Origin of the sequence: Isoptericola jiangsuensis (assembly GCF_048320105.1) — a bacterium.
Lineage (GTDB): Bacteria > Actinomycetota > Actinomycetes > Actinomycetales > Cellulomonadaceae > Isoptericola > Isoptericola jiangsuensis_A.
This window is the reverse complement of record NZ_CP182942.1, coordinates 1,756,895-1,871,760: the sequence shown is the minus strand read 5'-3', so window position 1 is coordinate 1,871,760 and position 114,866 is coordinate 1,756,895. Positions and strand designations below refer to the sequence as shown.

Annotated in this window: 96 protein-coding genes and 2 pseudogenes (2 of these 98 running past the window's edge); 63 read left to right on the top strand and 35 right to left on the bottom strand. The window is 73.8% G+C overall.

The annotated features are described in order from the left end of the window. Nucleotides 1-869, top strand: partial view of a LacI family DNA-binding transcriptional regulator gene (locus ACNHYB_RS08790; RefSeq protein ID WP_418274973.1) — the 3' portion only. Its footprint begins 148 nt before the window's first position; 869 of the gene's 1,017 nt are visible here — the last part of the coding sequence; its start codon lies off the left edge, out of view; it ends in the stop codon at nt 867-869. Nucleotides 870-1,025: 156 nt separating this feature from the next. Then, nucleotides 1,026-1,325, top strand: coding sequence for a hypothetical protein (locus ACNHYB_RS08785; protein ID WP_418274972.1), 300 nt, complete (start codon nt 1,026-1,028; stop codon nt 1,323-1,325). A gap of 51 nt (nt 1,326-1,376) precedes the next feature. Here the strand turns inward: ACNHYB_RS08785 and ACNHYB_RS08780 are convergent, their stop codons facing one another. From ACNHYB_RS08780 to ACNHYB_RS08760, 5 genes are all read right to left on the bottom strand, one after another. Then, nucleotides 1,377-2,612 carry a glycosyltransferase gene (locus ACNHYB_RS08780; protein WP_418274971.1) on the bottom strand — a complete coding sequence of 412 codons (1,236 nt, stop codon included), beginning with the start codon at nt 2,610-2,612 and terminating at the stop codon, nt 1,377-1,379. A gap of 172 nt (nt 2,613-2,784) precedes the next feature. After that, entirely contained in the window at nt 2,785-3,429 is a 645-nt protein-coding gene (locus ACNHYB_RS08775; RefSeq protein WP_418274970.1) for a uridine kinase family protein, read from the bottom strand. 63 nt (nt 3,430-3,492) lie between these two features. After that, nucleotides 3,493-4,248, bottom strand: a complete 756-nt coding sequence (locus tag ACNHYB_RS08770; RefSeq protein ID WP_418274969.1) for a LutC/YkgG family protein — start codon at nt 4,246-4,248, stop codon at nt 3,493-3,495. After that, entirely contained in the window at nt 4,245-5,834 is a 1,590-nt protein-coding gene (locus ACNHYB_RS08765) for a LutB/LldF family L-lactate oxidation iron-sulfur protein (RefSeq protein ID WP_418274968.1), read from the bottom strand. Before ACNHYB_RS08765 ends, ACNHYB_RS08770 begins: the two co-directional genes overlap by 4 nt. Beyond that, nucleotides 5,831-6,646, bottom strand: coding sequence for a (Fe-S)-binding protein (locus ACNHYB_RS08760; RefSeq protein WP_418274966.1), 816 nt, complete (start codon nt 6,644-6,646; stop codon nt 5,831-5,833). The genes ACNHYB_RS08765 and ACNHYB_RS08760 overlap by 4 nt, the downstream gene beginning before the upstream one ends. A 95-nt stretch (nt 6,647-6,741) precedes the next feature. Between ACNHYB_RS08760 and ACNHYB_RS08755 the strand changes: the two genes are divergently transcribed. From ACNHYB_RS08755 to ACNHYB_RS08730, 6 genes are all read left to right on the top strand, one after another. After that, nucleotides 6,742-7,551: a FadR/GntR family transcriptional regulator gene (locus ACNHYB_RS08755; protein ID WP_418274965.1), complete on the top strand. Its 810-nt coding sequence runs from the start codon at nt 6,742-6,744 to the stop codon at nt 7,549-7,551. Between the two features lie 374 nt (nt 7,552-7,925). Then, nucleotides 7,926-13,352 (top strand): fibronectin type III domain-containing protein, encoded by a 5,427-nt coding sequence (locus ACNHYB_RS08750; protein WP_418274964.1) that lies wholly within the window; start codon nt 7,926-7,928, stop codon nt 13,350-13,352. 262 nt (nt 13,353-13,614) lie between these two features. Further along, complete coding sequence (locus ACNHYB_RS08745) at nt 13,615-17,586, top strand: metallophosphoesterase (RefSeq protein ID WP_418274963.1); 3,972 nt, start codon at nt 13,615-13,617, stop codon at nt 17,584-17,586. A 44-nt stretch (nt 17,587-17,630) separates the two neighbouring features. After that, entirely contained in the window at nt 17,631-18,656 is a 1,026-nt protein-coding gene (locus tag ACNHYB_RS08740; protein WP_418274962.1) for a beta-ketoacyl-ACP synthase III, read from the top strand. Nucleotides 18,657-18,752: 96 nt separating this feature from the next. Next, nucleotides 18,753-20,102: a Gfo/Idh/MocA family protein gene (locus ACNHYB_RS08735; RefSeq protein ID WP_418274961.1), complete on the top strand. Its 1,350-nt coding sequence runs from the start codon at nt 18,753-18,755 to the stop codon at nt 20,100-20,102. Nucleotides 20,103-20,199: 97 nt separating this feature from the next. After that, nucleotides 20,200-21,579, top strand: coding sequence for a Gfo/Idh/MocA family protein (locus ACNHYB_RS08730; protein WP_418274960.1), 1,380 nt, complete (start codon nt 20,200-20,202; stop codon nt 21,577-21,579). Nucleotides 21,580-21,624: 45 nt separating this feature from the next. Here ACNHYB_RS08730 and ACNHYB_RS08725 read toward each other — a convergent pair whose 3' ends face one another. Genes ACNHYB_RS08725 through ACNHYB_RS08715 form a run of 3 tightly spaced genes read right to left on the bottom strand, consistent with a single transcriptional unit; the run spans nt 21,625 to nt 24,985 of the window. Further along, complete coding sequence (locus tag ACNHYB_RS08725; protein WP_418274959.1) at nt 21,625-22,773, bottom strand: Gfo/Idh/MocA family protein; 1,149 nt, start codon at nt 22,771-22,773, stop codon at nt 21,625-21,627. A 29-nt stretch (nt 22,774-22,802) separates the two neighbouring features. Then, nucleotides 22,803-24,761, bottom strand: a complete 1,959-nt coding sequence (locus ACNHYB_RS08720; RefSeq protein WP_418274958.1) for a DUF6807 family protein — start codon at nt 24,759-24,761, stop codon at nt 22,803-22,805. Between the two features lie 29 nt (nt 24,762-24,790). Beyond that, complete coding sequence (locus ACNHYB_RS08715) at nt 24,791-24,985, bottom strand: hypothetical protein (RefSeq protein WP_418274957.1); 195 nt, start codon at nt 24,983-24,985, stop codon at nt 24,791-24,793. A gap of 27 nt (nt 24,986-25,012) precedes the next feature. Here ACNHYB_RS08715 and ACNHYB_RS08710 point away from each other — a divergent pair, with 27 nt between their 5' ends. The 8 genes from ACNHYB_RS08710 to ACNHYB_RS08675 all read left to right on the top strand — a co-directional run bounded on the left by ACNHYB_RS08710 (nt 25,013) and on the right by ACNHYB_RS08675 (nt 37,477). After that, nucleotides 25,013-25,936 (top strand): carbohydrate ABC transporter permease, encoded by a 924-nt coding sequence (locus ACNHYB_RS08710; protein WP_418274956.1) that lies wholly within the window; start codon nt 25,013-25,015, stop codon nt 25,934-25,936. Next, nucleotides 25,929-26,885 (top strand): carbohydrate ABC transporter permease, encoded by a 957-nt coding sequence (locus ACNHYB_RS08705; RefSeq protein ID WP_418274955.1) that lies wholly within the window; start codon nt 25,929-25,931, stop codon nt 26,883-26,885. The genes ACNHYB_RS08710 and ACNHYB_RS08705 overlap by 8 nt, the downstream gene beginning before the upstream one ends. Before the next feature lie 83 nt (nt 26,886-26,968). After that, on the top strand, nt 26,969-28,312 hold the full coding sequence (locus ACNHYB_RS08700; RefSeq protein WP_418274954.1) for an ABC transporter substrate-binding protein: 1,344 nt from the start codon (nt 26,969-26,971) through the stop codon (nt 28,310-28,312). A 171-nt stretch (nt 28,313-28,483) separates the two neighbouring features. Continuing rightward, complete coding sequence (locus tag ACNHYB_RS08695; protein ID WP_418274953.1) at nt 28,484-30,079, top strand: UxaA family hydrolase; 1,596 nt, start codon at nt 28,484-28,486, stop codon at nt 30,077-30,079. Nucleotides 30,080-30,187: 108 nt separating this feature from the next. Then, nucleotides 30,188-31,873 (top strand): MFS transporter, encoded by a 1,686-nt coding sequence (locus ACNHYB_RS08690; RefSeq protein WP_418274952.1) that lies wholly within the window; start codon nt 30,188-30,190, stop codon nt 31,871-31,873. 49 nt (nt 31,874-31,922) lie between these two features. Then, nucleotides 31,923-33,545, top strand: a complete 1,623-nt coding sequence (locus ACNHYB_RS08685; protein ID WP_418274951.1) for an amidohydrolase — start codon at nt 31,923-31,925, stop codon at nt 33,543-33,545. After that, nucleotides 33,542-35,083 (top strand): MFS transporter, encoded by a 1,542-nt coding sequence (locus tag ACNHYB_RS08680; RefSeq protein ID WP_418274950.1) that lies wholly within the window; start codon nt 33,542-33,544, stop codon nt 35,081-35,083. The genes ACNHYB_RS08685 and ACNHYB_RS08680 overlap by 4 nt, the downstream gene beginning before the upstream one ends. Before the next feature lie 126 nt (nt 35,084-35,209). Continuing rightward, nucleotides 35,210-37,477, top strand: a complete 2,268-nt coding sequence (locus ACNHYB_RS08675) for an LLM class flavin-dependent oxidoreductase (protein WP_418274949.1) — start codon at nt 35,210-35,212, stop codon at nt 37,475-37,477. Between the two features lie 59 nt (nt 37,478-37,536). Here the strand turns inward: ACNHYB_RS08675 and ACNHYB_RS08670 are convergent, their stop codons facing one another. After that, nucleotides 37,537-37,821 (bottom strand): hypothetical protein, encoded by a 285-nt coding sequence (locus ACNHYB_RS08670; protein ID WP_418274948.1) that lies wholly within the window; start codon nt 37,819-37,821, stop codon nt 37,537-37,539. 84 nt (nt 37,822-37,905) lie between these two features. On the opposite strand from ACNHYB_RS08670, the gene ACNHYB_RS08665 reads away from it, so the two are divergent. Genes ACNHYB_RS08665 through ACNHYB_RS08655 form a run of 3 tightly spaced genes read left to right on the top strand, consistent with a single transcriptional unit; the run spans nt 37,906 to nt 40,513 of the window. Next, the gene (locus ACNHYB_RS08665; protein WP_418274947.1) at nt 37,906-38,967 is read left to right on the top strand and encodes an aldo/keto reductase; all 1,062 of its coding nucleotides are present in this window, start codon (nt 37,906-37,908) and stop codon (nt 38,965-38,967) included. After that, complete coding sequence (locus ACNHYB_RS08660; protein ID WP_418274946.1) at nt 38,967-39,878, top strand: PfkB family carbohydrate kinase; 912 nt, start codon at nt 38,967-38,969, stop codon at nt 39,876-39,878. Before ACNHYB_RS08665 ends, ACNHYB_RS08660 begins: the two co-directional genes overlap by 1 nt. After that, on the top strand, nt 39,875-40,513 hold the full coding sequence (locus tag ACNHYB_RS08655) for a nucleoside/nucleotide kinase family protein (protein ID WP_418274945.1): 639 nt from the start codon (nt 39,875-39,877) through the stop codon (nt 40,511-40,513). The genes ACNHYB_RS08660 and ACNHYB_RS08655 overlap by 4 nt, the downstream gene beginning before the upstream one ends. Before the next feature lie 22 nt (nt 40,514-40,535). On the opposite strand, the gene ACNHYB_RS08650 is transcribed toward ACNHYB_RS08655, so the two are convergent. Continuing rightward, the gene (locus ACNHYB_RS08650; protein WP_418274944.1) at nt 40,536-41,009 is read right to left on the bottom strand and encodes an Lrp/AsnC family transcriptional regulator; all 474 of its coding nucleotides are present in this window, start codon (nt 41,007-41,009) and stop codon (nt 40,536-40,538) included. A 265-nt stretch (nt 41,010-41,274) separates the two neighbouring features. Here ACNHYB_RS08650 and pdhA point away from each other — a divergent pair, with 265 nt between their 5' ends. The 13 genes from pdhA (at nt 41,275) to ACNHYB_RS08585 (ending at nt 55,382) form a co-directional block, all read left to right on the top strand. After that, nucleotides 41,275-42,552, top strand: coding sequence for a pyruvate dehydrogenase (acetyl-transferring) E1 component subunit alpha (gene pdhA / locus ACNHYB_RS08645; RefSeq protein ID WP_418274943.1), 1,278 nt, complete (start codon nt 41,275-41,277; stop codon nt 42,550-42,552). Beyond that, nucleotides 42,549-43,637, top strand: coding sequence for an alpha-ketoacid dehydrogenase subunit beta (locus ACNHYB_RS08640; protein ID WP_418274942.1), 1,089 nt, complete (start codon nt 42,549-42,551; stop codon nt 43,635-43,637). Before pdhA ends, ACNHYB_RS08640 begins: the two co-directional genes overlap by 4 nt. Further along, nucleotides 43,634-44,857, top strand: coding sequence for a dihydrolipoamide acetyltransferase family protein (locus ACNHYB_RS08635; protein WP_418274941.1), 1,224 nt, complete (start codon nt 43,634-43,636; stop codon nt 44,855-44,857). The genes ACNHYB_RS08640 and ACNHYB_RS08635 overlap by 4 nt, the downstream gene beginning before the upstream one ends. Then, nucleotides 44,854-46,461 carry a carboxyl transferase domain-containing protein gene (locus tag ACNHYB_RS08630; protein WP_418274940.1) on the top strand — a complete coding sequence of 536 codons (1,608 nt, stop codon included), beginning with the start codon at nt 44,854-44,856 and terminating at the stop codon, nt 46,459-46,461. Before ACNHYB_RS08635 ends, ACNHYB_RS08630 begins: the two co-directional genes overlap by 4 nt. A gap of 5 nt (nt 46,462-46,466) precedes the next feature. Further along, the gene (locus ACNHYB_RS08625) at nt 46,467-48,617 is read left to right on the top strand and encodes a biotin carboxylase N-terminal domain-containing protein (RefSeq protein ID WP_418274939.1); all 2,151 of its coding nucleotides are present in this window, start codon (nt 46,467-46,469) and stop codon (nt 48,615-48,617) included. Next, on the top strand, nt 48,614-49,828 hold the full coding sequence (locus ACNHYB_RS08620) for an acyl-CoA dehydrogenase family protein (RefSeq protein WP_418274938.1): 1,215 nt from the start codon (nt 48,614-48,616) through the stop codon (nt 49,826-49,828). The genes ACNHYB_RS08625 and ACNHYB_RS08620 overlap by 4 nt, the downstream gene beginning before the upstream one ends. Further along, on the top strand, nt 49,825-50,388 hold the full coding sequence (locus ACNHYB_RS08615; protein ID WP_418274937.1) for a MaoC family dehydratase: 564 nt from the start codon (nt 49,825-49,827) through the stop codon (nt 50,386-50,388). The genes ACNHYB_RS08620 and ACNHYB_RS08615 overlap by 4 nt, the downstream gene beginning before the upstream one ends. Then, nucleotides 50,385-51,227, top strand: coding sequence for an HpcH/HpaI aldolase/citrate lyase family protein (locus ACNHYB_RS08610; RefSeq protein ID WP_418274936.1), 843 nt, complete (start codon nt 50,385-50,387; stop codon nt 51,225-51,227). Before ACNHYB_RS08615 ends, ACNHYB_RS08610 begins: the two co-directional genes overlap by 4 nt. Then, nucleotides 51,224-51,967 (top strand): CoA transferase subunit A, encoded by a 744-nt coding sequence (locus tag ACNHYB_RS08605; protein WP_418274935.1) that lies wholly within the window; start codon nt 51,224-51,226, stop codon nt 51,965-51,967. Before ACNHYB_RS08610 ends, ACNHYB_RS08605 begins: the two co-directional genes overlap by 4 nt. Next, entirely contained in the window at nt 51,964-52,605 is a 642-nt protein-coding gene (locus ACNHYB_RS08600) for a 3-oxoacid CoA-transferase subunit B (protein WP_418274934.1), read from the top strand. Before ACNHYB_RS08605 ends, ACNHYB_RS08600 begins: the two co-directional genes overlap by 4 nt. 65 nt (nt 52,606-52,670) lie before the next feature. After that, nucleotides 52,671-53,285 carry a thymidine kinase gene (locus ACNHYB_RS08595; RefSeq protein ID WP_418274933.1) on the top strand — a complete coding sequence of 205 codons (615 nt, stop codon included), beginning with the start codon at nt 52,671-52,673 and terminating at the stop codon, nt 53,283-53,285. Between the two features lie 37 nt (nt 53,286-53,322). Then, complete coding sequence (locus ACNHYB_RS08590) at nt 53,323-54,039, top strand: ThuA domain-containing protein (RefSeq protein WP_418274932.1); 717 nt, start codon at nt 53,323-53,325, stop codon at nt 54,037-54,039. A 119-nt stretch (nt 54,040-54,158) separates the two neighbouring features. Then, complete coding sequence (locus ACNHYB_RS08585; protein ID WP_418274931.1) at nt 54,159-55,382, top strand: hypothetical protein; 1,224 nt, start codon at nt 54,159-54,161, stop codon at nt 55,380-55,382. 4 nt (nt 55,383-55,386) lie between these two features. On the opposite strand, the gene ACNHYB_RS08580 is transcribed toward ACNHYB_RS08585, so the two are convergent. Next, nucleotides 55,387-55,887, bottom strand: coding sequence for a tRNA (cytidine(34)-2'-O)-methyltransferase (locus ACNHYB_RS08580; protein ID WP_418274930.1), 501 nt, complete (start codon nt 55,885-55,887; stop codon nt 55,387-55,389). 67 nt (nt 55,888-55,954) lie between these two features. Here ACNHYB_RS08580 and ACNHYB_RS08575 point away from each other — a divergent pair, with 67 nt between their 5' ends. From ACNHYB_RS08575 to trpS, 3 genes are all read left to right on the top strand, one after another. Continuing rightward, entirely contained in the window at nt 55,955-57,064 is a 1,110-nt protein-coding gene (locus ACNHYB_RS08575; protein ID WP_418274929.1) for an alcohol dehydrogenase family protein, read from the top strand. After that, on the top strand, nt 57,054-58,127 hold the full coding sequence (locus tag ACNHYB_RS08570) for a proline racemase family protein (RefSeq protein ID WP_418274928.1): 1,074 nt from the start codon (nt 57,054-57,056) through the stop codon (nt 58,125-58,127). Before ACNHYB_RS08575 ends, ACNHYB_RS08570 begins: the two co-directional genes overlap by 11 nt. Before the next feature lie 257 nt (nt 58,128-58,384). Next, complete coding sequence (trpS, locus tag ACNHYB_RS08565) at nt 58,385-59,536, top strand: tryptophan--tRNA ligase (RefSeq protein ID WP_418274927.1); 1,152 nt, start codon at nt 58,385-58,387, stop codon at nt 59,534-59,536. A 22-nt stretch (nt 59,537-59,558) separates the two neighbouring features. Here the strand turns inward: trpS and ACNHYB_RS08560 are convergent, their stop codons facing one another. Next, nucleotides 59,559-61,469: a phosphoenolpyruvate carboxykinase (GTP) gene (locus ACNHYB_RS08560; protein ID WP_418274926.1), complete on the bottom strand. Its 1,911-nt coding sequence runs from the start codon at nt 61,467-61,469 to the stop codon at nt 59,559-59,561. A 126-nt stretch (nt 61,470-61,595) separates the two neighbouring features. Between ACNHYB_RS08560 and ACNHYB_RS08555 the strand changes: the two are divergent. Next, nucleotides 61,596-63,082 (top strand): annotated as a pseudogene (locus ACNHYB_RS08555) (helix-turn-helix domain-containing protein). 33 nt (nt 63,083-63,115) lie between these two features. Here the strand turns inward: ACNHYB_RS08555 and ACNHYB_RS08550 are convergent. From ACNHYB_RS08550 to ACNHYB_RS08540, 3 genes are all read right to left on the bottom strand, one after another. After that, the gene (locus ACNHYB_RS08550; RefSeq protein WP_418274925.1) at nt 63,116-64,465 is read right to left on the bottom strand and encodes a hemolysin family protein; all 1,350 of its coding nucleotides are present in this window, start codon (nt 64,463-64,465) and stop codon (nt 63,116-63,118) included. An 81-nt stretch (nt 64,466-64,546) separates the two neighbouring features. Further along, nucleotides 64,547-65,923, bottom strand: coding sequence for a M1 family metallopeptidase (locus tag ACNHYB_RS08545; RefSeq protein ID WP_418274924.1), 1,377 nt, complete (start codon nt 65,921-65,923; stop codon nt 64,547-64,549). 13 nt (nt 65,924-65,936) lie between these two features. Then, nucleotides 65,937-69,926 carry a Pls/PosA family non-ribosomal peptide synthetase gene (locus ACNHYB_RS08540; RefSeq protein ID WP_418274923.1) on the bottom strand — a complete coding sequence of 1,330 codons (3,990 nt, stop codon included), beginning with the start codon at nt 69,924-69,926 and terminating at the stop codon, nt 65,937-65,939. A gap of 130 nt (nt 69,927-70,056) precedes the next feature. Here ACNHYB_RS08540 and ACNHYB_RS08535 point away from each other — a divergent pair, with 130 nt between their 5' ends. The 7 genes from ACNHYB_RS08535 to ACNHYB_RS08505 all read left to right on the top strand — a co-directional run bounded on the left by ACNHYB_RS08535 (nt 70,057) and on the right by ACNHYB_RS08505 (nt 77,395). Continuing rightward, nucleotides 70,057-70,785 (top strand): GntR family transcriptional regulator, encoded by a 729-nt coding sequence (locus ACNHYB_RS08535; protein WP_418274922.1) that lies wholly within the window; start codon nt 70,057-70,059, stop codon nt 70,783-70,785. 116 nt (nt 70,786-70,901) lie between these two features. After that, a complete protein-coding gene (locus tag ACNHYB_RS08530; protein WP_418274921.1) occupies nt 70,902-71,948 on the top strand; it encodes a BMP family ABC transporter substrate-binding protein in 1,047 nt (348 codons plus the stop codon). 87 nt (nt 71,949-72,035) lie between these two features. Continuing rightward, nucleotides 72,036-73,706 (top strand): ABC transporter ATP-binding protein, encoded by a 1,671-nt coding sequence (locus ACNHYB_RS08525; protein ID WP_418274920.1) that lies wholly within the window; start codon nt 72,036-72,038, stop codon nt 73,704-73,706. Then, on the top strand, nt 73,703-74,923 hold the full coding sequence (locus ACNHYB_RS08520; protein WP_418274919.1) for an ABC transporter permease: 1,221 nt from the start codon (nt 73,703-73,705) through the stop codon (nt 74,921-74,923). Before ACNHYB_RS08525 ends, ACNHYB_RS08520 begins: the two co-directional genes overlap by 4 nt. After that, nucleotides 74,920-75,837: an ABC transporter permease gene (locus ACNHYB_RS08515; RefSeq protein ID WP_418274918.1), complete on the top strand. Its 918-nt coding sequence runs from the start codon at nt 74,920-74,922 to the stop codon at nt 75,835-75,837. Before ACNHYB_RS08520 ends, ACNHYB_RS08515 begins: the two co-directional genes overlap by 4 nt. Before the next feature lie 68 nt (nt 75,838-75,905). Further along, a complete protein-coding gene (locus ACNHYB_RS08510; RefSeq protein WP_418274917.1) occupies nt 75,906-76,895 on the top strand; it encodes an ornithine cyclodeaminase family protein in 990 nt (329 codons plus the stop codon). Nucleotides 76,896-76,903: 8 nt separating this feature from the next. After that, a complete protein-coding gene (locus ACNHYB_RS08505) occupies nt 76,904-77,395 on the top strand; it encodes a nucleoside deaminase (protein ID WP_418274916.1) in 492 nt (163 codons plus the stop codon). A 52-nt stretch (nt 77,396-77,447) separates the two neighbouring features. Here the strand turns inward: ACNHYB_RS08505 and ACNHYB_RS08500 are convergent, their stop codons facing one another. After that, nucleotides 77,448-78,773, bottom strand: a complete 1,326-nt coding sequence (locus tag ACNHYB_RS08500) for an alpha/beta fold hydrolase (RefSeq protein WP_418274915.1) — start codon at nt 78,771-78,773, stop codon at nt 77,448-77,450. An 88-nt stretch (nt 78,774-78,861) separates the two neighbouring features. On the opposite strand from ACNHYB_RS08500, the gene ACNHYB_RS08495 reads away from it, so the two are divergent. Next, nucleotides 78,862-79,317: a Fur family transcriptional regulator gene (locus tag ACNHYB_RS08495; RefSeq protein ID WP_418274914.1), complete on the top strand. Its 456-nt coding sequence runs from the start codon at nt 78,862-78,864 to the stop codon at nt 79,315-79,317. A gap of 106 nt (nt 79,318-79,423) precedes the next feature. After that, entirely contained in the window at nt 79,424-79,789 is a 366-nt protein-coding gene (locus ACNHYB_RS08490; RefSeq protein ID WP_418274913.1) for a hypothetical protein, read from the top strand. Nucleotides 79,790-79,810: 21 nt separating this feature from the next. Here the strand turns inward: ACNHYB_RS08490 and glpK are convergent, their stop codons facing one another. The 3 genes from glpK to ACNHYB_RS08475 form a co-directional block, all read right to left on the bottom strand. Then, complete coding sequence (glpK, locus tag ACNHYB_RS08485; RefSeq protein ID WP_418274912.1) at nt 79,811-81,325, bottom strand: glycerol kinase GlpK; 1,515 nt, start codon at nt 81,323-81,325, stop codon at nt 79,811-79,813. Nucleotides 81,326-81,391: 66 nt separating this feature from the next. Continuing rightward, complete coding sequence (locus tag ACNHYB_RS08480) at nt 81,392-82,153, bottom strand: MIP/aquaporin family protein (RefSeq protein WP_418274911.1); 762 nt, start codon at nt 82,151-82,153, stop codon at nt 81,392-81,394. Between the two features lie 106 nt (nt 82,154-82,259). After that, nucleotides 82,260-84,008, bottom strand: a complete 1,749-nt coding sequence (locus ACNHYB_RS08475; protein ID WP_418274910.1) for a glycerol-3-phosphate dehydrogenase/oxidase — start codon at nt 84,006-84,008, stop codon at nt 82,260-82,262. Nucleotides 84,009-84,096: 88 nt separating this feature from the next. Here ACNHYB_RS08475 and ACNHYB_RS08470 point away from each other — a divergent pair, with 88 nt between their 5' ends. Continuing rightward, nucleotides 84,097-84,618: an amino-acid N-acetyltransferase gene (locus tag ACNHYB_RS08470; RefSeq protein ID WP_418274909.1), complete on the top strand. Its 522-nt coding sequence runs from the start codon at nt 84,097-84,099 to the stop codon at nt 84,616-84,618. An 18-nt stretch (nt 84,619-84,636) separates the two neighbouring features. On the opposite strand, the pseudogene ACNHYB_RS08465 reads toward ACNHYB_RS08470, so the two are convergent. After that, nucleotides 84,637-85,505, bottom strand: a pseudogene (locus ACNHYB_RS08465) (A/G-specific adenine glycosylase). 907 nt (nt 85,506-86,412) lie between these two features. Between ACNHYB_RS08465 and ACNHYB_RS08460 the strand changes: the two are divergent. Further along, nucleotides 86,413-87,168, top strand: a complete 756-nt coding sequence (locus ACNHYB_RS08460) for a hypothetical protein (protein WP_418274908.1) — start codon at nt 86,413-86,415, stop codon at nt 87,166-87,168. 34 nt (nt 87,169-87,202) lie between these two features. Here ACNHYB_RS08460 and disA read toward each other — a convergent pair whose 3' ends face one another. Both disA and radA read right to left on the bottom strand, forming a co-directional pair. Next, nucleotides 87,203-88,288 (bottom strand): DNA integrity scanning diadenylate cyclase DisA, encoded by a 1,086-nt coding sequence (gene disA / locus ACNHYB_RS08455; protein ID WP_418274907.1) that lies wholly within the window; start codon nt 88,286-88,288, stop codon nt 87,203-87,205. Nucleotides 88,289-88,297: 9 nt separating this feature from the next. Then, nucleotides 88,298-89,746, bottom strand: coding sequence for a DNA repair protein RadA (gene radA, locus ACNHYB_RS08450; protein WP_418274906.1), 1,449 nt, complete (start codon nt 89,744-89,746; stop codon nt 88,298-88,300). Nucleotides 89,747-89,943: 197 nt separating this feature from the next. Between radA and ACNHYB_RS08445 the strand changes: the two genes are divergently transcribed. The 3 genes from ACNHYB_RS08445 to ACNHYB_RS08435 are packed head-to-tail and all read left to right on the top strand — an operon-like array spanning nt 89,944 to nt 92,064. After that, complete coding sequence (locus ACNHYB_RS08445) at nt 89,944-90,606, top strand: hypothetical protein (protein ID WP_418274905.1); 663 nt, start codon at nt 89,944-89,946, stop codon at nt 90,604-90,606. A gap of 14 nt (nt 90,607-90,620) precedes the next feature. Further along, on the top strand, nt 90,621-91,448 hold the full coding sequence (gene proC, locus ACNHYB_RS08440; protein ID WP_418274904.1) for a pyrroline-5-carboxylate reductase: 828 nt from the start codon (nt 90,621-90,623) through the stop codon (nt 91,446-91,448). Nucleotide 91,449: 1 nt separating this feature from the next. Then, nucleotides 91,450-92,064: a TetR/AcrR family transcriptional regulator gene (locus ACNHYB_RS08435; RefSeq protein ID WP_418274903.1), complete on the top strand. Its 615-nt coding sequence runs from the start codon at nt 91,450-91,452 to the stop codon at nt 92,062-92,064. On the opposite strand, the gene ACNHYB_RS08430 is transcribed toward ACNHYB_RS08435, so the two are convergent. From ACNHYB_RS08430 to ACNHYB_RS08400, 7 genes are all read right to left on the bottom strand, one after another. Next, entirely contained in the window at nt 92,027-92,902 is an 876-nt protein-coding gene (locus ACNHYB_RS08430) for an ABC transporter ATP-binding protein (RefSeq protein ID WP_418274902.1), read from the bottom strand. The genes ACNHYB_RS08435 and ACNHYB_RS08430 overlap by 38 nt on opposite strands. Then, a complete protein-coding gene (locus ACNHYB_RS08425; RefSeq protein ID WP_418274901.1) occupies nt 92,899-93,708 on the bottom strand; it encodes an ABC transporter ATP-binding protein in 810 nt (269 codons plus the stop codon). Before ACNHYB_RS08425 ends, ACNHYB_RS08430 begins: the two co-directional genes overlap by 4 nt. Next, nucleotides 93,708-94,760 (bottom strand): ABC transporter permease, encoded by a 1,053-nt coding sequence (locus tag ACNHYB_RS08420; protein WP_418278019.1) that lies wholly within the window; start codon nt 94,758-94,760, stop codon nt 93,708-93,710. The genes ACNHYB_RS08425 and ACNHYB_RS08420 overlap by 1 nt, the downstream gene beginning before the upstream one ends. A 90-nt stretch (nt 94,761-94,850) precedes the next feature. Beyond that, nucleotides 94,851-95,285 (bottom strand): VOC family protein, encoded by a 435-nt coding sequence (locus ACNHYB_RS08415; protein ID WP_418274900.1) that lies wholly within the window; start codon nt 95,283-95,285, stop codon nt 94,851-94,853. Nucleotides 95,286-95,334: 49 nt separating this feature from the next. Beyond that, nucleotides 95,335-95,838, bottom strand: a complete 504-nt coding sequence (locus ACNHYB_RS08410; RefSeq protein WP_418274899.1) for an AAA family ATPase — start codon at nt 95,836-95,838, stop codon at nt 95,335-95,337. Beyond that, a complete protein-coding gene (locus ACNHYB_RS08405; RefSeq protein ID WP_418274898.1) occupies nt 95,835-96,506 on the bottom strand; it encodes a potassium channel family protein in 672 nt (223 codons plus the stop codon). The genes ACNHYB_RS08410 and ACNHYB_RS08405 overlap by 4 nt, the downstream gene beginning before the upstream one ends. 31 nt (nt 96,507-96,537) lie before the next feature. Further along, on the bottom strand, nt 96,538-97,920 hold the full coding sequence (locus tag ACNHYB_RS08400) for a TrkH family potassium uptake protein (protein ID WP_418274897.1): 1,383 nt from the start codon (nt 97,918-97,920) through the stop codon (nt 96,538-96,540). An 80-nt stretch (nt 97,921-98,000) separates the two neighbouring features. Here ACNHYB_RS08400 and ACNHYB_RS08395 point away from each other — a divergent pair, with 80 nt between their 5' ends. Continuing rightward, on the top strand, nt 98,001-99,176 hold the full coding sequence (locus ACNHYB_RS08395) for an acetoin utilization protein AcuC (RefSeq protein WP_418274896.1): 1,176 nt from the start codon (nt 98,001-98,003) through the stop codon (nt 99,174-99,176). Nucleotides 99,177-99,417: 241 nt separating this feature from the next. After that, nucleotides 99,418-99,516 (top strand): 30S ribosomal protein bS22, encoded by a 99-nt coding sequence (locus ACNHYB_RS08390; protein ID WP_003792170.1) that lies wholly within the window; start codon nt 99,418-99,420, stop codon nt 99,514-99,516. A 178-nt stretch (nt 99,517-99,694) separates the two neighbouring features. Here ACNHYB_RS08390 and ACNHYB_RS08385 read toward each other — a convergent pair whose 3' ends face one another. Beyond that, complete coding sequence (locus tag ACNHYB_RS08385) at nt 99,695-100,510, bottom strand: HAD family hydrolase (protein ID WP_418274895.1); 816 nt, start codon at nt 100,508-100,510, stop codon at nt 99,695-99,697. Between the two features lie 35 nt (nt 100,511-100,545). Here ACNHYB_RS08385 and ACNHYB_RS08380 point away from each other — a divergent pair, with 35 nt between their 5' ends. Further along, entirely contained in the window at nt 100,546-100,833 is a 288-nt protein-coding gene (locus tag ACNHYB_RS08380) for a glutaredoxin family protein (RefSeq protein WP_418274894.1), read from the top strand. Then, on the top strand, nt 100,830-101,498 hold the full coding sequence (locus ACNHYB_RS08375) for a redox-sensing transcriptional repressor Rex (protein WP_418274893.1): 669 nt from the start codon (nt 100,830-100,832) through the stop codon (nt 101,496-101,498). The genes ACNHYB_RS08380 and ACNHYB_RS08375 overlap by 4 nt, the downstream gene beginning before the upstream one ends. 88 nt (nt 101,499-101,586) lie before the next feature. Here ACNHYB_RS08375 and ACNHYB_RS08370 read toward each other — a convergent pair whose 3' ends face one another. Then, nucleotides 101,587-102,138 (bottom strand): YceI family protein, encoded by a 552-nt coding sequence (locus ACNHYB_RS08370; RefSeq protein ID WP_418274892.1) that lies wholly within the window; start codon nt 102,136-102,138, stop codon nt 101,587-101,589. A 300-nt stretch (nt 102,139-102,438) separates the two neighbouring features. Between ACNHYB_RS08370 and ACNHYB_RS08365 the strand changes: the two genes are divergently transcribed. The 6 genes from ACNHYB_RS08365 (at nt 102,439) to ccsB (ending at nt 108,709) form a co-directional block, all read left to right on the top strand. After that, on the top strand, nt 102,439-103,701 hold the full coding sequence (locus ACNHYB_RS08365) for a pectate lyase (RefSeq protein ID WP_418274891.1): 1,263 nt from the start codon (nt 102,439-102,441) through the stop codon (nt 103,699-103,701). A 106-nt stretch (nt 103,702-103,807) separates the two neighbouring features. Then, on the top strand, nt 103,808-104,452 hold the full coding sequence (locus ACNHYB_RS08360; protein ID WP_418274890.1) for a histidine phosphatase family protein: 645 nt from the start codon (nt 103,808-103,810) through the stop codon (nt 104,450-104,452). Next, on the top strand, nt 104,449-105,120 hold the full coding sequence (locus ACNHYB_RS08355) for a TlpA family protein disulfide reductase (protein WP_418274889.1): 672 nt from the start codon (nt 104,449-104,451) through the stop codon (nt 105,118-105,120). The genes ACNHYB_RS08360 and ACNHYB_RS08355 overlap by 4 nt, the downstream gene beginning before the upstream one ends. A 1-nt stretch (nt 105,121) precedes the next feature. Then, on the top strand, nt 105,122-105,949 hold the full coding sequence (locus tag ACNHYB_RS08350; RefSeq protein ID WP_418274888.1) for a cytochrome c biogenesis CcdA family protein: 828 nt from the start codon (nt 105,122-105,124) through the stop codon (nt 105,947-105,949). Beyond that, nucleotides 105,949-107,706 carry a cytochrome c biogenesis protein ResB gene (resB, locus tag ACNHYB_RS08345; protein ID WP_418274887.1) on the top strand — a complete coding sequence of 586 codons (1,758 nt, stop codon included), beginning with the start codon at nt 105,949-105,951 and terminating at the stop codon, nt 107,704-107,706. The genes ACNHYB_RS08350 and resB overlap by 1 nt, the downstream gene beginning before the upstream one ends. 1 nt (nt 107,707) lies before the next feature. Next, nucleotides 107,708-108,709, top strand: coding sequence for a c-type cytochrome biogenesis protein CcsB (ccsB, locus tag ACNHYB_RS08340; RefSeq protein ID WP_418274886.1), 1,002 nt, complete (start codon nt 107,708-107,710; stop codon nt 108,707-108,709). Between the two features lie 246 nt (nt 108,710-108,955). Here ccsB and ACNHYB_RS08335 read toward each other — a convergent pair whose 3' ends face one another. Continuing rightward, nucleotides 108,956-109,399, bottom strand: a complete 444-nt coding sequence (locus ACNHYB_RS08335) for a PLD nuclease N-terminal domain-containing protein (protein ID WP_418274885.1) — start codon at nt 109,397-109,399, stop codon at nt 108,956-108,958. A gap of 71 nt (nt 109,400-109,470) precedes the next feature. Between ACNHYB_RS08335 and ACNHYB_RS08330 the strand changes: the two genes are divergently transcribed. Then, the gene (locus ACNHYB_RS08330; protein ID WP_418274884.1) at nt 109,471-109,878 is read left to right on the top strand and encodes a DUF4229 domain-containing protein; all 408 of its coding nucleotides are present in this window, start codon (nt 109,471-109,473) and stop codon (nt 109,876-109,878) included. Between the two features lie 52 nt (nt 109,879-109,930). On the opposite strand, the gene ACNHYB_RS08325 is transcribed toward ACNHYB_RS08330, so the two are convergent. Further along, the gene (locus ACNHYB_RS08325; RefSeq protein WP_418274883.1) at nt 109,931-110,800 is read right to left on the bottom strand and encodes a 1,4-dihydroxy-2-naphthoate polyprenyltransferase; all 870 of its coding nucleotides are present in this window, start codon (nt 110,798-110,800) and stop codon (nt 109,931-109,933) included. Nucleotides 110,801-110,810: 10 nt separating this feature from the next. Continuing rightward, nucleotides 110,811-111,866 (bottom strand): AMP-binding protein, encoded by a 1,056-nt coding sequence (locus ACNHYB_RS08320; RefSeq protein WP_418274882.1) that lies wholly within the window; start codon nt 111,864-111,866, stop codon nt 110,811-110,813. 206 nt (nt 111,867-112,072) lie between these two features. Between ACNHYB_RS08320 and ACNHYB_RS08315 the strand changes: the two genes are divergently transcribed. Continuing rightward, on the top strand, nt 112,073-113,137 hold the full coding sequence (locus ACNHYB_RS08315; protein WP_418274881.1) for a DUF3048 domain-containing protein: 1,065 nt from the start codon (nt 112,073-112,075) through the stop codon (nt 113,135-113,137). Nucleotides 113,138-113,174: 37 nt separating this feature from the next. Continuing rightward, nucleotides 113,175-114,245 carry a DUF3048 domain-containing protein gene (locus ACNHYB_RS08310; RefSeq protein WP_418277951.1) on the top strand — a complete coding sequence of 357 codons (1,071 nt, stop codon included), beginning with the start codon at nt 113,175-113,177 and terminating at the stop codon, nt 114,243-114,245. 83 nt (nt 114,246-114,328) lie between these two features. Here the strand turns inward: ACNHYB_RS08310 and ACNHYB_RS08305 are convergent, their stop codons facing one another. Further along, on the bottom strand, nt 114,329-114,866 hold the 3' portion of the coding sequence (locus ACNHYB_RS08305) for a 1,4-dihydroxy-2-naphthoyl-CoA synthase (protein WP_418277950.1). The gene runs 470 nt beyond the window's last position; 538 of the gene's 1,008 nt are visible here — the last part of the coding sequence; its start codon lies beyond the right edge, outside the window; it ends in the stop codon at nt 114,329-114,331.

The following is a 114,866-nucleotide window of genomic DNA, read 5'->3' as shown; positions in this document are numbered from 1 at the left end:
TCAACGCCCAGGCCCAGGCGCTCGCCCGGTCCCGGACCGGCCTGCTCGGCCTGGTCGTGCAGGACATCTCCGACCCCTACTTCTCCTCCATCGCGGCCGGCGCCCAGGCCGCCGCCCGCGAGCACGGGCGCATGGTGCTGCTCGCCTCCACCGACCGGCAGCCCGACGTCGAACGCGACGCCGTCGCAGCCTTCGCCGCCCACCGCGTCGACGCCATCGTCGTCGCCGGCACCCGGTGGTCGGTCGAGGAGGACGCCCCCGTCGCCGCCGAGCTCGAGGCGTTCCGCGCCTCCGGAGGGCGCGCCGTCGTCGTCGGACAGCCGCTCGGCGCCGCCGAGGTCGTGCGGCCGCCCAACGTGGCGGGCGCCGCGGCGCTCGCCCGGGCGCTGACGGGCCAGGGGCACCGCCGGTTCGTGCTGCTCGGCGCCCCCGGACGCGTCGTCACCGCGCGGGAACGGTCCGGCGCCTTCGCCGACGCCGTGCGCGCCACCGGCGGCGAGGTCGTCGAGGTCGTCGAGCAGGAGTTCTCGCGTGACGGCGGGTACGCGGCCGGCGACCGGATCGCCGAGATCACGGCGGCCGCACGCGGGGAGGCTCCCTGCGTCTTCGCGGCCAGCGACGTCATGGCCATCGGTCTCATCGCGCGGCTGCGCGAGCTCGACGTCTCCGTCCCCGGTGACGTCGCCGTCGCGGGTTTCGACGACATCCCCACCCTGCGCGACCACGTCCCCGCGGTGAGCACCGTCCGCATCCCCCTGCAGGACCTGGGGCGCCTCGCCGTCGCGGCGGCGGTGGCGGACGACGACGAGGTCGGCGACGCCGTCGAGGTCGGGTACGAGGTCGTGCTGCGGGACTCCACCGCGCGCTGAGCCGAGGCCCCCGCCGTCGTCGTCCCTCCGCGCCGACGGCGGGCCAGGCGTGCGGAACCGCCCCCACCGCCCGGTTCGTGACGGTTCGGACACCGTGGACGCCCGGGGTTGGCCGTTCAGATCGCCCGAACGTCACCGGTCGGGTTGGCTGGGCGGATGCAGGAGATCTTCGGGCTCTTCGCGGGCTTCCCGCCAGCAGTCGATGTACAGCCAGCCGTCCTACCCAGGTTTCTGCCTCGCCTCCGAGACCGACTACAGCGAGGTGCCGCGGGCGGCGAACGCCGTCGTGCGGGGGAGTGGGACTCCTCCGCCGCGTACGACGACGGTGACCGCGTCACCCACGACGGCGCCGAGTTCGTGGCGTCGTGGCGGACCCGCGACCAGGAACCGGGCGGCGCGAACGAGCCGTACCTCCCGATCGGCCGACCAGGGTCCCGGAACGAGACGGAGGGGTGAGATCCTCGCGCACGGTCGCGCGAGGATCTCACCCCTCCGTCACCCGAACCCTCAGGCGGCGACCCGCACACCGGTGCCGCGGAACGCCTGCTCCAGCACCTGGGCGTAGCCGGACAGCATGCGCACGTGGCTGAACCGCTGCCGGGCCGCCGTCAGCGCCCCGCGCAGCTCACCGCGCCGGGCCGCCGCCTCGATCCACGTCTCGGCGATCTCGGTGGCGTCGAAGCTCGTGACGAACCCGATCCCGTCGACGATCCGGGCGGAGTCGCCGACCGGGGTCGTCACGGGCACGGCGCCGCACATCGCGCCCTCGATGAGGCACAGCGGGGCGGCCTCCCCGAACGCGGAGGTGAGGGCGACGACGTCCGCCATCGCGAACACCGTCTCCATGTCGCGGCGCACCCCCTGCGGGTGGACGCGGCTCAGCAGGTCGGGCCGGTCGCCGAACGTCTCGGCGAGGTCGGCCACCAGCCCCGGGTTGTCCGTCGTCATGCCGGCGCCGCACATCATGACGTGCCCGGCCGGGTCGCGCTGGAGGAACTCGCGCGCCGCGGCGAGGAACAGCCGGGGGTTCTTCATGGCGTCGTACCGGGCGGCGTACGCGACCAGCGTGGCGTCCGCGGGGATGCCGTGCGTGCCGCGCAGCGCCATGCGGCGCACGCGCCGCACCGGGTGGAACCGGGTCAGGTCGATGCCGTTCGGGACGACGCGCAGCAGCTGCTCCGGCACCCCGGCGGCCGCGTAGGCCTCCTTGGTGGACTCCGCGCAGCAGATCGCGGCGACCAGGCGGCCCGAGTCGGCGGCGGTGCGCAGGTCGTCCAGGGCCGCCCCGGAGTGCTCCGGGTCGGACCGGTGCAGGCACGCGACGACCGGGCGCTCGGGGAACGCGGGCTGGATCGCGAGCCGCAGCGGCTGCTCCTTGAGCGACATGACGACGTCGACGCCGGTGGCCTCCCGGGCGGCGATCTCCATCTCCGCGTCGGTGAAGGTGCGCGGGTCGTGGTCGTCGTCGGTGCTGCGCCCCAGCGTGGCGACACGGACACCGGCGGCGCGCAGCGCCCGGAACCGGGGGTCGTCCTGCATGTGCTGCAGCATGGTCTCGCGACGCACGGCGCTGTGGATGCTCAGCGCGGAGTGCTGCTGCTGGCCGTGCACGTGCAGGCCGGACACCACCGTCGAGTGCAGCACACGGGCGCCGCCGGAGAAGAATCCCTCGTACAGGGACAGGACACGAAGAGAACTGTGCTCGAACACGCTGACCACCTCCTGGAACAACAGTGGAGCCACGTGATGTGGCGATGATGACCGTCGTGTTAAGTCTTCATGACACTTTCAGGGAGCTACGAGGGCGATCCCGAGAGGTGGGTCGCGCATCGGCGCAGGGTGCGTCTGGTATCGACAGCGTTGTTCAGGGACGGCACGAGTCAGTTCGGTGCGGGGCACGACGGCTGCGCACAGACTAGGCCAGCGCGCGGATCTCCCGCTCGGCCACGGCCGGCGGTACCGGGCGGCACCCCGCGTCGACCCACCGCGCGACCAGCGCCGGTTCGGCGCGCATCAGCCCCCACCCCCGACGCAGCAGGGTCGGCAGGGGTTTGCGGGACTCGGCCACGTCGCGCAGCAGCCGGAACCAGAACGTGACCAGGCGCGGGCGGGACACGCAGATCGCGTCGGCCAGCAGGTCCTCCGCGCGCAGGCGGGAGACGAGGTCGGCCGCGAACACGCCCTCCGCGACGACGACCCGCGCGCCCTGCGTCTCCAGGGTCGAGGTGCCGGTGCGTCGCGACGTCGGGATGTCGTACACCGGGACCTCGCACCGCCCGGACCTCGCCAGGTCGCGCAGGGCGTCGAGGGCCGCGACGTCGTCCCAGCTGGCGGGGTCGTCCCAGTCGACGATGCCGAAGCGGTGCGGCATGCCGGGGTGGTCGTGGTCCCGGTAGAAGTCGTCCAGCGCGACCGTCGGCAGGCCGAGCCGCCGCGTCAGCGCCGACTTGCCGCACCCCGACGGGCCCGTGAGCAGCACGAACCGGGTGACCGGCCGGTGGGAGTGCGGCGGCACGTCGAACAGCGCGTCGGACCCGGGTTCGCTCGTCACGCCGTCCATTGTGGACGACGCCGGACCTCCTGCCGGTGCCGGGACGCCCTGCCGGTGCCGGGGGCGCCCCGGTCAGCCGGCACCGACCAGCAGCACGTGCAGCGTGCGCGGCCCGTGGACGCCCTCGACCCGGTCGAGCTCGATGTCCGAGGTGGCCGACGGGCCGGAGATCCAGGTGAGCGGGCGGCCGGGGTGCTCGCCGAGCAGGCGCACGGCCTCGGGCACGGTCTGCACCACCTGGTCGACGCGGACGACGCACAGGTGCACGTCGGGCACCAGCGACACGGCACGGCGGCCCTGGTCGGGCTCGCCGTCGAGCACGATCGTCCCGGTCTCGGAGATCGCGATCCGCGCGGCCGTGACGACGGCGCCCGTCGCGTCGAGCTCGGTGGCGGCCAGCGGGTGCCCACGCCCGTCGCGCACCACCTCGACACCGTGGGGCAGCGCCGTCAGCCAGGTGTCGTCGAGCCCGTCCGGGGCGACGACGCGCACGACCGTGCGCTCCGTACCTGTCGTGCCGGGTGCCGTCGTGCCGGGTGCCGTTGCCGCGGGTGCTGTCGGGGCGAGGCCGGCGACGAGGTCGGCGATCGTCGCCGGCAGGCCCTCCGGCGTCGTGGGATGCACGTGCGCCTTGTAGTCGACCAGCCGGTCCACGAGCTGGTCGACGACGGCGGGCGATCCCGGCGCGTCGTCGCCGACGGTCCGGTAGGCGCGCGGCACCTCGACGGCGTCGGGGGCGCTGCCCACCGCCCCGGCCGGTGTCGTCCCCGTGCCGGGGCGCCCCAGGGCGGCCCGCACGCGGTTGAGCACGTCGTCGCGGGCGCTCATCGCGACCCCTCCTCGGATGCGTCGTGCCCGGCGGGTGCGGGCTCGTGGTTCTTCCACCACTGACGGAACGTCTGGCCGGCGGGCGCGGGCAGGTCGCGCGACCTCGTCCAGGCCGACGCCGGGGGCGGCGCCGTCGACAGGGCGTGGTCCGCACCGCCCAGGCGGCTGCCGAGCGTCGCGGCACGTCCGGCCAGGGCGAACCGGTCGCCGTCGGACATCACCCAGGACGCCGCCTTCATGGCGGCGGCCCACGGGTCGACGCCGCGCCTGCCGCGGTCGGCGTCCACCTCCCGGGCGCGCAGGTCCACGAGGATCGAGGGGATGTCGATCTTCACCGGGCACACCTCGTAGCAGGCGCCGCAGAGCGTCGAGGCGTAGGGCAGCGAGGCGTTCGGGTCGCCGTGCCCGGAGACGCCGCCGGAGGCCGCCGTGAGCTGCGGGGTCAGGATGGCGCCGATGGGCCCGGGGTAGACGGAGCCGTACGCGTGCCCGCCGACCCGCTCGTACACGGGGCAGACGTTGAGGCACGCCGAGCAGCGGATGCAGTGCAGCGCGGCGCGTCCCACCTCGTCGGCCAGGACGTCCGTGCGGCCGTTGTCGAGGAGCACGAGGTGGAACTCGCTCGGTCCGTCGCCCTCGGTCACGCCCGTCCACATCGAGGTGTAGGGGTTCATGCGCTCGCCGGTGGAGGACCGGGGGAGGAGCTGGAGGAACACCTCGAGGTCGTCGAACGTCGGCACGAGCTTCTCGATGCCCATGACGGTCACGAGGGTCTCGGGCAGCGTGAGGCACATCCGCCCGTTGCCCTCGGACTCGACGACGGCGAGCGTGCCGGTGTCCGCGACCGCGAAGTTCGCCCCGCTCACCGCGACCTTGGCGGACAGGAACTTGCGTCGCAGGTGCGCCCGGGCCGCCATCGCCAGCTCGCGCGGCACGTCGGACAGGTCCGCCGGGGCGTCCTCCATGCGGGCCAGGAAGATGTCGCGGATCTCGGTGCGGTTGCGGTGGATCGCGGGCACGAGGATGTGCGAGGGCATGTCGTCGGCGAGCTGCACGATCAGCTCGGCCAGGTCCGTCTCGATCGCGGCGATGCCCTCGTCGGCCAGGTGCTCGTTGAGGCCGATCTCCTGGGTGGCCATCGACTTGACCTTGACGACCTCGTCGGCGCCCTTCGCCCGGGCGATCTCGGTGACGATCCGGTTGGCCTCGCCGGCGTCCCGCGCCCAGTGCACGACGCCGCCGCGCGCGGTGACGTTCTCCTCGAGCTGGGCGAGCAGCTCGGGCAGGTGGGCCATGACCTGCTCCTTGACGCCGGAGCCCGCGTCGCGCAGCGCCTCCCAGTCCGGCACCTCGTCGACGACGGCGGCCCGCTTGGTGCGGATCACCTGCGTGGCGTGGCCGAGGTTGCGCCGGAGCTGGTCGTTGGTGAGGGTCTGCCTCGCCGCGGCGGGGAATGCGTCGCCCCAGCGCAGCGGCGAGTCGGGGTGGGGGACGGGGCCGAACGGTTCGTCCGCGGACGACGACGTCGGGCCGGACGTCCCCGCCGGGTCGCGGCGTCGGGTGGGCAGGCCGAGGAACGTGCTCATCGGGCGACCTCCGGGGTGCCGGCGGCGGCCGGGCGGGTGAACGTCGTGGCGGGCAGGGGAGTGGGGTCCGTCCGGGTGGACGCGAGCACCTCCGCCAGGTGCAGCGCCCGCACCCCCGTGGCCTGGCGGGAGAGTCCGCCGCCGATGTGCATCAGGCAGGACATGTCCCCGGCGGTGAGCACCTCGGCCTCGGTGGACAGCACGTTCGCAGTCTTGTCGGCGAGCATCGCCGCCGAGGTGTCGGCGTTCTTCAGGGCGAACGTGCCGCCGAACCCGCAGCACGACTCGGCGGCGGGGAGCTCGACGAGGTCGATGTCCGCGACGGCGCGCAGCAGGCGCGTCGGCCGGTCCCCGACGCCGAGCATCCGCAGCGAGTGGCACGTGGGGTGGTAGGTGACGCGGTGGGGGAACCACGCGCCGACGTCGGTGACCCCGAGGACGTCGACGAGCAGCTCGCTCAGCTCGTAGGTCTTCGCGGAGACGGCCTCGGCGGTGGCGGCGAGGTCGTCGAGCCCCGCGCGGCGACAGACCATGGCCTGCTGGTGGCGCACGGAACCCGTGCAGGAACCGGAGGGGATGACCACGGCGTCCCACTCGCCGTCGGCCACGGGCGCGAACGTCGTGACGTGGTTGCGGATCACGGGCACGGCCTCGTCGAGGTAGCCCGTGTTCACGTGCATCTGGCCGCAGCAGGCCTGCCCGGCGGGGAAGACGACGTCGTGCCCGAGGCGTTCGAGCAGGCGGACGGTGGCGCGAGGAGCGCCGGGGAACATCGTGTCGGCGATGCAGGTCGCGGCGAGGGCGATGCGCATTCCGGCTCCTTCGACGGACGGGCTGGCGGGGGTGTGGTCTGGCCACTGTAGACCATCGGGACCCTGTGGTCAGGCCTCGTCGGTAGGATCGACGGGTGCGTACCCACGAGAAGGTCCTGGCCAGCATCGAGTCCGACCTGGCCGCCGGTCGCTGGGCGCTCGGGGAGAGGCTGCCGGGGGAGCGGGCCCTCGCCGAGGAGCTCGGCGTCTCGCGACCCAGCGTCCGCGAGGCCGTCCGGATCCTGGAGGCGATGGGCATCATCAAGGCCGGCGTCGGTTCCGGGCCCGACGCCGGGGCGAAGGTGATCGACCGCCCCGCCGCCGGGCTGGGTGCCGCCGTGCGCTGGCACGTCGCCTCCGGCACGCTCCCCGTGGGCGACCTCGTCGACACCCGCGCCGCGCTGGAGTGCTGGGCGGTGCGCGACGCGGCCGTGCGCGCCGGTCGGCGCGACGACGGTGTGGTGGGCGATGGCGTGCAGGGGACGGGCGTGGCGGGTGGCGGCGCGGGGAGCGCCGGTGCGGTGAGCGACGCGGCCGGCGGCGTCGATGCCGGGGCGGCCGATCGGCTGGCCGCGGCGGAGGACCTCCTGCGGCGCATGTCCGGCGACGACGTGCCGCTGCAGACGTTCATCGGGCTCGACCAGGAGTTCCACCTGGAGATCGTCCGGCTGGCGGGCAACCAGCTCGTCGAGGCGATCCTGGTGGGCCTGCGCGGGGCCGTCGCGTCGTACGTGACGCGTGGTGCCGAGGCGCTGCCGTCCTGGCCGACCACCGCCACCCGGCTGTGCGCCGAGCACCGCCAGATCCTGGACGCCGTCGCCGCCGGGGACGCCGAGCGCGCGCAGCGTGCGACGTCGGACCACATCTGGGGCTTCTACCGGGAGACCGGGCTCGCCGACCGGTGAGGGCGCCGGCGTCTCGTTCGGCAGTTCGCGTCTCGTTCGGCAGTTCGAACTGCCGAACGAGACACGAACTGCCGAACGAAGCCGGACGGCACCCCTGGACATCAGGGGCTCTGAACGGGCATGATGGCGACGACGCGATTGAATCCATTCATTAAATCCTTCCAAACCTCACCGACGAGGCGCGTCAACCCGGCCGGGCGGCCGGACTCAACGACGAGACGACGAGGTGACCTGTGCAGAGCAGCGACAGGCTCCCGCGAACACCGCGGGCAAGCGCTTACCACCCGACAGACCCCCGACGACCCGCCGGCCGCGCCGCGCGCTCGGTCGTCGCCGGTGCGGCAGCGGCCGCGCTGGCGCTCCCCCTCGCGGTCGTGGCGGCCACCTCCGCGTCCGCCGCGGACGAGCCCACCACCTGGAAGTTCGACTTCGGCACCGCCACCAGCCCGGTCGCCGAGGGCTTCCAGCGCGTCAGCGAGGCGTCCGGGTACAGCGAGGAGGCCGGGTTCGGCATCACCGACGGCGACGTCGGCTCCCGCGACCGGTCCACCGCCACCGACGCGCTGACCGGCGACTTCGTGCTGGCGCCGTCGTGGCAGTTCGCCGTCGACGTGCCGAACGGCACCTACGACGTCGAGGTCTGGGCGGGCGACACCCTCGCCGGCACCTCCAGCGTGCGCACCACCGTCGCGCTCGAGGGCGGCGAGGCCACGCACATCCGGCCCGACGTCGAGACCGTCACCTCCGCGACGGTGCGCGCCCAGGTCGCCGACGGCCAGCTCACCGTCGACCTCACCGGCAAGGGCTACGGCTACGTCAACGGCATCGTCGTCACCCAGGTCTCCGTCGACCCCGGGACCGACCCGACCGACGAGCCCACCGACGAGCCCACGGACGAGCCGACCGGCGAGCCGACCGGCGAGCCCACCGACCCCGACGAGGGGACCACCGGTGCCGCCGGCCCCACCGAGGTGCGGCTCGCCCACGCCGACGCCGACCAGGTGGTCGTGCGCTGGAACGAGGTCTCCGGAGCCACCGGCTACGTCCTGACCCGCAGCGACGCCGTCGACGGCGAGCACACCGAGATCGCTCGGACCGGCGCCCGCGAGGTCTTCTTCGCGGACACCGACGTCGACACCTCGACGGTGCACTACTACCGCGCCCAGGCCATCACCGCCGACGGTCTCACCGACCCGTCCGCGCCCGCCGTCGGCGCGCTCGCGGACACGCCCGAGCTTCCCCAGGACGGCCCGCTGCAGATCGACCTCGGTTCCGGGGCCGTCGCGGACGGCGCCGTGGGCGTCGACGCGGACACGGCGTACACGGCCGAGAACCGGCTCGGGTTCGTCGACACCTCGGGTGTGACGGCGTCGGACAACGGTGGGGAGAACGCCCTCAAGAGCGACTTCGTCACCGCGGGCGGCGCCGAGCTCGTCGTCGACCTGCCGAACGGCGACTACACCGTCGACCTGATCGCCGGGGACGCCGAGGGCGCCACCGACATCGCGATCACCGCCGAGCAGATGGCCAAGGTCCAGGCGACGCAGAAGGCCGCCGGCGAGTACCTGGAGATGCAGTTCGACATCGCCCTGGTGGACGGCCAGCTCAACCTGCGCCTCGCGGGCGAGACCGCCAACCTCAACGCCCTGACCATCACGCGCAAGGCCGACCGTGACGCGGGCGAGGAGCCCACCGTGTACGTCACCGGCGACTCCACCGTGCAGACCTACGACCCGTACTGGGCGCCGCAGGCCGGCTGGGGCCAGATGATCGAGCGGTTCCTGTCCGACGACGTCACCGTGGACAACCACGCCATCGGCGGACGCTCGTCGAAGAACTTCATCAGCCAGGGCCGTCTCGACACGGTGCTGAAGCAGATCAAGCCGGGTGACTACCTGTACGTCCAGTTCGGGCACAACGACAACAGCTACGGCGTCGACGACCGGTGGGCGGGTCCGGGCGACTACGCCTGGTACCTGCAGACCTTCGTCGACGGTGCCGTGCAGCGCGGCGCGCAGCCGATCGTCGTGACGCCGGTGTCGCGCCGCTCGTTCGACGAGGCGACCGGGAAGTTCAACGTCTCGTTCCCCGAGTACGTGCAGGCCGCGACCGACGTCGCCGCCGCGAACGACGTCCCGCTGGTCGACCTGTCGGCCTCGTCGCGGGCCTACCTGGACGAGATCGGTCCCGAGGCCGCCAAGAGCGTGTTCCTGCACGTCCCGGCGGGCGTCTACCCGAACCGTCCGAACGGCACCACCGACGACACCCACTTCCAGGAGTACGGCGCCATCCAGATGGCCCGCCTGGTCGCCCAGGACACGGCCGCGCTGGACGTCCCGCTGGCCGACGAGGTCACGGGCGCCGAGACCCCGGCCGAGGTGCCGGCGTCGCCCGCGGGCGTGGTGGCGGGCAACGTGTCCGCCTCGAGCGCACGCCTCAGCTGGAACGAGGTCGAGGGCGCGGACATCTACAAGGTGTTCGCCAAGGCGTCCGACGCCGCGGAGTACGAGCTGGTCACCACCTCCACGATCGGCCTGGCGGACGTCACCGGGCTGGAGTCCGGGACGTCCTACGACCTGCAGGTCGTGGCGGTCAACGGGGCGGGCGACTCGGAGCCGTCGGCGACGGTGACGGTCGTGACCAAGGCGCCGCTGTTCAGCTTCGACGTGCAGCGTGCCGGGGACCCGACGATGCCGGGCTACACGTCGCTGGACGAGACCAGCCTGTACTCGGCCGAGACCGGCTTCGGGTTCACCTCGGCGACGGGTCCGGGCGGTCGTGACCGCGGCACCGGCGACGGTGCGCTGACGGACCTGGAGCGGGACTTCCTGCTCCCGGGCACCGGCAACCCGATCCGCGTCGACGTGCCCGACGGCACGTACGCGGTCGAGGTGATCTGGGGCGACCTCATCGGCACGGCGCGCCTCGGCGTGACCATCGAGGGCACGGACCACGGCTCGTCGAACGCCGGTCGCGGCAGCACGTCGAGCAAGATCGTCCAGCCCGTCGTCGTCACGGACGGCGCGCTCGACATCGTGGCGACGGGCTGGCTCAACGGCCTGGAGATCACGCCGCTGCTGTACGCCCCCACGGACCTGACGGCCGGCGACGTGAGCATCGACGGCACCGCCGTCGAGGTGCCGCTGTCGTGGAAGGCCGCCGAGGACGTCGCGGGCTACCGCGTCTACCGGCAGGCCGCCGGCGCCCCGGAGCCGACGGCGCTGGGTGACGTCGAGGCGTCGGTGACGTCGTTCGTCGACACCACGGCGGACGTGGGCCTGGCGTACACCTACACGGTGGTGGCGCTGGACGATGCCGGCACGGAGTCGGTGGCGTCGAACGCGCTGGAGCTCACCACGGTCGACGCGGACATCCCGACCGCGGCGACGCCGTCGGGCCTGGCCGTGACCGACGTGGCCAAGAACGAGGTCTCGCTGGCCTGGGAGCCGGTCGAGGACGCGCTGTTCTACCACGTGTACCGCGAGGACCGGTCCGGCGAGCTGGTGCTGCTGGGCCGCGCCGAGGAGGCCGGCTTCACCGACACCGACGTGCTGACCACGGTCGGCTACACCTACGCCGTGGCGTCGGTGAACGCCGGTGGCGTGTCGGAGCTGTCCGCGACGGTCACCTCGGACGCCGTGACGAACCTGTCCCGCCAGGCCGAGCGCATCGGACGCAACCCGGTCGCGGCGCAGTCCGAGGACGGCGTGCACGTGGGCTGGGCGATGCTGGGCGACGACCCGGAGTCGATCGGGTTCACCGTCTACCGCGACGGCGAGCAGGTCAACGACGAGCCGGTCACCGGTTCCACGAACCTGACCGACGCCGACGGTGACGCGGACTCCACCTACCGGGTCTCCGCCGTCGTCGACGGCACCGAGCGGTGGGCGACGCCGGAGTTCGGCGTGTGGCAGGACGGCCAGACCCTGGACATCCCGCTCGACAAGCCGGCCGACGCCTACACCAAGGACGGCCAGCCGTACACCTACTCCGCGAACGACGCCTCCGTGGCGGACCTCGACGGTGACGGCAGCTACGAGTACGTCGTCAAGTGGTACCCGTCGAACGCCAAGGACAACTCCCAGGGCGGCTACACGGGCAACACCTACCTGGACGCCTACGAGCTCGACGGCACCCGGTTGTGGCGCATCGACCTCGGGGTGAACATCCGCTCGGGCGCGCACTACACGCAGTTCCAGGTGTTCGACTACGACGGCGACGGGAAGGCCGAGGTGGCGATGAAGACCGCCGACGGCACGACCGACGCCGCCGGGACGGTCATCGGGGACGCACGCGCGGACTTCCGCACCTCGGGCGGCTACGTCCTGTCCGGGCCGGAGTTCCTCACGGTGTTCGACGGCGCCACCGGCGTCGCGCTCGACACGATCGACTACGTGCCCGCCCGCGGGGACGTCGGTTCGTGGGGCGACACCTACGGCAACCGGGTCGACCGGTTCCTCGCCGGGACCGCGTACCTGGACGGTGAGCGGCCCTCGATGCTGTTCGCCCGCGGCTACTACACCCGCGCCGTCGTCGCGGCGTTCGACTGGGACGGCTCCGAGCTGACCCAGCGGTGGGTGTTCGACTCCGACGTGAGCGGGGACGAGTACCGCGGCCAGGGCAACCACTCCCTGGCGGTGGCCGACGTCGACGGCGACCAGAAGGACGAGATCGTCTACGGGTCCATGACGCTGGACGACGACGGTTCGGCGCTCTACAACACCGGTCTGGGGCACGGCGACGCGCAGCACGTGTCCGACTTCGACCCGTCCCGCGACGGGCAGGAGATCTTCTCGGCGCACGAGGACATGGGGCGCTCGGGCGACGTGGGTGCCACGTTCCGCGACGCCGAGACGGGGGAGATCATCTGGTCGATCCCGGCCGAGAAGGACACCGGCCGCGCCGCCATGGGCGACATCGACCCGCGGTACGACGGCGCCGAGGGCTGGGCCGTGGGCGGCGACGCCGCGTGGGACTCCGAGGTCGGCCAGCTCGTGTCCGCCACGGGCGAGGTGATCGCGGAGTCCATCCCCGCGGCCAACTTCCTCACCCTGTGGGACGGTGACCTGCTGACCGAGATCGGGGACCACGACTGGGACGCCGACACCTCGACCGGGGTGCCGACGATCTCCGAGTGGGACTACGAGAACGCCACCGAGGTGGAGCTGTACCGGGCCGAGGGCACCCTCTCGAACAACAGCACCAAGGGCACGCCCGCACTGCAGGCGGACCTCTTCGGCGACTGGCGCGAGGAGATCGTCACCCGCACCGAGGACTCGACCGCGCTGCGGATCGCGACGACGGTGATCCCGACGGAGCACCGCCTGCGCACGCTCATGTCGGACTCCCAGTACCGCCTCGCGGTGGCCTGGCAGAACACCGGCTACAACCAGCCCCCGCACACGTCGTACTTCCTCGGCGAGGGCATGGAGACCCCGGCCGCACCGCGTCTGGCGTACACCACCGAGGCCGACGAGGGCGCGATCGTCGCCCAGGCCTGGTCCGCGGGCACGGTGTACACGGCCGGCGACGTCGTCGAGCACGACGGCCTCCTCTACGAGGCGGGCTGGTGGACACAGGGTGACGAGCCCGGGACGTCGCCGTGGGGCGCGTGGCAGGAGATCGGTCCGGCCGACGGCCCGGCCTCCGCGTGCGGCGCCGCCTGGACGTCGTCGAAGGTGTACACCGCGGGGGACCGCGTGGTGCACGACGGCTCGATCTATGCCGCGAGGTGGTGGACCCGCAACTCCGAGCCCGGCGCCTCGCCGTGGGGCCCGTGGGAGCAGGTCGGCACCTGCTGACCTGAGCACCACCGCGCCACCCCGAGCCCGCCCGGCGGCTCGCGTCCCGTTCGGCACCCCGAGGTGCCGAGCGCGGCGCGAGCCGTCGGGCGGGCTCGTCGTCGCGGGTGGTCCGAGCGGTGCCACCCGCACGTCACCGGCCGTCCACGAATGGTCGACGGTTGTTCGCCCCGAGCATCCCTCCAGGTCACCTGACGTCGAGAGCGTGGTCCGGGCAGCCCCCGCTGCCCCACGACGACGAACCTGGACGGACGGTACTGGCATGCGTCCCAGCAGTGGACGGAACACGGCACGTCGGAGCGGACGGCTGGCGCTCGCGGCGGTGACGGTGCTCGCCGTCGGCGTCACCGGCGTCGCGCCCGCCCTCGCGGCCCCGGTCGCCACCACCCGGCACGACTGGCCGGACCGGTGGTGGGACGACGGCGAGCCCGCCGCCGAGGCCTCGGCGCCCACCCTCTCGCCCCGCGACGGCGCTCACCTGACCGGGACGGTGTCCCTCGTGGCCGACCCGACGACGGCGGACGACCCCGTGGCCGTGCTGCGCGTCGACGACGTCGTCCTCGACGCCGAGCCGGACCCGGGCACGTCGACGCTCTCCTTCGAGGTCGGCTCGAACTCCGCCGACGCCGCGTTCGGCAACCACCTGGTCGTCAACGGTGACCACCGCATCGACCTGGACACCACCCTGGTGTCCGAGCGGGTCGAGATCGACGTGCCGAACGACGTGCTGCGCGCCGGCGAGAACACCGTGGAGATCGTCACCGGGGGGATCGAGTCCTCCTGCGGGGTCAACCAGGACGACTTCGACGTCTCCGACCTCACGCTCACCACCCTGGACGGCGAGGCCGACGGGTCGACCAACGAGTACGTGTACTCGATGGGCGACGGCTCCTGCGGGTCGAACCAGGGCCGGGTCGTGCGGGCCCGGCTCACCTTCGACGTCCAGGCCGACCCGGCCCGCACGACGGGCCTGCGTGCCGAGCTCGACACCACGACGCTCGCCGACGGTCGTCACGCGATCGTCGCGACGACCGCCGCCGGCGGGCGCGTGGAGCACGAGGTGCGCGTCAACAACTCCCCGGTGGACGCCCCCGCGGTGTTCCCGCCGGACGGGGCGCTGGTGACCGGCGACCAGCCGGTGCACGCGGCCACCGCGGCCGGCGTCGACGGCGGGGCCACCGCCCTGACGGTCGACGGTGCCGCACCGCCCGCCGCGACCACCCTGGGCGAGGGGGCGGCGACGCTGTCGTTCGACGTCGGCTCCAACTCGATCGAGGCGCGCTACGGCAGCCACCTGCTGGTCAACGGCTCCCGGGTCGACGTCGGCGGCGACCACGTCTCGCAGCGCGTCGACGTGCAGGTGCCCAACCGGCTGCTGCACCCGGGCGAGAACGAGATCGTGCTGGTCGCCGGCGACGTCACGTCGTCCTGCGGGACGAACCTGGACGACTTCACGGTGTCCGACGTCGTGCTGACGCCGTCGGTCGGGTCCGCCACGGCCGAGCTCGAGGCGTCCTACGCGATGGGTGACGGGAACTGCGGGTCGTCGGGCTCGAGCCTGGCCCGGGCGCCGTGGACGTTCACGGTGGACGCCCCCGGCGCGACGACGTACCGCACGGCGGGCAGCGGCACCGCCGCCCTGTCGTTCGCCGTCGGCTCGAACTCCCTGGAGGCGCGCTACCGCTCGTACGTGCTGGTCAACGACCGCCGGGTGGAGATCGCCGAGGACTTCGTCTCCGAGCGCGCCGTCGTCGAGTTCCCGAACGAGTGGCTCCAGCCCGGCTGGAACGCGATCACCCTGGTGGCGGGCACCTTCGCCACGAGCTGCGGGGACAACCGGGACGACTACACGGTCGGCGCGGTCGCGCTCGAGACCGCCGAGGGCACGGCCACGGTGCCGGGCGGCGCGTCGTCGCACAGCCTCGGTGACGGCTCCTGCGGATCGAGCGCCACCCCGCTGCGGCAGGTCGACCTGGGCGCTCTGGTCGAGACGCCCGCGCGCGGCCTGCGCGCCGACGTCGACACCCGTGACCTCACCGACGGCGAGCACGAGGTGGCCGCCACCTCCACCACGGGCGCCGTGGCGACGCGCACCCTCGTCGTCGACAACAGCGGTCCCGCCGTCGTCTCCAGCGTGCCCGCCGACGGCGCGACCCTCACCCGCGAGGTCCCGCTCGACGTCGTCGTCGACGACCCGGCGGGGCTCACCGCCGGTCCGGCGGTCACGCTCGACGGAGCGCCGGTCGAACCGGGAGCCCCGATCGGTCCCGGCCTCGAGCCGGGCGAGCACGTGCTGGCGGTCGAGGCCACCGACGGGCTGGGCAACACCGCGGTCCGCGAGGTGGTCTTCACCTCGGCCGGGATCCCGGACGCACCGACGGACCTGGCGCCGACGTCGGGCGCGACGGACGTGGGCCGCGAGACGGAGCTCTCCGCGACGGTGTCCGTGCCGGGCGGGGGCGACGTCACGGCGTCGTTCGCCGAGGCGAAGATCGTCACGCCGGACCGGGCGTGGCAGGGGACGTCCGCGGTGGTGCCCACCGAGCTCTCCCCGCGTGGTCAGGAGCGGGCGAGCACCCGCGACCTCGACCCGGCCGACGGCCGGACCCTCGACTCGCCGGCCGCGCAGGACGTCACCTACCAGCGCTTCGAGATCGAGGTCGGGCGCCGCATCGACGACCCGGTGCTGCGCTGGGCCGGGACCGTGGACCCCGACCGCACGGCGACGCTGCACGCCTGGAACCACGACGCGGACCGCTGGGACGTCGTCGCCTCGGCACGCGGCACGGCCGGTGCGGACACCGTCCTGACCGGCACCGTCGACGCCGACCACGTCTCGCGCGGGACGGTGCAGGTCATGGTCACCGGCGAGGACCCGATGGCGGACGACATCGAGCACGAGGTGGCCGACGGCTTCGCCGACCCGGACGACTACGACTTCTCGCTCGTGCACCTCACGGACACGCAGTACCTGTCCGAGGGCGCCGTCGAGCAGGAGACCGCCCAGGAGCGCGAGGTCTGGGAGTCCGCCTACCGCTCGAGCGCCCGGTGGGTCGCCGAGAACGTCGAGGACCGCAGGATCGCGTACGTCGCCCACACCGGCGACATCATCGAGAACAACATCCGCAGCGCCACGACACCGGCGGAGGTCGACCGCGCGCGGTCGGAGTTCGAGGTGTCCTCCGCGGTGCAGCGGATCATCGACGCGACGGGCGTGCCGAACGGCGTCATCGCCGGCAACCACGACAACCAGACCGGCACCGAGGTGGGCGCGGACTCGATGTACAACGAGTTCTACGGCCCGGAGCGCTACGAGGCGCTGTCCGAGGGCTGGACGGACGCCTCGTACGGGGGACCGTGGAAGGAGGGGGACAACGAGAACCACTACGACCTGTTCTCCGCGGGCGGCCTCGACTTCGTCGTCGTCGGCCTGTCCTACGGGGTGACCCGCGAGGAGACCGCGTGGGCGTCGTCGGTGTTCGAGCGCTACCCGGACCGCAACGGGATCCTGCTGACCCACGACTACCTGCAGCCCAGCACGGCGGTCGACGGCCGGGACGCCGCCCTGTCCCCGGTCGACGGGGCCACGCTGTTCAACACGGTGGTCTCCGACAACCCGAACGTGTTCCTCGTCCTCGGCGGGCACCGGCACGGGGTGGGCACCAACGTCAAGGACGCCGGGCACGGCTCGGGCGACGCGGTCGTCGAGATGCTGGCCGACTACCAGTTCTACACGGTCTCGGCGGACCGGCTGGGGCTCACCGAGGTGGGCGGCTACGCGCCCGAGGACCAGCTCCGGTTCGGGGCGAGCTTCCTGCGGATGCTGCAGTTCGACGTGGACGCGGGGACGATGACCGTGGACACGTACTCGCCGCTGCTGGGGGAGTTCGGGGCCTCGGAGCACGACGACGAGCAGCGCTACGACGGGTCGGAGGACGACACGGTGGTCCCGGTGGACCTCACGAGCCGCACGACGACGATCTCGACCGGCTCGCTCGCGGTGTACGTGCCGCGGCGCGAGATCGGGCAGGTGAGGGTCGCCTCGGGTGCCACGGCGCAGGTCGGGTGGGACGGGCTGCGCCGGGACACGGCCTACGCGTGGGTCGTCACGGCCCGGTCCGCGGGCGGCGGCGTCACGGCGTCGGCCCCGCAGGTGTTCGTCACGGCCGACGACCGGGGCCGTCCCGGCCGGTGGGACCGTCACGAGGACGTCTGGAAGCACTTCCGCGACTGACGGCCGGCACCGGCGGGCGGCGCGGGCGTGCCATGATCGATGCCATGCTCACGCTGCCTGCCGGTGCTGCCGGCTCCCGGATCGTCGGAATCGGGCACCACCAGCCCGAGAAGGTCCTCACCAACGACGACATCGCCCGCCTCGTGGAGACCAACGACGAGTGGATCCGGTCCCGCACCGGCATCGTCACGCGGCACGTCGCGGCCGACGACGTCACGGTGGCGGACATGGCGACGGCGGCGGCGCGGCACGCGCTCGCCGACGCCGGGGTAGCGGGCGAGGAGGTCGACCTCGTGATCGTCGCGACGACGACGGCGGTGGACCGCTCCCCGAACACGGCCGGCCGGGTGGCCTACGCGCTGCGCACGGGCGTGCAGCCGGGCGCCAGCACCCCGGAGGGCGAGGACGAGCCGGACCTGCGCGACGTCGTCGGTCCGGGCGTCATCGACGTCAACACCGCCTGCTCCGGGTTCGCCTACTCCCTGGGCCTCGCCGACCAGGCGGTCCGGGCGGGCTCGGCCCGCACCGCCGTCGTCGTCGGGTCGGAGAAGCTCACCGCGGTGACGGACTGGAGCGACCGGTCCACGTGCATCCTGACGGCCGACGGCGCGGGCGCCGTGGTGGTGCAGGCGGCGGACGCGCCGGGCGTGGGGCCGGTCGTGTGGGGCTCGGAGCCGGAGATCACCCCGGCGGTGCGGATCGAGGCCCCGGCCGAGAGGTTCGCGCAGGACGGCCGCGCGGTGTTCAAGTGGGCGATCACGCGGGCTGCGGACCGCGCGCGGCGGGTCGTCGAGGCGTCCGGTCTCTCGCTGGACGACATCGAGGTGCTCGTCGCCCACCAGGCAAACCTGCGCATCATCGAGCCGCTCGCCAAGGGGCTCGGCCTGGAGGACAGGATCGTCGTCACGGACATCACCGAGTCGGGGAACACCTCGGCGGCGTCGATCCCGCTGGGGATGTCGAAGTGGTGGCACACCGGTCGGATCCCGGCGGGCGCCCCGGCGCTGCTGTTCGGGTTCGGCGGCGGGTTCACCTGGGCGGGCCAGGTGGTCATGACGCCGCAGCGCTGAGCTGTGGCGGGCTGCGGGGGCGGCGGATGCCCCGGATCGGTTCGCCGGCTCGGGTAGGCTGGTCGGAAACCGCTTTCATCCAGGGAGAAGCCAGCGATGTCCTCCACCAGCACCCGTCGCCGCTACGCCGTCGTCGGCGCGGGCCACCGCGCCGGCATGTTCGTGCGCGGCCTGCTCGAGAACCACGCCGACGAGGCAGAGATCGTCGCCTGGGTCGAGCCCAACCCGGTGCGCGCCGCCGTCCACGAGGCCCACGTCGCCGACGTCGTCGGCGGCACCCGGCCCCTCTACGCCCCGGCCGACCTCGAGAGGGCGATCACCGAGCAGCAGGTCGACCGCGTCGTCGTCACCAGCATCGACAACACCCACGCCGAGATGGTCTCGCGCGCCCTGCGCGCCGGCGTCGACGTCGTCGTCGAGAAGCCCATCGCCGCCAGCGCCGCCGAGGCGCGGCAGATCGCCGACGCCGTCGCCGCGACGGGCCGCGACGTCACCATGACGTTCAACTACCGCTACTCGCCACGCAACAGCGCGCTGCGCGAGGTCATCGCCTCCGGCGAGATCGGGCGGGTCCTGTCGGTCCACTTCGACTGGGCGCTGGACACCGTGCACGGGGCGGACTACTTCCGCCGGTGGCACCGCGAGAAGGTCAACAACGGCGGCCTGCTGGTGCACAAGTCCAGCCACCACTTCGACCTGGTCAACTGGTGGATCGACGACGTCCCGGCCCGCGTGTTCGCCACCGGGGGGCGCCGGTTCTACGGCGACGACGCCGCGCACGCGCACGGCTACGAGCCCACCGACGGCGAGAACGCGCTGCGCGCGCAGGGTGTGGACCCGTGGGAGCTCGACGTCGACGGCGACGAGTACCTGGGCAAGCTGTACGGTCCCGAGGCGCGCGCCCACGACGGCTACGTGCGCAACAGGTCGGTGTTCGACGCCGGGATCACCACCGAGGACACCCTCGGGCTGGTCGTGGAGTACGTCGGCGGGGCGATGCTCACCTACTCGCTCACGGCCTCGGCGCCCTGGGAGGGCTACCGGGTCGTGGTGAACGGGTCGCGCGGCCGCGCCGAGCTGGAGGTCGTCGAGCGCGGCTCCGTGGTCTTCGGCGACGGCAAGGCGGTGCTGGACCCGAGCTTCACCGAGGCGTTCGCCGAGGACGAGGTGCGCCCCACCGGGGAGCGGCTGATCGTGCAGAAGCACTGGGAGCGGGCGCAGGAGCGCGAGATCGTGGCGGTCGGTGCCGGCGGGCACGGCGGCGGTGACGCCCTGCTGCTGAGCGACGTCTTCCACGGCCGCGACGAGTCCGACCCGCTCGGGCGTGCCGCGGGGTTCCTCGACGGCCTGCGGGCGTCGGGCGTGGGGTACGCGGGCAACCTTTCGCTGGAGACCGGCGACCCGGTGCGGCTGGCGGACCTGGGCCTCGGCATCGACCTGGCCTGACCTGGCTCGATCTCGCGATGTGGAGGGGGTGTTGCGGGGTGACAGGGGCGGGGTAGAGTAACGGAAAGCGCTTGCCCACCGATCAGGAGACCCGACGATGACGTCCGCCACCCTCGACGCCGCCCCGGCCGGCGCGGCCACGGTCACCACCCCCGCGGCGGGGGCCCAGGCCGCCACCGCGCCGCCGCGGCAGGCCGCCCGCCGTCGCTACGCCGTCGTCGGCACCGGAGCGCGAGCCCTCGTGTACGTCGACGCGACGGCCACGCACCACGACGTCGCCGAGCTCGTCGCGCTGTGTGACACCAACGCGGCCCGCCTGGGGCACCACGCCGACCGGGTGCGTGCCGCGGGCGGCGAGGCCCCGGCCACCTACGACGCGACCGGCGGCATCGAGGACATGCTCGACGAGGTCGCCCCCGACGTCGTCGTGGTCACCTCCCCGGACCGCGTCCACGCGTCCCACGTCGCCGCCGCGCTCGGTCGCGGCGCCGACGTCGTCGTCGAGAAGCCGCTCACCATCGACGCCGCCGGGATGTACACGATCGCCGACGCCGTGCGTCGTTCCGAGGGTCGGCTCACCGTCGCGCACAACTACCGCTACGCCGCCCGGAACGCCGCCCTGCGCCGGGTGATCGCCGACGGCCGGATCGGCGACGTCGTCTCCGTGCACTTCGAGTGGCTGCTCGACACCGCCCACGGCGCCGACTACTTCCGCCGCTGGCACCGCGAGAAGGCGGCCTCCGGCGGCCTGCTCGTGCACAAGGCGAGCCACCACTTCGACCTGGTCAACTGGTGGACGGGCGACGTCCCCGAGACCGTCTACGCCCGTGGCGGCCTGCGGTTCTACGGCCGCGCCGACGCCGGCGGCCCCCGGTACGTGCTCGACCTCTCCGGCGACGCCGACCTGCGCGGGCTCTACCTCGACGCCGCCCACCTCGACGGCTACCGGCGCGACCAGGACCCCTTCGCCCCGGGCGCCACGATCGAGGACACGCTCAGCGTCCTCGTCGGCTACCGGTCCGGAGCCACCCTGACCTACTCGCTCACGGCCCACAGCCCCTGGGAGGGCTACCGCGTCGCCGTCAACGGCACGCGCGGCCGCGTCGAGCTCGAGGTGGTCGAGCGCTGCCACGCGACGCCCGGCCGGCTGTGGACCGGCGGGGCCGCGTCCGAGGCGTCGTGCTGCGCGGCCCGCCGTCGCGGCGGCCGGCTCGTCGTCCAGGAGCACTGGGGGCGCTCGGAGGAGATCGCCCTGCCCGACGACGACGGTCACGTCGAGGGCGACGCCGCCCTGCTGCGCGACGTGCTGCGCGGCCACCTCGACCCGGCCGACGGGGGGCCTGGTGCCGACCCGCTGGGTCGCCGCGCCACGCTGGCCGACGGGCTGCGCTCGGTCGCCGTCGGCGTCGCCGGCAACCGTTCGCTCGCGACGGGCCAGGTGGTCCCGGTCGCCGCGCTCGGCGTCGACCTGGGCTGAGGGGCGTGCGCGGCCCGGTGAGGCACCGTCGCTACCGACGATGCCTCACCGGGTCCACGGCGCGCCGACCTCGGTGAACGTCTGCTGGCGGCGGGCCACCTGCTCGCACCAGTCCTCGACGTCGTGCACGACGGGGTGACGCTCGTCGCCCTCGCCCTGCCAGTCGATCTCGGTGTCGCTGATCGGTCGCGGGTCGGGGCCGGTGCGCACGGCCTCGAGCACGCGCATGAACGCACCGGTGTCGCGGACGTCGCAGAGCAGGCGGCGCTCGGGGTCGTGCGAGGCGCGCACGTCGAGCAGGTCCTCGAGCAGCGGGGTGCGCCCGTAGGTCTTGTCCATGGTGACCCGACCGCTGCGCAGCACCAGGCGGTCGTGCTCGTAGAAGAGCTCGATCTCCCCGGCGGTCCCGATGACGAGGATCCGGGCGGAGGACCGCACGGGCGCGCACAGCGTCAGGCCGAACCCGTACCGCGTGCCGTCGGTCGCCGTGATCCGCACCGAGGAGGTGTCGTCGGCCTCGATGGGGTTGGCGCGGTACAGGTCGGTGTCGACCCACGCGACGTCCTCGGCACGGGTCGCCCCGCCGATGCGCAGCGCGGTCGCCACGGCGTGCGCCAGCGGGTTCGTCACGACGCCGTCGACGACGTCGCGCCCGTCGAGCCGGCGTCGGCCCGCCCAGGGGGCGCGGGCCCAGTACCGGGTGTCCCGGACCCAGGTGCCGACGGCCCCGTACCCGACGAGCTCGCCGATCTCCCCGCGGGCGACGAGCTCGGCGACGGCGGGCACGGCGTGCGAGCCGAAGGTCTGGAACCCGACCTGGCAGAGCCGTCCGGTCCGGTCCGCCACACCGATGAGCTCGGTGAGCTCGGCCAGCGACGCCGTCGTCGGCTTCTCCAGCAGGACGTCGATCCCGGCCTCCATCGCCGCCCGCGCCAGGGGCAGGTGGGTGGGGATGGGGGTGCTCAGCACGACCACGTCGGGCCGGACGTCCTCGTCCGGGGTCGAGAGCAGGTCCCCGAGGGTCGGGAACCAGGCGGTCGGGGTGCCGTGGGCGACATGATCCTCACCGGGCTCGCGAGGGTCGACGACGGCGGTGAGGCGGGCACGGCCCCGACGGGCGAGGTCGAGCGCGTGCTGCACGTGCTTCTCGCCGTGCCCGTGGATGCCGACGACGGCGATGCGTGCGCGAGTCATGAAAGAGGTTCTCCGGTCGGTGGGGTCGCTCAGCGCAGGTGGGCGGCCAACGTGGCCGCCTCGTCGGCGTCGAGCTCTCGGTCGAGGATCGCCGCGACGATCCCGGTCTCCACGGTGCCGCCGTCGGGCACGAGCAGCGGGGCGTCCCAGGCGAGCGCGGGGCAGGCGCCGGGGTACTCCTGCGAGCGCAGGAACCAGTGCCGCGCGGGCGAGGTCTGCGCGAGCAGCGTCGTGGTGGTGCGCTCCGCGCCGCGGGCGTCGCGGTGGCGCTGCACGAACGCCACCCACGGCGACGTCGACCCGTGGGCCGCGTCCTGGCCCTCGCCCTCGGCCGAGAGGACCCGGGTGGTCGAGGTGAGCGGCAGGCGCCAGAACACCCCGCCGTAGCCGGCGCCCGGGCGACCGTTGGTGGAGGGGGAGCGGATCTCGAGCGGCCCGTGCGCGGCGTGCAGGGTGGAGCGCCACTCGAGCACCCAGCCGTCGTCGAGGAGCCGCGCGCCGATGCGGCGGCGCTCCTCCAGGACGGGCTCCCCGTGCTGGTCGGTCCAGGCGACGGTGTCGAGGAGGACGTTCGGGGACACCGGGTCGATCGAGGTGCTCGTCGAGGTCTGGCGGCCGTGGTTGGGCAGCAGCGTCGGGCCCACGTCGGCGACGAAGGTGCGGCCGCCCCAGTAGCTCGTCCCGTTGACGTCGGGGACCGCGATGCTCACGCCGTAGTGGTGGCGGTGGTCGACCGGCCCCGCCTCCGTGAGCGGCACGCCGGCCAGGGAGTGCACCGGGTGCAGGAAGGGACGCGGCGAGTGGATGGTCGGCATCGTCTCGCCGGTCTCGTACCGGGACAGCGCGACCCGGTCCACGGTGCGGCGCAGCACGGGCACGCCGTGCTCGAGCGTCCAGGTCGGGAGCTGCTCGTCCGCGGTCGCCACGTCGGCGACCGGTGCTGCCGTCCCCGGGACGCTCCGGGTGGCGTGCACGGTGGTCTGCGGCACCGGGCCGGTGCTGGCGCGCACCTCCAGGTGGACCCCGAAGCGCGTGCTCTCGGCGGCGCCGGCGGTGTTGTCGATCACGGTGTGGAGCTCCCTCCAGGCGTGCCGCCCCAGGTCCTGCTGAGGCACGGCGACGGTGGTCAGTGCCGGTGTGGCGTACCGGGCGAGCTCGATGTCGTCGAACCCGCAGACCGAGATGTCTCCCGGCACGGCGACGCCGGCCTCGTTGAGGGCGGCGAGCAGCCCGAACGAGACGAGGTCGTTGAAGGCGACGACGCCGGTGGCGCGGCTCGCGAGGACGGCCCCCGCGGACGCGTGGCCGGCGGCGATGTCGGACCCGCTGAACAGCTCGACGATCTCCAGGTCCGGGTGCCGCTCGTAGCAGACGTCCAGGCCGCGCCGGCGGGCGACGTCGGACACGGAGGCGGGCGGCCCGGACAGGTAGGCGATGCGCCGGTGCCCGTGCTCCACGAGGTGCTCGACCACCTGGATCATCGCCTCGGCGAAGTCGACGACGAGGCTGGGCGCGCTGGCGACCTCGCGGTTGACCACGACGGCGGGGGCGACGTCCGGCAGGAGCGCGTCGAGGGTGGCGTCGGGCATGCGCGGCGAGACGAGGATGAGCGCGTCGCAGCGGGCACGGGCCTCCCGGGCGAGGGTGGCCTCGGCGCCCGGGTCCTCCGCGGAGTCCGCGACCAGGACCCGGTAGCCGTCCTCGGCCGCAGCGGAGGTGACGCCGCTGAGGATCTGCTGGAACACGGGGTTCCCGAGATCGGGCACGACGAGCGCCACTGTCGTGGTGCGGCCGAGCGACAGGCTGCGGGCGACGTTGCTCGGCCGGTAGCTGAGCTCGATCGCTGCTTCCTGCACCCTGGCGGAGATCGCGGGGTCGACCGTGCTGCGGCCGTTCATCACCCGGGACACCGTCGCGCGGGAGACGCCGGCCGCTCGCGCGACGTCGGCGATCGTCACCGCAGGAGGGCGTGTGGTAGCGCCGGGCATCTTTGCCTCCGTCCTCGGTCACGCGTGGATCACGCGTGGATCACGTTCTGATCACGACCGATTGCGTCCTGCGCGACCGGTCGTGATGCTGACGGTACACCATAGGAAACCGGTTCCTCGTGTGCTACCTTGCTCAGCAGCAACCGGTTTCCGGGGATTCCGGCCCAGCCGGACCGAGAACGAAACTGATCGACGACGATCTGGAGGACGACGATGGTGTCCACCGCGGCACAGCACGGGGAGGTGCGACCGTGTCAGTGATTCAAGAGGTCGCGAAGACCCGTGGCGCCAGCCGAGAGCTCCGTCAGGGGGACGGCAAGGCTGCCGTGATCTTCCTTGCACCCTGGTTCCTCGGCCTCGGCCTGATCACCGCCTTTCCCCTGCTCGCCTCGCTGTACCTGTCGTTCACCGACTACAGCCTGCTCGAGGCGCCGAGCTGGATCGGCTTCGAGAACTACCAGCGGATGTTCGACGACCCGCGCTGGGTGCAGTCCCTGTGGGTGACGCTGCGCTACGTCCTCATCTCCGTGCCGCTGCAGCTCATGGCGGCGCTGGCGCTGGCGATGGTGCTCGACCGCGGCCTGCGCGGCCTGGCCATCTACCGCTCGGCCTTCTACCTGCCGTCGCTGCTCGGCTCCTCGGTGGCGATCGCGCTGCTGTGGCGCCAGGTGTTCGGCGCCGACGGCCTGGTCAACCAGGTGCTGGCGTACTTCGGCATCCAGGGCTACGGCTGGGTCTCCCACCCGGACTACGCGCTCGGCACGCTGATGATCCTCAACGTGTGGACCTTCGGTGCACCGATGATCATCTTCCTCGCCGGCCTCCGGCAGGTCCCGACCATGTACTACGAGGCAGCGTCGATCGACGGCGCCTCGAAGGTCCGCCAGTTCTTCAACATCACCGTCCCGCTGCTGAGCCCGATCATCTTCTTCAACCTCGTGCTCCAGCTCATCGGTGCGTTCCAGTCCTTCACCCAGGCGTACATCGTCTCGGGCGGGACCGGCGGACCGGTCGACTCGACGCTCTTCTACACGTTGTACCTGTACCAGAACGGCTTCCGGTCCTTCGACATGGGCTACGCCTCGGCGATGGCCTGGTTCCTGCTCCTCATCGTCGCGGGCATGACGGCCGTCAACTTCCTCGCCTCCAAGTACTGGGTCTTCTACGATGACTGACACGCCCGTGCGCCCCGACGCACCCACCGAGACCACGTCGGCGTGGCCGCCCGTGCGGGAACGCCGGTCCCTGACCGAGGTCGCCTCCGAGATCCCCGACACCCCGCGCAGGCGCAAGGCGGGCCCCCGGGTGCGGCGCGTGCTCAAGCACGTGTTCCTCATCGTGTTCGGCCTGATCATGCTCTACCCGCTGCTGTGGATGCTGTCGAGCTCCATCAAGCCGAACGAGCTGATCTTCCGGGACCCCTCGCTGATCCCGACCGAGATCGACCTGACGAACTACTCCGAGGGGTGGACGGCGCTCCTGCACCCGTTCCACCACTACCTGCTCAACTCGGCGATCGTCGTGCTGGGCTCGGTCCTGGGGAACCTGGTGTCCTGCTCGATGGCGGCCTACGCCTTCGCGCGGCTCAAGTTCCGCGGCCGGCCGATCTGGTTCGCCATCATGCTCATGACGATCATGCTGCCGATCCACGTGATCATCGTGCCGCAGTACATCCTGTTCTCCGAGCTGCAGTGGATCAACACGTTCCTGCCGCTCATCGTCCCGAAGCTGCTCGCCACGGACGCGTTCTTCATCTTCCTCATGGTGCAGTTCTTCCGCGGGCTGCCCAAGGAGCTCGACGAGGCCGCCCGTCTGGACGGCTGCGGTCACGGCCGGATCTTCCTGCAGATCATGCTGCCGCTGTCCCTCCCGGCCCTGGCGACCACCGCCATCTTCACGTTCATCTGGACCTGGAACGACTTCTTCAGCCAGCTGATCTTCCTGACCCGGCCCGACATGTACACGGTGCCCATCGCGCTGCGGACCTTCATCGACGCCACCAGCAACAGCTCGTGGGGCCCGCTGTTCGCCATGTCGATCGTGTCGCTGATCCCGGTCTTCATCGTCTTCCTCTTCGGCCAGAAGTACCTGGTCAAGGGGATCGCCACCACAGGCATCAAGTAACCACTCCCACGGAGGGCTCCGACGGCGGGGTCCGCTGCTAGATGACAACGACGACGTTTCGTCACGCACACACAAGGAGAATCATGCGAGCAACGACCACCCGGCGTGGACGGACCCGCGCCGCATTCATCGCCCTGACGGCGGCGGGCGCGATGGCCCTGGGGGCCTGCGCCGGCGGTTCGGGCGGCGGTCCCGGTTCGGACAGCACCGAGGCGTCCGACGAGGGCGGCGACGGCGACGGCGTCACGATCCGCTTCTCCTGGTGGGGGTCGGACGACCGCCACCAGACCACGCAGGAGATCATCGACCTCTTCGAGGAGAAGAACCCCGGCATCACGGTGGAGCCGGACTTCACCGACTGGGGCGGCTACTGGGACAAGCTGGCCACGACGGTCGCCGGTGGCGACACCCCGGACGTCATGACCCAGGAGGAGCGCTTCATCGCCGACTACGCGACGCGCGACGTGCTCGCCGACCTGGAGACCCTCGACATCGACACCTCCGAGATCCCGGAGACCATCGTGGACTCCGGCCGCGTCGAGGGCACGGCCTACGGCCTGGCCACGGGCGTCAACGCCTACGCGATGATGGTCGACCCGCAGATCTTCGCGGACGCCGGCGTCGAGGTGCCGGACGACACCACGTGGACGTGGGAGGACTTCGTCAACGTCTCGGGCGAGCTGTCGAAGGCCGCCGGCGACGGCGTGTGGGGCACCCAGGACATCGGCTTCAACGAGGCCGGCCTGAGCATCCTCGCCCGCCAGAAGGGCCAGAACCTCTACAACGAGGACGGCTCGCTCGGCGTCGACAAGGAGACCGTGGAGCAGTTCTTCCAGATCGGCCTGGACCTGCAGGAGAACGGTGGCTCGCCGGACGGCTCGCGCACCGTCGAGATCCAGAACGCCGGCCCCGAGGGCTCGCTGCTCGGCACCAACGCCGGTGGCATGGGCGTGTGGTGGTCCAACCAGCTCGGTGCGCTGAGCGGTGCGTCGGGTCACGAGCTCGAGCTGATGCGCGTCCCGGGCGAGACCGAGTACGACCGGACCGGCATGTTCTTCAAGCCGGCCATGTTCTACTCCATCTCCGCGACGACGGAGCACCCGGAGGAGTCGGCGAAGTTCGTGGACTTCCTGCTCAACGACCCCGACGTCGCCGCCCTGCAGCTCACCGACCGTGGTCTGCCGTCCAACCTGACGGTGCGCGAGTCGATCCTGGGTGACCTCGAGGCCGCCGACGCCAAGGTCGCCGAGTTCATGACCGACCTGGAGGACGAGATCGTCGACGGCCCGCCCGTGCCGCCGAACGGTGCCGGTGACGTCCAGGACATCATGATCCGTATCAACTCCGAGGTGCTCTTCGGCTCCATGACCCCGGCGGAGGCCGCTGACGCGTTCCTCTCCGAGGTCGCGGCGGCCACCTCCAAGTGAGCCACCTCGGTCCCGAGCTGATGCCACAGCTCACCTGACCCGAAGGGTGCGGGGCCGCCGACCGGAACCTCCCGGCGGCCCCGCACCCGACGGTCCCGCCCCCGCACGGGGGCGGCACCGCCCCGCCGCCGGCGGGGCACAGTCATGTCGCAAGGACGGAAGATCCCCCCGATGAACGACCTGCTCCTCCTCCGCGTCGGCGACGACGTGGCCGTCGCCACCCGTGACCTGGCTCCCGGGGACGAGATCGACAGGCCCGACGGCGGCACCGTCGTCGTGCACGACGACGTCCCGCGCGGGCACAAGATCGCGCTGGGCCCGGTGGAGCAGGGGGGACCCGTGCGCAAGTACGGGCAGGTCATCGGGATCGCGTCGGCCCCCATCGAGGCGGGCCGGCACGTGCACTCCCACAACCTGGCGTTCGACCCGGGCGAGCGCGAGACGCCGCTCGGCGGCGTCCGCACCGAGCTCGAGGTGCCGGACGGCCCGCGGCCGACGTTCCGCGGCTACCGGCGCGCCGACGGTCGTGTCGGGACCCGCAACTACGTCGCGATCCTCACGAGCGTCAACTGCTCGGCGTCGACGGCGAAGATGATCGCCGACCAGTTCCCCGCCTCCGTGCTCGACGAGTTCGAGAACGTCGACGGCGTCATCGCCCTGACCCACACCTCCGGGTGCGGGCTCGTCCCGGACTCCGAGGGCGGCCAGATCCTGCTGCGGACCCTGCGCGGGTACGCCGCCCACCCGAACGTCGCCGGTCTGCTGGTGCTCGGGCTCGGCTGCGAGATGGTCCCCGGGGCGGCGCTGTCGGCCCGTTCGGGTGCGGTGACCGATCTCGGCATGCCGGGCGTCGGCGCCCCCGAGCAGGACCAGTCGTCCGCGCTGCTGGCCGCCATCCCCGGCGACACCGTGGTGCGGTCCATGACCATCCAGGACACGGGCGGCATCCGTGCCACCGTGCGGGCGGGCGTCGAGGCGATCCGGGCGATGCTGCCCGAGGTCAACTCGCGCACGCGCACCGACTGCGACGTCTCCGAGCTCGTGCTCGGGCTGAACTGCGGCGGCTCCGACGGCTACTCGGGCATCACCGCCAACCCGGCGCTCGGCTGGGCGTCGGACCGGATCGTGTCCTACGGCGGCACCTCGGTGCTGGCCGAGACCCCCGAGGTGTACGGCGCGGAGCACCTGCTCACCGCGCGGGCCGCACGGCCCGAGATCGCCAAGAAGCTGCTCGACCAGCTCGAGTGGTGGCGGTCCTACATGGCGGCCGGGCACGGCACGCTCGACAACAACCCCTCGCCGGGCAACAAGGCGGGCGGGCTGACGACCATCCTGGAGAAGTCGCTGGGCGCCGTCGCCAAGGGCGGGCAGGCCGACCTCGCCGCCGTCTACGACTACGCCGAACCGATCACGGACCGCGGCTTCACGTTCATGGACACCCCGGGCTACGACCCGGTGTCCGTGACCGGCATCGTCGCCGGTGGCGCCAACGTGGTGGTGTTCACCACGGGGCGCGGCTCGGTGTTCGGCTGCCGCCCGACGCCGTCCATCAAGGTCGCGACCAACACCCCGATGTACGACCGCATGCACGAGGACATGGACCTCAACGCGGGCCGCATCGTCGACGGCACGGCGACGGTGCCCGACGTCGGCGCCGAGCTGCTCGCGAAGATCCTGGCGGTCGCCTCCGGCGAGCAGACGGTCAGCGAGGAGCTCGGCATCGGTGCCGAGGAGTTCATCCCCTGGCACATCGGCGCCGTCACCTGACGCCCGTCCACCGTCCACCTGCTGTTTCCCCTGTCCGACGAGCGAGCCACGTGACCCCGACCTAGGTTGATCCTGGCGGCACGGGCCGCCGTGGACAGGGGGTGGACGATGGCCACGCAGGCGCCCGCACGGGCAAAGGGCACGACGGCGGCGCTGATCGCCCTGACGGCGGCGAGCTGCCTGCAGGTGGTCGACCCGACGGCCAACTCGATCGCGGTCGTGGACGCGGCCGTCGACCTGGAGATGGACGGCGCGCAGCGCGCCTTCGCCTCGAGCGTGGGCACCCTGGCGCTGGCGGCGTTCATCCTGACCACCGGGTCGCTCGGCGACCGGCTGGGCCGACGTCGGGTGATGCTCGCCGGTCTCGTCGTCGCAGCCGCGGGCGGCGTGGTGACGGCGCTCGCCCCGATCACCCCGATCTTCATGCTGGGCCGCGCGATCACCGGCATCGGCATCGCCGCCGCGTTCGGCCTGTCCTTCGCGCTGCTGCGCACCGTGCTCCCGGACAACATCCCCAAGGCGGTGGCCTTCTGGCTCGCCGGGCAGACGGCGGCCGCGCTGGTGCTGGGCATCCTCGTGGGCTGGATGGCCGGATTCGGCTGGCGGTTCGGGTACGTGCTCATGCCGATCGTCGCGGTGATCGCCTTCCTCATGTGCATGCGCGGGCTGCCGGAGGCGAAGGCGGAGACGGTCGGGCCCTTCGACTACGTGGGACTGGGCGCGATCGCCGTCGCGATGATCGGCATCATCTACGGGCTGTCGAACGCCGCGTCCTACGGCTGGACGTCCGCGCAGGTGCTCGTCCCGGTCCTGGTGGGTCTGGTGGCGATGGCGGTGTTCATCTGGTGGGAGGCGCGGATCGAGTTCCCCGCGTTCCCCGTGAAGCTGTTCCGCGACCCGGAGCTCGCCGGGTCCGTGGCCACGGGGTTCTCGTTCAACATGTGGCAGGCCGTGGTGACGATCATGCTGTCGATGCTGTGGCAGTACGTCTACCTCTACGAGTCGTTGACCGTGTCCCTCGCGCTGATGCCGATGAGCCTGGCGATGGTCTTCGGGGCCACGGTCGCGGGGCGGCTGCTCGCCCGGGGCGTGCCTGCGTCGGCCAACCTGCTCGTCGGTCACGCGGTGCTGATCGGCACCCTGGTGCTGTTCGGGTTCACCACGACCGGTTCGCCCTACTGGTTCTTCCTCATCCTGACGCTGGCCGGCGGGTTCGCCCGCATGCTCAACGAGACCACGATGGGGCAGTTCTTCGTGGGCAAGCCGCCGGCGTCGCTCACCGGTGCGATGGCGTCGTCCAAGACGGCGATCGGCCAGCTGAGCTTCGCGCTCGGTACCGCGCTGGCGACGACGTTCGTGTTCGGCCAGTACGGGCGCGGCATCGCCCAGGCCTTCCAGGACGCGAACGTCCAGCCGGAGCAGCAGGGCACCTACACCGGCATGATCACGCAGTACATCTCCGGTGGCGACATGTCCCAGTACGACGCGGACGAGGTCGAGACCGTCATCGGGAGGGCGTCGGAGATCTTCGTGGACGCCTTCGACGGCACCATGCTCATCTTCGCGGCGATCCTGGCCGTCTTCGCGGTCATCTCGACCCTGTTCTTCATCAAGGCCAACCGCATGCGTGCGGCGGGCACCCTGGTCGCCGGACCGCTCACCGCCGACGGTCGGCCGCAGGCCCTCGTCGGCGGCGGCACCGGCACCGGCACCGGCACCGGCACCGACACCGGCACGGGCTCCGTGCCGGACGACGAGCCCGGGGGCGGTGCGGAACCGTCCGCGCGTCCCTGACCTCGACTTACACCACCGTTCGACCGAGCAAGTCCTGGGAGTGAAGAAGATGAGCGCACCCGACATCGTCCTCGTCGGAGCCACCGTCCTGACCGTCGACGCCACCGACTCCACCGCCGAGGCGGTCGCCGTCACCGACGGCCTCGTCTCCGCCGTCGGGAGCAGGGCGGACGTCGAGGCCCTCGCCGGGCCGGACACCGAGGTGATCGACCTCGGGGGCCGGACCCTGGTGCCGGGCTTCGTCGACCCGCACAGCCACGTCTCGATGGGCGCGCCGTACATCCGGCACGCGGCGCTGCACACCCCGCCCGTCGGCACGGTGCGGACCGTGGACGACCTCGTCGCGGCCCTGCACGAGAACCTCGCCAAGAACCGGACCCCCGCGGGCGGGCTGCTGCTCGGGTGGGGCTACTACCCGGACGAGATGGACGACGGCGGCGAGCTCACCACCGAGATCCTCGACCGGGAGTTCCCCGACCACCGGGTCGTCGTGGTGCACGTGTCCGGTCACGGGGGCGTCGCCAACACCCGGATCCTCGCCGAGCACGGGTACGTCGACGGCTGCGAGGACCCCGAGGGCGGCACCATCGTGCGCTACCCGGGCACGCGCAAGCCCAACGGCGTGCTCTGGGAGAACGCCTGGATGCCGCTGATGTTCGGCATGATGGACACCGACGACGACGCGCTGCTGGCGATGATGCACGAGTACGCCCGGTGGGGCGTCACCACGGTGCAGGACGGCGCCGCGTCGGTCGGGCAGATCGAGGCGATCCGCGCGCTGGCCGACGGCCGGGGCATCCCGGTGGACGTGCGGTCGCTGGTGCTCTTCAGCGAGCTGGACGACGCGATCGAGCAGGGCTGGTTCAGGGCCGAGAAGATCGCCTCGAACGGGCACACCGTCCAGGGCGTCAAGCTCATCATGGACGGCTCCCCGCAGGGCAAGACGGCGAACGTCACCGAGGAGTACCTGACCGGCGGGCCCAGCGGTGAGCAGCACTGGCACGGGATCGTCAACATCACCCCGGCCGACTCCGACCAGCTGGTGACCACGGCGTACCGGAACGGCGTGCAGGTGTTCGCGCACTGCAACGGCGACGCCGCGATCGACCAGCTCCTGGCGTCCCACCGCGCCGCGAAGGCGGCAGGCGCCACACCTCCGGGACGGACCGTGCCGATCCACTCGCAGGTCATGCGGGTGGACCAGCTCGACGAGTACGTCGCCGAGGGCTTCGAGCCGTCGATGTTCACGATCCACTGCCTGATCTTCGGCGACACGCACCTGCGCAACTTCGGCCAGGAGCGGGCGTTCGGCATCTCGCCGATGCGGTCGGCGATCGACCGGGGCCTGCGGCCGACGAACCACTCGGACTACCCGATCACCCCGATCAACCCGCTGCAGCTGCTGTGGACGTCGGTGGTGCGGCGCTCCACCGGGGGAGTCGTCCTGGGTGAGGACCAGCGGATCACCCCCGCCGAGGGGTTGCGGTCCCTGACGATCAACGCCGCCTACGAGCACCGCTGCGAGGACGACCGCGGTTCGATCGAGGTCGGCAAGCTCGCCGACCTGGTGGTGCTCGACGCCAACCCGCTCGAGGTGGAGCCGGACGCGATCCGCGACATCGCCGTCGTGCGGACCTTCAAGCGCGGTGCCACCGTCTACGAGGCCCCGTGAGCAGCACCTCCGACGCCTCGGGCGGGGCCGCCACGGGCGAGCGGCCCGACGGCGTCGCCGCCCGCCCGGGGATGGCGATCTTCGCGCTCACGGTGGCGGGGGTCTCCCAGGCGGCCGACGTGTCGCTGCACAACACGGCCCTCGCGTCGGCCGCCGCCGAGCTGGGCATGTCGGCGACGCAGCGCTCCGTCGCCGCGTCGGTCGGCACGCTCGCCCTGGCAGCGTCGATCCTCACCATCGGCACGGTGGGCGACCGCTACGGACGCCGGCTGACGCTCATGTGGTGCGCCGCCGCCCTGGTCCTGGGTGGCGTCGTCACCGCCGTGGCGCCGACGTACGCCCTCTACCTGACCGGGCGCGTCGTCACGGGCGTGGGCCTGGCCGGCACCCTGGCGCTGTCGATCGCCCTGATCCGCACGGTCGCGCCCGACCGGATCCCCTGGGCCATGTCGACCTACTTCGCCGGCCAGGTGGGGTTCACGCTGCCGCTGACGATCCTGGGCGGCTGGCTCATCGGGATCGACTGGCGGCTCGGCTACCTGGTGGTGCCGGTCGTGGGTGCCGCGGCGTTCTTCCTCAACAAGGCGTTCGTGCCGCGGTCGAAGGCCGTGCACCGCAGCAAGGCCGACCCGGTCGGGCTCGTCCTGGTCGCGGTGGCCCTGGTCGGGATCATCTGGGGCGTCAGCGACGCCGCCCACGGCTGGCTCTCCGCGCGGGTGCTCGTGCCGCTGGTGGTCGGCGTCGTCGCGCTGGTGGTGTTCCTGTGGTGGGAGACCCACCACGACGAGCCGGCGCTGCCCGTCAAGCTCTTCGCGAACCGTTCGCTCGCCGGGGCGCTGACCGCCGACGTCTCGTTCAACATGTGGCAGGCCGTCATGGTGCTGCAGCTCTCCCTGCTGTGGCAGTACGTCTACGCCTACACCCCGCTGGAGGTGACGCTCGGACAGCTCCCCGCCACCCTGGCGATGATCCTCGGGGCGTTCGCCGCCGGCCGTCTCGGCGCGCGCGGCCGCCGGCCCGAGTCCCTCGTCCTGATCGGCCTGGCGGGTGTGGCGGTCGCGATGTACCTGTTCGCGATCGGTGGCGCCTCCACGCCCTACTGGGTGTTCGCGGTCGCGCTCGTCGTGGGCGGGTTCTCCCGGATGCTCACCGAGACCGCGGCCGGCGAGTTCTTCGTGTCCGTGCCGCCCCCGGACCTCGTGGGCGCCACCGTGGCGTCCAAGCCCGCCATCGGGCAGGCGTCGTTCGCCCTCGGGTCGGCCCTGAGCTCGACCCTGCTGTACTCGGGCCTCGGGCGTGACCTGCCGGACCGGGTCGCCGAGCTGGGGCTGACCGCCACCGAGCAGGGCACCGTCACGGGATGGTTCCACGACGGCGCGGTGCCGGACTGGGCCCGGGGCACCGACCTCTACGAGCAGGTCCTCGCCGTCTCCCAGGACGCCTACGTCGACGCCTACCGCGCCACGATGCTGGTCTTCGCCGTCGTCTTCACCCTGCTGTGGGGCGTGGCGTGGCACTTCCTGCGCCGTCGGGCCTGACGGCGGGGCCGGGCCCGGCCGTCGCCGCAACGAACGTCACACCCCGGCCGGAAATGTCAGGGCGGGACCCCGGGTTGTCGTGAGAAGAGCGTCCCGTCGGACGTCCCGCGCAACCCTGGAGCACCCATGACGGACTACGGCCACGACCTGGCTTTCGGCACCTTCGTCACCCCCGGCAACCGCGACCCGCACCACCCCGTGCGGCTCGCGCAGGCCGCGGAGAGGGCGGGGCTCGACCTGGTGACGTTCCAGGACCATCCGTACAACAACGGGTTCCTGGACACGTGGACGCTCCTGTCGTACGTGGCGGCCGCCACCGAGCGCGTGCACCTCGCGGGCAACGTGCTCAACGTGCCGCTGCGTCAGCCGGCGGTGCTGGCGCGCTCGGTGGCGAGCCTCGACCTGCTCTCCGGCGGCCGGATCGACCTCGGGCTCGGCGCGGGCGCGTTCTGGGACGCGATCACCACGCTCGGCGTCGAGCGGCTCACGCCCGCGGAGTCGGTCACCGCCCTGTCCGAGGCGATCGAGATCATCCGCGGGATCTGGGACACCGGTGATCGGCGGGTCCTGCGCGTGGACGGCGAGCACCATCGGGTGTCCGGGGCCAAGCGCGGCCCGGCCCCCGTGCACGACGTCCCGATCTGGATCGGCGCGTTGAAGCCGCGGATGCTGCGGCTCGTCGGCCGGCAGGCGGACGGCTGGCTCCCGTCGTACGGGTACCTCAAGGAGGGCGACCTGGCCCGCGGCAACACGGTCATTGACGAGGCCGCCGAGGAGGCCGGCCGGCACCCCGCCGAGGTCCGCCGGCTGCTCAACCTGCAGGGCTCGCTCGCGACGACCCGCCAGGGGTTCCTGCAGGGCCCCGTCGAGCAGTGGGTCGACGAGCTCGCCACGCTGGCCCTGCAGGACGGGATCGGCACGTTCGTGCTCGCCACCGACGACCCCGCGCTCACCGCCGTGCTGGGCGAGGAGATCGCCCCCGCGGTGCGCGAGCGGGTCGCCGCCGAGCGGGCCTCCGCCGGGACCGCGCCCGCCTCGACCCACCGCGGATCGGCGGCGATCGCCCTGCGCCGCGAGGGCATCGACTACGCCGGGATCCCGGCGTCTCTGGCCGAGCGCGCCGTCGAACCGGGCGACCGCGGCTTCGCCAAGGTGCGCCACAACTACCTGCGCTCCGGTGCACCCGGTCTGGTGCTGCGGCCGCGCAGCACCGCCGAGGTCGCCGAGGCCGTCCGCTACGCCCGTGCGCAGGACGTGCCGCTCGGCATCCGCTCGGGCGGGCACGGCATCAGCGGGCGGTCCACCAACGACGGCGGGATCGTCGTCGACCTCGGTGCGCTCGACGGCGTCGAGGTCGTCGACGAGGACACGCGCCGCGTGCGGCTCGGTGCGGGCGCCACCTGGGCACGCGTGGCCGAGTCGTTGAGCCCGCGGGGCTGGGCGATCAGCTCCGGCGACTACGGCGGCGTCGGCGTGGGTGGCCTGGCCACCGCCGGCGGCATCGGGTTCCTCGGGCGGGCCTTCGGACTGACGATCGACCACGTCGTCGCCGCGGAGGTCGTCACGGCCGACGGCCGGGTCGTGCAGGCGTCGGCGCAGGAGAACCCCGACCTCTTCTGGGGACTGCGGGGCGCCGGCGGCAACCTGGGCGTCGTCACGTGGGTGGAGGTCGAGGCGATGGCGGTGGGCAACGTCGTCTTCTCCCAGATGGCGCTCGACGCCACGGACGCCGCCGGGGTCCTGGAACGCTGGGGTGCCGCCGTCGAGGCCGCTCCCCGCGAGCTCACCAGCTTCCTCCTCCTGTCCCCGGCCCGCCGCGGGCAGCAGGCGGTCGTCCAGCTCATGACGGTGTACGCCGGCGACGACACGGACGCGGCAGTGACCCAGCTCGAACGCCTCGCCGACTCCGGGCCGCTGCTCGGCCACCAGGCCTACCTCATGCCGTACTCCGGGGTCGTGCAGGCCGCCGAGAAGAACCACTCCGGTGGCGGCGACCCCGCCGCGCGGTCCGCGCTCGTCGAGCATCTCGACGAGGCGACGGCGCGCGCGTTCGAGCGGGTGGCGCTCTCGGGCCGGGCCTCGTTCCTCCAGGTACGGGCCACGGGCGGGGCCGCGCACGACGTCCCGGTCGACGCCACGGCGTACGCGCACCGGCACCAGAACTTCCTGCTGACGGCGATGTCCCCGTCGCAGGACGCCCTCGACGCGCTGTGGGACGCGGAGATCGGACCGCTCGCGGACGGGCTGTACCTGTCGTTCGAGACGGACACCCGCCCGGCACGCCTCACCGACGCGTTCCCGACGGCGACCCTGGAGCGACTGCGCCGGGTCAAGCGAGACTGGGACCCGGAGAACCTCTTCCGCGCGAACTTCCCCGTCACGCCCGCCGACTGAGCGCCCGCAGCCTGAAGGCCCGCCGAGCGCCCGCCGGCTGAAGGCCCGCCGGGCGCCGGTCAGGCGCCGTCGTGCCCCATGCCCGCCACGACGGAGAACAGCGCGACCGCCAGCGCCACCAGACCGATCGAGGCGCCGGTGAGCCCGCGGGCGACGCCGGGCCGGCCGGACCGTTCGGCCACGTGGATGCACGCCGAGCCCAGCGCGACGGCGACCACCGCCAGCACGCTCGCGACCGCGTCCCCCACGACCGGCACCAGCGCGCAGACCAGGGCCGCGACCCCCAGGGCGATCGCCCAGTCGCCGGAGCGTGGCGCGTGGCGGTGATCGCCGTCGTCGTGCATGTGTGCCCTCTCGAGTGCGGCCGCACCCGATGGACGGCTCGACCAGCATTATCCCGGTCCGCGGCGTCGTGCCAGGATGACGCCATGCCCCTCGCTCCGCGTTACCTGGCCGACGACGCCCGCTACGACACGATGACCTACCGCCGTAGCGGGCGCTCCGGCCTCGACCTGCCCGCCCTGTCGCTCGGGCTGTGGCACAACTTCGGCGACACGGACCCGCTGGAGAACCAGCGCGCCATCCTGCGCCGCGCGTTCGACCTGGGGATCACCCACTTCGACCTGGCGAACAACTACGGGCCCGCCTACGGTGCCGCCGAGGCGAACTTCGGCCGCCACCTCGCCGCCGACCTGCACCCCTACCGCGACGAGCTGATCGTCTCCACCAAGGCCGGCTACGACATGTGGCCCGGCCCGTACGGGAACTTCGGGTCGCGCAAGTACCTGCTCTCCTCGCTCGACCAGTCCCTGCGGCGCACCGGCCTGGACTACGTCGACGTGTTCTACCACCACCGCCCGGACCCCATCACACCGCTCGCCGAGACGATGGGCGCGCTCGCCTCCGCCGTCCAGCAGGGCAAGGCGCTGTACGTCGGCGTGTCGAACTACTCCCCGGCACGCACCCGGGAGGCCGCGCGCATCCTGGCGGACCTCGGGGTGCCGCTGCTCATCCACCAGCCCAGCTACTCCATGTTCAACCGTCACATCGAGAACTCCCACCACGAGGACGTCTACGACGGCCGCCAGGACGAGTCGCTGCTCGACGTCGTCGGCGACCTCGGCGTCGGGACGATCGTGTTCTCCCCGCTCGCGCAGGGTCTGCTCACCGACCGGTACCTGTCCGGCGCGGCCCCCGAGGGTTCGCGGGCGGCGCGCACCGACTCGCCCTTCCTGTCGGACAAGGCCCTCAGCGAGACCTACCTCGAACGCGCCCGCCGCCTGCAGGACATCGCCGAGCAGCGAGGACAGACCCTCGCCCAGCTCGCGCTCGCCTGGGTGCTGCGCGACCCGCGCGTCACCTCCGCGCTCGTCGGGGCGTCGTCCGTGCGCCAGCTGGAGGACAACGTCGCCGCGCTCACGGCCGGTCCGCTCAGCGACGACGAGGTCGCCGTGATCGAGCAGTACGCCGTGGACGGCACGGGCCGCTGATGACCGTCTGGTTCGTCGGGCTGACGACCCTCGACGTCGTGCACCGGGCTGCCGGGCGGCCCGCGGCGAACCAGAAGGCCACCGCGTCCCGGCAGGACGTCGCCGCCGGGGGACCGGCCGCCAACGCGGCCGTCACCGCGGCGGCGCTCGGCTGCCGGGCCGTGCTCGTGACAGCCCTCGGCGGCGGCCCCGTCGCCCGCGCCGCGCGCACCGACCTGGAGGCGCACGGCGTCCAGGTGCACGACGTCGTCGACGACGACGAGGGGTTCGCGCTCGCGGTCTCGGCGGTGCTGGTCGACGACGCCACGGGGGAGCGGTCCGTGGTCTCGGCGGACGCCGCGCTCGCCACGGCCCCCGCGCCGACGTTCCTGGCGGACCTGCCGACCCCGGACGTCGTGCTGCTCGACGGGCACCACCCCGCGATCGCGCGCGCCGTCGTCGAGCACGTGACCGGGCTGGAGCGACGGCCCCGCGTCGTGCTCGACGCCGGACGCTGGCGACCGCTGTTCGCCGACCTGCTGCCCGTCGCCGACGTCGCCGCGCTGTCGGCCGACTTCACGGTGCCCGACGACGTCGCCCCCGGGGCGCCGGACCTCGGGTCGGCCGTGCTGGGCCTCGGCGCACGGGCCGTCGTCGTCACGCACGGCGGCGACCCGGTGACCTGGACGACGGCGGGACCCGGCCCCGGGAGTCCGGGGGCCGGGGGCACGGGCGGTGCCGGGAGCGTCGAGGTGCCCCACGTCGTCGTGCGCGACACCCTCGGTGCGGGCGACGCCTTCCACGGGGCGCTCGCCGCGCGCCTCGCCTCCGGGGCGGACCTGCCGGCCGCGGTGGGCGACGCCGTCCGGGTGGCGAGCACGCGGGTCGCGCACGTCGGGCCGCGCGCCTGGCTCGCCGAGGTCCGGTCGTGAGCGGCGCCGTCGTCGGGCCGGACGCCGCGATCTCCCGGGCACGGGCGCTCGCCGCCGACGGCGCCCGCACGATCCTCGGGATCACCGGACCGCCCGGCGCGGGCAAGTCGACGCTCGCCGACGCGGTCGTCACGGCGCTGGGACCGCAGCTCGCCGTCGCCGTCGGCATGGACGGCTTCCACCTGTCGAACGTGGTGCTCGCCGCGCGCGGCAGCGCGGACCGCAAGGGCGCGATCGACACGTTCGACGACGCCGGCTACGCGACGCTCGTCGCCCGCCTGGCCGACGCCCGCCCCGGGGACGCGCCCGTGCTCGCCCCGGTGTTCCGGCGCGAGATCGAGGAACCCGTCGCCGCCGGGGTGGAGGTGCCCGCCGAGGTGCCGCTGGTCGTCACCGAGGGGAACTACCTGCTGGCGACCTCGGGCGCGTGGCCCGCGGCGCGGGACCGCATGGCCGAGGTCTGGTACGTGGACGTGCCCGACGGCGTCCGCCTCGCCCGGCTGGAGGCGCGGCACCACGCGTTCGGCAAGAGCGCGCAGGAGGCGGCGCGCTGGGCGCGCGGCTCCGACGAGACCAACGCCGCCGCGGTGCGCGCCTCCCGCGAGCGCGCCACGCTCGTCGTCCTGCTCGACTGAGGATCGACCCGGCCGGCGGCCCTCACAGCCCGCGGCGCAGCTTCGCCACCAGGGGCTGCAGCCGGTAGGGGATGAGCTCGCCCATGGCGAGCGACGTCTCGGTGCGCTCCACGCCCTCGATGCGCAGGATCGCGGCGTCGATGCGGAACAGGTGGTCGGTGTCGCGGCAGACGACGTGCACGCGAAGGTCGGCGGCGCCGCTGTGCCCGTACGCCTGGACCACCTCGGGGATGCGGGCGAGCTGCTCGACGATCCGCGTGAGCTCGCGCTGGTGCACGGTGAGCTCGACGAAGGCCGTCAGGGGGTGGCCGAGCACCGCGGGGTCGATGCGGCGGTCGAAGTGCAGGAACGCGTCGGCGTCCTCCAGCCGCGCCAGCCGTGCGGCGACCGTGTTGCGGGAGAGGTGCAGGCGCTGCGCGAGCGCCACCGTGGTGGCGCGGGGGTCCTCGGCGAGGGCCTGCAGCAGGGCCAGGTCCACGGCGTCGATGCTGTGCACACCGCCACACTATCCGTCCGACGTCGTCGGGGGCGTCCTGCCCCGCGAGGCGGTGGCGAGCGTGCACCCTGCCGCCTCGGGCGGGGCGTCGTCGAGCACCCTGCACAGCGGCGCCGACGTCGGTGGTGCGGTGTGACCCGGCGGCGTTACGTTCGCCACAGCGGCGTTCGACGGCGAGCGCCGCTTCTCGAGACGAGGTGAGGCCACCATGCCCAGCACCACGGATCCGAGACCGGGCCTGTCACGAGCGGGACTCGATGCCTCGGTGGAGAGCGCCGCCCACGGCGGCGCCCGGGACCACGTGCCCCCGGCGTGGCACGACGCGGCCCAGCACGACGGGGTCCAGCACGACGGGGCCCAGCACGACGGCACGCAGCACGGGGACGTCCGGCGTGACGGGCCTCGCAGCGACCAGGAGCCCGCCCGCCTCCTCGCCCCGGACGGCACGCGCGGAGCGGTCGCCGACCTGGACCGCTGGCTCGCGGACGTCGACGACGCGATGCTGCGGCAGCTCTACACCGACATGGTCGTGGCGCGCCGGGTCGACACGGAGGCGACGGCCCTGCAGCGGCAGGGACAGATCGGCCTGTGGCCGCCGCTGCTCGGTCAGGAGGCAGCCCAGGTGGGTTCCGCGCACGCCCTCGGCTCCGGCGACTTCGTGTTCTCCAGCTACCGCGAGCACGCCGTCGCGCTGGTGCGCGGGATCGCACCGACCGACCTGCTGCGGGTGTGGCGCGGCGTCGTGGGTTCCGGGTGGGACCCGTACACGGCCCGGACGGCGCCCATGCAGGTCATCATCGGCGCCCAGACGCTGCACGCGGTGGGGTACGCCGTCGGCCTGCTCATGGAGGCCGCCACCGGCGGTGTGGACACCGACGACGAGGCGGAGCCGTCACCCGCGGTCGTGACGTACTTCGGTGACGGGGCGACCAGCCAGGGGGACGTGCACGAGGCGATGACGTTCGCGGCGACCTGGTCGGCGCCCGTGGTGTTCTTCTGCCAGAACAACCAGTGGGCGATCTCGGAGCCGGTGGCCCTGCAGTCGAAGGTGCCGCTGGTGGAGCGGGCCCGCGGGTACGGGATCGCGGGGGTGCGGGTCGACGGCAACGACGTCCTGGCGACCCTGGCGGTGACGAGGGATGCGCTGCACCGGGCGCGCACCGGCGGCGGCCCGACCCTCATCGAGGCCGTCACCTACCGGATGGGCCCGCACACCACGGCGGACGACCCGACGCGCTACCGCTCGGGCGAGGACCTGGCCGCGTGGCGTGCCCAGGACCCCGTGGACCGCCTGGAGAGGTACCTGCGCGACCAGGGCGTGCTCGACGCGGCGGCGGCGCTCGCGGTGGAGGAGACGTGCGACGCGGTGGCGGCCGAGCTGCGCGCCGGGATCACCCGGGTCGAGGACCCGGGCTGGTCCGCCGTCTTCGACGCCGTCTACGCCGAGCCGCACGCCACCCTGAGCGCGGAGCGGGCGACCTACGGGCGCTACCTCGCCGGGTTCGACGACGCCGACGCGACCGGTGGGGGGTGGGCCCGGTGACGGAGCTGACGACGGCGGCCGCGCTGAACACCGGGCTGCGCCGGGCGCTGCTCGACGACCCGCGCGTGGTGCTGCTGGGCGAGGACATCGGGCGGCTGGGTGGCGTGTTCCGTGTGACCGACCACCTGCAGCGGGAGTTCGGGCCGTACCGCGTGGTCGACACCCCGCTCGCCGAGTCGGGGATCCTCGGCACGGCCGTGGGGATGGCTTGGCGGGGGCTGCGGCCCGTGGTGGAGATCCAGTTCGACGGGTTCGCGGCGCCCGCGTTCGACCAGATCGTCAACCAGGTCGCGCGGATCCACGCCCGCACCGGCGGGCGGGTGCGGATGCCGATCACGGTGCGCATCCCGGTGGCGGGCGGGATCGGCGCCGCCGAGCACCACTCGGAGTCCCCGGAGGCGTACTACGTGCACACCGCCGGGCTGCGGGTGGTGTCCGTGTCGAACCCGCAGGACGCCTGCACGGTGCTGCGGCAGGCCGTCGCGTGCGACGACCCGGTGATCTTCTTCGAGCCGAAGCGGCTCTACCACGTCAAGGGTCCCGTGGAGGTGGTGGACCTCGCGGACGCCGCGCCGATGTCGGCCGCGCGGGTGGTCCGCCCCGGCGACGACGTCACCGTGGTCACCTGGGGCTCGCACGTCGCCACCGCGCTGGACGCCGCCGAGGCGATGTCCGACGACGGCACCTCGGTCGAGGTGGTCGACCTGCGGTCGCTGTCGCCCTGGGACGTGGTCACGGTGACGGCCTCGGTGCGGCGCACCGGGCGGCTGCTGGTGGTGCACGAGGGCGCCCGGCAGGCCGGTGTGGGCGCGGACGTCTGCGCGGTGGTGACCGAGACGTGCTTCCCGGACCTCGTCGCGCCGCCGCTGCGCGTCACCGGGCACGACGTCCCGTACCCCCCGGCGCGGCTCGAGGCCCACCAGGTGCCCGACCTGGACCGGGTGTGCCACGGCCTGGACCAGGTGCTCGGCAGGATCCCCCTCGACGTGCCCGTGCCGACGGCGCCGCCGTCCCGGCCGGTGCCCGTGCCTGCTGCGGCGCGCCCCGGGGTGCCTGCCGGGTCCGGGACGGACGTGGCCGCATGACCGCGCAGGTGTTCCGCCTCCCCGACCTCGGCGAGGGGCTGACCGAGTCGGAGATCGTCGAGTGGCAGGTCGCCGCCGGGGACGTCGTCGTGGTGAACCAGGTCATCGCGGAGGTGGAGACCGCCAAGGCGCTCGTGGACCTGCCCTCGCCCTACGCCGGCACCGTGCGTAGCCTGCACGCCGAGGAGGGCACGGTGGTGCACGTCGGCGAGCCGCTCATCACCGTCGACAGCGACGACGGCGCTGCCCCGGACGCGGACGCGGACCCTGACCCCGAGGTCGTCGACGCCGACCCGGCCGACTCCGACCCGGCCGACGCTGAGCCGGCCGACGCCGACCCGGCCGACGCCGACCCGGCCGGCCCCGGGGCGAACCTCGTCGGCTACGGCGCACGTCCGGCCCGAGCGGGGCGCCCGACCCGGCGTCCGCGCGCGAAGGTCGAGGCGCCGGCGACGCCGTCGGGCACCCGGCGCCCCGCGGGCGGCGAGCCCGGCGGTGCCGTGACGCGCGAACCCGTGCGCGGCGTCCGGGCGCGCACCGCCGCCGCGATGGTGGCCAGCGCCGCGATCCCGCAGGCCACCGTGCACCTGACGTGCGACGTCACCGCCGCCCTGGACCTGCTGGAGCGGGCTCGCCCGCACGCCCGGGGCGAGCGCCTCACCCTGCTCACGCTCGTCGCCCACGCCACCTGCACCCTGCTGCCCGCACACCCGGCGCTCGCGACCCGGTGGGTGGAGTCCGACGACGGCCCGCAGCTCGAACGCGCCGAGCACGTCGACCTCGGGATCGCGGTCGCCACCGAGCGAGGCCTCGTGGTGCCGCACGTCGCCGACGCCGACACGCTCTCGCTCCTGGGCCTGGCTCGCGCACTGACCGAGCTGGTCGGCACGGCCCGCGCCGGCCGCACCGCACCCGACCGGTTGCGCAGCGGCACCCTCACCCTGACCAACGTGGGGGTGTTCGGCGTCGACGCGGGCAGTCCGCTGCTCAACCCGGGCGAGTCGGCGATCCTCGGGATCGGCCGTGCCGCCGCCAGGCCGTGGGAGCACCGCGGCGAGGTCGCGCTGCGGCAGGTGGTCACGCTCAGCCTCACGTTCGACCACCGTGTCGTCGACGGCGAGCAGGGGGCGCGTTTCCTGGCCGACCTGGGCGCCGTGCTCACCGACCCGGCACCGGCGCTCGTCGTCGGACCGCACCCCGACGGGCCGGGGCGGCCATGAGCGTGCTGACCACCGCCGTCGACCCGCGCAGCGACGCCGCCCGGGCCGACGAGGCCGCCCAGCGGACGCTCGCCGCCCGCCTCCGCGACCGCACCGCCGTCGTCGCCCGCGGCGGCACCGACGTCGCCCGCGAGCGCCACACGGCCCGCGGCAAGCTGCTGCCCCGTGACCGGGTGGCGCGGCTGCTGGACGCGGGCAGCCCGTTCCTGGAGATCGCGCCGCTGGCGGCGTGGGGTGAGGACGACGGCGCGTGGCCGGCTGCGGGGGTGATCGCGGGGATCGGCCGGGTGGCGGGCCGGGCGGTGATGGTCGTGGCGAACGACCCGACGGTCAAGGGCGGCACCTATCACCCGTTGACGGTCAAGAAGCACCTGCGTGCCCAGGAGGTCGCGGCGGAGAACCGTCTGCCGTGCGTCTACCTGGTGGACTCCGGCGGGGCGTTCCTGCCGCGGCAGGACGAGGTGTTCCCGGACCGGGACCACTTCGGGCGGATCTTCTTCCAGCAGGCGCGGCTGTCGGCCGCGGGGGTCCCGCAGCTGTCGGCGGTGCTGGGCTCGTGCACGGCGGGCGGGGCGTACGTGCCGGCGATGAGCGACGAGACGGTGATCGTGCGTGGTCAGGGCACGATCTTCCTGGGGGGCCCACCGCTGGTGCGCGCGGCGATCGGGGAGGTGGTGACCGCCGAGGAGCTGGGCGGGGGCGAGCTGCACGCGCGTCGTTCCGGTGTGGTGGACCATCTGGCCGACGACGACGAGCACGCGCTGGACCTGCTGCGCGGCATCGTGGCGACCCTGCCGCCGGACCCGGCGCCCGTGTGGGAGGTGGCGCCGTCGCGCGAGCCGCTGCTGGACCCGCAGGGCCTGTACTCGGCGGTGCCGGTGGACGTGGCCCGGCCGTACGACCCGCGCGAGGTGATCGGCCGGATCGTGGACGGCAGCGAGCTGGCGGAGTTCAAGGCGCAGTACGGCACGACCCTGGTGTGCGGGTTCGCGCGGATCTGCGGCCACCCGGTGGGGGTGGTCGCCAACCACGGGGTGCTGCTGCGCGAGTCGGCGCTCAAGGGCGCGCACTTCGTGGAGCTGTGCGACCAGCGCGGCATCCCGCTGCTGTTCCTGCAGAACGTGTCGGGGTTCATGGTCGGCTCGGACGCGGAGGCGGGCGGCATCGCGAAGGACGGCGCGAAGATGGTCACGGCGGTAGCCACCGCGCGGGTGCCGAAGCTGACGGTCGTCGTCGGTGGGTCGTTCGGGGCGGGCAACTACGCGATGTGCGGGCGGGCGTACTCGCCACGGTTCCTGTGGACCTGGCCGGGGGCCCGGGTGTCCGTCATGGGTCCGGAGCAGGCCGCGTCGGTGCTGGCGACCGTGCGCCGCGACCAGGCGGACGCGCGCGGCCAGGACTGGGCCGCGGACGACGAGGCGGAGTTCCGCACGCGGATCCGCGACACCTACGAGGCGGCGGGCGAGGCCTACCACGCGACGTCCCGGCTGTGGGACGACGGCATCCTCGACCCGCCCGACACCCGCCGTGTGCTCGGCATGGCGCTCGCGGTGTGCGCGCGCACCCCTCTGCCGGAGCGCGCCGCCGCGCTCTTCCGGATGTGAGGGCGGTGTTCGGGACGGTGCTGGTGGCGAACCGCGGCGAGATCGCCTGCCGGGTGACGGGGACGCTGCGTCGGCTCGGGGTGCGGTCCGTGGCGGTGCACACCGACGTCGACGCCGGGGCGCGGCACGTGCGCGAGGCGGACGTGGCGGTGCCGCTGGGGCCCGCCGGGGGATACCTGGACGTGGACGCCGTCGTGGCGGCCGCGCTCGCCGCGGGCGCCGAGGCGATCCACCCCGGGTACGGGTTCCTGTCGGAGAACCCGGCGCTGGCGCGGGCGTGCGCGGCGTCGGGGCTGGTGTTCGTGGGGCCGCCGGTCGAGGCCGTGGAGACGATGGCGGACAAGGTCGCGGCGAAGCGGCTCGTCGCGAAGCACGACGTGCCCGTCCTGGCGGGCACCCTGGACGCCGCGCTCGACGACGCCGCCCTGGTGGCCGCGGCCGGTGACGTCGGGTTCCCGCTGCTGGTCAAGCCGGTGGCCGGGGGTGGCGGCAAGGGGATGGAGGTCGTGCGCCAGGGTGCCGACCTGCCGGCCGCGCTCGCCTCGGCGCGCCGGGTCGCGGCGGCCGCTTTCGGTGACGACGGTCTGCTGCTGGAGCGGCTGGTGGACTCCCCTCGGCACGTCGAGGTGCAGGTGCTGGCCGACTCCCACGGGACGGTCGTGCACCTGGGGGAGCGGGAGTGCACCCTGCAGCGCCGCCACCAGAAGATCGTCGAGGAGGCTCCCTCGCCCGCCCTGGACGACGCCACCCGGGCCCGGCTCGGGGCGGCAGCGTGCGAGGTGGCGCGGTCCGTGGGGTACGTCGGGGTCGGCACGGTCGAGTTCCTCGTGCCCGCGGGCGACCCGACGGACTTCGCGTTCATCGAGATGAACACGCGGCTCCAGGTGGAGCACCCGGTCACCGAGATGGTCACCGGGCTGGACCTGGTGGAGGCGCAGCTGCGGGTCGCGGCGGGCGAGCCGCTGTGGTTCGGCCAGGGGGACGTGCGGGTCACCGGGCACGCGATCGAGGCCCGCGTGTACGCGGAGTCCCCGCAGCGCGGGTTCCTGCCGTCGGCGGGACGGGTGCTGTGGTTCGACGACGGGGGTGCCGCGGCGGGTCCCGGCCCGGGGACGTCGACGGTGCCGGTGCGCCTGGACGCCGGGATCGGGACCGGTGACGTCGTCAGCGGTGACTACGACCCGCTGGTGGCCAAGGCGGTCGCGCACGGCGTCGACCGCGCCCAGGCGCTCGCCCGCCTCGACGGGCTGCTGGGCCGGGTCGTGGTGCTCGGTGTGGAGACGAACGGTGCGTTCCTGCGGGACCTGCTGGCCGACGACGACGTCCGTGCCGGCCTGCTCGACACGGGCCTGGTGGACCGGTTCGTCGCGGACCGCGTCCCGTCGTCGACGCGGCCCTCCACCCCCGACCGCCGAACATGCCCTGACGACGATCGAGCATGCCCTGGCGGCCCGTCCGGCGGGCCGGACGGGCCGCCAGGGCATGCTCGGCGCGAGGAGGGGGTGGTGGTCGCGGCGGCGCTGCTCGCGGCGGGGGCGCTCGTCCCCGCGGCGGTCCCGGCCGACCCGTGGGCCGCGGACGGCTGGCGTCTCAACGGGCCGCCCGCCCCGCAGTCCGTGGCCCTGCGGGCGCCCGGCGGGGACGTCGTCGAGGTGAGCGTCACGGCCGACGGTGACACCCACGTCGTCGGCCCCGCCGACCGGTTCACCGTGCGGCCCACGGGCACGCACCGATGGTCGCTGACGTCAGCCTCCGGCACGGTGCACGTGACCGCCCTGCGCGACGGTGACGCCGCCTGGGTGGCCGTGGCGGGTCGCACGGCGGTGTTCACGATCCTGGACCGTCCCGCGGCGGCCGCCCGTCGCCGCGCCGCGCGGGCGCTCGCGGCCGCCGCGGACGGCGGTGCGCCCGGCCGGCCCGCACCTGCGGGTCCCGTCGAGATCCGCGCCCAGATGCCCGGCACCGTCGCCGCGACGCCGCACGCCGACGGCGTACCCGTCGAGGCAGGAGCCGCCGTCGTGGTCGTGGAGGCCATGAAGATGGAGCACCCGCTCACCGCGCCGACCGCAGGGACCCTGCGGCTCGCCGTGCACCCGGGCGACCAGGTCCGCCTCGACCAGGTGGTCGCCGTCGTCGAACCCGAAGGAGCGCCATGATCGCCGACACCTCTGCCACCGCCCTCACCGACGCCCAGCGCAAGCTCAGCGCCACCGTCCGGGAGTTCGCCGACGAGGTCGTGGCGCCCGCCGCCTACCGCTACGACACCGAGCGGCGCCTGCCGCTGGAGATCATCGCGCAGATGGGCGAGCTCGGGCTGTTCGGGCTGCCGTTCCCGCGGGACGTCGGCGGGCAGGGCGAGGACTACGTGTCCCTGTGCCTGGCCGTGGAGGCCCTCGCCCGGGTCGACCAGTCGATCGCCGTCACCCTGGAGGCCGGCGTCGGGCTCGGCATCATGCCGATCTACCGGCACGGCACCCCCGAGCAGCGCGAACGCTGGCTGCCCGACCTCATGGCGGGGCGGGCGCTGGCCGCGTTCGGGCTGACGGAGGCGGGCGCCGGGTCGGACGCCGGGGCGACGCGCACCACGGCCCGCCTGGAGCGGACGGGTGACGACGACGGCGAGTGGGTGATCGACGGGTCCAAGCAGTTCATCACCAACTCGGGCACGCCCATCACCTCGGTCGTGACCGTCACCGCGGTGACGGGCCGGCGGACCGACGACGACGGGGTGGTGCACAACGAGCTGTCGTCCTTCCTCGTCCCGGCGGGCACACCCGGGCTCACGGTCCACGAGGCCTACGACAAGGTCGGCTGGCACACCTCCGACACCCACCCGCTCACCCTGCAGGGCGTGCGCGTGCCGGCCGCGAACCTGCTGGGCGAGCAGGGACGCGGGTACGCGAACTTCCTGCGCGCGCTCGACGAGGGACGCATCGCCTTCGCCGCCCTCGCCACGGGCGCGGCCCAGGGCTGCCTGGAGGAGGCCGTACGGTACGCCGGCGAGCGGGAGGTGTTCGGGCACGCCATCGGGCAGAACCAGCACGTCGCCTTCATGATCGCCCGCATGCAGGCCCGGGTGCACGCCGCCCGGCTGTGCTGGCTCGACGCCGCGCTCAAGCAGACCCATGGCCTGTCCTTCAAGGCGGAGGCGTCCGTGGCGAAGCTGACCGCCGCCGAGGCGGCCATGGCGAACGCCCGGGACGCCTGCCAGATCTTCGGCGGGTACGGGTTCCTCAACGAGAACGCCGTCGCCCGGCACTACCGGGACTCCAAGGTGCTCGAGGTCGGCGAGGGCACCACCGAGGTGCAGCTGATGATCCTGGCCCGCGACCTCCTGCACGGACGGGCAGGGGGCCGGACACGATGACCACCCACGACGGCACGGACCGCTCGCGCGGCACGCCGCGGGAGGAGGTCGTGCAGCGCGGCCTCTACTACGACGAGCTCCGCGAGGACGTCCGCTACGTCCACCGGCCCGGGCGCACCCTCACCGAGGCCGACGACGTGCTCTTCACGTCCGTCACCATGAACCCGCAGGCGCTGCACCTCGACTTCGCGTGGGCGGCCCGCCAGCCGTTCGGCCGCCCCCTGACGAACTCCATGCTCACGCTGGCCACCCTGGTCGGGCTGTCCGTGGCGCACCTGACCCGTGACACCATCGTCGCCAACCTCGGGTTCAGCGACGTCCGGTTCCCCGCACCGGTGTTCCACGGCGACACCCTGTACGGCGCGACGACGGTCCGCGACAAGCGGCCCTCGCGCTCGCGCCCCGGCACCGGGATCGTCACCCTCGAGCACGTGGGCACCAACGCCGACGACGACGTCGTCGCGGTCGCGGTACGCACCGTCCTGGTCTGGACGCGCGAGGGACACGAGCAGGCGACCCGCGAACACGGCGAACACGGCGGCGACGGGAGCACGCCATGACCCCGGCACCGTTCGAGGCCGGGCCGGCGCTGCTGTTCTGCCCCGCCGACCGCCCCGACCGGTACGCCAAGGCCGCCGCACGCGCCGACGTCGTCGTCATCGACCTGGAGGACGGCGTCGGCGCCGACGACAAGGACACCGCCCGCCGGTCCCTGCGAGCCAACCCGCTCGACCCCCGACGCACCGTGGTGCGGGTGAACGCCCCCGGTACCCCGCACCACGGTGCCGACCTCGACGCCCTGGCCGACACCGCCTACACCACGCTCGTGCTGCCCAAGGCGGACGGCCGGTTCGTCGGACCCCTGCTGCGCCACGACGGCGTCCCGTACGCCGTCGTCGCCCTGTGCGAGACGGCCGCCGGCGTCCTGGCCGCGTCGGCGCTCGCGGCCCGCCCCGACGTCGTCGCCCTCGCCTGGGGTGCCGAGGACCTCGTCGCCTCCCTCGGCGGCACCTCCAGCCGGCACCCGGACGGCACCTACCGTGACGTGGCACGGCACGCCCGCACCGCCGTCCTGCTCGCCGCCCGTGCGGCCGGCAAGGCCGCGATCGACGCCGTGCACCTCGACCTGCACGACGACGCCGGCCTGCGGGCCGAGGCCACGGACGCCGCAGCGTCCGGGTTCGCCGCCACCCTGTGCGTGCACCCCGACCAGGTGCCCGTGGTGCGCGCCGCCTACGCCCCGTCCCGCACCGAGGTCGACCGGGCTCGCGCCCTGCTGGCCGCGGCGTCCGGGGCCGGAGCGGTCCGCCACGGCGGACGCATGGTCGACGCCCCCCTGCTCGCCCACGCCCGCACCGTGCTGGCGCGCGCCGACCGTTGCGGAGAGGACCCGACATGACCGAGATCGTCACCGACGCCCGCGCCGCGCTCGACGGGCTCCTGCACGACGGCCTGACGATCGCCGTCGGCGGGTTCGGGCTGTGCGGCAACCCGTTCGACCTCATCGAGGCGGTGCGGGACTCCGGGGTGCGCGACCTGACGATCGTGTCCAACAACCTCGGGGTGGACGGTCGAGGGCTCGGCCTGCTGCTGGAGAACGACCAGGTCGGCAAGGTCCTGGCCTCCTACGTGGGGGAGAACAGGCTGTTCGCGCAGCGCTACCTCGACGGCGACCTGGAGGTCGAGTTCGTGCCGCAGGGCACCCTGGCCGAGCGGCTGCGCGCCGGCGGGGCGGGCATCCCCGCCTTCTGGACACCCACGGGTGTCGGCACGCCCGTCGCGCAGGGCAAGCCCGTGGAGACGTTCGACGGACGCGACTGCGTCCAGGAGCGCGCCATCCGCGCCGACCTCGCCCTCGTCCACGCCCACCGCGCCGACACCTACGGCAACCTCGTCTACCGGTACACCGCCCGCAACTTCAACCCGCTGGTCGCCGCCGCTGGTCGCCACTGCGTCGTCGAGACCGAGCACCTGAGCGACACCCCGCTCGACCCCGACGTCGTCGTCACGCCCGGGATCTACACCCACCGGCTCGTCGTGGCCCGGGACCGCGAGAAGCCGATCGAGCAGCGCACGGTGCGGGCCGGCGCCGAGCCGAGCGACGGCGGCACCCCGGCCGTGACGGGAGTCGCGTCATGACCTGGACCCGCGACGAGATGGCGGCGCTCGCCGCCGCCGAGCTGAGCGACGGCGACTACGTCAACCTCGGCATCGGCATCCCCACCCTCGTGGCGAACCACGTGCCGCCCGGGGTGTCGATCACCCTGCAGAGCGAGAACGGCCTGCTCGGCATCGGCCCGTTCCCTCAGGCCGGCACCGAGGACGCCGACCTGGTCAACGCCGGCAAGCAGACCGTCACGGCGCTGCCCGGCGCGAGCTTCTTCGACGCCGCGGCGTCCTTCGCGATGATCCGCGGAGGCCACGTCGACCTCGCGATCCTCGGCGCCCTGCAGGTCTCCGCCTCGGGTGACCTGGCGAGCTGGACCGTGCCGGGCAAGCTCGTCAAGGGCATGGGCGGGGCGATGGACCTCGTCGTCGGGGCGCGACGGATCGTCGTGCTGATGGACCACGTGGCCCGCGACGGCTCGCCCAAGCTGCGCGCCGCGTGCACGCTGCCGCTGACCGGTCAGGGCGTCGTCGACCGGGTCGTCACCGACCGTGCCGTCCTCGACGTCACGACCGACGGCCTCGTGCTGCGCCGCCTCGCGCCGGGCGTCGGCGTCGACGACGTGCGCGAGGTCACCCCCGTGCCGCTGGGCGTCGACCTCGACGGGTGAGCGCGCGGGACTAGGGTGCTGTGCGGCGGGCGCCGGGCCCGCCCGCGGACGGGGGAGGTGCGCCGGTGGAGCTGTCCCTGGTGCTCGGCCCGATGAAGTCGGGCAAGTCGCTCGACCTCATCGCCCAGGTCGCCCCGTTGGCGTACTCGCGGCTCACCTGCGCCGTCGTGCAGTCCGCGCGGCACGTGCGCGACGCCCGGATCGTGTCGCGCACCGGCGCGTCCGTGCCCACGATGAAGCTCGACACCCTCGAACCGTTGCTGCACACCGAGGAGGACGTCGTCGCGATCGACGAGGTCCACATGTTCACCCCGACGGACGTGCGCGTCGTCGAGGAGCTGGTGCTGCGGGGGACCCGGGTGCTGGCGTGCGGGATCGACCTCGACCACCGGGGCGAGCTGTTCGCCACGATCCGGGCGCTGCTGGAGCTCGGGCCGAGCGAGGTGCGCTACCGCCGTGCCGTGTGCGACCGCTGCCAGGACCTCAACGCCGCGTTCACGCAGGTGCTCGCCGCCGGCATCCCGTTCCTCGAGCCGCTCGGCGCCTCGGAGCCGCTGCCCGACGACGGCACCTTCACCTACGAGGCGCTGTGCCGGCGCTGCTTCGTGCTGCCCGAGACCGCCATCGTCACCGGGTCGCCCGGCGTCCCGCGAGCCACCGCCGGGCTGCGCGAGGACTGACCGGCGTCCGCTCCGTGCGTCGTGGCAGGATCGGTCCGTGACTTCGACGACGCAGCCCGACCCGCACCGCATCCTCGTCCTGGCCGGCCGCGGCCGCTACGAGGACCCGTGGCACGACCACGCCGCCACCAGCCACCGGCTCGCCGGGCTGCTGGCCGAGCTGGAGGTCGGCGGTCGAGGCACCCGCGTCGAGGTGCGGTCCGTGTTCCCGCACGCGCTGGACGACCTGGACGACGTCGACCTGCTGGTCGTCAACGCCGGCACGGCGTGGCCGGGGTTCCTCGAGGCGGGGATCGGCCCGGGCGACGACGAGTGGGCTCCGCTGCACGGGCGGCTGGCGACCTGGGCGCGCGAGGGCGGGCGCATCCTCGCCGTCCACCAGGCGGCGAACACCTTCGGTGACGCGCCGGAGTGGGAGGAGATCCTGGGCGGCCGCTGGGTCGACGGCGCCTCCTACCACCCGCCGTTCGGGGAGGTGTCGTTGACGCTCGCGACGGGCGGGCACCCCGTCGTGGTCGGCACCGAGCCCGTCGTGCTGCAGGACGAGCGCTACTGCCTGCTGCGCGTCGCGCCGTCGTCGCAGGTCCTGGGCTGGGTCAGCGACGACGACGGCGAGCAGCACCCGGCCGTGTGGGCCACGGACGAGCACGGCGGGCGCACCGTCTACACCGGGCTCGGCCACGACGTGCGCGCCTACGACTCGCCGTCGTACCGGCTGCTGCTGGGCCGGATCGCCGTCTGGCTGCTCACCTGACACGGGCAGGGTGTCCGGCCCGCGGCGGCGGGGACGACGCCCACCTGACCCACCTCTGAACAAGTTTCCGGTTCGTCGACCCATGGTGTGCACAACCCCACAGGCCCTACTGTGACGGCGTGCTCATCCTCGCTCGGGCGTCGCAGGACGACGTCGTCTCCGCCCTCGGCCCGGTGGACGCCGACGTCGGCCCGACGTCCGCCACCGGCCTCACCGCCGTCTGGTGCACCGGTGACGAACCGATCCGTGCGCTGACCGGTGCCGTGGACCTCGTCGCGGTGTGGGACGAGCCCGACGAGGGGCACGTCGTGCTGCATCTCAGCCGCGACGGCGTCGACCGTGACGCGGTGTGGCCGTTGCACCTGTCCGCGGATCCGCAGCCGCCGTCGACGAGGGCGCGCGACGACCTGTCCACGGACCTGTGCGCGTTCTTCGGTGTCGACGCCCGCCCGGGCCTGGCGCCCGCGATGGCCGACGTCCGCCGCGCCGAGCACCTCACGGACCTGCTCGAGGAGCACTTCGAGGTGCCGGTGCTCGACCCCGTGCGCACCCGCGCGGTCACCGTCCACCGTGGCCACCCCTCCGACAGCAGGATCGCCGCGCGCCTCACCGCGGGCGGAGGCAGCGGCGTCGAGATCACTCCTGTCGGTGAGCGCTGGACCGTGCTCGACGCGGGCGACCCGGGAGTGCAGCAGGTCGTCACGCTGGCCACCGCCGCCGCGGGGAGCCGCCGTGCCGTCGTCCTGCAGCTGTGGCGCGGCGACGGCGCGGCCGCCGGCTTCGAGCTCGTGCACCGTGACCACGTCATCGCGCAGGGGAGCTGGGACGACGGCTGGCGGAGGTCCGCCGACGAGGACTGGCCGGCGCGAGACGCCGTCGCCGAGGTGCTGGCACGGCGTGTGGGCGGCGAGGTCGACCTGCCGGCGCTGCGCGCGCTCCTGCGGGCCCGGACCCGCACCGGCGACCCGTTGGCGCGGCTCGTCGAGGTGCTCGGCATCCCGGCGGCCACGCTCGACGTGCTCGACGGGACCAGCACCGCGCCCGCCGAGGTCGCCGAGCCGGCCGGCCCGTGGCGTGTCCTGTGGGACGAGTCCCGCCGGGGCGCCGACTCGGGCCTGCCGATCGGTCCGCGCTGGGTCCAGCTCACCGTCGCGGCACTCGCGGGGCTGGTGTCGCTGGTGCTGCTGGTGCTGGGGGTGGGCGTCGTCGCCACCGACGGGGCTCTCCTGGACCACGCCGGGGTGACCGCCTCGGACTGGCTGATCCTGCCCGTCGCAGGTGTCGGTGTCGCGGCCAGCGCCCTGGCGGCGCACCGGCTCGTGCGTCGCGGTCAGATCCTCTGACCGGCTACCCCTCGGAGCCGGGGAACCCGGCCTGCCGCCACGCCTCGTAGGTGACGATCGAGGCGGCGTTGGTGAGGTTCAGCGAGCGGCGGCCCGGCAGCATCGGGATCTTCACCAGGTCGGTGACGCGCGGGTGGGCGAGCGCGGCCTCGGGCAGTCCCGTCGGTTCCGGTCCGAAGAGCAGCACGTCACCGGCCTCGTAGGCGACGTCGGTGTACGACGTCGTGGCGTGCGCCGTGAACGCGAACACCCGGGCGTCGGGCAGGGCGTCGAGCGCGGCGTCGAACGTGGGGTGCACCGTCATGACGGCGAGGTCGTGGTAGTCGAGCCCGGCGCGCTTCAGCTTCGCCTCGGACAGGTCGAACCCCAGTGGTTCCACCAGGTGCAGCCGCGCGCCCGTCACCGCGGCGAGCCGGATCGCGGAGCCCGTGTTCCCCGGGATGCGGGGTTCGTAGTACAGGACGTGGGCGAACGGCTCGTCGGGCAGAGGCGGGGGCGTAGGCACCCCTCCATCTTCTCGCACACCGGCCGCTGACCGGGCCCGCCCGGCGCCCACCCCCTAGGCTCGACCGATGGAGGCGATCCCGGAACGGATGGCAGCGGTCCGGCTCACCGGTCACGGCGGGTTCGACGTGCTGGAGTACAGCGACGACGTGCCGACGCCCGCGCCCGCGGCCGGGGAGGTGCTGATCGACGTCCACGCCTGCGGGATGAACAACACCGACGTGTGGGTGCGTCAGGGGGCGTACGGCACCGAGACGGACGCCGCGGAGGTGTCCACCTGGCGGCGCGGACGCTCCACCCTGGAGTTCCCCCGGATCCAGGGCACCGACACGGTCGGGGTGATCGTCGCCGTCGGCGAGGGCGTGCCGGAGTCACGGGTCGGTGAGCGGGTCATGGTGGACTTCTCGATCTACCACCGGCCCGAGGGCGACGACTCGTTGGCGGACATCGACTACATCGGTCACGGGCGCGACGGCGGGTACGCGGAGTACCAGACGGTCCCGGCCGAGAACGCCTACGAGATCACCGCGGACCTCACCGACGCCGAGCTCGCGACCTTCTGCTGCGCCTACCTCACCGCGGAGCAGATGCTCGACCGGGCACGGCTCGCCGCCGGCGAACGGGTTCTGGTCACCGGGGCCTCGGGCGGTGTCGGGTCCGCGATCGTCCAGCTCGCCCGGGTCCGTGGCGCCGTCCCCTACGCCGTGACCAGCGCCGGCAAGCAGGACGCGCTGCGTGCGATCGGGGCGCAGGACGTGATCCTGCGTGACGTCGACGACCTCGTCGCCGAGGTGGCACGCGTGGTCGACGGGCCGGTGGACGTGGTGGCCGATCTCGTGGCCGGGCCGCTGTTCAACGACCTGCTGCGGATCCTGCGTCCGGAGGGCCGCTACACCACGGCCGGGGCGATCGGCGGCCCGGTCGTGGACCTCGACCTGCGCACCGTGTACCTCAAGCAGCTCGAGCTGCACGGGTCCTCGCAGGGCACCCGGACCGCGTTCCGGCGCCTGGTCCGCTACATCAGCGACGGCGAGATCCGCCCGCTGCTGGACCGGACCTTTCCGCTCTCGCGGTTCCACGACGCGCAGCGCACGTTCATGGCCAAGACCTACGTCGGCAAGCTGGTCGTGGTCCCCGACCGGCACTGGGACACCGTGGGAGCCCCGCATGCACCGTGAACGCACCCTGCAGCTCATCGACACCCAGTCCGGCGGCGACGTGAGCCGCATCGTCACCTCGGGCGTCGAGCCCCTGCCCGGCGCGAGCGTGCTCGACAAGGCACGCTACCTGCAGCGCGAGGGCGACGGGCTGCGTCGCCTGCTGCTGTCCGAGCCGTACGGGGACCCGGCGATGTCGGTCGACCTCATCGTCGAGCCGAGCCACCCCGACGCGCAGGCCGGCTACATCATCATGGAGGCGATGGGCTACCCGCTGTACTCCGGGTCGAACACGATCTGCACCGCCACGGCCCTGCTGACCAGCGGCATCATCGCCATGGTCGAGGGCGTCCAACCGGTGGTGCTGGAGTCCCCGGCGGGCCTCGCCCGGATCACCGCGGAGGTCACCGGCGGTCGGGTCACGGCGATCACCACCCAGGGGGAGCCCGCCTACGTGGCGGACGAGGGCCTGGCCGTCGACGTCCCGCACTACGGCCGCGTCGAGTTCGACCTGGTGTGGAGCGGTGCCTACTACGCCATGATCGACGCGGCCCGCCACGGGTTCACGATCGACCGGGAGCAGCAGATCGCGCTCACCGCCTTCGGCGACGCGTTCGTGCGGGCGGCCCGCCCGGGCCTGCGCGAGGACCACCCCGAGCTCGGCGCCCTCGGTCCGCTGCCGTTCGCGCACTTCATGGGACCGCTGCACGCCACGGGTGAGGGACGCTGGGAGTCGCCGTCCGCCACCTACGTGCATCCCGGGGTGCTGTGCCGCAGCCCGACGGGGACGGGGACGTCGGCCCGCCTGGCCCTGATGTCGCACCGTCGGCAGGTCACCGAGGGGGACGTCCTGGAGACGATCTCGCCGCGGGGCAGCCGGTTCCTCGGCACGGTCCTGGGCCCCACCCGGGTGGGCGCGTTCCCGGCGCTGCACTCGACGATCACCGGGTCGGCCAAGCTGCTGGCGCACTCGCACCTCACCGTCGACCTCGACGACCCGCTGGTGGACGCCTCCGACCTGGAGCACGTCCTGTCGGCGGTGCCGGACGCACCGGCGACCACCGGCGCTCCCACGACCTCCTGACGGCCCGCTCCCTTCGCCCGAGCGTCCCCGTGCGCCCCGGGCGGCCGGCACGGCGTGGGGGTTGCGCCGGGGGGTCGGCCTGGCTATCTTGGCCGCATGACGAGGCGTACCGACTGGTGGCGGCTGCAGCAGCAGCCCTGACCCGACGCGCCCCGAGCGATCCCGTCCCGAGCTGCCCACGGCAGCCCGGGACGTCGTGCTCTTCCGACGCCGGACCGGCGAACCGGTGGGCGGCTCCCGTCTCCCAGGAGCCCCGCATGGAAACCACCGTCACGTCCCCGACCACCCCGTCCTCGCCCGACACGACCCACGCCGTCGGGCAGCCTCCGTCCTCGCCCGACGAGACGCCGTCGGCCCACGTCGCCCGCGCCCGCAGCGCCGAGATCGAGGCGCAGATCGCCCTCGACCCGAGCCGGTACCGCGTGCTGACCGGCGACCGGCCGACCGGCGCCCTGCACCTGGGGCACCTGCTCGCCACCCTCGAGTCCCGCGTCCGGCTGCAGGACGCCGGGGTCGACGTCGTCGTGGTGGTCGCGGACTACCAGGTCGTCGCGGACCGTGACGAGGCGGGCGACCTGCCCGCCGTGGTGCGCGAGGTGGTGCTCGACCACCTGGCGGCCGGCATCGACCCGGACCGCTCGACGATGTTCACCCACTCGGCGGTGTCGGCCCTGCACCAGCTCATGCTGCCCTTCCTGTCGCTGGTGACCGTGGCCGAGCTGGAGCGGAACCCGACGGTCCGTGCGGAGGCGGTCGCCGCCGCGGCCCGCCAGGAGCGGAGCATGTCCGGTCTGCTCCTGACCTATCCGGTGCACCAGGCCGCCGACATCCTCGCCGTGCACGGCAACCTGGTGCCCGTCGGCACCGACCAGCTCCCGCACCTGGAGACCACGCGGACGGTCGCGCGGCGGTTCAACCAGCGGTACACGGCGGCGCAGCCGTACTTCGCCGAGCCGGAGGCGCTGCTCACCGCCTCCACGACGGTGCTCGGCCACGACGGCACCAAGATGTCCAAGTCCCGCGGCAACGCCCTGGAGCTGCGGGCGACGGAGGACGACACGGTCGCGTTCTTCCGGCGGGCGCGGACCGACTCCATCCGGCACGTCACCTTCGAGCCGCAGGAGCGTCCGGAGGTCGCGAACCTGCTGCGCATCGGGGCGCACTTCGCCGGCACGACGCCGCAGGCCCTGGCCGAGAGCGTCGGTGCTGCGGGCGCGGGTCCGCTCAAGGCCGTGGTCACCGAGGCGGTGGTCGAGGGCTTGCGGCCGCTGCGGGAACGACGGCGGGCGCTCGCGGACGACGCCGGCGCCGTCGTCCGCGAGGTCCTGGCGCGGGGCAACGCCAGGGCGACCGCGCTCGCCGAGGGGACGTTGACCGACGTCCGCGAGCTGATGCGGACCGTCTACTGAGGGGCGGGCGGGGCGCCGCCGCTCAGGCGAGCCGTTCGCGCAGCCGCTCGAGCTGGTCGGTCAGCTCCTGCGGCACCCGGCCGTCGAACGTGTCGAAGAACTCGGCGGTCAGGTCGGTCTCGGCGCGCCACGCCGCGGCGGGCACGGCGAACAGGGCGGCGAGGTCGTCGTCGGAGATCTCCAGGCCGGTCACGTCGAGGGCGCCCGGGGCCGGCAGCAGCCCGACCGGGGAGGTGACCGCGCCGGAGTCGGTGCGCACCCCGCGGGCCCGGTCGATCTGCTCGGCGACCCACTTCACGACGCGGGAGTTCTCCCCGAAGCCCGGCCAGACGAAGCGGCCGTCCGAGTCCTTGCGGAACCAGTTGACCTGGAAGATCTTGGGTCGCTTGTCGGCGTCGAGGGAGGCGCCGACGCGCAGCCAGTGGCCCCAGTGGTCGGCCATGTTGTAGCCGCAGAACGGCAGCATCGCGAACGGGTCGCGGCGCAGCTCGCCGACGGCGCCCTCGGCGGCGGCGGTCCGCTCGGAGCTGATCGTGGCCCCCATGAAGACGCCGTGGTCCCAGCTCGTCGCCTGGGCGACGAGCGGCACGTTGGAGGCGCGGCGGCCGCCGAAGACGATCGCGTCGACGGGCACGCCCGCGGGGTCCTCCCACGCGTCCGCGATGGAGGGGCACTGCGCGGCCGCCACGGTGAAGCGCGCGTTGGGGTGCGCGGCCGGACGTCCGCTGTCCGGGGTCCAGTCCTGGCCCTGCCAGTCGACGAGGTGCGCGGGCGCCTCGGGGGTGAGGCCCTCCCACCACACGTCGCCGTCGTCGGTGAGGGCCACGTTGGTGAAGATGACGTCGTGGGTGAGGGTGTCGATCGCGGTCGGGTTGGTCTCCACGCCGGTGCCCGGCGCGACGCCGAAGAACCCGGCCTCGGGGTTGATGGCCCGCAGGGAACCGTCGGGGCCGGGGCGCATCCACACGATGTCGTCGCCGAGCGTCTCGACAGTCCACCCGGGGATCGTCGGCTGAAGCATGGCCAGGTTCGTCTTGCCGCAGGCGCTGGGGAACGCGGCGGCCAGGTGGTAGCGGCGCTGCTCGGGGGACGTGACGCGGATCAGCAGCATGTGCTCGGCGAGCCAGCCCTCGTCGCGGGCCATCGCCGAGGCGATGCGCAGCGCGAAGCACTTCTTGCCGAGCAGCGCGTTGCCGCCGTACCCGGAGCCGTAGGACCAGATCTCGCGCGTCTCCGGGTAGTGGACGATGTACTTGTCGTCGTTGCACGGCCAGGCGACGTCGTCGTGGCGCGTGCCGGTCTCGTCGACGAGCGGCGCGCCGACGGAGTGCACGGCCGGCACCCACTGGTGACCGTCGTCGACGAGGTCGAGCACCTCGGCGGAGACGCGCGTCATGACGTGCATGGACACCACCACGTAGGGGGAGTCGGTGATCTCGATGCCCACCTGGGAGATCGGCCCGCCCACGGGACCCATGGAGAACGGCACCACGTACATCGTGCGTCCGCGCATCGCGCCGGTGAAGACCTCGTCCAGCTCGACGCGCATCTCGGCGGGGTCGCGCCAGTTGTTCGTGGGGCCGGCGTCGGCCTCGTCGCGCGAGCAGATGAACGTGCGCGACTCGACGCGCGCGACGTCCGACGGGTCGGACCGCGCGAGGTAGGAGCCGGGGCGCTTGTCCTCGGCGAGCCGGAGCAGGGTCCCGGTGGCGACCATCTCGTCGATGAGGCGCTGCTTCTCCTCCGCGGAGCCGTCGCACCAGACCACCTCGTCGGGCTGGGTCAGGGCGGCGATCTCGGCGACCCAGGCCCGCACGTCCAGCGGGGCCGCGGTGCGCGGCGCGCCGGTGCCCCCGGTCCCCAGCGGTGCGACGTCGGGCGCGATCTGGGTGAGGGCGTGCGAGGTGCGGCGAGGGTTCGCGGCGAAGGTCATGGCTGCTCCATCCGTGGTCCGTCCCGGGGGCGAGGCCCGGGTCATGTCTCCAGCGTGGCCCTCGCGAGCAGACTTTTCGGCGGTTCGGGCCGTGAAGTTTGGCGAATCTTCACGTAGCGTGAAGCCATGACGGGTGAACCAGCGTCGGGCGCGCCCGACCTCATGACTCTCGGCCGACGGGTGCGGCACGCCCGCACCGCGCGCGGCCTGACCCTGGACGCGCTCGGCAAGCAGGTCGACGCGGCCCCCAGCCTGCTCTCGCTCGTGGAGAACGGGCGGCGCGAGCCCCGCCTGTCCCTGCTGCGCGCCATCGCCGAGGCCGTGGACACCCCGCTCGCGGACCTCCTCGCGGACGAGCCGCCGTCGCGCCGTGCGGCACTCGAGATCTCGCTCGAACGCGCCCAGCGGGGACCGCGGTTCGCCGCCCTCGGACTGCCGGCCCTCAAGCCCAGCCAGAAGCTGCCCATGCCCGTGCTGGAGCACCTCGTCGGCCTGCACGACGAGCTCGTGCGCCGCGACGAGGAGGCCGTCGCGACCCCCGAGGAGGCGCGGCGCGCCAACACGATGCTGCGCCGCGAGCGCCAGGAGCGCGGCAACCACCTGCCCGAGATCGAGGCGATCGCCGAGGACATGACGCGGCGCGCGGGCTACACCGGCGGCGCGCTCACGCACCGCACCGTGGCCCGCATCGCCGAGGGGCTCGGGCTGAAGATCCTGCACGTCGACGACCTGCCGCGGTCCGCCCGGTCCGTGACCGACTGGAAGCACGGGCGGATCTTCCTGCCCCCGCGTCCACGCCGGGCGGGCACGGGCTGCGTTCCCTGGCGCTGCAGGCCGTCGCGCACCGGGTGCTGGACCACGAGCGGCCCCGCTCGTACGCGGAGTTCTTGCGCCAGCGCGTCGAGATCACCTACTTCGCCGCGGCGTGCCTCATCCCGCAGACGGCGGCGGTGTCGTTCCTCGACCAGCGCAAGAAGGCCAAGGACCTCGCGGTGGAGGACCTGCGCGACGCGTTCGGCGTCACCCACGAGGCGGCGGCGATGCGCCTGACGAACCTGGCGACCGTCCACCTCGGCATCCCGCTGCACTTCCTGCGGGTGGGTGACGACGGCGCGCTGTTCCGCGGGTACGCCAACGACGGTCTCCCGCTGCCGCAGGACGTCACCGGCGCGATCGAGGGCCAGCTCGTGTGCCGGTGGTGGCCCGCGCGGGAGGCGTTCACCCGGGGCGACCGCGCCGCGGAGTCCTACCAGTACACGGACACCCCGGAGGGCACGTTCTGGGACTCGATGCAGACGGGTGCCGGCGCCGACGGTCGCCGGTTCTCCATCACCGTCGGGGTGCCGTACTCGCACGCCAAGTGGTTCCGCGGTCGCGACACGCAGGTGCGCCGGGCGTCGACGTGCCCGGACCCGGCGTGCTGCCGGCGGCCGCCCGCCGACCTCGCGGGCCGCTGGGAGGACTCGTCGTGGCCCAGCGCGCGCATGCACCAGCAGGTCCTCGCGGCCCTGCCGCGCGGGGTGTTCCCCGGCGTCGACGACACCGACGTCTACCGGTTCCTGGACCGGCACGCCCCGTCCGAGGAGCCCGCAGCGCCGGAGGCCGCGAGGTAGCACGCCACGGCGCGCGGGGGGCGGGTCGGCGCGCTACCTCGCGGCGGAGGTGTCCGTCTCGGTGGCGCCCGTCTCGGTGGCGCCCGAATCGGTGGTGTCCGTCTCGGTGGCGTCCGTGTCCTGCAGGTCCAGGCGCACGGTGCGGATCCGCTGCTTCTCCACCTCCACGACGGTGAGCGTGCCGCCGTCCGCCGTGACGACGTCGCCCGGCTCGGCGAGTCGCCCCAGCTCGGCGAGCACGTACCCGGCGACCGTCTCGTACGGGCCCTCCGGCAGCTCGACGTCGGTGCGCCGCGCGAAGTCCTCCAGGGTGAGACCGGCGTCGACCTCGCCCGCGGCGAGCTCCTCCCCGCCGCCCGGGTCGTGCTCGTCGCGGATGTCGCCGACCAGCTCCTCGAGCAGGTCCTCCAGCGTGACGATCCCGTCGGTGCCGCCGTACTCGTCGCGCACCACGGCCAGGTGGGTCTGGGCACGCTGCATCGCCGACAGCGACGGCAGCAGCCGGTTCGTGCCGGGCAGCTCCAGGACCGGCCGGACGACGTCGCGCAGCGTCCGGTGCGCCTCGCCGTCGCCGGTGCGCACCAGGTCGCGCACGTGCGCGAACCCGATGACGTCGTCGAAGTCCTCGCCCATGACGGGGTAGCGGGAGTACGGACCGTCACGCGTCTCGGTGATGGCGTCGTCCACCGACGTCGTGGCCTCCAGGAAGACGACGTCGCCGCGCGGGCGCATCACCTCCGCGAGGGTGCGCTCGGTCGCGAGGAACACGTCCGTGAGGATGCGGCGCTCCTCCTCGTCGAGGCCGGGGTGGGCCGAGACCAGGTCGCGCAGCTCCGTCTCGGTGATCTCCTCCGAGCGGGCGTCCGGGTCACCGCCGAGCAGGCGGACGACGGCGTTCGTGGAGCGGGAGAGCAGCCAGATCACCGGGCGCATGAGCACGGAGAACCGTTCGAGCGGCGGCCCGACGACGAGCGCGAACTGGGTGGAGCGCTGCAGCGCGATCCGCTTGGGCACGAGCTCGCCGAGCACCAGGGAGGCGTACGCGATGAGCAGCGTCATGACCACCAGGGCGACGGTCGACGCGAGCCCGGGCGCCAGGCCGGCCGCCTCGAGCAGCGGTGCGACGTCCGGCGCGATCGTCGAGGCGCCGTAGGCGGCCGAGAAGAACCCGGCGACGGTGACGCCGATCTGCACGGCGGCGAGGAACCGGTTCGGGTCGCGGGCGACGCGGGCCACGCGCCGGCCGCGGGGGCCTCGCTGCTCGAGCTGGTCGATCTGGCTCTCGCGCAACGACACCAGGGCGAACTCGGTGCCGGCGAACACACCTCCCAGCAGCACGAAGCCCAGGACCAGCGCAATGTTCCACCAGGTGTCGGCGTCCACGATCTCCCTCCGGGTCGGTCACCACCCTGGCGGTGATGACGCGCCAGTGCAACGCCGGGCGCCCGCGGATGGTTCCGCCGGTCAGCTCCGGCGGGCCGCGCGCGCCCGGAGGTCGGCGCCCCGGGACGTCGCCGGGTCCCGCGAGGGGAGGTCCGGCAGCGCCTCCTCGTCGAGCCAGCGGTGCAGGAGGTCGTCGACGTCGGCCCGGGGTGCTGTCAGCTCTGCCGCGACCTCCGCCGCGAGGGAGCGCAGGTCGCCGGTCGTGGCGTGCCCGTGCCGGTACCGGTCCGTCCAGGTGCGCAGCAGGCCGAAGAACGCGTCGTCGCCGAGCACGAGGCGCAGCGTGTGCAGGGTGAGGGCGCCGCGCTTGTAGACCCGGTCGTCGAACATGTGCCGCGGGCCCGGGTCGGCGAGCACCAGGTCCTCGTCGAGCTCGGACAGGCGGCCGTGGTGCTCGCGGGCGAGCTCGTCCGCCGTCGGACCACCGGACGCCTCCGACCACAGCCACTCGGCGTAGCAGGCGAACCCCTCGTTCAACCAGATGTCCTGCCAGGCCCGCACCGACACGCTGTTGCCGAACCACTGGTGGGCCAGCTCGTGGGCGACCAGCCGGTCCGACCCCTTGGTCCCGTCGAGGTGGTTGGCGCCGAACACCGAGGTGCCGTGCGCCTCCAGCGGGATCTCCAGCTCGTCCGGGGTCACGACCACCGTGTACGCCGCGAACGGGAAGGGGCCGAAGAGCCCCTCGAACACGGCGAACAGCTCGTCGTGCCGGTCGAGGTCGTGGGTGACACCGGCGGCGTGCGCGGACGACCGGGCCACCTGGGCCTGCCCGCCCAGCGCCACCACGTCGTAGGGCCCCACCTGCACGGTGGCGAGGTAGGTGCACATCGGTTCGGTGCGCTCGAACGTCCACGTGCGGGTGCCGGCACGACGCCGCACGTGGCGCAGCGGCGCGTTCGCCACCACGGTGTACGCGGCGTCGGCGGTGACCGTGAGGTCGTAGGTGGCCTTGTACCCGGGATGGTCGTTGCACGGGAACCACGTGGGCGCCCCGGTGGGCTGCCCGGCGACGAGCGAGCCCTCGGTGAGCTCCTCCCAGCCGACGTCGCCCCAGGTGCCCCCGTCGGGCGCAGGGTTCCCGGCGTACGTGATCTCGACCGTGGCGGTGCCGTCGGCCTGCAGGGGTTCGGCCAGACGGACCCGCACGGACCGCTTGCGCTGCGTGAAGCGGGCCCGCGCGCCGTCGACCTCGACGCGGCCGACCCGCAGACCCACGAGGTCGAGGCGCAGCTCCTCGACGGTCTCCAGCGCGCGGACCTCCAGCGTGGCGCGGCCCTCGAGCCGGTTGGGCTCCACGCGGTAGCGCAGCCCGAGGGTGTAGTGGTCGACGACGTAGTCGCGCGCGCCGTGGTGCGGCACGTACGGGTCGGGGTCGCTCGCGCGGCTGTGCAGCATGGTGGGAGATTACCTATCCCTCGTGCGTCGTCGTCGGCCAGGGGGACACCGGGTTGCCGTGCCAGCGCGAACCGGCGGGCAGCACCTCGCCGCGCATCACCAGGGACGCGGGTCCGGCCACGGCGGTGCGGCCGAGGCGCGTGGCGGGCAGCACCACCGAGTGAGGGCCGACGGTGGCGCCGTCCTGCAGCTCCACGGTGCCCAGGCTCATCACGCGGTCGTGGAACAGGTGGGTCTGCAGCACGGTGCCCCGCCCGACGACGGCGCCGTCGCCGAGGCGCACCAGGTCGCCCTCCGGCAGCCAGTACGTCTCGCACCACACGCCGGAACCGACGCGCACGCCCAGGGTGCGCAGCCACCCGGTGAGCAGGGCCGTGCCGGTGACGTGGTTGGCGAACCAGGGGGCGGCGACCACCTCGGTGAACGTGTCGGCCAGCTCGTTGCGCCACACGAAGCTGCTCCACAACGGATGGTCGCCGGCCCGGAAGCGGCCGACGAGCAGCCACTTCGCCGCCGACGTCACCAGGGCGGCGACGACGCCGGCCACCAGCAGCGCCGCACCGGCCGCGACGCAGGCCACGGTCCAGCCGGCCGCGTGCGCCGACTCCAGCAGCACCGTGACGACGGCGGTGGCGAGCGCCGCCGAGACGATCACGGCGGCCAGGCGCAGCACCTCGACGGCGCCCCGCGCCCAGCGCAGTCCGTGCCGGGGGTCGAACGTGAGGCCCTCGTCGGCGTCGTCGGCCGCGGCGCGGCGCAGCAGCACCGGTGGGCTGCCGATCCACGACGACCCCTTGCGGGCCTTGTGCGGGGCGGCGGACAGCACGGCGACGAGCCCGTTCTTGGGGACGCTGCGGCCGGGGGCGGTGATGCCGGAGTTGCCGAGGAAGGCGCGGCGCCCGACCTTGGCGCGCGCCACGCGCATCCACCCGCCGCCGAGCTCGTACGGCGCGACCATGGTGTCGTCGGCGAGGAACGCGCCGTCGGACGCCTCCATCATCGACGGGATGCCGACCACGGTGGACGCCTCGACGTGCTTGCCCATCCGGGCGCCGAGCAGTCGCAGCCAGCCGGGGGTGAACACGCTGGAGTACAGCGGGAACAGGGCGGTGCGGGCGGAGTCCATGACGCGTTCGGTGCACCAGGCCTGCCAGCCGACGCGGCTGCGCACCGGATGGAAGCCCTCGGTCATGCCGAGGCTGAGGAGCCGCACGAGGACGAGGGTGAGCAGGGCGTAGGCGGCGAAGCCGGCGAGCGCCGCCAGCGGGACGCGACCGGCCGCGGCGACGGCCTCGGCGGCGGGTCCGGCCAGGTCGGCGGGGGCCGGCCCGCCGAGCAGCACCAGCACCCCGACGGTGATCGCGGTGACGGGCAGCAGGGCCAGCAGGACCCCGCCGAGCGCGTACATCAGCACCCAGGCGGCACTGCGGGCGGGGCGTTCGGCGGGCCAGGGGTGCTTGACCTGGCTGCGTCGCCGGGTCGCGGGAGACCCCTCCCAGTACTCGTCGCGTCCGGTGGACCCGACGACGGCGGACCCGGCGGCCACGTCGGTGCCGCGGCGCACGCGCGCGCCGGGCAGCAGCACGCTGCGCGCCCCGACGGTGGCGCCGCGACCGATCGACACGGACCCGACGTGCAGCACGTCGCCCTCGATCCAGTGGCCCGACAGGTCGACCTCGGGCTCGACGGCGGCGCCGTCGCCGATCTTGAGCAGCCCGGTGACGGGCGGCAGGCTGTGCAGGTCGACGCCGCGGCCGATCCGCGCGCCCAGGGCGCGGGCGTAGAGCCCGACGAACGGCGCCGCGGACACGGTCATGCCGCCGAGCGCGTCGACGAGCCGTTCGGCGAGCCACAGGCGCCGGTGGACGGATCCGCCCCGCGGGTGGTCGCCGGGGCGCACCCCCGCCAGGAGGAGGCGTGCCCCCAGGGCGGACAGGGCGAGCCGGCCGAGCGGGAGCACGAGCAGCAGCCAGGCGACGAGGACCGTCACCCCGGGCAGGTCGGGCAGGGTGGCCACGACCCGGGCGGCGCCGGAGGAGGCGTCCAGGAGCCCTGCGTCGACGGCGCCGCGGGCGGCGACCACCGCCAGCGCCGTCCAGGTCGCCCAGCGCAGCCCGGTGACCAGGCGGAGCACCACGAGCATCACCTGCTGGAACAGGTGCGTACGGGCGGTGGTGAGCGGGACGGGGGAGGTGGGGTCCGCGGTCGCGGCGTCGGGCAGCGGCCCGCCCGAGGCGTCGAGGTGGTCCGCGAGGTCGGCGACGGTGGGGTGGGCGTACAGGTCCGCGACGGTCGCGGCGGGGTAGCGCTCGCGCACCGCGGAGACCACCTGTGCGGCGGTGAGGCTGCCGCCGCCGAGGTCGAAGAAGTCGTCGTCGGGCCCGGTGGGGGCCACGCCGAGCACCTGCGCCCATCGGTGGGCGACCCACGTGGCGGTGGGGCCGCCGAGGTCGGCGTGGCCCGCACCCGCACCCGCGCCCGGTCCGGCGCCGGGGGGCGTGCCGGTGCGGTCCTCGGTGAGCGGCCACGGCAGGGCGTCGCGGTCGACCTTGCCGCTGGTCCGGGTGGGGATCTCGTCGACGACGCCGAGCAGGGGCACCAGCGCGGCGGGCAGCACGGCGCGCAGGTGGGCGACGAGGGCGGGCGGGTCGAACGTGGCGGCGTCGTGCGGCACGACGTACCCGACGATCACCTGGTTGCCGGCGGCGGAGCGACGGACCGCGGCGGCGGCGGCCGAGACCTGCGGGCCGTCCAGCAGGGCGGAGTCGATCTCGCCGAGCTCGATGCGCCGTCCGCCCACCTTCACCTGGTCGTCGGCGCGGCCCACGAAGACCAGGCCGTCGGGGTCGTTGACGACCAGGTCCCCGGACCGGTAGGCCCGTTCCCAGCCGAGCGTGGCCAGGGCGGCGTACTTCTCGGCGTCCTTGGCGGGGTCGAGGTAGCGGCCCAGCCCGACGCCGCCGATGACGAGCTCGCCCGTGGCACCCTCGGCCACGGGGGCGCCGGCGCCGTCGACGACCACGAGGTCCCAGCCGTCCAGGGGCAGGCCGATGCGGATCCGGCCGGCACCGTCCAGGGGCGCGGCGCAGGCGACGACGGTCGCCTCGGTGGGGCCGTAGGTGTTCCACACCTCGCGACCGGGGCCGACGAGGCGGGCGGCGAGCTCCGGCGGGACCGCCTCGCCGCCGAAGATGAGCAGCCGCACGCGTTCCAGGTCGGTGGCGGGCAGCAGCCCGGCCAGGGTGGGTACGGTCGAGATCGCGGTGATGCCGCGCTCGGCGACCCAGGGGCCCAGGTCGAGGCCGGTGCGCACGAGCGCCCGGTCGGCGGGGACGAGGCAGGCGCCGTGCCGCCAGGCCAGCCACATCTCCTCGCAGCTCGCGTCGAAGGCGACCGACAGGCCGGCCAGGACGCGGTCGCCCGGGCCCAGCGGGGCGTCCTGGAGGAACAGGCGGGCCTCGGCGTCGACGAACGCGGCGGCGCTGCGGTGGGTGACGGCCACACCCTTGGGGACGCCGGTCGAGCCGGACGTGAAGATGATCCACGCGTCGTCGTCGGGGCGTGGCGGCGCGGGATCGTCGTCGGTGGCGGAGGCGTCGTGCGTGCGGGCACCGGGTCCGGGGGTGACGGCCCCGTCGTCGCCGACGACGGCGACGACGGCCGCCTCGCCGAAGACGAGCTCGGCGCGTTCCGCCGGGTCGTCGCGGTCCACCGGCACGTAGGCGGCTCCGGCCCGCAGGACGGCGAGGACGGACAGGTACAGGTCGGCGCGGCCGGAGGTGGCGCGCACGCCGACGCGGTCACCGCGCCGGACGCCCTGGCGGGCCAGCGCCGTCGCGCGCCGGGCGACCTCGGCGCCCAGCTCGCCGTAGGTCCACGAGCGGTCGTCGTCCTCGATGGCGGGGGAGCGGGGGTGGTCGCGGACCGTGGCGTCGAGGATGTCGATCAGGGTGCGTTCCGGGGGAGTGCGGTCGCTGCCGAGCAAGGCGGAGATCGGGGACACACGGGCCTCTCTGGCTCACGGACGGGTGCGTCTACACGCGGATCGTACGGCCCGCGCTCCGTGGCCGCCCGGTGGGTCTCGTCGGGTGGGCCGTCGGACCGACCGGTGGGGCGCTCTCTAGGATCGGGGCGTGACCACGAGCCCCGTCCCCGTCGAGAACGCCGCGCTCTCGTTGCGCCAGGTGGCGTACGAGTCGCTCAAGGCGCGCATCATTGGGCTCGACCTGCACCCGGGGCAGCGGCTGGTGGAACGGGACATCGCCACGGAGCTGGGTGTCTCGCGGGTGCCGCTGCGCGAGGCGCTGCACCAGCTCGAGAGCGAGGGGCTCGTGGTCCTGGTGCCGCGTCAGGGCGCGCTGGTGGCCCCCTTCACGCGTGCCGACGTCGAGCACCTGTTCGAGGTGCGCGAGAGCGTCGAGGTGCTGGCGTTCCGGCTGGCCGCGCTCAAGCGGTCGGCGGCGGACCTCGCGGCGATGGCCGCGTCGGTGCAGGCGGCGCGGGACGCGCTCGCCCGGCGGGACGACGCCGCGACGGCGGCCGCGAACGCGGGTTTCCACGCGGTGGTGGTCCAGGCGTGCGGCAACCCGTTGCTGCGGTCGATGCTCGCCCCGCTCGACGCGCGGGTGCGCTGGCTCTTCCACCTGACCAAGCAGCGTGACACGCACGAGCAGTGCGACGAGCACGCGGCGATGCTGGCGGCGATCGAGGCGCGGGACGCGGACGCGGTCGCCGACCTCGCGCACCGGCACGTCACCTCGGGCCGGGAGCCCAGCCTGGCGCTCGCCGAGACGTGGGCGTCGGCGCCGATCGACCCGGTCGAGGTCACGCGGACGCGCAACCGGGGCCGGCAGAACGCCTGAGGCGCCGCGCGGGGCCGGTTCGGTCACGCAGCATTTACGGTCGATTGACGCATCGGAAACACGGGGCCAGCAGACTGCGAATTAGTGGTATACCGCTAACTCGACCTGGAGGACCCATGCGCAGCATCCGCCCCGCCGCCGGCACGACCCGCCCCGCCGTCCGCCGTTACGCCGCCCTCGGCCTGCTCCTGGCCGGCAGCCTCGTCGCCCTGACGGCGTGCGCCAGCGCCGACGCCGAGACCGGTGAGAACACCGTGGCCGACGGCGGCGAGGCGCTCGCCGTCGGCGTCTTCCTGCCCGGCTCCACCTCCGACACCGGGTTCATGGAGTCGGCCTACCTTGGCTACCAGCGCCTCGAGGAGGACCTCGGCGACGAGGTCGACCTGTCGTTCGTGGAGGAGGTCGCCGCCGCCGACTACGAGCAGACGCTCGTGCGGTTCGCCAGCACCTCCGACCTGGTGATCTCCGTGGGCGGCCAGACCGACGCCGACCTGCGCAAGGTCGCCCCCCAGTTCCCGGACGTGAAGTTCGTCGAGATCGGCGGACCCTCCGACGCCGAACCCCTCGACAACCTTGCCTACTACGACCCGCAGCAGGCCGAGGCCGAGTACCTGTCCGGGGCCGTCGCGGCGCTGTCGTCGGAGTCGGGCACCATCGGCTTCATCGGCGGCGTCGAGCTGCCCGCCATCGTCAACGCGTCCGTCGCGTTCGCGAACGGTGCCGAGGCGGCCGTCCCCGGCACCGAGGTCGTCACCCCGCAGTACCTCGGCGACTTCAACGACCCCGCCAAGGCCAAGCAGGCCGCCGCCGCCAACTTCGGCGTCGGGGTCGACGTCGTGGGCCAGATCGTCAACCTCGGCAAGCAGGGCATCGAGCAGGCCGCCCAGGACGCCGACGCCCACATGATCGGCGGGCCCATCCCCGGCGAGTGCGCCGACGACAGCCCGTACGTCGGCTACGTCCGAACCGACATCGGCACGGAGGTCGAGTACGCCGTGCAGTCCGTGCTGGACGGCACGTGGGAGGCCGCGCAGGTTCCCTTCGGCCTCACCTCCGACCTGGGCGGCACCGAGTTCGTGCTCTGCACCGACGACGCCGAGACCGTCGCCGCCCTCGACGAGGTCACGACGTCCCTCGCCGGCGGCGAGGTCGCGCCCTACTGAACCCGCCCGCCCTGCTGACCCGCCCGACGCCCACCCGCCCACCCGCCCGCCGGTCCGGGGCGGGTGGGCCCCCGAGAGGAGCCGAGCATGCCGACGACCCTTCCGCCGACCACGACGCCGCCCCTGCTGCCCGACGCCGACCCCGCCACCCCGGCGCTCGCCCTGCGCCGCGTGACCCGGGTGTTCGGCAGCCACACGGCGCTCGACGCGGTCGACCTCGAGATCGCGTCCGGCGAGGTGCACTGCGTGCTCGGGGAGAACGGCGCCGGCAAGTCCACGCTGTGCAACATCGTGTTCGGGTCGCTGCCGCCCACCGCCGGCGAGGTCCTCCTCGACGGCGAGGCGTTCGCCCCGACGTCGCCCGCCGACGCCCTCGCCCGCGGCGTGGCGATGGTCCACCAGCACTTCTCCCTGGTGCCCACCCTGACCGTCGAGGAGAACCTGCTGCTCGGCCGCGGCGTGCGCCGGCTGCGGCCGGACCGGGTCGGGCTGGCAGCCCGCCTCGCCGTCATCGACGAGACCCTCGGGCTGCAGGTCGACCTCGCCGCACGGGCCGGCACGCTGAGCGTCGGCGCCCGCCAGCGGGTCGAGATCGTCAAGGCGCTGCTCGACGACCCCCGCCTCCTGCTGCTCGACGAGCCGACCGGCGTGCTCGGCCCCGACGAGGTCGACAGCCTCCTGGCGACCTGCCGCCGGGTCGCCGAGGCCGGCACCGCCGTCGTCCTGGTCACCCACAAGCTCGCCGAGGTCATGCGCGTCGGTGACCGGGCCACCGTGCTGCGCGGCGGGCGCGTAGTCGGCGGCGGACCCCTGGCCCGCCCCGACGCGGCCGGCGAGGTCCCGGCCGGCGGGCTCGCCGCGGCCGACCTCGTCGGACTCATGGTCGGCCGGGACGCCGCCGACCTCGACGCCCTCCTCGCCGCGAGCGTGGGTGTCGTCGACCAGGCTCCCGACGTCGTCCCCGCGGCCTCGGTGCCGGAGTCGATGGCCCAGGTGCCGGCGACGACGGCACCGGTGCTCGCCGTGCGCGGCCTGGTCGTGACGGACACGATCGGCGCGCGCCGCGTCGACGGCGTCGACCTGGAGGTCCGCCCCGGCGAGATCGTGGGGATCGCCGGGGTGGAGGGCAACGGGCAGAGCGAGCTCGTGGCGGCGCTGTCCGGGGCCATCCGGCCCGCCGACGGCCACGTCCTCCTCGACGGGACGGACGTCACTCGGGCCGCACCCCGGCGTCGGACCGCGCTCGGCCTGGGCATCGTGCCCGAGGACCGCCACCACGAGGCGGTGGTGACCGGCCTGAGCGTCACCACCAACCTGCTGCTCGGCCGCCTGCACCGGTTCCGCCGGTACGGACTCCTCGACCGGCGCTCCATGGCCACGACGGCGGCCGAGCTCGCGCGGCGCTTCGACCTGCGAGCCGCGTCCCTCGACAACCCGATGTCCTCGCTGTCCGGGGGTAACCAGCAGAAGGCGGTCCTGGCCCGCGAGCTCAGCCTCGACCCGCTGCGCTGCGTCGTCGCGGCCCAGCCCACCCGGGGGCTGGACCTCGGTGCCGTGGACGCCGTCGTCGGGCACCTGCGGGCCGCCGCCGCGGCCGGGGTCGGGGTGCTCGTCGTGTCCAGCGAGCTGTCCGAGCTGCTCGTGCTGTGCGACCGCGTGCACGTCGCCTACCGGGGGCGCCTGCTCGGCCCCGTGCCCACCGATGCCACCGACGCCCGCGAGCGCGTCGCCCACCTCATGACGGGAGCCGCGGCATGACCGCCCCGACCACGACCACGGGCCCCACGCCCGCCGCCGGACCGCCACCGGCCACGACGCCCCCGACCCCGAGCAGCCGGCCGCCGGCCGCCCGGACCCTGACCGTCCGGCTGCTCGACGCGCGCCCCGTGCTCGTCCCGCTGGTCGCCGTGCTCGGCGCGCTCGCGGTGAGCACCGGGCTCGCGGCGCTCGCGGGAGCGACGCCGGTGGAGGCGGCGACGGCGCTCTGGGACGGCATGGTGGGCACGCCGTACGCGATCGGTTCGTCGCTCAACGTCGCCGCCGTGCTCCTGCTCGTGGCGACGGGGTTCCTCGTCGCGCACCGTGCCGGCCTGGTCAACGTGGGCGGCGAGGGGCAGATCTGCGTGGGTGCCGTCGCGGCCACCGCCGTCGGCACCACGCTGCCGGCCGGCGTGCCGGCGCTCCTCGCGCTGCCGCTGCTGCTGCTCGCCGCGGCGGCGGGCGGGGCGGCCTGGGCGTCGATCGCGGCGTGGCTCGCCGTGCGCCGTGGCGTCAGCGAGGTCATCACGACCCTCCTGCTCAACTTCGTCGGCGCGGCCGTCCTCGTCCTGAGCGTCCACGAGGAGGCCCTGCTGCGCCAGCCGGTGACCAGCTCGGAGACGCTGCCGCAGTCCGCCCCCCTCGTGGAGGGGACGCACCTGCCGCTCCTCGGGCTGCCGGACTCGCCCGCGACCGTCGCCGTGGTCCTCGCGCTCGTCGGTGCCGCCGCCGGAGCGTTCGTGCTGCGCCGTACCGCGACCGGCGTCCGGCTCGCCGCGGTCGGCATGTCCCGTCCCGCGTCGCTGCGCCTCGGGCTGGGCGTGGACCGACTGCGGTTCTCGTCCCTGACGGCGGCCGGGGCGGCGGCCGGACTGGCCGGCGGCGTCCTCGTCGCGTCCGCCCCGCACGTCCTCGACGACGGGCTGTCCTCCGGGTACGGGTTCTCCGGGCTGGTCGTCGGTCTGCTGGCCCGGGGCTCGTTCACCGCCGCCGTCGGTATCGCCACCGTGCTCGGGTTCCTCACCTCCGGCGGCATCAACCTGCAGCTCGCCGCAGGCGTCCCGGCGTCCATCACCCAGATCCTGGAGAGCCTCATCATCCTCGGCGTCGCCGGCACGGCGATCTGGGCCGTCCGGCGCACCCCCCGCGGCGCCGCCCGCCGACCGGGCACTGGACGGTTCCGGCGCCCTCGCACCACGACGGAGGCCACCTCATGATCACCGACCTGCTCGTCGCGAGCATCGCGCTCGCGATCCCCGTGCTCGTCGCCGCGAGCGGAGAGCTCGTCGGGGAACGCGCCGGCGTCCTGACCATGAGCGTCGAGGGCATGATGCTCACCGGCGCGTTCGCCGCCGTCGTCGGCGCCACCGCGAGCGGTTCGGCGCTGACCGGCGTGGCCTGCGGGGCGCTCGCCGGCCTGGGCGTCGGCCTGCTGCAGGCCGCCCTGTCCGTGTGGCTGCAGGCCGACCAGATCGTCACCGGCCTGGCGGTCAACGCGCTCGCGCTCGCGGGCACGACGTTCGGAGCCCGCCTGCTGCTGGAGCGCGGCACCGCGGTGCCGGGCTTCTCCCGCGTCGAGATCCCGTTCCTCGCGGACGTCCCCGTGATCGGCCCGGCCCTGTTCCGCCAGACGGGGCTCGGGTACGCGCTCGTCGGCGTGGTGGTCGTGCTGGCCGTGCTGACGTCCCGGCGCACCGGCTGGGGGCTGGCGGTCGACTCCGTCGGGGAGGACGCCGTCAGCGCGGACCGGTCCGGCATCCCCGTGCTGCGCGTCCGGTTCGCCGCGGTGCTGGTCGTCGGGGTGCTGTCCGGTCTCGCGGGCACCCAGCTCGCCCTGTCGGAGGTGCACACCTTCACCGACAACATCACCGCCGGCACGGGCTACCTCGCCGTGGTGGCCGTGATCGCGGGCAGCTGGCGCCCGGTGGGCGTGGCCGTCGCCGCCGTCGTCTTCGGGCTCGCGCAGGCGCTGCAGTTCACGCTGCCCGCCCTGGGCGTGGACGTGCCGTTCGCGCTGCTCGTCATGCTCCCGTACGTGCTGGCCCTGCTCGCCGTGGCGGGACTGGTCAGCCACAGCCGCCCGCCCGCCGGGCTCACCCGGTCGTTCGTGCGCTCCGGGCGGCTCGCGTGAGCGCCCGCCCGGCCCCCACCGCACGCCCTGCCCGCTCCCGCCCTGCCCGCCCGTCCCCTGGAGGCCCCGTGCCGCTCGTCCTGACCCGCTCCGACCTCACCGGCCTCGTGACGCCCGCCGACGTCGTCGCCGTCGTCGAGCAGGCGTTCGCCGACCTCGCGGACGGCACCGCGGCCCAGGCGCCGCTCAGCGTCGCCGCCCTGGACGACGCCGCGCACTTCCTGCCGATGACGGCGGTCTCGCGGCGGGCCGGGCTCGCCGGGTCCAAGCTCCTGGCCGACGTCCCCGGCAACCGGGAGCGCGGACTGCCCGCCCAGCGCTCCGTGCTCGTCCTCGCGGACGCCGACGACGGAGCACCCGTCGCGATCCTCGACGGCGGCCTGCCGACGCGCCTGCGCACCGCGGCGGCGAGCGCCGTCGCGACCCGCTGGCTGGCCCGCCCCGACGCCCGCGTGCTCGGCCTGGTGGGTGCCGGGGGGCTGGCGCTGGAGCACGTGAGCGCCGTCGCGGCCGTGCGGCCGCTGGAGCACGTGCTGTTCTGGACCCGGTCGGACGGCACGGCCGCGGCGTTCGCCGAGCAGGTGGCCGCACGCCACCCGGAGCTCAAGGTGACGCGGGTGGACTCCCCGCGCAGCGCGGTGGGGTCCGCGGACGTGGTGTGCACGCTGACGCCGTCGCGCGAACCGGTGGTGCTCGGCGAGTGGTTCCACCCGGGCCTGCACGTCAACGTCGTGGGCGCGCCGCCGCGGGCGGACCACCGGGAGGTCGACGGCGAGGCGATGCGGTGCTCGCGGGTCGTGGTGGACTCCGTGTCGACGGCGCTGCACGAGTCCGGTGACGCCCTGCTCGCCATCGCCGAGGGGGCGATCGGCGTCGACGCGTGCCGGCTCGAGCTCGGTGACGTCGTCACGGGGCGGGCGGTCGGACGCGGCAGCCCCGAGGAGGTCACCCTGTTCGACTCGGTGGGCCTGGGGCTGCTGGACGTGGTGATCGGCCGGCTGCTCGTGGACGCCGCGCGCGCCGCAGGTCGCGGGCTGCCGGTCGAGCTGTCGGCATGATGGGCACCATGAGCGAGCTGCCGCACGACGACCGCACCCATCTCGACCACGCGCTGCGGATCGCCCGCGAGACCCTCGCGGAGGGGAACAAGCCGTTCGGCGCCGTCCTCGTCGCGGCGGACGGGCGGGTGCTGGCCACGGGCCGCAACGCCGTCGCGCGGACGGGGGACCCGACCGCGCACGCGGAGCTCGACGCCGTGCGCGACGTCGGCGCCGCCGACCGCGCCGCCGTCGTCGGCGCCACGATGTACGCCAGCGGGGAGCCGTGCCCCATGTGCGCGGCGGCGCTGGTGTGGTCCGGCGTCGCCCGCATCGTGTTCGGCAGCGCGGCACCGGACATCCGTGCCGTGGTGCCGGGCCCGCCGGGGTTCAGGCTCCGGTGCGCGGACGTCGTGGCGGCGTCGGACGCCGTGGTCGACGTCGTCGGGCCCGCGCTGGGGGAGGAGGGCCTGGCCCCGTTCCGCGAGCCGGCCCGGGCCTCGGCGGACCGGACCCGGTGACCGCGAGGTAGCGCGCCGCCTCGGGGAGCGCGTGCTCTCCCTCGGTGGGGCGCTACCGCGTGGTGGGGGAGCTCGTGGCGGGGCGCGGGCCGCCCCGGGCGTCCATCCGGGCGAGCAGCTGCGCCAGCACGTCACCGGCGCGCAGGCCGTCGTGCTCGAACTCGTTGGTCACCCACGCGCGCGCCCCGGGGATCCGGGCCGCCGTGTCGAGCGAGAGGTCCGCGTCGACGAACATGTCGTCGAAGTACACCGCAGCCTCCAGCGGGACCTCGTTCGCGGCCAGCACGTCCAGGTCGTACAGGTCGCCCCAGTCGTCGCGGCGGGCGAGCGCGTGGGCGGCGTCGTGGAACGGCCGCAGCGCCGCGACCTGGTCGAACATCCAGGGGTAGATCATCTCGCCGGTGAACAGCAGCGGTCGTTCGTCCGGGTGGAACGCGCCGTCAGAGTCCCGCACGCGCTGCGCGGCCCACGCCGTCGGCCCGTCGCCCGCCTGGGCGTAGATGGACTCGTGCAGCACGGCGTACATCGGGTTGGTCGCGAACGACGTCGCCGCCTCGAGCTCCGCCAGGAACGTGTCCGTCAGGTCGTCGGGGACGCCGTCGTCGAACGCCTCGTCGACGATCCAGTGCACCCGCTCGAAGCCGGGACCCATGCCGAACGCCATGCCCAGGCTCTGGAACCGTTCGACGCTCAGCAGGTCCCCGCCGGGCAGGCGCACGTCCCCGACGGCGATCCGGTCGGCGATGCGCGCGACGCGTCCGACGTCGCCCGGGTAGCGCTCGCGGTAGAGCGCGTTCTTGGCGACGACGCGCGCCTGGGTGCGCTCGTAGACCTCCTCGGCGCTCGCGGTGACGCCCGCGAGCCCGCCGGTGACGTACGACGCCGCGAGCCCCTCGGGCGCGATCGACAGGTAGGTCAGGGTGAGGAACCCGCCGTACGACTGCCCGAGGCTGGACCAGCGCCGTCCGCCGTAGACCTCGCGCCGCACGTGCTCGGCGTCGCGGACGATCGAGTCGGCGCGGAAGTGCGTCAGGTGGTCGGCCTGCGCCGCGCCGTCGCCGAGCGCGGCCAGGGCGCCGGCCCGCACGGCGGACGACCGGCCGGTGCCGCGCTGGTCCAGCAGCACGACGCGGAACCTCTTGAGCGCCTCGCCGACCCAGCCCTCGGCGCCCGTGGGCCGGGGGCCCTTGCCGCCGGGGCCGCCCTGGAGGAACACCAGCAGGGGCAGGTCGTCGGCCCGCTTCGTGGGGTCCACGAGCTCGCGGACGAACACGCTCAGCGTGCGTCCGTCGTCGGGCCGCGACCAGTCCAGCGGGACGCTCAGGGAGCGGTCGGTGACGTGGACGCCGGGCAGGGTGTACGAGACGGTGCTGCTCACCGGTCCAGCGTACGAGGGTCCCCGCCGGTCACAGCATGAGTCGCTCATTGTTTTGACTTCATCAAAACAAGAGGCCTATGCTGGGGACATGGTCGACACCTCGCACGCAGCCACGGACCGGGCGGACACCCTGCGCCGGCACGGGCTGCGCGCGACCGCCGGCCGCGTCGCCGTGCTGACGTACGTCGACCGGCATCCCCACGTGACGGCCGCCGACGTCTTCGAGGGCATCCGTCAGGAGCTCCCCTCGACGTCGTCCCAGGCGGTCCACAACGTCCTCGCGGACCTGCACGCCTGCGGGATCCTGCGCCGCACCGACCTGCCGGACTCCAGCGGCGCGCAGTACGAGACCCGCACCGGCGACAACCACCACCACGTCCAGTGCGTGGAGTGCGGCCGCGTCGAGGACGTCGACTGCGTCGTCGGGCACGCGTCGTGCCTGACGCCGTCCGACGACCACGGCATGCGGATCTTCACCGCGGACGTCACGTTCCGCGGCATCTGCGGCTCCTGCGAGCCGGCCCGCACCGACCGGACCGACTGACGGTCCACCACCGCACCGCCGCCCGCCCCCGACGCGAGCGGCTCCGCGGTGACCCTGCTCACCGACCACCCCGGACCACCGAACCGCCCCCCGAGAGGACACCCCTGTGCCCACGCTGACCGCCACCCGCCCGCACACCGCCGCCGAGACCGCCCACCCGGACGTCTCCCGGCCGACCCTGCTGGTGGGCACCACCACCATCGCCGACGTCCGGGCGCTGCACACGCTCCCCGCGCTCGGCCCGGACGAGTTCGCCGCCGTCCTGCGCTCCGCGAGCCCTGGCGTCCCGGTCGCCGTCGTCGGGCGCCGCGACGGCACGTGCGCCTACGACCAGATCGTCGTCGTGTACTGCGCCGACGGCGTCACCGAGCGCCAGACGTGGGCTCGGGTCGCCGACCTCGGCGCCGAGGTCACCTACGAGCTGGCAGAGGACACCGGCGCCCGCGGCGGATTCGTGGCGCTCCGCCGCTGACGCCGGTGGCCCTCCGGCCCGTCAGTCGATGTCCTCGTCCACCCAGTCGAACGTCTTGGTGACGGCCTTCTTCCAGCTGCGGTAGAGGCGCTCCCGCTCGCCCTCGTCCATCTGCGGGGACCAGCGCTGACCCTCGGACCAGTTGTCGACGACGTCCTGGGTGCTCTCCCAGAACCCGACGGCGAGCCCGGCGGCGTAGGCAGCGCCCAGCGCCGTCGTCTCGGCGACCTTGGGTCGCACCACGTCGACGCCGAGCTGGTCGGCCTGGAACTGCATGAGCAGCTCGTTGGCGATCATGCCCCCGTCGACCTTCAGCTCGGTGAGGTCGACGCCGGAGTCGGCCTTCATCGCGTCCATGACCTCCCGCGTCTGGAAGGCGGTCGCCTCCAGTGCCGCGCGGGCGATGTGGTTGCGGTTGACGTAGCGCGTGAGCCCGACCAGGGCGCCGCGGGCGTCGGGACGCCAGTAGGGGGCGAACAGCCCGGAGAACGCCGGCACGAAGTACGCCCCGCCGTTGTCCTCGACCTTGCCGGCGAGCCACTCGACGTCGGGGGCGTCCTCGAAGAGCCCGAGGTTGTCGCGCAGCCACTGCACGAGCGAGCCGGTGACGGCGATGGACCCCTCGAGGGCGTACACCGTCGCCTCCTCGCCGATCTTGTAGCAGACGGTGGTGAGCAGGCCGTTCTCGCTCGGCACCTTCTCCGTGCCGGTGTTGAGCAGCATGAAGTTCCCGGTGCCGTAGGTGTTCTTGGCGCTGCCGACCTCGAAGCACGCCTGGCCGAACGTGGCTGCCTGCTGGTCGCCGAGGATGCCCGCGATCGGCACGCCCGGCACCATGCCGCGCAGCCGGCCCTCGCCGTACACCTCGGACGACGAACGGATCTCGGGCAGCATGGACAGCGGGATGCCCATGTCCGCGGCGATGTCCTCGCGCCAGTCCAGGGTGTCGAGGTCCATGAGCATGGTGCGCGAGGCGTTGGTGACGTCGGTGACGTGCACCCCGCCTTCGGTGCCGCCGGTCATGTTCCACAGGACCCAGGTGTCGGTGTTGCCGAACAGCAGGTCGCCCTTGTCGGCCGCCTCGCGGGCACCCTCGACGTTGTCGAGGATCCACTTCACCTTCGGTCCGGAGAAGTAGGTCGCCAGCGGCAGCCCGACGATCGACTTGTACTTGTCGGCGCCCTCGCTGCCGCCCAGCTCGTCCACGATCGCCTGGGTGCGGGTGTCCTGCCAGACGATGGCGTTGTAGACGGGCTTGCCGGTGTGCTTGTCCCACACGACGGCGGTCTCGCGCTGGTTGGTGATGCCGATGGCGGCGAGGTCGGCGTGGGTGACGTTGCCGCGGGTCAGCGCGAGACCGACGACCTCGCGGACGTTGTTCCAGATCTGCTCGGCGTTGTGCTCGACCCATCCCGCCTTCGGGAAGATCTGCTCGTGCTCGAGCTGCCCGGTGGAGACGATGCTCCCCGAGTGGTCGAAGACGATGGCACGCGAGCTCGTGGTGCCCTGGTCGATGGCGAGGACGTAGTCAGCCATGGTGCGTCAGCTCCTTGACGGCGGTGTCGGGTGGATGTCGGGTGGATGTCGGGTGGGACGCGATGGTCAGGAGTAGGCGGCGCCGAGCAGACCGGCGAGCACTCCGCCGACCAGCGGGCCGGCGATCGGCACCCACGAGTACGACCAGTCGCTGGACCCCTTGCCCTTGATCGGCAGGATCGCGTGGGCGATGCGGGGACCGAGGTCACGGGCCGGGTTGATGGCGTAGCCGGTGGGCCCACCCAGGCTCGCACCGAGGCCGACGACGACGAGGGCGACGGCGAGCGGTCCGAGACCGGACGGCGTCATGCCGGAGACGACGACGAAGAACACGAGGACGAACGTGGCCAGCATCTCGGTGACGAAGTTCCAGGTGTACGAGCGCAGCTCGGGGCCGGTGGAGAACACGGCGAGCTTGGTCTCCGGCGGTGCCTCCTGGTCGAAGTGCTTCTTGTAGGCCAGGAACGCCAGGACCGCCCCGAGGAACGCGCCGATCAGCTCCGCCCCGAAGTACATGAACATGTTCGCCACGGTCGGCTCGATCGTCGCGGTGATCGCACCGCCCGGCCCGGTCACCGAGTAGAACGGCATGTCCGCGGCGAACAGGCCGATGGTCACCGCCGGGTTGAGGTGGGCGCCGGACTTGAACGCCACGTACACACCGGCGAACACGCCGAGGCCCCAGCCGAAGTTGATCAGCAGCCAGCCGCCGTTGAACCCCTTCGTCTTCGGCAGGACCACGTTGGCGACCACGCCGGCGCCCAGCAGGATCAGCGTCGCGGTACCGAGGATCTCGGACCAGAACGCGTTCATCAGGAGTGAGTCCATCGTCGTCTCCCTTCGTGCGGGACGGCGTCGTCCCGGCGGGTCATGGGTGGTGGGTCGGTGGCTGGTGGTGGGTGCCCGACGGACCGTGGGTACGTCGGGCGCCCCGTCAGGTGGTGCGCAGCGGCTGCATGGGTGCGACGTCGTCGGCCCGGGCCCGGGCCTGCGCCGCCGCCTCGTCGTCGGGTTCGGCGGCGGCGGCGTCCTCGGCGTCGGCACGCGCCAGGTAGGCGTCGACCTCCGCCTTCTGGGCGGCGTCGTCCCACCCGAGGAGCGGGGCGGCGATCTCGGCGATCTCGGGGACCGCGGCACGGCCCTTGTCGGGGACCTCGTAGACCAGGCGGGTGCGCCGCAGCATCAGGTCCTCCAGGTGCAGCGCCCCCTCGTGGCTCACCGCGTAGTGGATCTCGGCGCGCAGGTAGGCGTCCGCGTGCTCCAGCGGCCGGGCGAGCGTCGGGTCCTCCTCGCAGAGCGTCACGAGCTCGCGCAGCGCGGAGCCGTACCGGTGCAGCAGGTGGTCGACCATCGCCGGGCTCCAGCGGTACCGCTGCGCCCACGAGCGGGCCTGACGGCGAACCGCGGCCAGCCCGACGGCGCCGATGAGCGGGATCTGCGCCGTCACGGACGGCAGGGCGGTCGCCCGCTGCCCGATCGCGAAGTCCACGGCGTCCTTGGCCATGACGCGGTAGGTGGTGAGCTTGCCGCCCGCGATCGCCGTCAGGCCGGGGGCGGGGGAGGCGACCGTGTGCTCGCGGGAGACCTTGGCCGAGCCCGTGCCCTCCTTCGTGCCGGGCTGCAGCAGCGGGCGCAGGCCCGCGTAGGTGCCGATGACGTCGTCGCGCGAGATCGGGTGGGCCAGGACGGCGTTGGCGTGGTCGAGGACGTACTCGATGTCCGCGGCGGTCGCCACGGGGTGGACGGGGTCCAGGTCCCAGGGCGTGTCCGTGGTGCCGATGACCCAGTACCGCGACCACGGGATGATGAACAGCACCGACTTCTCGGTCTGCAGGATCAGCCCGACGTTCCCGCGGATCCGTTCGCGCGGCACCACGATGTGGATGCCCTTGGAGGCGAGCACGCGCAGCCCGCCCTCGTCACCGGCCAGGGCCTCGGTGTCCTCGGTCCAGACGCCGGTCGCGTTGATGACGTGCCGGGCCCGCACGGCGATCTCGCGTCCCGACTCGAGGTCGACCACGACGGCGCCGTTGACGGCACCGGTGGCGCTCTTGGTCAGCGCGACGACCTGGGTGCGGGACGCCGCGTGGGCGCCGTAGTCGGCGGCGGTGCGCACCAGCGTGGAGACCAGGCGGGAGTCGTCGACGGACGCGTCCCAGTACTGGACCGCTCCGATGGCGGCCTCGTGGGCGAGGTCGGGGAACTTGCGGGCCATCTGGCGCCGGGTGAGGTGGCGGTGCAGCGGCATGGCGCGCCGGCCGGGCGCGAGCGCGGCGAGCGTGTCGTACAGCGCGATGCCCGTCCCCACGTAGGCCCGCTCCCAGAGGCGGTGCTCCAGCGGGTACAGGAACGGGACCGGCTTGACCAGGTGCGGCGCGATCTCCTTGAGCAGGAGGTCGCGTTCGGTCAGCGCCTCGTGCACGAGGGAGAAGTCGAGCATCTGCAGGTAGCGCAGGCCGCCGTGGACGAGCTTGCTGGACCAGCTCGACGTGCCGGCGGACCAGTCCTGGGCCTCGACGACGGCGGTCGACAGGCCGCGGGTCACGGCGTCGAGCGCGATGCCCGCGCCCGTCACCCCGCCCCCGACGACGAGCACGTCGAGCTCGTTCGACGATTCCTGCGAGGCTTCCAACGCGTTGAGTGCCCTGGCACGGGAGTCGGACGTGAGACGGGTGCTGGACATGTGGTGCTGGCTCCTCTGTTCCGGGTACTCAGAGGATCACCGCGGGATCGACCTCGCAACCGCAGAACAGCGCTCGTACAGTACCCACGTGCCCACGCCCACCTCGGCCCCGTTCCACGTCCGCCCTGCGCTGCCGGCGGACGTCCGCGCCGTGCGCGACCTCGTGGAGCCGTACGCGGCGAACCGCATCCTGCTCGCCAAGGAGATGGTCGGCTACTACGAGGCCGTCCAGGAGTTCCTCGTGGCGGACGCCGGTGGTGAGCGGGGCGTCATCGGTTGCGGCGCGCTGCACGTCATGTGGGCGGACCTCGCCGAGATCCGCACGCTCGCCGTGTCGCCGGACGTCACCGGTCGCGGGGTCGGGCACGCCCTCGTCGAGGAGCTGATCGGGCGGGCCCGCCGCATCGGTCTGCGCCGGTTGTTCTGCCTGACCTTCGAGGTCGAGTTCTTCGCCGGGCACGGGTTCCGGGAGATCGACGGGACCCCGGTGACGCCCGAGGTGTACGCCGAGCTGCTGCGCTCCCACGACGACGGCGTCGCGGAGTTCCTGGACCTCGCCCGGGTCAAGCCGAACACCCTGGGCAACACCCGCATGCTCCTGGAGCTCTGAGGAGCGCACGGGCAGGCCTCAGACCGGCAGCAGGTAGCGTCCCGCGTCGTCGGTCTCGGCCAGGCCGTCCTCGACCAGCGAGGCCAGGCAGCGGTCGAGCTGGGGGTCCGGGCCGGCGTCGGCGAGCAGCGCCCGAGGCACGGGACCCTCGGCGCCCCGCAGCGCCGCCATGACCCGGCCCCGCACCTGCCGGTCGGTGCCCTCCCACGCCTGGGTGCGGCGTCGGGCGGCGTGCTCGTCCGGCGGGTGGCCGGCCAGCCGCCACGCGCAGCGCTCCCGCAGCGGGCACGCCGCGCACCGGGGCACGCGGGCCGTGCACACCAGTGCCCCCAGCTCCATCGACGCGGCCGCCCAGCGGGCGGCGTCCGCGTCGTCGGCCGGCACGAGCGAGGCGGCCAACCGACGTTCGGCGGCCGTGTACGACGGCGCCGGCAGCGCCACCCCGGTGACGGCGCGCGCCTGCACGCGCCGCACGTTCGTGTCCACCACGACGGCCCGCCGCCCGAACGCGAACGCCTGCACCGCGGCCGCCGTGTACTCGCCGACACCCGGCAGCGCGCGCAGGGCGTCGGCGTCGTCGGGGACCTGCCCGCCGTGGCGTTCGACGACGGCCCGCGCGCAGTCGGCCAGGCGCAGCGCACGACGCGGGTAGCCGAGGCGGCCCCACGCGCGCAGCACCTCCGACGTGGGTGCGGCGGCCAGGTCGCCAGGCCCCGGCCAGCGCGCCATCCAGGCCCGCCAGACCGGCTCGACCCGCACGACCGGGGTCTGCTGCAGCATGACCTCGCTGACGAGCACCCCCACCCGGTGCGGTCCGGGGCGCGCCACGGCAGGTCGCGCGCCGCGTCGTCGTACCAGGCGTTGACGTGCTCGACCAGGGGATCCACGGTCGTCCATTGTGCCTGCCCACCCGGTGTGCACGACGCGACGGCGCGGCTCCCCGGAGGCCGCCGGACCGGCGCGTAGCGTGACCTGCGCAAGAGAGTTCGACGAGGCAGGGGTGCAGTGGCGGCAGCGAAGGACCGGCGTGGCGCGTCGGGCGCGGGGCGCTCGACGCCGTCGTCGCGCGGATCGGGCTCCCGGTCGACGTCGGGCGGCGGGTCGGGAGCGGCACGGGGTTCGGGCGGGTCGCCCGCAGGTGCCTCCGGCACCCCGAGGTCGGGCGCGGCGAAGGGCTCCGGAGGGTCGAGGAGCACCGGCGCGCGGAAGCCGTCGAGCGGTCGTCCCGCGAGCAAGGGATCCGCGGGCAAGGCGACCACGAGCAGGAGCACCGCGAGCAAGGGATCCGCGGGCAAGGGCACGGCCAGTGGTACCACCGGCAGGGGAACGGCCAAGGGCGCCGCGAGCAAGGGCACGAGCAAGGGATCCGCGGGCAGGACGTCGTCCGGCGGACGCACCGCGTCGTCGCCCTCGAACCAGCGTGCCGGCACCCGCGGCGCAGGGGCCGACGCGTCGACCCGGCAGACGCGGACGACCGGCGCGGGCGCAGGCGCCCGGTCGTCCCGTGGCACCACGGGCACCGGGCAGCGGTCCTCGTCGGGACGGACCGGGACCGCGGCGCGCGGCGGCGGCGGGGCCGCGGGCGCAGGCCGCGGGAGCGGCGCGCGCGGGAACGACGCCCGCAGCGCGAGCGGTCGGTCGGGTGCCGGATCGTCCCGGCAGGGCGGCGCGCGCCGGACGGTGACGACGAGCCGGCTCGTCGCCCCGGGAGCCACCCCCCGCCCCCGCAGGCGGCCCACGGCCGCGCAGCTGCGGCGCCGACGTGAGCGTCACCGCCTGACGACGATGGCGGCGGTGTGCGTCGCGCTCGTCGTGGGGATCGGCACCGTGGCCGGTTACGGCGTCGGACGCGGCGTCGACTGGGTGCGCGACGTCTGGCCCGACCCTCCGGTGCAGCTGCTCGCCGAGAAGGTCGCGCCGCCCGAGGCTCTCGACCCCGCGGGCGTCGCCGAGACCTGCGCCCCGTCCGCCGTGGCGCTCGACCTCGTCACCGACGGGAACACCTTCACGCGGGGCGACGCGATGGACTTCACGCTGCGTGTCACGAACGAGGGGCGCGTGGGGTGCCTGGTCGACAGCGCCACCTCCAGCATGCAGGTCGTCGTCACGGGCCCCGACGACACCCAGGTGTGGTCGTCGGCGGACTGCGCCTCGACCAAGGCCGAGCCGGCGCTCCTCGCCCCCGGGTGGTCGTGGGAGATCGAGGCGCGCTGGAGCGGCATCACCTCGACGGAGGGCTGCGAGGGCAAGCCGTCCAAGCTGGAGCCGGGCACCTACACGGCGACGATGGCGCTCGGGGACGTGCCGGGGGCCGAGGGCGAACCGACGACGGTCACGCTCGAGGCCCCGCCGGAGCCGGAGCCGGACCCGACGCCCAGCGACGAGCCGTCCGAGGGTGCCGACGACGCCGACGGCGAGAAGAAGTCCGCCGCCACCGAGGCGTCGGACGAGTCGGCCGAGGAGCCGAAGGAGAAGGCGGCCGACGAACCGGCCGAGGAACCGGCCGAGGACGAACCGCAGGACGCCGCGCAGGGCTCCGCGGAGGAGTGACGACGGCCGCCCTCACGGGCGGCCGAGGGCCGCGTCACACGTAGCGTTCGAGGATGCTCGACTCCGCCAGCCGGGACAGGCCCTCACGGACGGCGCGTGCACGCTGGTCGCCGACGCCGTCGACGCTCCTGAGGTCCTCCACGCTCGCCGCGAGGAGCTTCTGCAGGCCGCCGAAGTGCGCCACGAGCCGGTCCACGATGGACGACGGCAGGCGCGGGACCTTGGACAGCAGGCGGAAACCGTGCGGGGCGACGGCGGCGTCGAGCGCCACGCCCGAGCCGGGCAGGCTGAGCACGCGGCCGATCTCCGACAGGTCGAGGAGCTGGGCGGAGCTGAGCTGGGCGAGATCGCCGTGGACGGCACCGACGTCGCGCCCCGACCGCTCCACGTCGACGTAGTCGCGGACCACGAGGTCGCGGTCCGCCCCGATGCCGCCGATGAGCTCGTCCAGCTGGAGGGCGAGCAGACGCCCGTCCGTGCCGAGCTCCACCACGTAGCCGTCGATCTCGTCGGAGATGCGGCGCACCATCTCGAGGCGCTGGACCACGGCGCACACGTCCCGCACCGTCACCAGGTCCTCGATCTCCAGGGCGGACAGCGTGCCGGAGACCTCGTCGAGGCGGGAGCGGTAGCGCTCCAGGGTGGCGAGCGCCTGGTTCGCGCGGCCCAGGATGGTGTCCGAGTCCTCCAGCACGTGGCGGACGTTGCCGTTGTAGATCGCGACGATCCGCATCGACGCGCTGACCGACACCACGGGCAGACCGGTCTGCTTGGCCACGCGCTCGGCGGTGCGGTGACGGGTGCCGGACTCGCTGGTCTCGATGCTCGGGTCGGGCAGGAGCTGGACGGCGGCGCGCCGGATCCGGGTCGCGTCCCTGTCGAGCACGACGGCGCCGTCCATCTTCGACAGCTCGCGCAGCCGGGTCGCGGAGAACTCGACGTCCAGGACGAAGCCGCCGGAGCAGATCTCCTCGACGGTCTTGTCCAGCCCGAGGACGATCAGGGCACCGGTGCGCCCGCGAAGGATGCGTTCGAGGCCGTCGCGCAGCTCGGTGCCGGGAGCGACGGCCGCGAGGATGTCCCGGAGCAGGGCATCAGGGTGCGCGGGAGTGGGTGCCACGCGGGCATTCTACGACGTGGGACGCTCGCGCGGGCGCTCGTCTCGCGTGGTGGCCCCGCCGGAGGCGAGCTCGACGGCCTCGGCGATGTGGCGGGCCTCGGCGACCTGGATGCCGGCCGGTGCCCGCACGGACGTCCCGGCCGGGACGACGGCGCGGGTGAAGCCCAGCCGGGCGGCCTCGCTGAGTCGCCGCTCCAGCCCGGTCACGGGTCGGATGTCGCCGGCCAGGCCCACCTCGCCCATGGCGATGGTGCCGGCCGGCAGTGCCTGACCGGTGCGCGCGGAGACGATGGCGAGCGCGGTGGCGAGGTCGGCGGCGGGCTCGGTCACGCGGGCACCGCCGATCGTGGAGGCGTACACGTCGTTGTCGGCCAGCCGCAGGCCGGCGTGCCGGTGCAGCACCGCGAGGATCATGGCCAGGCGCTGCGACTCCACACCGCTGGTGGCGCGGCGCGGGTTCGCCAGCGGCGACGGGGCCACGAGGGCCTGGATCTCCAGGGCGAGCGGACGCCGCCCCTCCAGCGTCACGGTGACGCACGTGCCCGGCACACCCGCGCCCAGGTGGGACAGGAACAGCCCGCTCGGGTCCGCGAGGCCGACGATGCCCGCCTCGGACAGGTCGAAGCACCCGACCTCGTCGGTGGGGCCGAACCTGTTCTTCACCGCTCGGATCATCCGCAGCCGCGAGTGACGGTCGCCCTCGAACTGGCACACGACGTCGACGAGGTGCTCGAGGGTGCGCGGCCCGGCCACGGTGCCGTCCTTGGTCACGTGGCCGACCAGCAGCACGGGGACCTGGCGCTCCTTGGCGGCGGCGATGAGCGCGCCGGCGACCTCGCGCACCTGGCTGACGCCGCCGGGCGCACCGTCGACCTCCGCGGAGGCGATCGTCTGGACGGAGTCCACGACGAGCAGAGCCGGGTCCGCGGCCTCCAGGTGGCCCAGGACGGTGGCCAGGTCGGTCTCGGCCGCGAGCAGGAGCGTGGGGGCGAGCGCGCCGATCCGCTCGGCCCGCAGCCGCACCTGCCCCGCCGACTCCTCGCCCGTGACGTACAGGACGGTGCGCGCCCGCCCGTCGGCACCACGCGCCGCGTTGGACGCGACGGACAGCAGCAGGGTGGACTTGCCGACCCCGGGCTCCCCGGCGAGCAGCACGACGGCGCCCGGCACGAGGCCACCCCCGAGCACGCGGTCCAGCTCGTCGACGCCCGTCGGGGTGGCCCGGGCGGAGTCCACGTCGATCTCCGCGATGGGCCGTGCCGCCGACCGCACGGGCGTGACCGCCGTCGTGCGGGGCCCGGCGGACGCCGGACCCTCCTCGGCGACGCTGCCCCAGGCCTGGCACTCGCCGCAGCGCCCCACCCACTTCGCCGTCGTCCAGCCGCACTCCGTGCAGCGGAAGGCCGGGCGGGCGTTCTTGGTCGCGCGGGACGCTCGCGCGGAGGTCGGGGTGCTCACCTGGTCGACGCTAGGCCCTGCCTCCGACACCGGTGACCCGCGGGGTCGACCCCGCGCGGACGACCCCGTGCGCGACTGCCCGCGACGACTCCCCGCGACGCGGGCCGTGCTCCCGTCCTCACGGTGCCCGAGGCCGTAGGCTGCTCCGCGACGCCGTCGTCGCCTGCGCCCGCGGGCACGAGACCAGGAGGACGTCGATGGTCGACCAGAAGCCGGGGTACCTGTCCCCGGGATTCCGGACCCCGGGGGACAAGGTGCACCAGAAGCAGTCGCGCGCCGCGATCGTGCGGCGCCGCAAGGTGGTGGCGGTGATCGCGCTCGTCGCCCTCGCCGTCGTCGCCGCCCTGACGGCGTTCGTGTGGCCCGGGTTCGCGGTCGACGACGAGCCGCTGCCGGAGGTCACCGTCACCGCCCCGCCGCCCACCCCGACGGCCGAGCCCGCCGAGCTGCCCGAGGGTTCCACCGAGTTCCTCGCCGCGATGCCGGACTCCGCGCTGCAGCTCGTCCGCCTGGAGGCCGCCGAGGACTCCGCCTGGGTGGAGGACTCCGGGGCGGTCGAGGCGTGGGCGCTGACGTACGCCGACGGGTCCGAGGGCGGTGCCGAGGTCGCGCTCGTCGCGGGGCAGTGGGCCGACCCCGAGGCGGCCGGCGAGGTGTACGACACGCTGCTGGGCGCCGCGGGCGAACCGACGGCCTCCGGCGACGTCACCGTGGGCGGCGAGCCGACCGGCAGCTACGCGGTCACGCCCGGCGGCGCCGAGGGAACCTCCGTCGTCCTGTGGCGCAACGGCACGGCCGTCTTCCGCGCCGAGGGTCCGGACCCGCTCGTCCAGGACTTCTACCAGACCTTCCCGATGTGACCGAGGAGACTTCAGTGAGCACGCAGATCGCCGGGACCAGGGTCGCGTTCCTCGGCACGGGGAACATGGCCGAGGCGGTCCTGGCCGGGGCGCTCGGCTCCGGGCTGGCGCCGTCCGACGTCGTCGCGACCGTGCGGCGCGCCGAGCGGGGTGACGCGCTCGCCGAGCGCTACGGCGTGAGCACGACGTCGGACAACGCCGCCGCCGTCGTCGGGGCGCGCCTCGTCGTGGTCGCCGTGAAGCCGAAGGACGTCGCCGCGCTGCTCGACGTCGTCGGCCCGTCCCTGGAGCCGGGCGCCGTCGTCGTCAGCGTGGCCGCCGGGCTGCCGCTGTCGCTCTACGCCGCGCACCTGCCGGCGGGGCAGCCGGTGGTGCGGACCATGCCGAACACGCCCGCCCAGGTCGGGGCCGGGATCACGGCCGTCGTCGCCGGGCCGACGGCGTCGGACGACGACGTCGCGCTCGTCGAGGCGCTCCTCGCCGGCACCGGCGAGACGTTGCGCGTCACCGAGAAGGACATCGACGCGTTCGGGGCGCTGGCAGGGTCCGGCCCGGCCTACGTGTTCTACGTGGTCGACGCGATGGCGGAGGCGGGGGTGCTGATGGGGCTCACCCGCGACGTCGCGCGCCGGCTGGCGGTCCGGACGGTGCTCGGTTCCGGTCGGCTGCTCGCCGAGACGGGCGAGCACCCGGCGATCCTGCGCGAGAAGGTGTCCTCCCCGGGCGGCACGACCGTGGTTGCGCTGGCGAAGCTCGACGAGGGCGGGGTGCGGGCGGCGTTCCTCACCGCGCTGGAGGCGGCCCGGGTCCGGTCCCAGGAGCTGGGCCAGGAGCTCGCCTGACATGTCCGACCAGCCGCGTCGGGGTCGTCGGCCCGCCGGCCAGGGCACCCGTGAGGCGGTGCTGGACGCGGCGCGGGCCGAGTTCGCCGAGCTCGGCTACGACGCCGTGTCGGTGCGTGGCGTGGCCCGGCGTGCGGGCGTCGACCCGGGCACGGTACGGCACTGGTTCGAGGGCAAGGCGGCGCTGCTGACCGCGTCGCTGGGGCTGGACGGGATCGACCCGCAGGCCGCGGTCAGGGCCGCCGTCGACGGGCCGGTCGAGGGCCTCGGCGAACGGATCGTGCGCGCGGCGACGCAGCTGTGGGGCGCCGACGACGGCGCGACCGTCCGGGTCGCGATCCCCGCCGCCCTGGCCGACCCGGAGCTGCGGGGCCTGCTCCCTCAGCTCCTCGGCGCGCACGTCCTGGGCCCCCTGATCCACCGGCTCGGCGTCCCGGACGCCGAGCTGCGGGCCACGCTCGTCGGGTCGCAGGTCGTGGGTGTGCTGATGCTGCGCCACGTGCTGGAGGTGGAGCCGCTGGCGTCCATGGACGCCGACACGCTCGCCGCGCACGTCGGCCCGACGCTGCAGCGCTACCTCACCGGTGAGCTGCCTGACGCGCCTCCTGCTCGATGAGCACCATGGTCTCCTCCAGGGTGGCCCGCTCCTGGCTCACCTCCGCCTCGACCTGCGCCTCCCGCAGCACCTGACGCACCGGGTCGGGCGACGTGCCCGCCACCCGGCTGGTGCGCCCGGCGAGCACCACGGGCAGGTCGGCGTCGTCCAGGGCGGCGAACGCCGCGGCCCAGTCGGACGCGTGCACGACGGCGGTGGACGACGCGGCGGTGATGTCGTCGACCGTGCCGTGCGCCACCCCGCGCCCGCGCGACATGATGACGAGCCGGTCGCACTGCTCGGCCTCCATGTAGTGCGTGGTGACGAGCACGCCCGCGCCGCCCTCGGCCTGGTCGTGGATGGTGTCCCACAGGCGGGCACGGGCCAGCGGGTCGACGCCGGAGGTCGGCTCGTCCAGGACGAGCAGGCGCGGCGCGTGCAGCAGGGCGCAGTGGAAGGCGAGCTGGCGCTGGCGGCCCAGCCCGATGCGGCGCACCGGTTCGTCGGCGACGTCGGCCAGCGCGGGCGGGAGGTCCGCCAGGTCGCGCGTCGAGAACGCCGCCGCGATGAACTCGACGTTCTGGCGCACGCTCAGCGCCTGAGAGAGCCCGAGGCCCTGGGGCACGTAGCCCAGCGCGTGCCGGTCGGCGCGGGCCGGCGGGGCGTCGAGCACCTCGACGTGCCCGGAGTCCGCGGCCTCCAGCCCGAGGAGCACGCGCAGCAGCGTCGTCTTGCCGGCGCCGTTGGACCCGAGGAGCCCGACGATCTCCCCGGCCTCGACCCGCAACGACATGTCGGCGACGGCGGTGAGGTCGCCGAACCTCTTGGTCACGCCGTCGGCCACCACGAGCGCGCTCATCGGGTCTCCTCGGTCCGGGCGAGGGTCAGGGCGATCAACGTGTCCTCCATGTCGGGGGTGACGGCGCGGCCCGGGGCGTCCGCGCCCGGCGGGCTCCAGGTGTGGAACGTGCGCCCTCGCCGCCAGGTCCGCTCGTCGGCCGGTCCGTCGCCCACGGACACCGTGCCGGGCACGGCCCCGACGACCTCGTCCGGGCGGCCGGCGGCGAGCACGTGCCCCTCCTGGAGGGCGACGACGGTGGCGGCGCGCTCGGCCTCGTCGAGGTACGTGGTGGTCATGAGCACCGCGGCGCCGCCCTGGGCCGCGGCGGTGATGAGCCGCCACAGCTCGATGCGGCTGACGGGGTCGACGCCGGTGGACGGCTCGTCGAGCAGCAGCAGGTCGGGGGAGTGCAGCATCGCCAGGCAGAACCCGAGCTTCTGGCGCATGCCCCCGGACAGCTGGTGGCCGAGGCGGCCGCGGGCGTCGTCGAGCCCTGCGGTGGCGAGCAGGTCGTCGGCGCGTGCGCGGACGTCGGGCGTGGCCATGCCGTACGCGGCGCCGACGAACGCGACGTTCTCCGCCACGGTGAGGGTGGGCCACACCCCGGACGTGGAGGGTTCGTAGCCGATGCGCTCGGCGGGCGGGACGTCGACGTGCCCGCTGCGTGGTGCGACGCGGCCGAGCAGCGCCCGCAGCAGGGTGGTCTTGCCGGCGCCGTCCCCGCCGACGACGGCGGTCACCCGACCGGGCGGCACGTCGACGCTGATGCCGGCCAGCGCCGTCGTGCCTCCCAGCTCGACCGTGAGGTCGTGGGCGCCGGCCATCAGCGGGCCGCCCGGGCGGGCGCGATGTCGCGCCGCAGGCGCAGCACGGCCACACCGAAGACGACGGTGGCCATGACGGTGAGGATGACCACGGGAAGCCACAGCGAGTCCCAGCCGGCGCCGCGCAGCATGACGCCCTGGGAGAGCTTGACGAACCAGGTCAGCGGCAGCACGTAGCCGATCCAGCGCACGCCGGCGGCCATGGCCTCCAGGGGGAAGATCATCCCGGACAGCAGGATCTGCGGCAGCATCGTCATCATGGCGACCTGCACGGCCTGGCCGGTGGTCTGGGAGACGGTGGAGATGAGCACCCCGATGCCGAGCACGGTGAACAGGAACACCGCCGCGCCGACGCCGAACAGCAGCACCGAGCCCTCGAACGGGACCCCGAACAGCCAGACGCCCAGCACGGTGACGAGCACCATGTCGACGCAGGCGAGCAGGAAGTACGGGGTGATCTTGCCGAGCACCACGGCCGTGGGGGTCAGGGGCATGACGGCGAGCTGTTCGAGGGTGCCGGCCTCGCGTTCCCGGACCAGGCCGATGCTGGTGATGATGGTGCCGATGAACGTCAGGATCAGGCCGATGATCGCCGGGACCATCACCCACGACGTCTCCAGGTCGGGGTTGTAGAGGATCTCGGAGTCGACGGCGTCGCCGAGCCGCGCGACGAGCACGGAGGCGCTCTGCGCGGCGAACAGGTTGGAGCCGTCGATGAGGACGGTGGGGCGTCCGTCGTCGGACTCGGTGGCGTCGCCGGTGAGGATCGCCAGGTCGACCTCGTCGTCACGCAGCAGGTCGCGGGCCGCCGAGGCGTCGGCGTCGGGGTCGACGTCGACCAGGTCGAGGGTGGTGGAGGCGTCGTCGGGCACCTGGTCGGTGATCTGCTGGGCGGCCTGGTCGGCGGTGTCGCCGACGACGGCGACCTCGAGCTCGTCGACGGTGAAGTTCGCGGCGTAGCCGAAGATCACCAGCATCAGCAGGGGCAGGGCGACGAGCATCGCGACGGTGCGCCGGTCACGACGCAGCTCGCGGAACTCCTTGAGGATCATGGCGCGCACGGCGACTCCTTCGGTTCACGCACAAATTCATCAGTGATGAATTGTGACTCTACCCCGAGCCGGCGGGCGAGGCACCGCGGCTCAGTCCAGGCAGAACTCGTTGCCCTCGACGTCCTGCATGACGAGGCACGACTCGTTGACGCCGTCGGCGCGAACCAGTCGGACCTTCACCGCACCGAGCGCCTCCAGCCGTGCGCACTCGGCCTCCAGCGCCGCCACGCGCTCGTCGCCCGCGAGCCCCGTGCCGACCCGCACGTCCAGGTGCACCCGGTTCTTGACGACCTTGCCCTCCGGCACGCGCTGGAAGAACAGTCGCGGTCCCGTCCCGGCCGGGTCCTCGCAGGCGAACGCCGAGCCGCGCAGCTGCGGCGGCAACGAGTCCGAGAACTCCGCCCACGACGCGAACCCCTCGGGCGGCGCGGGCACCACGTATCCCAGCACCTCGCACCAGAACCGGGCGACGCGCTCCGGATCCGCGCAGTCGAACGTGACCTGGACCGTTCGCGCCGTCGTCATGCCTCCACGGTAGTCCGCACCCCGGCATCGCTCTCGGTGAAGGGCGCGGTCACGCGCACCCGCCGGGGACCACCACGACGGGCCCCTCGTCGGGCGTCGGCGGCTCGAACCCGTCCAGGTAGGCCAGAGCGAGCTCCCGCGGGACGGCGACGTCGTCGCCGGCGGTGTGCCGTCGTCGTGCCAGCCGCGCCAGCACCACCTCGCGCGGGGTGTCCAGGCGGTGCACGACGACGGCGCACCCGGTCGGGGCGAGGACGTCCCGGTAGGCGTCGCGCGACGCACGCGACCAGAACGAGGTGTCCACCACGACGCGGTCGCCGCGTGCCACGAGCCGCAGCAGCTCGCGCTGCAGGCCGCGGTGCACCTCGGCGGCCACCGCCGGGTCCAGCGGATGGTCGCGGTGGCCCAGCGTCCAGGCCGCGTCGTCGAAGGACAGCCGGTGGTACCCCTCGCGCTCCAGCGACCGGGCGTGCGTCGTCTTGCCGGCCCCCGCCGGGCCGCACACCAGGACGACCTGCGCGACGTCGTCCGGCGGCGGGGCGTGCGCGCTCACGGCCGGGCGGAGAACCGTTCGAGCAGGTCGGCGTGGCCCGAGCAGACCAGCAGGTCGTTCGCGCTGACCCGGGTCTCCGGCGTCGCGTACGCGAACTCGATCCCCGGCGACTTCACGCCGATCACCGTGATCCCGTACTTCTTGCGGATGTCGGACTGCGCGAGCGTGAACCCCTGCATCTCCCGCGGCGGACGCATCTTGACGATGGTGAAACCGTCCTCGACCTCGATGTAGTCGAGCATCTTGCCGCTGACCAGGTGCGCGACGCGCGAACCGGCGTCCGACTCGGGGTAGACGACGTGGTGCGCACCGATGCGGGTCAGGATGCGGCCGTGCTCCGCCGAGACGGCCTTGGACCAGATCTGCGGGACCTCCAGGTCCACCAGGTTGCCGGTGATCAGCACCGACGCCTCCAGCGCGGTGCCGACCCCCACGACCGCGACACCGAAGTCGTGCACGCCGAGCTGTTCGAGCGCCTCCGGGTTCGACGCGTCCGCCTGCACCACCGGCAGCCGCCCCGACCACTGGGCGACCAGCCGGTCGTCGGTCTCCACGGCGAGCACGTCCTGGCCGAGCCGGTCCAGGGTCGCGGCGAGCGAGGAGCCGAACCGGCCCAGGCCGATGACGAGCACACCGGCGTCCGGTGTCGAAGCCCTCTTGTCTGCCACGGTCGTCCTCTCGTTCGTTGGTCGGGGGTCCTCAACCGATGATCGGTCGTTCCTCCGGGAAGCGTATGACGCGCCGGCGGTCCCGCAGGGCGAGCGCACCGAGCACCGAGATGGTGCCGATCCGGCCGAGGTACATCAGCCCGCAGAGCCAGTACTTGGCGGCGTCCGGCAGGTCAGGGGTGATGCCGGTGGACAGCCCGACGGTCGCGAAGGCGGAGATCACCTCGAACAGGATCGGCGCCAGGGAGAACTCCGTCATCCGCACCAGCGCGATGCAGGAGGCGAGGACCATCGTGGCGCCGATGAACACCACGGCGATGGACAGCCGGAGGGTGTCGCGGGGGATGCGCCGCCCGTAGACGTCGATGTCGGCGTCGCCGCGGGCCTCGGCGAGGATGGCCAGGAGCATGACCGCCAGGGTCGTGACCTTGATGCCGCCCGCGGTGGAGGCCGAGCCTCCGCCGACGAACATCAGCGCGTCGGTCACCAGCCACGTCTCGCCGTACATCTGCCCGACGTCGAACGTGCTGAAACCGCCGGACCGCGGCATCACCGACGCGGTCAGCGCGGACAGGAACTTGGTGTGCAGGTCCTGCCCGCCGAGGGTGTCCGGGTTCGACCACTCCATCAGCCCGATGACGACGAAGCCGGTGGCGAGCAGCACCACGCTCGTGGTCACCGTGAGCTTGGTGTGCAAGGACAGGTACCGGCGCCAGCGACGACCCTGACGGCGTGCCTGGAGCAGGTTCAGCATCACCGGGAAGCCGAGCGCCCCGATGAACACGGCCAGGCAGACGGGCACGACGACGAACCAGTCCGAGGCGTGCGGCACCAGCCCGTCCGACGTCGGCACGAAGCCCGCGTTGTTGAACGCCGAGACCCCGTAGAACAGGGCGTGCCACGCGGCCCCGCCGACGCTGTCGCCGATGGCGACCAGCCGGGGGAACAGGATCAGCGCGATGGAGAGCTCGATGGCCACCGAGACCACGATGATGAGCTTGATCAGCTCGCCCACCTGGCCGAGCGACGTGGTGCCCGTCTTGGTCTCGGAGGCCGTGAGCAGCTTCTGCGTCAGGCCGATGCGCCGGGACACGGCCAGTCCGACCAGGGAGGCGATGGTCATCACCCCGAGCCCGCCGACCTTGATGGCCACGAGGATCACCACGTGGCCGTAGTCGGACCAGTAGTCGGCGGTGTTCTCCACGGTCAGGCCGGTGACGCACACGGCCGAGACCGCGGTGAACAGGGCGTCGACGAACGGCGCCGGGCGGCCCGACGCGGTGGCCCACGGGGGCAGGAGCAGCAGGGTGAACAGGGTGATCACGGCGGCGAACACCGTCATCGCGAGCCGTGCGGGGTACTCGCGGGCGGACCGGTCGACCCATTCGCGCACACCGCGCGCGCGGTCGGACATCGATCTCGCCACCGGCCGCCTCCCGTCTCGTCCTGCCACCGTGCCGCTCAGCCTGCCACGGGTTCCGCTACCGTGGCGGGATGTCCGTCGCCCGGCTGCTCTGGAGCCCCGAGTTCCTGCACTACGACTTCGGCGCCGGTCATCCGATGGCGCCCGCGCGGCTCGAGCTGACGATGCGGCTCGTGGCGGACCTCGGGCTGCTGGAGGAGCCGTCCCTGGAGCTCGTGGACGCCCTCCCGGCGGACGACGACGTGATCGCCTCGGTGCACGACGCCGACTACGTCGACGCCGTGCGTCACGCCGCCGGCACGGGCCGGGCCGATCTGGCCCGCGGTCTCGGCACCGAGGACGACCCGGTGTTCCCCTCCATGCACGAGGCGGCGGCACGCCTGGTGGGCGCGTCCGTGGCCGCTGCGGACGCCGTCTGGTCCGGCGAGGTCGAGCACGGCCTCAACATCGCCGGTGGCATGCACCACGCCCGGCGGGGTGCGGCGTCCGGCTTCTGCGTCTACAACGACGCCGCCGTCGCGATCCAGCGGCTGCTCGACCGGGGGGCGACCCGGGTGGCGTACGTCGACCTGGACGCCCACCACGGCGACGGCGTCGAGCAGGTCTTCTGGGACGACCCGCGCGTGCTGACGTTCTCCGTCCACCAGGACGGCCACACCCTGTTCCCCGGCACGGGCAACCCGGGTGACCGGGGCGGTCCCGGTGCGCCTGGGAGCGCGGTGAACGTGGCGCTGCCGCCCCGGACGGACTCCGCGCGCTGGCTGCGCGCCGTCGACGCGGTCCTGCCCGCCGTGCTGCGCGCCTTCGCGCCGGACGCGATCGTCTCCCAGCACGGCACCGACGCGCACGGCAACGACCCGTTGACCGACCTCTCGGTGGGCATCGACGCCCAGCGCACGGCGGCCGGGTGGGTGCACGCGCTCGCCCACGAGCTGTGCGACGGCCGCTGGGTCGCGCTCGGCGGTGGCGGGTACGCCGTCGTGGACGTCGTGCCGCTGGTCTGGTCGAGCCTGGTCGCCGAGGCCGCCCACGTCCCCCTCGCCGCCGGCATGACGCTGCCCGAGCACTGGCGGATCGGCGTCGAGGAGATGTCCGGACTGGAGGCGGCGACGACGCTGGGCCGGGGTGAGGTGGCGTGGCGTCGCTGGAGCGACGGGTACGACCCGTCCGACGCCGTCGACCGCGCCGTGCTGGCGACGCGCAACCAGGTCTTCCCCGAGCTCGGGCTCGACCCCTACCTCGACTGACCCTGCTGTTGCACCTGCTGCCTCCTGTCGCTCTCTCTCGCCCACCCGTGCCCGACCGGCCGCTGCCCGGACCGTTCCCCGCCGGTGGTGGCCGGGCGGGGCCGTTCGGAGCACGGCCGGATGTCGGGTATTCTGGGGGACGGACTTTTTCGCGTTGGTCGACAGGGCTTGGCTCGACAGGGCTGGGCTCCTCGGTGTACCAACCGTGCTCCACCAACCGATCCAGCATTGTGAGGACCTCATGGGCTCCGTCATCAAGAAGCGCCGCAAGCGTATGGCGAAGAAGAAGCACCGCAAGCTGCTTCGCAAGACGCGCCACCAGCGTCGCAACAAGAAGTGACCCTCCGCCCGCCGTCAGGCGGGCGAGCGTGACGAGCCCGGCCCCCCGTGAGGGTGCCGGGCTCGCGGCGTCTCCGGGCCGCGTTGCTCCACGGCGTCGTGCCGGTCCGTGACGTGCCGGTCCGTGTCGTGCCGGTCCGTGACGTGCCGTGCGGCGTGTCGCGTGCCGGACGCGGGGCTCAGTGCCCGCGCAGCCGCCGTCGGACGCTGCGCTGCACGGCCCGCAGCACCAGGCCGGCCACCCAGGCGGCACCCGCCCACGAGGCCGTGCGCACACCACGGTTCGCGACCCGCTGGCTGCGACCCCGGAACTCGCGGATCGGCCAGCCCACCTCCTTGGCGAACCGGCGCAGCCGGACGTCGGGGTTGATCGGGCAGGGGTGCCCCACGGACCGCATCATCGGCAGGTCGTTGAGGGAGTCGCCGTAGGCGTAGGAGGCTGCCAGGTCGAGGCCCTCGCGCTCGGCCAGCTCGCGCACCGCCGCGCCCTTGGCCTCGCCGTGCATCAGGTCGCCCTTGAGGGCGCCGGTGTAGTAGCCGTCGGCGTGCTCCGCGACGGTGCCCAGGCACCCGGTGCCCCCGAGGCGCCGGGCGATGAGCCCGCCGATCTCCACGGGGGTCGCCGTCACGAGCCACACCTGGTCGCCGGCCGCGAGGTGGTCGTCGAGCAGCCGCTTGGTGCCGGGGAAGATCCGCAGCTCCAGGACGGTGTCGTACACCTCCTCGCCGACGGCCGTGATCTCGGCGACGGAGCGCCCCGCGATGAGGTCCAGGGCGCGCGAGCGGACCGTCTCGATCTGGGAGCGGGACTCGCCGAACAGCAGGTACTTGGCCTGGATGACGCCGAACCGGAGGAGGTCGAGCGTGCCGAAGAACCTGCGCTGGTACAGCGCTCTGGCCAGGTGGAACGAGCTGGCGCCCCGGATGATCGTGTTGTCCACGTCGAAGAAGGCCGCTGCGCCGGTGCTCTCGGCAGGGGTGGCGTGAGACGGCATGCCGTCCACTCTAGTAGCGCCGATACGCTTACCCCGTGAACGGGCCCCGAACCGGACCCGGGCGGACGCCCCGGGTGGTGATGTACAGCCGGGCTGACTGCCATCTGTGCGACGACGCACGGGCGGTGGTCGCGTCGGTGTGCGCGGCGGCGGGCGAGGACTGGCAGGAGCTCGACGTCGACGCCGACCCGGCGTTGGTCGAGCAGTACGGGGACTACGTGCCCGTCGTCGAGGTGGACGGCGTGCAGCAGGGATTCTGGCGGGTCGACGCGGCGCGGTTGGCGCGGCGGCTCGCCGGCCCGACGGGAGGGAATCGGACGTGATCGAGATCGGTGAGGTGACGGTGCCCGCGGCGACGGTGGCGCGGCTCCCGCACTACCTGCGCGCCCTGCGCGACCTGGCGCGCGAGGGGGTGGACACGACGTCGTCGTCGGACCTCGCGGAACGGTCGGGGGTGGGCTCGGCCCAGCTGCGCAAGGACCTGTCGTACCTGGGCTCGTTCGGCACGCGGGGCGTGGGGTACGACGTCGACTCGCTGGAGACGTACATCGCGGCGGCGCTCGGGCTGGGGTCGGAGCACCGGCTCGCGATCGTGGGCGTCGGCAACCTGGGCCACGCGCTGGCGAACTACTCGGGCTACGCGGCGCGCGGCTTCCAGCTGGTGGCGCTGCTCGACGCAGACCCTGCGGTCGTGGGGCAGCCGGCGGCGGGGCTCGTGGTGGAGCACGTCGACGCCCTGGAGCAGGTCCTCGACGAGCGCAAGGTGTCGATGGTGATCCTGGCGACGCCGGGCTCCGTGGCCCAGACGGTCGCCGAGCGCATCGTGGGCTGCGGGGTGCGGGAGATCCTGTCCTTCTCGCCCGTCGCGCTGCAGCTGCCCGACGACGTCGTCGTGCGCAGCGTGGACGTGGCAGGCGAGCTGCAGATCCTCGCGTTCCACGCGGCGGCGCGGGCGGCGCAGGCCGTCGGCGGGGTCACCGCGGGGTAGTACGCCCGCGGGGCGCCGTCGGGACGGCACGGACCCGCGCGGTGGCACCGGTGGTGCGCCCGCGCGGGTCCGTGCGGTCCGGGGTGGCTCAGTTCTGGGCGATCGCCGAGACGTCGAGCGCGATCTTCACCTTGTCGCCGACGAGGAACCCGCCGGTCTCCAGGGCGGCGTTCCAGGTCAGGCCGAACTCCTTGCGGGAGATCTCCAGCGCGGACTCGAACCCGGCACGCTCGTTGCCGAAGGGGTCCTTGGCGGTGCCCTCGAAGTCGATGGGCAGGTCGACGGGCTGGGTGACGCCGTTGATGGTCAGGTCGCCGCTCACGATGTAGCCGTCGGCCTCGGCCTTGACGCCGGTGGAGGAGAAGGTCCAGGTCGGGCGCTCCTCGGCGTGCCAGAAGTCGGCGCTCTTGAGGTGGCCGTCACGGTTCGCGTCGCCCGTGTTGACGGCGGCGGCGTCGAGCTCGACGACGACGGAGGAGGACTCCAGGTCCTCACCGACGGTGATGGTGCCGGAGGCGATGCCGATGGTGCCGCGCACCTTGGAGATGCCGGCGTGGCGGGCGGTGAACGAGGCGGTCGAGTGGGTGGTGTCGACGGCGTAGGTCCCGGCGGTGAGCCCGGCGGGCAGCGGCGTGGCCATGTGCAACTCCTGGGGTTGGTGGACGTGCGGGTCGATGGTGCCGGACGGCGGTCCATCGTTTCGCATGAACATGGACAAGGTCGCCGGTATTCCCTGCCTCGAGCGCTGGCCTGTGTGGCGCGATCGATGTCTCAGCAGATGAGAAACCGGTTGCCAAGCGTTTGCATCGTTGTACATCATGGTGCCGAGACGGGTACGCGATCGTGCGGGCAAGGGGGCCTACGCAAGACCGACCGACTGGGGACCGCCTCACGACCTGCACCGATGCAGGTCGGTCCACACATCCGAGAGGGATCGACGATGACTCAGCAGAGAAGACGGCGGCGCGGCCTGCGCGGCCTGCTCGCGGCCTGTGCGGCCGCGGCAACCATCCTGGTCGGCGGGCTCGTCATGGCGACGCCCGCCAACGCGGCGACGGTCGACACCGGCGCCTGGTACGTGCTGGTCAACCGCCAGAGCGGCAAGGCGATGGAGGTCGCCAACTGGTCGACCGCGGACGGCGAGATCGTCCAGCAGTGGGACCGCAACGACGGCGCCTGGCAGCAGTGGCGCTTCGTCGACGCGGGTGACGGCTTCTACCGCCTGATCAACAAGAACTCCGGCAAGGCGCTCGACCTCTGGGGCTGGAGCACCGCCGACGGCGGCGAGTTCCGCCAGTTCCAGGACCTGAACGGCGCCAACCAGCAGTTCAAGCTGTCCGACTCCGAGGGCGGCCGCATCCGCCTGATCAACCGGCACTCGAACAAGGCCGTCACCGTCACGGACCGCTCCACGGCCAACGGGGCGACCATCACCCAGCTGTCCAACAACAACCAGCAGAACCAGCAGTGGGAGCTCGCCAAGGTGGGCTCCGGCGGCGGGACCACCAACCCGCCGTCCGGCTCGTTCCCGGCGTGGCCCTCGGCGAACGGCCAGCAGAAGGTCTCCGACACCATCGAGGTAGGCGGGTCGTTCGACGGCGGCATGAAGCGCTACTACGGCATCTCCTCCGGCGACCAGGACGAGTCGCAGCCCGCGATGTTCGAGCTCTCCAACGGGGAGACCCTCAAGAACGTCATCATCGGCACCGGAGCCGGCGACGGCGTCCACTGCACCGGCACCTGCACGCTGCAGAACGTCTGGTGGGAGGACGTCGGCGAGGACGCCGCCACGCTCAAGGGCTCGTCGTCGTCGCAGGTCATGACGGTCGACGGCGGTGGCGCACGCTCCGCGTCGGACAAGGTGTTCCAGCACAACGGGCCCGGCAAGTTCGTCATCAAGAACTTCCAGGTCTCCGACTTCGGCAAGCTCTACCGCTCGTGCGGAAACTGCTCCACGCAGTACGCCCGCACCGTCGTGGTCGACAACGTGCAGGTCACCGCGCCGGGCAAGTCGCTGGTCGGGATCAACTCCAACCTCGGTGACAAGGCCACGCTCACGAACGTGACGATCATCGGGGACTCCTCGAAGAAGATCGCCATCTGCGAGGAGTACAAGGGCGTGACCTCGGGCGAGCCGAGCAAGATCGGGTCCGGCCCGTCGTCGGCCTGCGGCTACTCGACGTCGAACATCACCTACGAGTGATGCCGCGCCGGTGAGCGACCGGCGAGGTCGTGAATCCTGTCACAACCTCGCCGGTCGTCCCGGACCCGGGACCGAGCCACGCCCCGCGTCTGGGACACTGGGGCGCATGGCCACCACCACCGTCCATCTTCTGCGGCACGGCGAGGTCCACAACCCCGACGGCGTCCTGTACGGGCGCCTGGAGGGTTATCGCCTGAGCGACCGCGGCCAGCAGATGGCCCAGCGCGTCGCCGACCACCTCTCCGGCGCCGGCCGCGACGTCGTGGCCGTCGTGGCCAGCCCCCTGCAGCGCGCCCAGGAGACCGCCCGGCCCGTCGCGTCGGCGTTCGGCCTCGAGCTCGCCACCGACGACCGCCTGATCGAGGCCGGCAACCGGTTCGAGGGCAGCACGATCGGCAAGAACCCCGCGCAGCTCCTGCACCCCCGGTACTGGAAGCTCCTGTGGAACCCCGCCCGCCCCTCGTGGGGCGAGGCCTACGCCGAGCAGGTCACGCGCATGCGCGCCGCCGTCGAGGACGCGCGGCGGGCCTACGACGGCCACGAGGTCGTCCTGGTGAGCCACCAGCTCCCCGTCTGGGTCACCCGGCTCTCCCTGACCGGACGACGGCTCGCCCACGACCCGCGCCGGCGCGAGTGCGCGCTCGCCTCGCTCACGTCGTGCACCTTCACCGACGGGCGCTTCACCGGCCTGCACTACTCCGAGCCGGCGGGCGACCTGCTCCTCGACGCCGACCCCGTCCCCGGCGCATGACGCCCGTGCCGACGCGGTCCCCGGCCCGGCGCACCGCCCTGCTCCGGCGAGCGGGCGTCGGTGCCGCCGTCGCCGCGGCCACCGTGACCGTGCTCGCCGCGTGCGGGCCGTCCGACTCGGGCGCGAGCGACGTCGTCGGGCAGGGCTTCGTCTCCGGTGACGGGACCGTCCAGCAGTGGGAGCCCGACGAGCGCAAGGACCCGGTGGTCGTCGAGGGCACCACGTTCGAGGGCGAGGCCGTCTCCACCGCCGACTGGGCCGGCGACGTCGTCGTGCTGAACACCTGGTACGCCGGTTGCGCGCCCTGCCGCGCCGAGGCGCCCGAGCTCGTCGCCCTCGCCACCGAGCGCGCCGACGACGGCGTCCACCTCCTGGGCATCAACACCGAGGACGACGCCGGTGCCGCGCTCGCGTTCCAGCGCACCTTCGAGGTGCCCTACCCCTCCATCGAGGACCGCAGCGGCCAGGTCGTGGCCGGGCTCTCCGGCGTCGTGCCGCTGCAGGCCGTGCCGTCCACCGTGGTGCTCGACGCCGAGGGCCGGGTCGCCTCGCGCGTCGTCGGCCAGGTCGCCGGCTCGACGCTGGACGCGCTCGTCGACGACGCGCTCGGGACCGACGAGGCCGGGTCGGACGACGAGGCCGGGTCCGACGACGGCGAGGACGCCTGACGTGGGGGAGGCCTTCGCGACGACGGCGGTCAGCGGCTCGATGCTGCTGGCCGTGCCCGTCGCCCTGCTCGCCGGGCTGATCTCGTTCGCGTCCCCGTGCGTGCTGCCGCTGGTGCCCGGCTACGTCGGCTACGTCGGCGGGCTGGCCGCGGTGAACGCCGGCGGGTCGCGCGGCGCCACCGACGGCGGGAACGCGGGTGGCACGGCGGGCGGTACGGCGAGCAGCACGACGACGGCGGTGCGGGCGCCGGGGCGCGGCCGCGTCGTCACCGGCGTCGCCCTGTTCGTCGCCGGGTTCACCGCCGTCTTCGTCGCGCTGATGGCCGCCGCCGGCGCCGTCGGCTCCTACCTCGTGCGGTACGAGGACGTGCTGACCCGCGTGCTCGGCGTCGTCGTCATCCTCATGGGGGTCGCGTTCCTGGGCGGGATCGGCTGGCTCCAGCGCGAACGACGTCTGCACGTCAGCCCCCGGGCGGGACTGTGGGGCGCGCCGCTGCTCGGGATCGTCTTCGGGCTCGGCTGGACCCCGTGCCTCGGCCCCACGCTCGCCGCCGTGCAGTCCCTCGCGCTGGACGAGGCGTCCGCCACCCGCGGTCTCGTGCTCGGCCTGGCCTACTGCGTCGGGCTCGGCGTGCCCTTCCTCCTCGTGGCGCTCGGGCTGCAGTCCTCCCAGCACATGCTCGCCTTCCTGCGCCGCCACCGCCTCGCCGTGATGCGCACCGGAGGCGGGCTCCTCATCCTCATCGGCCTCGCCATGGTGACCGGGCTGTGGGGATCGGCCACCAGCCTCCTGCAGAGCTGGATCAGCGGATACACGACGGTGGTGTGATGAGCAGGCAGACCTACCGCCCCGAGGGGATCGCGGACGACTTCGCCACCGGTGGCCCCGCCGAGGCCACCGGGGACGGCGGCGACGCGTCGACCGGTGCGCCGTCGTCCGCCAGCCCCAAGGCCCCGAACCTGGGCTGGCGCGGCACGCTGCGCTGGACCTGGCGCCAGCTCACCTCGATGCGCGTGGCCCTCATGCTGCTCATGCTGCTGGCCGTCGCCGCCGTGCCGGGATCGATCCTGCCGCAGCGTCCCCAGGACCCGGCGGCCGTCGTGGAGTACCTCGGCGAGCACCCCACCGCGGGGGAGTGGCTGGACCGCTTCGGGTTCTTCGACGTCTACGGCTCGCCGTGGTTCTCCGCCATCTACCTGCTGCTCCTCGTCTCGCTGGTGGGGTGCATCGTGCCGCGCACCATCGCGCACGGCAAGGCGCTGCGGGCGCGACCGCCGCGCACCCCGGCACGCTTCGAGCGCTTCCCGGCGCACCGGCACGTCACGACGTCGGCCTCGCCCGACCAGGTGGGCGACGCCGTCGCCCAGCACCTGCGCGGGCGACTGCGGTGGCTGCCCGCGTTCCGGGTCGAGACCGGCCAGGAGCCCGCCCGGGCGGCGCGCGGAAACCTGCCCGCCCGTCCCGCGGCGCGCACCGTCGCCGCCGAGCGCGGCTACCTGCGCGAGTCCGGCAACCTGCTCTTCCACCTCGCGCTCGTGGGCCTGGTGGTGTCCGTGGCGGTGGGCCAGCTCATGCACTACCGCGGCCAGGCGATCATCACCGAGGGCCGGGGCTTCGCCAACGCGGTGGTCGACTACGACACGTTCGAGTCCGGGGCCTGGTTCCAGCCCGAGTCGCTCGTGCCGTTCTCGATGACGCTGGACTCCTTCACCTCGGAGTTCGCCACCGACTCCGTCGCCTTCGCCCAGTCGCGTGACTTCACCGCCGCCGTCACCGTCACCGAGCCCGACGGCACCACGAGCGAGGACACCATCAAGGTGAACCACCCGCTCGAGATCGACGGGGCGAAGATCTACCTCCAGGGCAACGGGTACGCCCCCGAGGTCACGGTGAACGACGCCGCCGGCGAGGTCGCGTTCTCCGGGCGCGTCCCGTTCCTGCCCGAGGACCAGGTGTACACCTCGCGCGGCGTCATCAAGGTGCCGGACGTCTCCGGCGGCCAGGAGCAGATCGGCCTCGTCGGGTACTTCCTGCCCACCGCCGTCATCGACGAGGACGGCACGGCGCGCTCGGTGTTCCCGCTGCCGGAGGACCCGCTGCTGGTCCTGGAGGTCTACCGCGGCGACCTCGGGCTCGACGACGGCGTGCCGCAGAACGTCTACCGGCTCGACACCGCGAACCTCACCGAGTCGGTGGACGACGACGGCGAGCGTGTCCGGCTGCTCCTCGAACCCGGCGACACCGTCGACCTGCCGGACGGGCTCGGCACGGTGAGCCTCGGCGAGGACGTCCCGCGCTACGTCGCCCTCGACCTGCGCCACGACCCGTCGCTCGCCTGGGTGCTCAGCTTCGCGCTGCTGGCCCTCGCCGGGCTGACCGGGTCGCTGTTCCTGCCCCGCCGCCGCGTCTGGGTGAGAGCATGGAGCACCGACGGTGTCACCCACGTCGAGGTCGCCGGGCTCGCGCGCGGCGACGACGCGGGTCTGGACGCGGAGGTCGACCGCACCGTGGGCGCGGTCCCCGGCCTCGACGACGCGCCCGAGAGCTCTGCCGAAGAACCCCCTGAGAGAGGCACGGAAGACTGACATGGAGATCGCCGAGCTGAGCGACCTGCTCGTCTGGGCCGCCGCGACGACCTTCGCCATCGCGATGGTCGCGTTCGCCGTCGACCTGGGACGCCGCACCGTGGCGCGCACCGAGAGCCGCGCGGAGGAGCGGGCCACCGCCGGCGCCGGCGCCGGCGCCGGCGCATCGGCGCCCGCGGGCGCGACCGCCGAGACGTCGGGCGGGGCCGGCACCGGGACCCTGACCGCCGAGCCACCGCCCCGCCGTCGTGCCGCCGGGATCGCGATGTCGACCTCGTGGCTGGGGACCGCGCTGCTGCTGGTCGCCATCGTGCTGCGCGGCCTGGCCGCGGGCCGCACCCCGTGGGCGAACATGTACGAGTTCACGCTCGTCGGGTCGTTCGTGGCGATGACCGTGTTCCTGGTGCTCAACCTGCGCCGCGACGTGCGGTACCTGGGGGCGTTCGTCACCGGCCTGGTGACCCTGTTCCTCGTGCTCGGCCTCAACGTCTTCCACATCGCCGCCACCGGCGTGCAGCCGGCACTGCAGAACTACTGGCTCGTGCTGCACGTCGGGGTGGCCATCATCGCGACCGGCATCTTCACGGTGTCGTTCGTGCTGTCCTCGCTGCAGCTCCTGCGCGACTTCCGCGACGAGGGCAACCCGTTCCTCGCCCGGCCCGGGTTCCGCTGGCTCGACCGGACGCCGACCCCGACCACCCTGGAGTCGATGTCGTTCCGCCTCAACGCCGTGGCGTTCGTGCTGTGGACCTTCACGATCATCGGCGGGGCGATCTGGGCGGAGGACGCATGGGGCCGCTACTGGGGCTGGGACCCCAAGGAGGTCTGGAGCTTCGTCATCTGGGTCATCTACGCGGCCTACCTGCACGCCCGCACGACGCGCGGCTGGTCCGGCCGCCGGGCAGCCTGGTTCGTGCTCGTCGGCTACGCCTGCGTGCTGTTCAACTTCACCGGCGTCAACCTGATCTTCAACGGCAAGCACTCGTACTCGGGCATCAGCTGACCCACGCCGTCGATCCGTGGGCGGCCGCCGCCCTCGCGGGTCGACGGCACCGGCGCGCGACCACCGGTGCCGCCACGGACGGTGCCGCCACGGACACCTACCGCCTCGGACGGTGCCGCCACGGACACCTACCGCCTCGGACGGTGCCGCCACGGACGATGCCGGCGCTTGCGATCAGTCGCTGAGTTCAGTCGCGTGTGGTCAGGCGCGTGAGGTGTGACGCGTGAGGTCGGTCGCGGCGAGGCGTCACGCGCGGTGGTCGTCGTCGCTGCCGGGGGCACCGTCGTCGTCCGGACCAGCGCCGTCCGGACCGGACCCGTCGGCCCCGTCGCCGTCGCCGTCGCCGGCCCGGTGGCCCTCGGGCCGGACGTCGCCCTGCTCGCGGGCGCGGCGGCGCTTCTCCTGGTCGAGACGCCACAGGAAGTCGGGGTCGTCGTCGGGCGCCACGGGCCCGGCGGGACGGCGTGGTCCCCGCCCCGGGCGGCCGGTCCGGCCGGTGTAGCCGTTGCGGCGTCGTGTCTGCTTGGTCACGATCCAGGCGATCGGACCGAAGATCGGCAGCAGCACCACGATCACGATCCACAGCCACCGGGGCAGACCGGCGCGGTCCTCCTCCTCGGATCCGAGCAGATCAGTGAGGCTGTAGAGGAGCAGGCCGACGACGACGAGGCCTACCAGGACACGTGGCATGCCACCCAGCCTAGTTCCCGCTCGTCCCGGGACCCGAATCGCCCGGTCAGGGGCGGCACTAGGCTGTCCGGGTGCCTCTCGTGACCTACACCGTGCTGCGCCTGCTGCTGTTCGCCGCCGCCCTCGGGCTCGCCTACGTCGTGGGCGTGCGGGGCTGGCTCCTGGCGGTCGTCGCACTGGTCGTGTCCTTCGCCGTGTCGTACCTGGCGCTGCCGAAGCAGAAGGACGCCGCCGCCGCGTGGCTCGCCGCGCGCAGCGAGCGCCGGGCACAGCGGCGCGGTGGGGCGGCCGAGTCGCTGGACTCCCGGATCGCGGAGGACGCCGCCGCCGAGGACGCCGTCTTCGACGGCACGGCTCCCGAGGGCACCGCCTCCGTCCCCGACAGCACCGCCTCGAACAGCACCGCCTCGAACAGCACCGCCTCGGACAGGTCCGCGTCCGACGGCGCCGAGTCGCCGAACAAGCGGTCGGGAGCGTAGCGAGCAGGTCCCGACCGCCTCGCGGCCGGTCCCGGGGCGAACCGGGGAGCGGTCAGAGGGCCAGTCCGATGCCCAGCAGCACGCCGTACGTCAGCTCGAACATCCCCGTCCCGGCCAGCACCGGCACCAGGGCCCGCCCGTGCGCGCCGGCCAGCACCGGCAGCACCAGCAGGATCGTCGGCAGCAGCAGCACGGTCACCAGGCCGGCCCACGGGTTCCAGAACGCGCACGCGATCCCCAGCAGCACCGCCACGACCAGCCAGAGCGCGAACATCCGCCGCGCCCGGTGATCGCCCAGGCGGACCGCGAGGGTCCGCTTGCCCGCGACGACGTCGGTGGGGATGTCGCGGATGTTGTTCACCATGAGCAGCGCGCAGGCGATGAGGCCCACCCCCACCGCGCCCAGCACCGACGGCCACGTCACCCGATCGGCCTGCGTGTACGTGGTGCCGAGGGTGGCGACCAGCCCGAAGAACACGAACACCCCGACCTCGCCGAGCCCCGAGTACCCGTACGGGCGCTTGCCGCCCGTGTAGTACCAGGCCGCCAGCACGCACAGCACGCCGACGGCGAGCAGCCACCAGTGGCCGCTCACGGCGCACAGGGCGACGCCGAGGACCCCGGCGACGCCGAAGGACGCGAACGCGGCCCCCTTCACCTGACCCGGTCGGGCGAGGCCAGAGGCCGTCAGCCGCAGCGGTCCGACACGGTCCAGGTCGGTGCCGCGCACGCCGTCGGAGTAGTCGTTGGCGTAGTTGACGCCGACCTGCAGCGCGAGCGCGACCCCGAGGGCGAGCAGCGCGGCGACCCAGCCGAACGAGTCCACCTGGGCGGCGGCACCGGTGCCGACCAGCACGGGTGCGGCGGCGGCGGGAAGGGTCCGGGGGCGGGCTCCTGCGACCCACTCGGCGGGCGTGGCCATGGTGCTCCTCTCAGCGGCGGACGCCGCGCGCGAGATCCACCACAGCCCTGCGGTCGACCTTGCCGGGTCCCCGCACGGGGAGCGCGGGCACCCGCACGATGCGACGGGGCGCGGCGGGCGGCCCCAGCCTAGCCGCGACCTCGGCGCGCACCCGCTCCAGCTCGTCGTCGGACGCCTGCGCCTCCGGGACGCCGGTCGGGGCGCCGGTCGGGTTGCCGTGCGGGTCGGCGACGACCGCGACCACCGCCTGCCCCCACTCGTCGTCCGGCACGCCCACGACGCACACCTCGGCGCCGAGCAGCTCGCCGACCACCGCCTCCACGGCGGCCGGCGCGACGTTGACCCCCCCGGTGACCACCACGTCGTCGGCCCGGCCGAGGACGCGCAGCCGACCGTCCTCGAGGACGCCGAGGTCGTTCGTGCGGAACCAGCGGCCGTCGACGTCGTCCACGAACGGCGACCCGTCGCCGGACCCGTCATCCCCGACGTACCCCGTGGCGAGGGTGGGACCCGCGATCTCGACCCGGCCGGGCCGGCCGGGGGCGGCCGCGACCCGCAGCCGCACGCCCGCCAGCGCCACGCCGTCGTACACGCAGCCGCCCGCCGTCTCGGACATGCCGTACGTGCGCACCACCGGCACCCCCGCGTCCAGGGCGCGGGTCAGCAGGCCCGGCGGGGTCGCCGCGCCGCCGAGCAGCACTGCGCCGCAGCGCCGCAGCGCCTCGAGCGCCGCCGGTGCGCCGTCGTCGGCCGCCCGGACCGCCCGGTGCAGCTGGGTGGGCACCAGGGACAGGTGCACGGGGTCGTCGCCGCGCAGGGCGTCGGCGAGCAGGTCGGCCAGGCCCTGCGGGGTGAACGGCGACGTCGGGGCGGCGGCGGCGAGCCGGGTGCCGGCCAGGATCGAGCGGACGATCACCTGCACGCCCGCGACGTGCGTGGGAGGCAGGGCGAGCACCCAGCGTCCGGGCGCGCCCAGCCGCTCGCCGGTCGCCGTGGCCGACGCCCGCAGCGCCGCGGCGCCGAGCGCGACCTCGCGCGGCGCCCCCGTCGAGCCCGAGGTGCGCACCAGCACCGCGGTGCCCGCGGGGGAGGGGTCGAGGTCAGGCGCGGCAGCGGCGCCACGACGGCGTCGCCGTCGAGCGCGCGACGCAACGATCCGGTGAGCGCGGCGACGTCCCAGGTGTCCACCAGCCCACCCTAGGTCGCCGTGGTGCCCGCACCCGCCGTCGGGCCGGCCGTACCCTGGTGGCTCCCCAGCAGGAGGAGTCGACGGTGCGCAGGACCCTCTCGGTCGTCGTGGCGGCCACGATGCTGGCGCTCGCCGCGTGCGGCACCCAGCCGGCGGCGCCCGCCCAGGTGACGCTCGCCCCCGACATGTCGCGCGCGAAGATCGCCCCGCCCGCACCGGTGATCCCCGAGCCCGAGCCGGAGCCGGAGCCGCCCCGCTGGCCGCTCACCGGCGTGCGCACCGACAAGGTGGCCGACCGGCCCGCCGTCGCGGTGAAGATCGAGAACGCGGCGGCGTCACGCCCCCACGCCGGGCTGCACCGGGCGGACGTCGTGTGGGAGCAGGTGGTGGAGGGCGGGATCAGCCGCTTCGTCGCCGTCTACCACTCCGACCTGCCGAAGGAGGTCGGTCCGATCCGCTCCGTGCGCCCCATGGACCCGGCGACCGTCGCGCCGCTGGAGGGCATCCTCGCCGCGTCCGGCGGTCAGGGGCCGTTCCTGGACGCCGTGGAGCGGACGGGCACGCAGCTGCTGACGAACGACGACGGCGACCGCGGCTTCCGGCGCTCCGGTGCCCGGGCCGCGCCGCACAACGTCTACGGCGACGTGCGCACCTTCGCCCGGCAGGCGAACAAGAAGCGGACCGAACCGCCGCCCGCCCAGTTCGAGTACGCCGACCGCCGTCAGGACGGCACGGCACGCCGGGGCAAGAAGGCGCGCGAGGTGGACGTGCGGCTCTCGCCGGCGCAGCGCACGACCTGGACGTGGAACGCCAAGGCGGCCGAGTACCGGCGCAGCGACGGCGGTCGCGCCTCGATGTCCTCCGGCCGGCGCGTGGACGCGCACAACGTCCTGGTGCTCAGCATGAAGGTGACGAACACCGGATACCGCGACCCCGCGGGGGCTCCCGTGCCGAAGACGGAGCTCGTCGGCCAGGGCAAGGGCGTGCTGCTCGGCGGCGGACGGTCGGTGCCCGTGCGCTGGGAGAAGAAGGGCGCCCGCGCACGGCTGGTGCTGACGCGGCCGAACGGCGCCGCGGTGCTCCTCGAACCGGGCAACACGTGGGTCGAGCTCGTCCCGAGAGGTTCCGGGTCGTGGGACGTGTCGTGACCTAGAGTGTGCGCCAGCACACACCCGAAGGAGATCCATGGCCGCGCGACGTCGTCCCCTCGTGCGCCGGCTCGCCGGCTCGTCGGCGCCCGCGCTGCTCGCGGTCGCGCTGCTCCTGTCGGGCTGCGGCGGGCAGACCGACCCCGTCCCCACGACGACGGTCCCCTCCCCGGTGGTCCCGGCCGCGAAGGCCGCACCCCCGGACATCCCGATCGTGTGGCCCCTCACGGGCGTCGCCACCGACGAGATCGCCGCGCGACCGGCGCTCGCGATCAAGATCGAGAACTCCCGCGACGCCCGCCCGCAGACCGGGCTCGAGGACGCCGACGTCGTCTGGGAGGAGGTCGTCGAGGGCGGCATCACCCGCTACGTGGCCGTCTACCACTCGACGATCCCGGACGTCGTCGAACCGGTGCGGTCCGTGCGGCCCATGGACCCCGCGATCGTGGCGCCGCTGGACGGGATCCTCGCCTACTCGGGTGCGCAGCCGCCGTTCATCACGGCGGTCGGCGACGCCGGGGTGCAGTCGGTGATCATGGACGCCGGCGACGCCGGGTTCCGCCGCGACCCGAACCGGTACGCGCCCCACAACGTCATCGGCGACCCGGAGGCGTTCCTCGCGCAGGACGACGGCGAGCGCACGACGCCGCCCCCGGCCCAGTTCCGCTTCGGCGCGGCGGGCAAGAGCACGGCCGCCGCCGACGGCACCGCCGCGAAGCACCTCGCGGTGACGATGTCCGCGGCGCAGCGCAGCGTGTGGGACTGGAGCGCGAAGGCCCGGCAGTGGCAGCGCAGCGAGGGCGACGACCCGTCGATGTCGACGTCGGGGGAGCAGCACGCGGCCGAGAACGTCGTCGTGCTGGAGGTCCAGGTGACCAACACCTCCTACAAGGACCCGTCGGGCGCACCGGTGCCCGAGACGCAGCTCGTCGGGTCCGGCACGGGCCTGGTGGCCTCGGGCGGCAAGATCCTCGAGGTCGAGTGGTCCAAGGAGTCGCTGCACGAGCCCGTGGTCCTCACCGTCGCCGGCGAGCCGGTGGAGCTGGAGCCGGGGAGCACGTGGGTCGAGCTGATGCCGTCCGGCACGGGCTCCTTCACGACCTCCTGACCTCGCCGCCCGGCAGGCGCCGGTGAACGAGCCACCGGCGATGCAGGGCTGAGCCTCCGGCGAGGGTGGGCGCCGCGGAGAGGTCAGTAGGCGTACGGGAAGCCCGACCAGTCGGGGTCGCGCTTGGCCAGGAACGCGTCGCGACCCTCCACGGCCTCGTCGGTCATGTAGGCCAGACGGGTCGCCTCGCCGGCGAACACCTGCTGCCCCATGAGTCCGTCGTCGGCCAGGTTGAACGCGAACTTCAGCATGCGGATCGCCTGCGGGGACTTGCCCGCGATCGTCGTCGCGTACTCGATGCCCAGCGCCTCGAGGTCGTCGTGCGCGGCGACCTCGTTCACCCCGCCCCAGCGTTCGGCGTCGTCCGCGGAGTACTCCCGGGCGAGGAAGAAGATCTCCCGTGCCCGCTTCTGCCCCACCTGGCGTGCCAGGTAGGCGGAGCCGTAGCCCCCGTCGAACGAGCCGACGTCGGCGTCGGTCTGCTTGAACCGGCCGTGCTCGCGGCACGCGATCGACAGGTCGGCCACGACGTGCAGCGAGTGCCCGCCCCCGGCGGCCCACCCGTCGACGACGGCGATCACCACCTTCGGCATGGTGCGGATCAGGCGCTGCACCTCCAGG

Excerpts from the sequence above, each read along its gene's own strand:
- ACNHYB_RS08785 (WP_418274972.1), top strand. The coding sequence starts at position 1,026 with ATGCAGGAGATCTTCGGGCTCTTCGCGGGCTTCCCGCCAGCAGTCGAT.
- ACNHYB_RS08775 (WP_418274970.1), bottom strand. The coding sequence starts at position 3,429 with ATGGACGGCGTGACGAGCGAACCCGGGTCCGACGCGCTGTTCGACGTG.
- ACNHYB_RS08770 (WP_418274969.1), bottom strand. The coding sequence starts at position 4,248 with ATGAGCGCCCGCGACGACGTGCTCAACCGCGTGCGGGCCGCCCTGGGG.
- ACNHYB_RS08765 (WP_418274968.1), bottom strand. The coding sequence starts at position 5,834 with ATGAGCACGTTCCTCGGCCTGCCCACCCGACGCCGCGACCCGGCGGGG.
- ACNHYB_RS08760 (WP_418274966.1), bottom strand. The coding sequence starts at position 6,646 with ATGCGCATCGCCCTCGCCGCGACCTGCATCGCCGACACGATGTTCCCC.
- ACNHYB_RS08745 (WP_418274963.1), top strand. The coding sequence starts at position 13,615 with ATGCGTCCCAGCAGTGGACGGAACACGGCACGTCGGAGCGGACGGCTG.
- ACNHYB_RS08740 (WP_418274962.1), top strand. The coding sequence starts at position 17,631 with ATGCTCACGCTGCCTGCCGGTGCTGCCGGCTCCCGGATCGTCGGAATC.
- ACNHYB_RS08735 (WP_418274961.1), top strand. The coding sequence starts at position 18,753 with ATGTCCTCCACCAGCACCCGTCGCCGCTACGCCGTCGTCGGCGCGGGC.
- ACNHYB_RS08730 (WP_418274960.1), top strand. The coding sequence starts at position 20,200 with ATGACGTCCGCCACCCTCGACGCCGCCCCGGCCGGCGCGGCCACGGTC.
- ACNHYB_RS08725 (WP_418274959.1), bottom strand. The coding sequence starts at position 22,773 with ATGACTCGCGCACGCATCGCCGTCGTCGGCATCCACGGGCACGGCGAG.
- ACNHYB_RS08720 (WP_418274958.1), bottom strand. The coding sequence starts at position 24,761 with ATGCCCGGCGCTACCACACGCCCTCCTGCGGTGACGATCGCCGACGTC.
- ACNHYB_RS08705 (WP_418274955.1), top strand. The coding sequence starts at position 25,929 with ATGACTGACACGCCCGTGCGCCCCGACGCACCCACCGAGACCACGTCG.
- ACNHYB_RS08700 (WP_418274954.1), top strand. The coding sequence starts at position 26,969 with ATGCGAGCAACGACCACCCGGCGTGGACGGACCCGCGCCGCATTCATC.
- ACNHYB_RS08695 (WP_418274953.1), top strand. The coding sequence starts at position 28,484 with ATGAACGACCTGCTCCTCCTCCGCGTCGGCGACGACGTGGCCGTCGCC.
- ACNHYB_RS08690 (WP_418274952.1), top strand. The coding sequence starts at position 30,188 with ATGGCCACGCAGGCGCCCGCACGGGCAAAGGGCACGACGGCGGCGCTG.
- ACNHYB_RS08685 (WP_418274951.1), top strand. The coding sequence starts at position 31,923 with ATGAGCGCACCCGACATCGTCCTCGTCGGAGCCACCGTCCTGACCGTC.
- ACNHYB_RS08675 (WP_418274949.1), top strand. The coding sequence starts at position 35,210 with ATGACGGACTACGGCCACGACCTGGCTTTCGGCACCTTCGTCACCCCC.
- ACNHYB_RS08670 (WP_418274948.1), bottom strand. The coding sequence starts at position 37,821 with ATGCACGACGACGGCGATCACCGCCACGCGCCACGCTCCGGCGACTGG.
- ACNHYB_RS08665 (WP_418274947.1), top strand. The coding sequence starts at position 37,906 with ATGCCCCTCGCTCCGCGTTACCTGGCCGACGACGCCCGCTACGACACG.
- ACNHYB_RS08660 (WP_418274946.1), top strand. The coding sequence starts at position 38,967 with ATGACCGTCTGGTTCGTCGGGCTGACGACCCTCGACGTCGTGCACCGG.
- ACNHYB_RS08635 (WP_418274941.1), top strand. The coding sequence starts at position 43,634 with ATGACCGCGCAGGTGTTCCGCCTCCCCGACCTCGGCGAGGGGCTGACC.
- ACNHYB_RS08630 (WP_418274940.1), top strand. The coding sequence starts at position 44,854 with ATGAGCGTGCTGACCACCGCCGTCGACCCGCGCAGCGACGCCGCCCGG.
- ACNHYB_RS08620 (WP_418274938.1), top strand. The coding sequence starts at position 48,614 with ATGATCGCCGACACCTCTGCCACCGCCCTCACCGACGCCCAGCGCAAG.
- ACNHYB_RS08615 (WP_418274937.1), top strand. The coding sequence starts at position 49,825 with ATGACCACCCACGACGGCACGGACCGCTCGCGCGGCACGCCGCGGGAG.
- ACNHYB_RS08610 (WP_418274936.1), top strand. The coding sequence starts at position 50,385 with ATGACCCCGGCACCGTTCGAGGCCGGGCCGGCGCTGCTGTTCTGCCCC.
- ACNHYB_RS08605 (WP_418274935.1), top strand. The coding sequence starts at position 51,224 with ATGACCGAGATCGTCACCGACGCCCGCGCCGCGCTCGACGGGCTCCTG.
- ACNHYB_RS08600 (WP_418274934.1), top strand. The coding sequence starts at position 51,964 with ATGACCTGGACCCGCGACGAGATGGCGGCGCTCGCCGCCGCCGAGCTG.
- ACNHYB_RS08575 (WP_418274929.1), top strand. The coding sequence starts at position 55,955 with ATGGAGGCGATCCCGGAACGGATGGCAGCGGTCCGGCTCACCGGTCAC.
- ACNHYB_RS08570 (WP_418274928.1), top strand. The coding sequence starts at position 57,054 with ATGCACCGTGAACGCACCCTGCAGCTCATCGACACCCAGTCCGGCGGC.
- trpS (WP_418274927.1), top strand. The coding sequence starts at position 58,385 with ATGGAAACCACCGTCACGTCCCCGACCACCCCGTCCTCGCCCGACACG.
- ACNHYB_RS08560 (WP_418274926.1), bottom strand. The coding sequence starts at position 61,469 with ATGACCTTCGCCGCGAACCCTCGCCGCACCTCGCACGCCCTCACCCAG.
- ACNHYB_RS08545 (WP_418274924.1), bottom strand. The coding sequence starts at position 65,923 with ATGCTGCACAGCCGCGCGAGCGACCCCGACCCGTACGTGCCGCACCAC.
- ACNHYB_RS08530 (WP_418274921.1), top strand. The coding sequence starts at position 70,902 with ATGCGCAGCATCCGCCCCGCCGCCGGCACGACCCGCCCCGCCGTCCGC.
- ACNHYB_RS08525 (WP_418274920.1), top strand. The coding sequence starts at position 72,036 with ATGCCGACGACCCTTCCGCCGACCACGACGCCGCCCCTGCTGCCCGAC.
- ACNHYB_RS08520 (WP_418274919.1), top strand. The coding sequence starts at position 73,703 with ATGACCGCCCCGACCACGACCACGGGCCCCACGCCCGCCGCCGGACCG.
- ACNHYB_RS08515 (WP_418274918.1), top strand. The coding sequence starts at position 74,920 with ATGATCACCGACCTGCTCGTCGCGAGCATCGCGCTCGCGATCCCCGTG.
- ACNHYB_RS08505 (WP_418274916.1), top strand. The coding sequence starts at position 76,904 with ATGAGCGAGCTGCCGCACGACGACCGCACCCATCTCGACCACGCGCTG.
- ACNHYB_RS08495 (WP_418274914.1), top strand. The coding sequence starts at position 78,862 with ATGGTCGACACCTCGCACGCAGCCACGGACCGGGCGGACACCCTGCGC.
- glpK (WP_418274912.1), bottom strand. The coding sequence starts at position 81,325 with ATGGCTGACTACGTCCTCGCCATCGACCAGGGCACCACGAGCTCGCGT.
- ACNHYB_RS08480 (WP_418274911.1), bottom strand. The coding sequence starts at position 82,153 with ATGGACTCACTCCTGATGAACGCGTTCTGGTCCGAGATCCTCGGTACC.
- ACNHYB_RS08475 (WP_418274910.1), bottom strand. The coding sequence starts at position 84,008 with ATGTCCAGCACCCGTCTCACGTCCGACTCCCGTGCCAGGGCACTCAAC.
- ACNHYB_RS08445 (WP_418274905.1), top strand. The coding sequence starts at position 89,944 with ATGGTCGACCAGAAGCCGGGGTACCTGTCCCCGGGATTCCGGACCCCG.
- ACNHYB_RS08435 (WP_418274903.1), top strand. The coding sequence starts at position 91,450 with ATGTCCGACCAGCCGCGTCGGGGTCGTCGGCCCGCCGGCCAGGGCACC.
- ACNHYB_RS08430 (WP_418274902.1), bottom strand. The coding sequence starts at position 92,902 with ATGAGCGCGCTCGTGGTGGCCGACGGCGTGACCAAGAGGTTCGGCGAC.
- ACNHYB_RS08425 (WP_418274901.1), bottom strand. The coding sequence starts at position 93,708 with ATGGCCGGCGCCCACGACCTCACGGTCGAGCTGGGAGGCACGACGGCG.
- ACNHYB_RS08420 (WP_418278019.1), bottom strand. The coding sequence starts at position 94,760 with ATGATCCTCAAGGAGTTCCGCGAGCTGCGTCGTGACCGGCGCACCGTC.
- ACNHYB_RS08415 (WP_418274900.1), bottom strand. The coding sequence starts at position 95,285 with ATGACGACGGCGCGAACGGTCCAGGTCACGTTCGACTGCGCGGATCCG.
- ACNHYB_RS08400 (WP_418274897.1), bottom strand. The coding sequence starts at position 97,920 with ATGTCCGACCGCGCGCGCGGTGTGCGCGAATGGGTCGACCGGTCCGCC.
- ACNHYB_RS08395 (WP_418274896.1), top strand. The coding sequence starts at position 98,001 with ATGTCCGTCGCCCGGCTGCTCTGGAGCCCCGAGTTCCTGCACTACGAC.
- ACNHYB_RS08390 (WP_003792170.1), top strand. The coding sequence starts at position 99,418 with ATGGGCTCCGTCATCAAGAAGCGCCGCAAGCGTATGGCGAAGAAGAAG.
- ACNHYB_RS08385 (WP_418274895.1), bottom strand. The coding sequence starts at position 100,510 with ATGCCGTCTCACGCCACCCCTGCCGAGAGCACCGGCGCAGCGGCCTTC.
- ACNHYB_RS08370 (WP_418274892.1), bottom strand. The coding sequence starts at position 102,138 with ATGGCCACGCCGCTGCCCGCCGGGCTCACCGCCGGGACCTACGCCGTC.
- ACNHYB_RS08365 (WP_418274891.1), top strand. The coding sequence starts at position 102,439 with ATGACTCAGCAGAGAAGACGGCGGCGCGGCCTGCGCGGCCTGCTCGCG.
- ACNHYB_RS08360 (WP_418274890.1), top strand. The coding sequence starts at position 103,808 with ATGGCCACCACCACCGTCCATCTTCTGCGGCACGGCGAGGTCCACAAC.
- ACNHYB_RS08355 (WP_418274889.1), top strand. The coding sequence starts at position 104,449 with ATGACGCCCGTGCCGACGCGGTCCCCGGCCCGGCGCACCGCCCTGCTC.
- resB (WP_418274887.1), top strand. The coding sequence starts at position 105,949 with ATGAGCAGGCAGACCTACCGCCCCGAGGGGATCGCGGACGACTTCGCC.
- ccsB (WP_418274886.1), top strand. The coding sequence starts at position 107,708 with ATGGAGATCGCCGAGCTGAGCGACCTGCTCGTCTGGGCCGCCGCGACG.
- ACNHYB_RS08335 (WP_418274885.1), bottom strand. The coding sequence starts at position 109,399 with ATGCCACGTGTCCTGGTAGGCCTCGTCGTCGTCGGCCTGCTCCTCTAC.
- ACNHYB_RS08325 (WP_418274883.1), bottom strand. The coding sequence starts at position 110,800 with ATGGCCACGCCCGCCGAGTGGGTCGCAGGAGCCCGCCCCCGGACCCTT.
- ACNHYB_RS08310 (WP_418277951.1), top strand. The coding sequence starts at position 113,175 with ATGGCCGCGCGACGTCGTCCCCTCGTGCGCCGGCTCGCCGGCTCGTCG.